Annotated in this window: 112 protein-coding genes and 7 pseudogenes (1 of these 119 cut by a window edge); 52 read left to right on the top strand and 67 right to left on the bottom strand. The window is 58.4% G+C overall.

What is annotated here, in order from left to right:
• Positions 1–545, bottom strand: the beginning of a protein-coding gene (locus GLX_RS15105) for a carbohydrate porin (protein WP_023524216.1). The gene continues 997 nt to the left of window position 1, outside the view; the window shows 545 of its 1,542 coding nt (coding positions 1–545); its start codon is at positions 543–545; its stop codon lies beyond the left edge, outside the window.
• 569 nt (positions 546–1,114) lie between these two features.
• On the opposite strand from GLX_RS15105, the gene GLX_RS15100 reads away from it, so the two are divergent.
• The 3 genes from GLX_RS15100 to GLX_RS15090 all read left to right on the top strand — a co-directional run bounded on the left by GLX_RS15100 (position 1,115) and on the right by GLX_RS15090 (position 3,134).
• On the top strand, positions 1,115–1,609 hold the full coding sequence (locus tag GLX_RS15100) for a hypothetical protein (RefSeq protein ID WP_014106858.1): 495 nt from the start codon (positions 1,115–1,117) through the stop codon (positions 1,607–1,609).
• A gap of 246 nt (positions 1,610–1,855) precedes the next feature.
• Positions 1,856–2,437, top strand: coding sequence for a cytochrome b (locus tag GLX_RS15095; protein WP_007396731.1), 582 nt, complete (start codon positions 1,856–1,858; stop codon positions 2,435–2,437).
• Positions 2,427–3,134 (top strand): VIT1/CCC1 transporter family protein, encoded by a 708-nt coding sequence (locus tag GLX_RS15090; RefSeq protein ID WP_007396730.1) that lies wholly within the window; start codon positions 2,427–2,429, stop codon positions 3,132–3,134. The genes GLX_RS15095 and GLX_RS15090 overlap by 11 nt, the downstream gene beginning before the upstream one ends.
• Positions 3,135–3,565: 431 nt before the next feature.
• Here the strand turns inward: GLX_RS15090 and GLX_RS15085 are convergent, their stop codons facing one another.
• Positions 3,566–4,252, bottom strand: coding sequence for a response regulator transcription factor (locus GLX_RS15085; RefSeq protein WP_007396728.1), 687 nt, complete (start codon positions 4,250–4,252; stop codon positions 3,566–3,568).
• Positions 4,253–4,705: 453 nt separating this feature from the next.
• Between GLX_RS15085 and GLX_RS15080 the strand changes: the two genes are divergently transcribed.
• The 7 genes and pseudogenes from GLX_RS15080 to GLX_RS15045 all read left to right on the top strand — a co-directional run.
• Complete coding sequence (locus GLX_RS15080) at positions 4,706–6,103, top strand: sensor histidine kinase (RefSeq protein WP_014106857.1); 1,398 nt, start codon at positions 4,706–4,708, stop codon at positions 6,101–6,103.
• A 190-nt stretch (positions 6,104–6,293) separates the two neighbouring features.
• Positions 6,294–7,205: a sulfite exporter TauE/SafE family protein gene (locus GLX_RS15075; RefSeq protein ID WP_014106856.1), complete on the top strand. Its 912-nt coding sequence runs from the start codon at positions 6,294–6,296 to the stop codon at positions 7,203–7,205.
• 44 nt (positions 7,206–7,249) lie between these two features.
• Positions 7,250–7,429: pseudogene (locus tag GLX_RS15070) on the top strand (transposase); the annotation flags it as partial.
• A gap of 125 nt (positions 7,430–7,554) precedes the next feature.
• A complete protein-coding gene (gene tnpA / locus GLX_RS15065; protein WP_007400224.1) occupies positions 7,555–7,914 on the top strand; it encodes an IS66-like element accessory protein TnpA in 360 nt (119 codons plus the stop codon).
• On the top strand, positions 7,911–8,258 hold the full coding sequence (gene tnpB / locus GLX_RS15060; RefSeq protein ID WP_010510701.1) for an IS66 family insertion sequence element accessory protein TnpB: 348 nt from the start codon (positions 7,911–7,913) through the stop codon (positions 8,256–8,258). The genes tnpA and tnpB (GLX_RS15060) overlap by 4 nt, the downstream gene beginning before the upstream one ends.
• A 63-nt stretch (positions 8,259–8,321) precedes the next feature.
• Positions 8,322–9,932, top strand: a complete 1,611-nt coding sequence (gene tnpC / locus GLX_RS15055; RefSeq protein ID WP_007397838.1) for an IS66 family transposase — start codon at positions 8,322–8,324, stop codon at positions 9,930–9,932.
• Between the two features lie 28 nt (positions 9,933–9,960).
• A pseudogene (locus GLX_RS15045) lies at positions 9,961–10,526 on the top strand (IS5 family transposase); the annotation flags it as partial.
• Positions 10,527–10,770: 244 nt separating this feature from the next.
• Here the strand turns inward: GLX_RS15045 and GLX_RS17620 are convergent.
• From GLX_RS17620 to GLX_RS14995, 12 genes and pseudogenes are all read right to left on the bottom strand, one after another.
• Entirely contained in the window at positions 10,771–11,181 is a 411-nt protein-coding gene (locus tag GLX_RS17620; protein WP_023524219.1) for an RrF2 family transcriptional regulator, read from the bottom strand.
• A gap of 167 nt (positions 11,182–11,348) precedes the next feature.
• Positions 11,349–12,686, bottom strand: coding sequence for a histidine kinase dimerization/phospho-acceptor domain-containing protein (locus GLX_RS15040; protein ID WP_014106854.1), 1,338 nt, complete (start codon positions 12,684–12,686; stop codon positions 11,349–11,351).
• On the bottom strand, positions 12,683–13,354 hold the full coding sequence (locus GLX_RS15035) for a response regulator transcription factor (protein WP_014106853.1): 672 nt from the start codon (positions 13,352–13,354) through the stop codon (positions 12,683–12,685). The genes GLX_RS15040 and GLX_RS15035 overlap by 4 nt, the downstream gene beginning before the upstream one ends.
• Positions 13,354–16,428: an efflux RND transporter permease subunit gene (locus tag GLX_RS15030; protein WP_014106852.1), complete on the bottom strand. Its 3,075-nt coding sequence runs from the start codon at positions 16,426–16,428 to the stop codon at positions 13,354–13,356. The genes GLX_RS15035 and GLX_RS15030 overlap by 1 nt, the downstream gene beginning before the upstream one ends.
• Positions 16,428–17,579 (bottom strand): efflux RND transporter periplasmic adaptor subunit, encoded by a 1,152-nt coding sequence (locus GLX_RS15025; RefSeq protein WP_014106851.1) that lies wholly within the window; start codon positions 17,577–17,579, stop codon positions 16,428–16,430. Before GLX_RS15025 ends, GLX_RS15030 begins: the two co-directional genes overlap by 1 nt.
• Positions 17,576–18,823: a TolC family protein gene (locus tag GLX_RS15020; RefSeq protein ID WP_010511649.1), complete on the bottom strand. Its 1,248-nt coding sequence runs from the start codon at positions 18,821–18,823 to the stop codon at positions 17,576–17,578. The genes GLX_RS15025 and GLX_RS15020 overlap by 4 nt, the downstream gene beginning before the upstream one ends.
• A gap of 11 nt (positions 18,824–18,834) precedes the next feature.
• Entirely contained in the window at positions 18,835–19,311 is a 477-nt protein-coding gene (locus GLX_RS15015) for a hypothetical protein (protein ID WP_407927273.1), read from the bottom strand.
• 198 nt (positions 19,312–19,509) lie between these two features.
• Positions 19,510–20,022 (bottom strand): annotated as a pseudogene (locus GLX_RS15010) (transposase); the annotation flags it as partial.
• Between the two features lie 519 nt (positions 20,023–20,541).
• Positions 20,542–20,841: a type II toxin-antitoxin system PemK/MazF family toxin gene (locus GLX_RS17615; protein WP_231290135.1), complete on the bottom strand. Its 300-nt coding sequence runs from the start codon at positions 20,839–20,841 to the stop codon at positions 20,542–20,544.
• Positions 20,842–20,943: 102 nt separating this feature from the next.
• On the bottom strand, positions 20,944–21,096 hold the full coding sequence (locus tag GLX_RS18540) for an AbrB/MazE/SpoVT family DNA-binding domain-containing protein (protein WP_029335895.1): 153 nt from the start codon (positions 21,094–21,096) through the stop codon (positions 20,944–20,946).
• 77 nt (positions 21,097–21,173) lie between these two features.
• A complete protein-coding gene (locus GLX_RS15000; protein ID WP_014106848.1) occupies positions 21,174–21,842 on the bottom strand; it encodes a Ros/MucR family transcriptional regulator in 669 nt (222 codons plus the stop codon).
• A 383-nt stretch (positions 21,843–22,225) separates the two neighbouring features.
• Positions 22,226–22,525, bottom strand: coding sequence for a WGR domain-containing protein (locus GLX_RS14995; RefSeq protein WP_039795511.1), 300 nt, complete (start codon positions 22,523–22,525; stop codon positions 22,226–22,228).
• Between the two features lie 541 nt (positions 22,526–23,066).
• Here GLX_RS14995 and GLX_RS17610 point away from each other — a divergent pair.
• The 3 genes from GLX_RS17610 (at position 23,067) to GLX_RS14985 (ending at position 25,056) form a co-directional block, all read left to right on the top strand.
• Positions 23,067–23,456 carry a hypothetical protein gene (locus GLX_RS17610; protein WP_014106846.1) on the top strand — a complete coding sequence of 130 codons (390 nt, stop codon included), beginning with the start codon at positions 23,067–23,069 and terminating at the stop codon, positions 23,454–23,456.
• A 62-nt stretch (positions 23,457–23,518) separates the two neighbouring features.
• Positions 23,519–24,523, top strand: a complete 1,005-nt coding sequence (locus GLX_RS14990; protein WP_014106845.1) for a thiol:disulfide interchange protein DsbG — start codon at positions 23,519–23,521, stop codon at positions 24,521–24,523.
• On the top strand, positions 24,520–25,056 hold the full coding sequence (locus GLX_RS14985) for a hypothetical protein (RefSeq protein ID WP_014106844.1): 537 nt from the start codon (positions 24,520–24,522) through the stop codon (positions 25,054–25,056). Before GLX_RS14990 ends, GLX_RS14985 begins: the two co-directional genes overlap by 4 nt.
• Positions 25,057–25,461: 405 nt before the next feature.
• Here GLX_RS14985 and GLX_RS14975 read toward each other — a convergent pair whose 3' ends face one another.
• The 6 genes from GLX_RS14975 to GLX_RS14950 are packed head-to-tail and all read right to left on the bottom strand — an operon-like array spanning position 25,462 to position 31,946.
• Positions 25,462–25,959: a Z-ring associated ZapG family protein gene (locus GLX_RS14975; RefSeq protein ID WP_014106842.1), complete on the bottom strand. Its 498-nt coding sequence runs from the start codon at positions 25,957–25,959 to the stop codon at positions 25,462–25,464.
• A gap of 24 nt (positions 25,960–25,983) precedes the next feature.
• Positions 25,984–28,344, bottom strand: a complete 2,361-nt coding sequence (locus GLX_RS14970) for a DotA/TraY family protein (RefSeq protein ID WP_014106841.1) — start codon at positions 28,342–28,344, stop codon at positions 25,984–25,986.
• 22 nt (positions 28,345–28,366) lie between these two features.
• Positions 28,367–29,779 (bottom strand): hypothetical protein, encoded by a 1,413-nt coding sequence (locus tag GLX_RS14965; RefSeq protein ID WP_014106840.1) that lies wholly within the window; start codon positions 29,777–29,779, stop codon positions 28,367–28,369.
• A gap of 9 nt (positions 29,780–29,788) precedes the next feature.
• Entirely contained in the window at positions 29,789–30,973 is a 1,185-nt protein-coding gene (locus tag GLX_RS14960; protein WP_014106839.1) for a hypothetical protein, read from the bottom strand.
• On the bottom strand, positions 30,973–31,560 hold the full coding sequence (locus GLX_RS14955) for a hypothetical protein (protein ID WP_014106838.1): 588 nt from the start codon (positions 31,558–31,560) through the stop codon (positions 30,973–30,975). The genes GLX_RS14960 and GLX_RS14955 overlap by 1 nt, the downstream gene beginning before the upstream one ends.
• A complete protein-coding gene (locus GLX_RS14950) occupies positions 31,557–31,946 on the bottom strand; it encodes a hypothetical protein (protein ID WP_014106837.1) in 390 nt (129 codons plus the stop codon). Before GLX_RS14950 ends, GLX_RS14955 begins: the two co-directional genes overlap by 4 nt.
• On the opposite strand from GLX_RS14950, the gene GLX_RS14945 reads away from it, so the two are divergent.
• The 13 genes from GLX_RS14945 to GLX_RS14885 all read left to right on the top strand — a co-directional run bounded on the left by GLX_RS14945 (position 31,945) and on the right by GLX_RS14885 (position 45,245).
• Positions 31,945–32,328, top strand: a complete 384-nt coding sequence (locus GLX_RS14945) for a hypothetical protein (RefSeq protein WP_034926637.1) — start codon at positions 31,945–31,947, stop codon at positions 32,326–32,328. The genes GLX_RS14950 and GLX_RS14945 overlap by 2 nt on opposite strands.
• Positions 32,329–32,677: 349 nt before the next feature.
• Positions 32,678–33,481, top strand: a complete 804-nt coding sequence (locus tag GLX_RS14940; RefSeq protein WP_014106836.1) for a helix-turn-helix domain-containing protein — start codon at positions 32,678–32,680, stop codon at positions 33,479–33,481.
• A gap of 248 nt (positions 33,482–33,729) precedes the next feature.
• Positions 33,730–34,608, top strand: a complete 879-nt coding sequence (locus GLX_RS14935) for a hypothetical protein (protein WP_014106835.1) — start codon at positions 33,730–33,732, stop codon at positions 34,606–34,608.
• A gap of 132 nt (positions 34,609–34,740) precedes the next feature.
• Entirely contained in the window at positions 34,741–35,376 is a 636-nt protein-coding gene (locus tag GLX_RS14930; RefSeq protein ID WP_014106834.1) for a DotI/IcmL/TraM family protein, read from the top strand.
• On the top strand, positions 35,373–36,353 hold the full coding sequence (locus GLX_RS14925; protein WP_014106833.1) for a DotH/IcmK family type IV secretion protein: 981 nt from the start codon (positions 35,373–35,375) through the stop codon (positions 36,351–36,353). The genes GLX_RS14930 and GLX_RS14925 overlap by 4 nt, the downstream gene beginning before the upstream one ends.
• Positions 36,353–37,591, top strand: a complete 1,239-nt coding sequence (locus GLX_RS14920) for a DotG/IcmE/VirB10 family type IV secretion system protein (RefSeq protein ID WP_014106832.1) — start codon at positions 36,353–36,355, stop codon at positions 37,589–37,591. The genes GLX_RS14925 and GLX_RS14920 overlap by 1 nt, the downstream gene beginning before the upstream one ends.
• Before the next feature lie 402 nt (positions 37,592–37,993).
• The gene (locus tag GLX_RS14915; protein WP_231850466.1) at positions 37,994–38,824 is read left to right on the top strand and encodes a hypothetical protein; all 831 of its coding nucleotides are present in this window, start codon (positions 37,994–37,996) and stop codon (positions 38,822–38,824) included.
• Between the two features lie 17 nt (positions 38,825–38,841).
• A complete protein-coding gene (locus tag GLX_RS14910; protein ID WP_014106830.1) occupies positions 38,842–39,387 on the top strand; it encodes a hypothetical protein in 546 nt (181 codons plus the stop codon).
• Between the two features lie 907 nt (positions 39,388–40,294).
• Complete coding sequence (locus GLX_RS18260; protein ID WP_014106829.1) at positions 40,295–40,567, top strand: BrnT family toxin; 273 nt, start codon at positions 40,295–40,297, stop codon at positions 40,565–40,567.
• A complete protein-coding gene (locus tag GLX_RS18255) occupies positions 40,536–40,814 on the top strand; it encodes a helix-turn-helix domain-containing protein (protein ID WP_003625676.1) in 279 nt (92 codons plus the stop codon). Before GLX_RS18260 ends, GLX_RS18255 begins: the two co-directional genes overlap by 32 nt.
• 187 nt (positions 40,815–41,001) lie before the next feature.
• Positions 41,002–41,472 (top strand): hypothetical protein, encoded by a 471-nt coding sequence (locus GLX_RS14895; protein ID WP_023524230.1) that lies wholly within the window; start codon positions 41,002–41,004, stop codon positions 41,470–41,472.
• 274 nt (positions 41,473–41,746) lie between these two features.
• Positions 41,747–42,148 (top strand): hypothetical protein, encoded by a 402-nt coding sequence (locus GLX_RS19055; protein WP_227744670.1) that lies wholly within the window; start codon positions 41,747–41,749, stop codon positions 42,146–42,148.
• Between the two features lie 13 nt (positions 42,149–42,161).
• Entirely contained in the window at positions 42,162–45,245 is a 3,084-nt protein-coding gene (locus tag GLX_RS14885) for a secretion protein (RefSeq protein ID WP_014106826.1), read from the top strand.
• Between the two features lie 168 nt (positions 45,246–45,413).
• Here GLX_RS14885 and GLX_RS14880 read toward each other — a convergent pair whose 3' ends face one another.
• Positions 45,414–46,646 (bottom strand): type II toxin-antitoxin system HipA family toxin, encoded by a 1,233-nt coding sequence (locus GLX_RS14880; protein ID WP_014106825.1) that lies wholly within the window; start codon positions 46,644–46,646, stop codon positions 45,414–45,416.
• Positions 46,646–47,023: a helix-turn-helix domain-containing protein gene (locus tag GLX_RS14875; protein ID WP_014106824.1), complete on the bottom strand. Its 378-nt coding sequence runs from the start codon at positions 47,021–47,023 to the stop codon at positions 46,646–46,648. Before GLX_RS14875 ends, GLX_RS14880 begins: the two co-directional genes overlap by 1 nt.
• Before the next feature lie 209 nt (positions 47,024–47,232).
• Between GLX_RS14875 and GLX_RS14870 the strand changes: the two genes are divergently transcribed.
• The gene (locus GLX_RS14870) at positions 47,233–48,375 is read left to right on the top strand and encodes a pyridoxal phosphate-dependent aminotransferase (protein WP_014106823.1); all 1,143 of its coding nucleotides are present in this window, start codon (positions 47,233–47,235) and stop codon (positions 48,373–48,375) included.
• A gap of 34 nt (positions 48,376–48,409) precedes the next feature.
• On the opposite strand, the pseudogene GLX_RS14865 reads toward GLX_RS14870, so the two are convergent.
• The 4 genes and pseudogenes from GLX_RS14865 to GLX_RS17600 all read right to left on the bottom strand — a co-directional run.
• Positions 48,410–49,410 (bottom strand): annotated as a pseudogene (locus GLX_RS14865) (IS66 family transposase); the annotation flags it as partial.
• 68 nt (positions 49,411–49,478) lie between these two features.
• Positions 49,479–49,813: pseudogene (tnpB, locus tag GLX_RS14860) on the bottom strand (IS66 family insertion sequence element accessory protein TnpB).
• A gap of 113 nt (positions 49,814–49,926) precedes the next feature.
• Positions 49,927–50,226: pseudogene (locus GLX_RS14855) on the bottom strand (transposase); the annotation flags it as partial.
• A gap of 396 nt (positions 50,227–50,622) precedes the next feature.
• Positions 50,623–51,258 carry a phospholipase D-like domain-containing protein gene (locus tag GLX_RS17600; protein ID WP_014106818.1) on the bottom strand — a complete coding sequence of 212 codons (636 nt, stop codon included), beginning with the start codon at positions 51,256–51,258 and terminating at the stop codon, positions 50,623–50,625.
• A gap of 621 nt (positions 51,259–51,879) precedes the next feature.
• Here GLX_RS17600 and GLX_RS14850 point away from each other — a divergent pair.
• From GLX_RS14850 to GLX_RS17595, 11 genes are all read left to right on the top strand, one after another.
• Positions 51,880–52,338 (top strand): DotD/TraH family lipoprotein, encoded by a 459-nt coding sequence (locus GLX_RS14850; protein WP_014106817.1) that lies wholly within the window; start codon positions 51,880–51,882, stop codon positions 52,336–52,338.
• On the top strand, positions 52,331–53,371 hold the full coding sequence (locus tag GLX_RS14845) for a type IV secretory system conjugative DNA transfer family protein (protein WP_041247916.1): 1,041 nt from the start codon (positions 52,331–52,333) through the stop codon (positions 53,369–53,371). Before GLX_RS14850 ends, GLX_RS14845 begins: the two co-directional genes overlap by 8 nt.
• Positions 53,368–54,531: a type IV pilus twitching motility protein PilT gene (locus tag GLX_RS14840; RefSeq protein ID WP_014106815.1), complete on the top strand. Its 1,164-nt coding sequence runs from the start codon at positions 53,368–53,370 to the stop codon at positions 54,529–54,531. The genes GLX_RS14845 and GLX_RS14840 overlap by 4 nt, the downstream gene beginning before the upstream one ends.
• Positions 54,531–54,779, top strand: coding sequence for an IcmT/TraK family protein (gene icmT / locus GLX_RS14835; RefSeq protein WP_014106814.1), 249 nt, complete (start codon positions 54,531–54,533; stop codon positions 54,777–54,779). Before GLX_RS14840 ends, icmT begins: the two co-directional genes overlap by 1 nt.
• Positions 54,776–55,198 carry a hypothetical protein gene (locus GLX_RS14830; RefSeq protein ID WP_023524151.1) on the top strand — a complete coding sequence of 141 codons (423 nt, stop codon included), beginning with the start codon at positions 54,776–54,778 and terminating at the stop codon, positions 55,196–55,198. The genes icmT and GLX_RS14830 overlap by 4 nt, the downstream gene beginning before the upstream one ends.
• Entirely contained in the window at positions 55,195–55,704 is a 510-nt protein-coding gene (locus GLX_RS14825; protein ID WP_014106812.1) for a lytic transglycosylase domain-containing protein, read from the top strand. The genes GLX_RS14830 and GLX_RS14825 overlap by 4 nt, the downstream gene beginning before the upstream one ends.
• Positions 55,701–56,882: a secretion/conjugation apparatus DotM-related subunit gene (locus GLX_RS14820; protein WP_014106811.1), complete on the top strand. Its 1,182-nt coding sequence runs from the start codon at positions 55,701–55,703 to the stop codon at positions 56,880–56,882. Before GLX_RS14825 ends, GLX_RS14820 begins: the two co-directional genes overlap by 4 nt.
• Positions 56,857–57,468 (top strand): hypothetical protein, encoded by a 612-nt coding sequence (locus tag GLX_RS14815; RefSeq protein ID WP_014106810.1) that lies wholly within the window; start codon positions 56,857–56,859, stop codon positions 57,466–57,468. Before GLX_RS14820 ends, GLX_RS14815 begins: the two co-directional genes overlap by 26 nt.
• A 3-nt stretch (positions 57,469–57,471) precedes the next feature.
• A complete protein-coding gene (locus tag GLX_RS14810) occupies positions 57,472–59,814 on the top strand; it encodes a type IV secretory system conjugative DNA transfer family protein (RefSeq protein WP_014106809.1) in 2,343 nt (780 codons plus the stop codon).
• Positions 59,811–61,115: a DUF1173 family protein gene (locus tag GLX_RS14805; RefSeq protein WP_014106808.1), complete on the top strand. Its 1,305-nt coding sequence runs from the start codon at positions 59,811–59,813 to the stop codon at positions 61,113–61,115. Before GLX_RS14810 ends, GLX_RS14805 begins: the two co-directional genes overlap by 4 nt.
• Before the next feature lie 227 nt (positions 61,116–61,342).
• On the top strand, positions 61,343–61,948 hold the full coding sequence (locus GLX_RS17595) for a hypothetical protein (RefSeq protein WP_007396654.1): 606 nt from the start codon (positions 61,343–61,345) through the stop codon (positions 61,946–61,948).
• 34 nt (positions 61,949–61,982) lie between these two features.
• Here GLX_RS17595 and GLX_RS17590 read toward each other — a convergent pair.
• Positions 61,983–62,256, bottom strand: a pseudogene (locus GLX_RS17590) (MucR family transcriptional regulator); the annotation flags it as partial.
• Positions 62,257–62,562: 306 nt separating this feature from the next.
• Here GLX_RS17590 and GLX_RS14790 point away from each other — a divergent pair.
• On the top strand, positions 62,563–64,107 hold the full coding sequence (locus tag GLX_RS14790; RefSeq protein ID WP_014106806.1) for a Fic family protein: 1,545 nt from the start codon (positions 62,563–62,565) through the stop codon (positions 64,105–64,107).
• Positions 64,108–64,494: 387 nt separating this feature from the next.
• Here GLX_RS14790 and GLX_RS17585 read toward each other — a convergent pair whose 3' ends face one another.
• The 6 genes from GLX_RS17585 to GLX_RS14765 all read right to left on the bottom strand — a co-directional run bounded on the left by GLX_RS17585 (position 64,495) and on the right by GLX_RS14765 (position 70,994).
• Entirely contained in the window at positions 64,495–64,980 is a 486-nt protein-coding gene (locus tag GLX_RS17585; RefSeq protein ID WP_014106805.1) for a Ros/MucR family transcriptional regulator, read from the bottom strand.
• A 625-nt stretch (positions 64,981–65,605) separates the two neighbouring features.
• Positions 65,606–68,824 carry a MobF family relaxase gene (gene mobF, locus GLX_RS14780; protein ID WP_014106803.1) on the bottom strand — a complete coding sequence of 1,073 codons (3,219 nt, stop codon included), beginning with the start codon at positions 68,822–68,824 and terminating at the stop codon, positions 65,606–65,608.
• Positions 68,824–69,120, bottom strand: coding sequence for a hypothetical protein (locus GLX_RS14775; protein WP_010511920.1), 297 nt, complete (start codon positions 69,118–69,120; stop codon positions 68,824–68,826). Before GLX_RS14775 ends, mobF begins: the two co-directional genes overlap by 1 nt.
• Before the next feature lie 63 nt (positions 69,121–69,183).
• Positions 69,184–69,552: a hypothetical protein gene (locus GLX_RS14770; RefSeq protein ID WP_023524152.1), complete on the bottom strand. Its 369-nt coding sequence runs from the start codon at positions 69,550–69,552 to the stop codon at positions 69,184–69,186.
• 198 nt (positions 69,553–69,750) lie between these two features.
• Positions 69,751–70,185, bottom strand: a complete 435-nt coding sequence (locus GLX_RS17580) for a hypothetical protein (RefSeq protein ID WP_014106801.1) — start codon at positions 70,183–70,185, stop codon at positions 69,751–69,753.
• Between the two features lie 12 nt (positions 70,186–70,197).
• Positions 70,198–70,994, bottom strand: a protein-coding gene (locus tag GLX_RS14765; RefSeq protein WP_082779839.1) for an IS5 family transposase whose coding sequence is annotated in 2 segments (ribosomal slippage) — positions 70,198–70,655 and positions 70,655–70,994 — 798 coding nt in all. Because the reading frame shifts where the segments join, the coding sequence is not laid out codon by codon here.
• Positions 70,995–71,415: 421 nt separating this feature from the next.
• On the opposite strand from GLX_RS14765, the gene GLX_RS14760 reads away from it, so the two are divergent.
• Positions 71,416–72,212, top strand: a protein-coding gene (locus GLX_RS14760; protein ID WP_248705283.1) for an IS5 family transposase whose coding sequence is annotated in 2 segments (ribosomal slippage) — positions 71,416–71,755 and positions 71,755–72,212 — 798 coding nt in all. Because the reading frame shifts where the segments join, the coding sequence is not laid out codon by codon here.
• Here the strand turns inward: GLX_RS14760 and GLX_RS14755 are convergent.
• The 3 genes from GLX_RS14755 to GLX_RS14750 all read right to left on the bottom strand — a co-directional run bounded on the left by GLX_RS14755 (position 72,209) and on the right by GLX_RS14750 (position 75,897).
• A complete protein-coding gene (locus GLX_RS14755; protein ID WP_014106798.1) occupies positions 72,209–73,663 on the bottom strand; it encodes a hemagglutinin repeat-containing protein in 1,455 nt (484 codons plus the stop codon). The genes GLX_RS14760 and GLX_RS14755 overlap by 4 nt on opposite strands.
• Before the next feature lie 310 nt (positions 73,664–73,973).
• Entirely contained in the window at positions 73,974–74,522 is a 549-nt protein-coding gene (locus tag GLX_RS17575; RefSeq protein ID WP_148268688.1) for a hypothetical protein, read from the bottom strand.
• A gap of 124 nt (positions 74,523–74,646) precedes the next feature.
• Positions 74,647–75,897 (bottom strand): IS701-like element IS1452 family transposase, encoded by a 1,251-nt coding sequence (locus GLX_RS14750; protein WP_012812328.1) that lies wholly within the window; start codon positions 75,895–75,897, stop codon positions 74,647–74,649.
• 138 nt (positions 75,898–76,035) lie between these two features.
• Here GLX_RS14750 and GLX_RS17570 point away from each other — a divergent pair.
• Positions 76,036–76,790, top strand: a protein-coding gene (locus GLX_RS17570) for an IS5 family transposase (protein ID WP_110570266.1) whose coding sequence is annotated in 2 segments (ribosomal slippage) — positions 76,036–76,375 and positions 76,375–76,790 — 756 coding nt in all. Because the reading frame shifts where the segments join, the coding sequence is not laid out codon by codon here.
• Here GLX_RS17570 and GLX_RS14740 read toward each other — a convergent pair.
• Positions 76,783–77,229, bottom strand: coding sequence for a hypothetical protein (locus GLX_RS14740; RefSeq protein ID WP_014106795.1), 447 nt, complete (start codon positions 77,227–77,229; stop codon positions 76,783–76,785). The two genes, GLX_RS17570 and GLX_RS14740, sit on opposite strands and share 8 nt — an antisense overlap.
• 90 nt (positions 77,230–77,319) lie before the next feature.
• Here GLX_RS14740 and GLX_RS18245 point away from each other — a divergent pair, with 90 nt between their 5' ends.
• Together GLX_RS18245 and GLX_RS18660 are read left to right on the top strand one after the other, a co-directional pair.
• Complete coding sequence (locus GLX_RS18245; protein ID WP_148268687.1) at positions 77,320–77,553, top strand: hypothetical protein; 234 nt, start codon at positions 77,320–77,322, stop codon at positions 77,551–77,553.
• 133 nt (positions 77,554–77,686) lie between these two features.
• Entirely contained in the window at positions 77,687–77,845 is a 159-nt protein-coding gene (locus GLX_RS18660) for a hypothetical protein (protein ID WP_167537205.1), read from the top strand.
• 322 nt (positions 77,846–78,167) lie between these two features.
• On the opposite strand, the gene GLX_RS14735 is transcribed toward GLX_RS18660, so the two are convergent.
• Positions 78,168–79,199 carry an IS110 family RNA-guided transposase gene (locus GLX_RS14735; RefSeq protein WP_010511145.1) on the bottom strand — a complete coding sequence of 344 codons (1,032 nt, stop codon included), beginning with the start codon at positions 79,197–79,199 and terminating at the stop codon, positions 78,168–78,170.
• A gap of 90 nt (positions 79,200–79,289) precedes the next feature.
• On the bottom strand, positions 79,290–80,078 hold the full coding sequence (locus GLX_RS14730) for a BRO-N domain-containing protein (RefSeq protein ID WP_231850465.1): 789 nt from the start codon (positions 80,076–80,078) through the stop codon (positions 79,290–79,292).
• 257 nt (positions 80,079–80,335) lie between these two features.
• Here GLX_RS14730 and GLX_RS14725 point away from each other — a divergent pair, with 257 nt between their 5' ends.
• The 5 genes from GLX_RS14725 to GLX_RS14705 all read left to right on the top strand — a co-directional run bounded on the left by GLX_RS14725 (position 80,336) and on the right by GLX_RS14705 (position 83,592).
• Positions 80,336–80,920, top strand: coding sequence for a hypothetical protein (locus tag GLX_RS14725; RefSeq protein WP_023524157.1), 585 nt, complete (start codon positions 80,336–80,338; stop codon positions 80,918–80,920).
• A gap of 3 nt (positions 80,921–80,923) precedes the next feature.
• Positions 80,924–81,754 (top strand): hypothetical protein, encoded by an 831-nt coding sequence (locus tag GLX_RS14720; RefSeq protein WP_014106792.1) that lies wholly within the window; start codon positions 80,924–80,926, stop codon positions 81,752–81,754.
• Positions 81,754–82,248, top strand: coding sequence for a hypothetical protein (locus tag GLX_RS14715; RefSeq protein WP_014106791.1), 495 nt, complete (start codon positions 81,754–81,756; stop codon positions 82,246–82,248). The genes GLX_RS14720 and GLX_RS14715 overlap by 1 nt, the downstream gene beginning before the upstream one ends.
• Before the next feature lie 110 nt (positions 82,249–82,358).
• Positions 82,359–83,171 carry a hypothetical protein gene (locus tag GLX_RS14710; RefSeq protein ID WP_014106790.1) on the top strand — a complete coding sequence of 271 codons (813 nt, stop codon included), beginning with the start codon at positions 82,359–82,361 and terminating at the stop codon, positions 83,169–83,171.
• A 13-nt stretch (positions 83,172–83,184) separates the two neighbouring features.
• Entirely contained in the window at positions 83,185–83,592 is a 408-nt protein-coding gene (locus tag GLX_RS14705) for a hypothetical protein (protein ID WP_014106789.1), read from the top strand.
• A 352-nt stretch (positions 83,593–83,944) separates the two neighbouring features.
• Here GLX_RS14705 and GLX_RS14700 read toward each other — a convergent pair whose 3' ends face one another.
• From GLX_RS14700 to GLX_RS14685, 4 genes are all read right to left on the bottom strand, one after another.
• Complete coding sequence (locus GLX_RS14700; RefSeq protein WP_014106788.1) at positions 83,945–84,247, bottom strand: hypothetical protein; 303 nt, start codon at positions 84,245–84,247, stop codon at positions 83,945–83,947.
• A 70-nt stretch (positions 84,248–84,317) separates the two neighbouring features.
• Complete coding sequence (locus GLX_RS14695) at positions 84,318–84,998, bottom strand: hypothetical protein (protein ID WP_023524158.1); 681 nt, start codon at positions 84,996–84,998, stop codon at positions 84,318–84,320.
• 522 nt (positions 84,999–85,520) lie between these two features.
• Entirely contained in the window at positions 85,521–85,955 is a 435-nt protein-coding gene (locus GLX_RS14690; protein ID WP_014106786.1) for a cupin domain-containing protein, read from the bottom strand.
• A 65-nt stretch (positions 85,956–86,020) separates the two neighbouring features.
• Positions 86,021–87,040, bottom strand: coding sequence for a zinc-binding alcohol dehydrogenase family protein (locus GLX_RS14685; protein ID WP_014106785.1), 1,020 nt, complete (start codon positions 87,038–87,040; stop codon positions 86,021–86,023).
• Between the two features lie 100 nt (positions 87,041–87,140).
• Here GLX_RS14685 and GLX_RS14680 point away from each other — a divergent pair, with 100 nt between their 5' ends.
• The gene (locus GLX_RS14680) at positions 87,141–87,554 is read left to right on the top strand and encodes a winged helix-turn-helix transcriptional regulator (RefSeq protein WP_014106784.1); all 414 of its coding nucleotides are present in this window, start codon (positions 87,141–87,143) and stop codon (positions 87,552–87,554) included.
• Positions 87,555–87,708: 154 nt separating this feature from the next.
• On the top strand, positions 87,709–88,314 hold the full coding sequence (locus GLX_RS14675) for a nuclease-related domain-containing protein (protein WP_231850464.1): 606 nt from the start codon (positions 87,709–87,711) through the stop codon (positions 88,312–88,314).
• On the opposite strand, the gene GLX_RS14670 is transcribed toward GLX_RS14675, so the two are convergent.
• From GLX_RS14670 to ssb, 5 genes are all read right to left on the bottom strand, one after another.
• Positions 88,308–88,742: a hypothetical protein gene (locus GLX_RS14670; RefSeq protein ID WP_023524162.1), complete on the bottom strand. Its 435-nt coding sequence runs from the start codon at positions 88,740–88,742 to the stop codon at positions 88,308–88,310. The genes GLX_RS14675 and GLX_RS14670 overlap by 7 nt on opposite strands.
• Positions 88,743–88,872: 130 nt before the next feature.
• Positions 88,873–90,924, bottom strand: coding sequence for an ATP-dependent helicase (locus GLX_RS14665; RefSeq protein ID WP_014106781.1), 2,052 nt, complete (start codon positions 90,922–90,924; stop codon positions 88,873–88,875).
• Positions 90,921–91,256 carry a hypothetical protein gene (locus GLX_RS14660; protein WP_014106780.1) on the bottom strand — a complete coding sequence of 112 codons (336 nt, stop codon included), beginning with the start codon at positions 91,254–91,256 and terminating at the stop codon, positions 90,921–90,923. The genes GLX_RS14665 and GLX_RS14660 overlap by 4 nt, the downstream gene beginning before the upstream one ends.
• A gap of 129 nt (positions 91,257–91,385) precedes the next feature.
• Positions 91,386–92,585 (bottom strand): DUF3991 and TOPRIM domain-containing protein, encoded by a 1,200-nt coding sequence (locus GLX_RS14655; RefSeq protein WP_014106779.1) that lies wholly within the window; start codon positions 92,583–92,585, stop codon positions 91,386–91,388.
• Between the two features lie 580 nt (positions 92,586–93,165).
• On the bottom strand, positions 93,166–93,636 hold the full coding sequence (gene ssb, locus GLX_RS14650; protein ID WP_014106778.1) for a single-stranded DNA-binding protein: 471 nt from the start codon (positions 93,634–93,636) through the stop codon (positions 93,166–93,168).
• A gap of 357 nt (positions 93,637–93,993) precedes the next feature.
• Between ssb and GLX_RS14645 the strand changes: the two genes are divergently transcribed.
• Complete coding sequence (locus GLX_RS14645) at positions 93,994–94,506, top strand: hypothetical protein (protein WP_014106777.1); 513 nt, start codon at positions 93,994–93,996, stop codon at positions 94,504–94,506.
• Here GLX_RS14645 and GLX_RS14640 read toward each other — a convergent pair.
• From GLX_RS14640 to GLX_RS19430, 10 genes are all read right to left on the bottom strand, one after another.
• Positions 94,503–95,009 (bottom strand): hypothetical protein, encoded by a 507-nt coding sequence (locus GLX_RS14640; protein ID WP_014106776.1) that lies wholly within the window; start codon positions 95,007–95,009, stop codon positions 94,503–94,505. The genes GLX_RS14645 and GLX_RS14640 overlap by 4 nt on opposite strands.
• Positions 95,006–95,395, bottom strand: coding sequence for a hypothetical protein (locus tag GLX_RS14635; protein WP_014106775.1), 390 nt, complete (start codon positions 95,393–95,395; stop codon positions 95,006–95,008). Before GLX_RS14635 ends, GLX_RS14640 begins: the two co-directional genes overlap by 4 nt.
• Positions 95,392–95,775: a hypothetical protein gene (locus tag GLX_RS14630; RefSeq protein ID WP_231850463.1), complete on the bottom strand. Its 384-nt coding sequence runs from the start codon at positions 95,773–95,775 to the stop codon at positions 95,392–95,394. The genes GLX_RS14635 and GLX_RS14630 overlap by 4 nt, the downstream gene beginning before the upstream one ends.
• A gap of 57 nt (positions 95,776–95,832) precedes the next feature.
• Positions 95,833–96,732, bottom strand: a complete 900-nt coding sequence (locus tag GLX_RS14625) for an ArdC family protein (RefSeq protein ID WP_014106773.1) — start codon at positions 96,730–96,732, stop codon at positions 95,833–95,835.
• A 72-nt stretch (positions 96,733–96,804) separates the two neighbouring features.
• Positions 96,805–96,960, bottom strand: coding sequence for a hypothetical protein (locus GLX_RS18655; protein WP_023524163.1), 156 nt, complete (start codon positions 96,958–96,960; stop codon positions 96,805–96,807).
• 334 nt (positions 96,961–97,294) lie between these two features.
• Positions 97,295–97,441 carry a hypothetical protein gene (locus tag GLX_RS19050; protein ID WP_231850462.1) on the bottom strand — a complete coding sequence of 49 codons (147 nt, stop codon included), beginning with the start codon at positions 97,439–97,441 and terminating at the stop codon, positions 97,295–97,297.
• A gap of 188 nt (positions 97,442–97,629) precedes the next feature.
• Positions 97,630–97,998, bottom strand: coding sequence for a DUF6915 family protein (locus GLX_RS14615; RefSeq protein WP_014106772.1), 369 nt, complete (start codon positions 97,996–97,998; stop codon positions 97,630–97,632).
• Between the two features lies 1 nt (position 97,999).
• Complete coding sequence (locus GLX_RS14610; RefSeq protein WP_014106771.1) at positions 98,000–98,470, bottom strand: DUF6878 family protein; 471 nt, start codon at positions 98,468–98,470, stop codon at positions 98,000–98,002.
• A 261-nt stretch (positions 98,471–98,731) separates the two neighbouring features.
• A complete protein-coding gene (locus GLX_RS14605; RefSeq protein WP_023524165.1) occupies positions 98,732–99,202 on the bottom strand; it encodes a DUF3085 domain-containing protein in 471 nt (156 codons plus the stop codon).
• A 123-nt stretch (positions 99,203–99,325) separates the two neighbouring features.
• Entirely contained in the window at positions 99,326–99,535 is a 210-nt protein-coding gene (locus GLX_RS19430) for a DUF5983 family protein (RefSeq protein WP_444699932.1), read from the bottom strand.
• An 18-nt stretch (positions 99,536–99,553) separates the two neighbouring features.
• Here GLX_RS19430 and GLX_RS14595 point away from each other — a divergent pair, with 18 nt between their 5' ends.
• Entirely contained in the window at positions 99,554–100,585 is a 1,032-nt protein-coding gene (locus GLX_RS14595) for an IS110 family RNA-guided transposase (RefSeq protein WP_014106769.1), read from the top strand.
• Between the two features lie 251 nt (positions 100,586–100,836).
• Here GLX_RS14595 and GLX_RS19425 read toward each other — a convergent pair whose 3' ends face one another.
• From GLX_RS19425 to GLX_RS14550, 9 genes are all read right to left on the bottom strand, one after another.
• Positions 100,837–101,085 (bottom strand): DUF5983 family protein, encoded by a 249-nt coding sequence (locus GLX_RS19425; RefSeq protein WP_019087509.1) that lies wholly within the window; start codon positions 101,083–101,085, stop codon positions 100,837–100,839.
• A gap of 31 nt (positions 101,086–101,116) precedes the next feature.
• Positions 101,117–102,148 (bottom strand): phosphoadenosine phosphosulfate reductase domain-containing protein, encoded by a 1,032-nt coding sequence (locus GLX_RS14585; protein WP_014106768.1) that lies wholly within the window; start codon positions 102,146–102,148, stop codon positions 101,117–101,119.
• Positions 102,149–102,304: 156 nt separating this feature from the next.
• Positions 102,305–102,718 carry a hypothetical protein gene (locus tag GLX_RS14580; RefSeq protein WP_014106767.1) on the bottom strand — a complete coding sequence of 138 codons (414 nt, stop codon included), beginning with the start codon at positions 102,716–102,718 and terminating at the stop codon, positions 102,305–102,307.
• Entirely contained in the window at positions 102,711–103,049 is a 339-nt protein-coding gene (locus GLX_RS14575) for a hypothetical protein (protein WP_014106766.1), read from the bottom strand. The genes GLX_RS14580 and GLX_RS14575 overlap by 8 nt, the downstream gene beginning before the upstream one ends.
• 182 nt (positions 103,050–103,231) lie before the next feature.
• Entirely contained in the window at positions 103,232–105,157 is a 1,926-nt protein-coding gene (locus GLX_RS14570) for a ParB/RepB/Spo0J family partition protein (RefSeq protein WP_014106765.1), read from the bottom strand.
• Positions 105,158–105,334: 177 nt separating this feature from the next.
• Complete coding sequence (locus GLX_RS14565; RefSeq protein WP_014106764.1) at positions 105,335–110,434, bottom strand: lactate dehydrogenase; 5,100 nt, start codon at positions 110,432–110,434, stop codon at positions 105,335–105,337.
• A gap of 1,159 nt (positions 110,435–111,593) precedes the next feature.
• Positions 111,594–112,340, bottom strand: a complete 747-nt coding sequence (locus GLX_RS14560) for a replication initiator protein A (RefSeq protein ID WP_231850461.1) — start codon at positions 112,338–112,340, stop codon at positions 111,594–111,596.
• A gap of 162 nt (positions 112,341–112,502) precedes the next feature.
• Positions 112,503–113,384 (bottom strand): ParB/RepB/Spo0J family partition protein, encoded by an 882-nt coding sequence (locus GLX_RS14555; protein WP_010511481.1) that lies wholly within the window; start codon positions 113,382–113,384, stop codon positions 112,503–112,505.
• The gene (locus GLX_RS14550) at positions 113,384–114,406 is read right to left on the bottom strand and encodes a ParA family protein (protein WP_014106763.1); all 1,023 of its coding nucleotides are present in this window, start codon (positions 114,404–114,406) and stop codon (positions 113,384–113,386) included. Before GLX_RS14550 ends, GLX_RS14555 begins: the two co-directional genes overlap by 1 nt.

Here is a 114,406-nt window from a genome sequence, read left to right as displayed (position 1 = left end):
AACAGGCGGGTGGAGCGATCCGCCTCAAATCCGCTGATGGGGTTGAAATTGCCCAGATGGTCCTGAGTGACGGCACGTCCCCGGATCTGCAGGGCACTGATGTTGATTGTCGCGCCTTTAAGCCCGATCATCCTTTCCAGATCCGCCATCAGGGTCGGCATGGTAATGCCGATATAGGAAGGACCCGTGCCCGATCCCTTGCCATCGCCATTGGTACTGCCGATCCCGCCCGTGGCGTTACCCCATAACTCGTTGACGTCCTGAATGCTCAGCGTCAGGCCGTAGCGGGCCAGCCATGGACGCAGTCCCCCCATATTCCCCAGCAGGCTCCCATCGGCAGACGGCGTATCTTGGCTGTGGCTGGTCGTGATTGCGCCTGCTTGCCAGGAATCACGCACGGTCGCCGGGTCAATCTGGGCCAAGAAAGGTGTACTGGCGCCCAGATGGGCCTGCCCACCCGCAATGGCGGTCTGGGCCTGCCCCGCAACGGAGATGAAACCGCCGATGCCCCAGAAGAAAATTCCCTCACATACACGCCGGGACAATCGGGTAACGCAAACCGCCGGAATCCTGCGTGATGTCAGTTCGCACGGTCGCAAATGTTTCTCATATTATCGTAAAAAAGGTCGTAATCCAGACAGATATCATATACCCGGTCTTCTTTCCACAACATGATGTTTTTGTTAAAGACACAATGTGAATAAAAGAGAATTGTGATATTATATCGTTCTCGTAATTTAATTTATTATTTTTAAAAAATATGCCTGAAGGTCATAAAAAGGTGTCTATTCTGCTTTGGCGATGGACGAAAACACATAGCGGAAAATAAATTATCGCGGCTGCCGCTTCTATGGAAAACAATTCAGACTTTTCACTTTGGCTGCCTGCACAAAATGATCGCCGGCATGCATGGTAATACTGAGTACCATGCTGCCTGCTACAAGGATTGGCCGCCCTACCATTGCTCATAACGGCTGATCTCTTGCTAGCAGCGTCTCCCCCGTGACCTTATTTTCCGTGTTCAGGTTCACGTCATGTCTGCGTGTTACAAGAACAGCGAGCATCGGCATGATGGCATGGCCAGGGTCAGGTGCCAGGAGGCCGGACAAATATTATGAGATCGATAGTGCATTACGGATTGGCAATCCTGATGATAGTCAGCATATCCGGCTGTGTGGCGCGCGCCGAAACAGAAACAGAAACAGAAACAGAAACAAACGGTATTTGCGAGACAGTGGAACAGGGTATCCGGCTGCATGTCGACGGCACGTATGGCGGATATCCCCATTCCGTCCTGCGTGATGCGGTGCTGGAGAGCGTAGCCTGTCCTTCGGGGGATGCAGAACTACGCGCTTTCCATACCATTGCGATACCGCCGCCCCATATGCGTATTGCCGTCATGCGCCCCATCGGGCAGGGCCAGCAGGGATCGCTGTCCATCATGCTGTTTTCACAAGGGCATTTCGTTATCGGCGAACGGATGTCCCTCTCTCCTTTCTCACGCACCCAGTCTCCTTTTTCGGTAAAGGCAGACATCAACCTTGCAACAGCACGCCTATGGGGCGATCTGGCGAACCGGATCGCACAGGGGAAGCGTGCCATTCCATAACGGGGAAACAAGCTCAGTCCATCACATTTGCGATCCGGTTTACCGAAAATGGCCGTAGCTTGCACATATTCTGCGATGTCATTAGGTCACGGGCGCCACACAGTTATCTGGATACAGGTTCCTTGCTCGCTGCCGGTGTCGTCGTGGGTTTACCATCTCCATTCTTTTTTTACAGTCTGAACACCAACGGACCGCAGGTATCGGCAAGGCGGCCAATCGTTCAGGTTCGCGTCATGTTTGAGTGATATGATCGTTCGGATGAAATACAAATCTGGCCTTTCCCCAGCACGTTATGACGCACCAACAATCATTTTCCACTGGGGATGCACGGCCATTATCATACTGCAGTTCGCAACCGCGAATTTATGGGGCCTGTTCCGGAACCCGCTACACCATCAACTGGTGGTGACCCACCTGACGGCAGGCATGGTACTGAGCGTTCTGTTTCCCGCACGCCTGCTATGGCGACTAGGCTGGGGACGGCAGATCCGCGCCGCCGATCGCTGGCTTGATGCCATGCTGGCGCGCTGCGTGGAGTACAGCCTGTATGGTTTAGTCCTGCTGGAAATCCTCCTGGGATATCTGTGGCGATGGGGCAATGGGCAGGCCATGAGTTTCCTGTCCATCCAGATCATGCCGCCCTTTGGCAGGTTTCCGACATCGACAGTCGGCATTCTGCACTGGCTGCACCAGTGGAATGGCTGGCTGATCATCGTGCTTGCCACGGGTCATGCGCTGGCCGCGTGTTTTCATTACTTCATTCTCCGGGACAATGTTTTTCAGAGAATGCTGCTGACAGGGAATGTATCCGATGAATATGGAAAGTAAAATACCGCTGCGCCCCAAAGAAATCCACGCGACCTCCCGTCTGGGCTGGCTGCGGGCCGCTGTTCTGGGGGCGAATGATGGTATCCTGTCAACATCCAGCCTGATCATTGGTGTCGCCAGCGCCCATGCGACACAGGGGAGCATCCTGCTGGCTGGAATTTCCAGTCTGGCTGCCGGGGCCATGTCCATGGCCGCAGGGGAATATGTGTCCGTTAGCTCGCAGGCGGATTCTGAGAAGGCTGACCTCGCCCGCGAAAAAAAGGAGCTTGGCAGTAGCTGGGACGCTGAAGTGAGCGAACTGGCCGGGATATACCGTCAGCGTGGCCTGGATGATATTCTGTCACGCAAGGTTGCCCTTCAGCTCATGAAGCATGATGCACTGGGGGCGCACGCCCGCGATGAACTCGGCATTTCGGACGCGACTGCGGCGCGCCCGGTACAGGCCGCCTTTGCATCGGCTAGCGCATTCTCTTCCGGTGCCATACTGCCCGTGCTGGCAGCCCTGCTGTCGCCAGCCAGCGTGGTCTCGTGGAGTGTATCCGCTGTATCCCTGATTGGTCTGGCGGTGTTGGGAGTCGTGGGTGCGCGTGCAGGTGGGGCCTCACCATGGCGTCCGGCAATGCGGGTCATATTCTGGGGCATCGTAGCGATGGCCGTGACGGCTGCCATCGGCCGGATATTCGGGGTACAGACATAATGTATTAAATATTTCTGTATATTGAACGAATGGAATGATATCGTGAATGTACTTCTTGTCATTGTGCTATCAAAGGCTGTCGTTTCAGTGCTCTGCATGCGACTTGTATTTCATTTATATCGTGACAAAAACAATATAATATTACATAGAAATGGGTCTGTGGGATAATGCTATCCCGGCAATAGATAGTGGGCATCAACTTCCTTGAAGACTTTCCCAAGGCGGCTATGGGAACCCCGCTTCTCCTGCGGGACGCGAATTATATGCGCAGTGATCTCTATTCCGTTGTCGCTGCGATCGTTAATGGCCGACTACGATGTCGGACCGAAAGGCATTTGCCCACACGCCATGGTCATCCTGCTTGCGTACCCATCTCATCCAGGATGACCGAACCGGGCATGCATGCAAGATCATCCTATACCGCCAGGGAGTCACGCACTCATGACATAACCGCTACCCCTGACGGTGTGGATCAGAGGTTGGCCGTCCTGCCCCAGTTTTTCCCGCAGACGACAAATATGCGTTTCGACGATGTTCGTACGAACCGGGAAATCCATATGCCAGACATCCTTCAGCAACATTTGCCGGGAAAGCACCGTGCCTGCATTCCTCATGAAATATTCCAGAAGTTTTAGTTCCTGAGGCTGCAGAAGAACCTTTTCGCCATTCCGTGTCACTGCAAGCGTCAGCAGATTGAGTTCAACGTCAGCCACATTCATTATTGTTGTATGCTGGAAGGAAGATGATCGACGAAGCAGTACCTGCACGCGCGCGACCAACTCGCGTAATGCAAATGGCTTGATCATGTAATCATCCGCACCATGCCGCAGACCGGCGACACGGCTTGGTACGCCATCCATCGTCGTCAGGAACAGGACTGGCGTCATGATGGCATAAGAGCGCATGCGCATGAGAATTGTCAGTCCATCCAGACCAGGCAGCATGCGATCCAGAATGACGATATCCCACGTTTGCGACAGGGCATGCTGCGATCCATCGGTCCCGTTAGCGACACAAACCACGTCAATTCCGCTTTCCTCCAGTCCCTGCCGCACGTAATCCGTAGTTGCGTGGTCATCTTCAACCAAAAGCAGGCGGGGGCGTGTTACCAGCGTCATGAAGCAGGCCAATCAACAAATTTAATGTCCCGCCCAGCGAGACTGAGTTCTTGATCAGGTTATCAGAATCATTGTTACATGACACCATCCATGACGATGGATAGACAATTATTGGCATTTTTTAATGTATCGACCATGTCTCCAAATTGAATACAGAATAAATAATATCAATATTTCATGTGATACATATCATAAATGTGGATGTATATGTATTATATTTTATACGGTATTAAAACAAATACTACGTACGCGCAGGCATATAAAAAATAAAAGACGGTAAGTTCTCTCCGGACAGGACAAGGCAAAGGGGTTAACGCGGAAAGACCATTGAGGGTAAAGTCAGGCCACAGGGCTGGAGCCTATGCCAACCGGACCTGTCATGATCGGGGACGGGTGGATCTTGTCCGGTCATCCATATCCTGAGAGGATGTCGCTACATGATAAATATGTCCAATGATGTCGTGGAATAGGATATCCCGACGCCGAAATGTGGAGACACGACGTATCATCGCCACGACGTCGTTTCGTATCGTCACGTTGTTCGCCGGTCTTTTTATATTGGGCGGCATGGTCATGACTATAACGTCAGGCCTTTACAGCCAGTCAACCATGCGCCAGCAGATCCGCCGGGAAGTGGAGAACGAGAGCCATGAGACATTTGCAGATGCTGGTGTTGCGGATGTCCGTCATCTCCTGCCAGTTGTGCAAGGACTGATCGAACATGAACCCGGTTTCCATTATTTGCTTCAGGACTCCGGACAGGTCATTGTCGCAGGCAACATGCTGCATCTGCGACCAGTGCCGGGCGAACGCTGGCTGGCATGGTCCCATCGCCTGCCGAAAGAAATCAACCAGGATATCGTTTATGGAATAGGTTATCGCCTTGATGACGGCGGCTATTACTTCGTGGGCATGGATGCCTCGCCCCTGACGCATCTCCAACGCGCATTATGGACAACGATCCTGTGGGGCATTGCAGGATTTGGTCTGATAGGGGTAGCGGGCGGCCTTTTCCTGAGCAACCTGATCCTGAAATGGATCGAGACGATAAGCAGGACGGCACGGAGCATCATGCAGGGCGATATGTCTCGCCGCATCCCGCTACGTGGCACGGATGATGAGCTTGATCATCTCTCGGAGAGCCTCAATGCGATGCTCGACCAGAATGAATACCTGATTGCAAGTCTGAAACAGGTCTCCAATGACATCGCGCACGACATGCGCCGCCCGCTGGCGCGTATGCGCCAGAATCTTGAGCGCGCCATTGGGGCACATGGACCTTCCGATACCATGCATGAGCAGGTCGAGTGTGCAATCGAGGATCTGGATGCCGCATTGGAAATATTTTCCTCGCTGCTCAAGCTGGCGCAACTTGAGTCCGGGGCATGGAACAACGAAATGGAACCCCTCGATCCCGCACGACTTCTGGAATCAGTTCTAGAACCGTATCGCTCCGTTATCGAAGACAATGGACAGCGCCTGGAAACCGAAATCATTCCCGCCTGCCCTACCGTCACCGGTCATCCAGTCCTTTTACGGCAGGCATTCTCCAACCTGATCGAGAATGCCGTACGCCATACGCCTGACCAGACCACCATCACAGCGACCATAATGCTTTCGGACAAGACCATCACGATAGAAATAGCCGATAATGGTCCAGGCATTCCGGACGAAGCCATGCTTCGGGTATTCGACCGCTTTGTCCGTCTTGATACAAGCCGTACGCATGACGGTAACGGGCTAGGGCTTACCATGGTGAAAGCCGTAGTACAACTGCACCGGGGCACGATCGTCTTGTCTCACAACAACCCTGGCGTAAGGTGTATCGTTAAATTACCCATAGAGCTCTAGCCTTCACGGCCTCATAGACAGCAGACCTCCTGGCTGGTTAGAGATGTGCAAATACGACTGAAGATTGGGGCATTGTAAGCTGACATCCCCGTGAGCTTTCGCCAGAAATAATGATGCCGCGCGCCCATGCGATGTGGCCGCCTGCAACGGTCCCGGCGAGCAGGGATCCAAATCGGGATTCATACAAACCATGCTGCTCTGGTCCCTGATTCTGGTTGCATCAGCCGCGGCATTTGGCCTGAGCGCCGTGTCGGGAGGCGGTGCCGGGCTGCTCCTAATGCCCCTGCTGGGGCTGGTGCTGCCTGGCACTCAGGTGCCAGCCGCCCTGTCGATCGGGACAGTTGCCAGTTCGGCGACGCGCATCATCTCGTTCTGGCAGGCGATCCGGTGGGACATCGTCCGGCATTTTGCGCCCACCGCGTTGCCCTTCGCCGCCCTGGGCGCATGGGCATTGAGCCGTATGGAGCCAGCCTATCTGTCGCTGCTTCTTGGCGTATTCCTGATGGGGAATCTTCCCCTTCTCTTTCGCAAGCCTGCACCCCAGGTCACTGTGAAAACGCCCCACGCTATCGAACTGCACGTACTGGGTGCTACCGCCGGCTTCATTTCCGGTTTTACCGGAGCGGTCGGCCTGGTGTTCAATGGGTTTTATTATCGACTTGGTCTGCGGAAGGAAGAAATCGTCGCAACCCGCGCGGCCAACGAAATCATGCTGCATGTGCTCAAGATCGCTCTCTACGCTGAGTTCGGCCTGTTGAATACCCGGGCCAGCATTGCGGGTATCGCTGTTGCTGCGGCGGCGGTTCTGTCATCAATAATCATGAAGTACCTGTTGCCGCACCTGCATGATCGCTTGTTTCACCATATTGGTCATGCCGCCATGGTCGTGGCGGGTGTCATGATGGTGATCTCCGCCAGTAGTCAGTTAGCGCGGCAGGCAAATGTCACGGTGCATTTCGCCCACGTAGCCCATGAAGCCGCAGCGTCCGTGTCATGGCGACAACACACTTTCGCGGTCGAATGGGAAAATGGTGATGAACGCGAGTTGAGCCCCCGAGTGCTTTCCAGACTGGCTTCATCCCCTATGATAACAACCCATTGATTTAAGTGCGGGAATCTGATTCAGGCTCTGTGAGGAGACTGGAGATGAGCGACCTGTTTTGGCTGCCGGACGAACAAATGGAGCGTCTGCGGCCCTTTTTCTTTAAGAGCCATGGTAGAGCCTGCGTTGATGACCGCCGAATGCTGAGCGGCATCATTTTTGTCAATCGGAACGGCTTGCGCTGGCGCGATGCGCCCCGGGAATACGGTCCACATAAGACGCTCTAAAACCGTTGGAAGCGTAACCGGCCGTTTGAGGCCGCCTTATGATTGAGGATTGTGACTGGTAACTTACCGTCGTTAACGACGTCGTTAACGACGTCGTTATTGACGTCATTTGAGAGGTAAGAATGACCCAGGAAATCCTGATTGGCGTTGAACGCCGCCGCCGCTGGTCGGATGAACGGAAGCTGGCGATACTGGCTGAAGTTGGTGTGGATGGAGCAAGTGTATCGGATGTGGCACGTCGACATGACCTGACCCGCCAACATCTTTACCAATGGCGGACGTCATTCCGTCAAAGACTATCTTCCCCAGATCAGTCTGTGGCGTTTGTTCCTGTTGCTTCAGTGACGACACCTGCTGTGGCATCTGGCGGTGATCCTGACGAACTGGCCATAGTGCTGCGCAATGGCCGTAGTATCAGGGTGACGGGACATCCTGCCGAAGATCTTCTGGCCCGGGTCATCCGGATTGCGGAGACGGCATGATTGGCGTGGGCAACGGCGTGCGTGTCTATCTGGCCTGCGGGGTGACCGATATGCGCAAGGGCATATCGGGTCTGGCAGCACTGGCACAGGACGTGCTGCGTCAGAACCCGACATCAGGGGCGCTCTTTGCCTTTCGTGGTCGCCGTGGGGACAGGATCAAGCTTCTGATGTGGGACGGTCAGGGGTTCTGTCTTTATTACAAGGTGCTTGAGAAGGGACGTTTTCCATGGCCGTCTCCGGCAGAGGGCGTTGCACGCCTGACGACAGCACAGATGGCCATGCTGTGGGAAGGCATGGAGTGGAGACGCCCTTCCTGGTCTGCACCACCGTCTCGCGTGGCCTGATTTTTATGGCGTGAGAGTGCAGAACATTTTGAATTTTCTTAGGTTTTCTGCTATTTTTTCATAATGACGTCTGCACCTGCGGTCCTGCCTGATGATCCGGATACCCTGAGGGAAATGATTGTTTCCCTGCAGACCGAAGTGGCTCGGCTTTCTGCGTCAGCCCGTGCGTATGAAGCTCTTGTCCAGTCTCTCAAAATCCGGATCGCACGTCTTCAGAAACAGAAATTCGGGGCCAGTTCAGAAAAGATAGACCGTGAGATTGAACAACTCGAACTGCTCCTTGAAGATGTAAAAATCGCCATCGCGGCAGCCGATCCTTCTCCTGATATCAGGGAGCATGATGTCAGCGATGATGCACTCTCTCCCCCACGGCAGCGTGGCAAACCAAAGGTTTCTGACACGACACCACGGGAGCGTATTGTTCTCGACCCAGGTGAGGCCTGTCCTGCCTGTGGCGGTCCCCTGCGTCTTGTAGGCGAAGATGTCACCGAAATACTGGACTTTATTGCGGCAAAACTGAAAGTTGTCGAAACGGCACGGCTGAAGAAATCCTGCCGTCACTGCGAAACACTGGTGCAGCCTGAAGCACCGTCGCGCCCTGTCCCACGGGGGATGGCTGGCACCGGGCTTTTAGCCCATATCCTGGTCTCGAAATTCGATGACCACATTCCGCTTTATCGTCAGAATGAGATCTTTGCCCGTCAGGGTGTGGACATTCCCCGTTCAACCCTGATCGACTGGTGTGGTCAGGCCGTTGCCGTTCTGCGTCCTCTGACAGATCTGATCCGTCAGGATGTCGTAAAGGCAGACCTGCTACATGCTGATGATACACCCATCCAGGTTCTTGACCCCCGTCTGCGTCAGGCTGGCAAACCCCGGGGCGTGAAGGAAGGGCGGATCTGGAGCTATCTGCGCGATCCCCGCCCATGGGGAGGGAGTGATCCGCCCGCCGTGGCCTACTGGTTCTCTCCCGATCGCAAGGGGATCAATCCCCAGACCCATCTGGCACAGTTCCGGGGCATTCTGCAGGCTGACGCCTACGCCGGGTTCAGGGATCTGTATAAACCAGACGCAACAGGAACCGTGCACGTGCGCGAAGCGGCCTGCTGGGCTCATCTCCGCCGGGCCTTCCATGATGTCTGGAAGGGCAGTGATTCGACAATCGCAAGGGAAGCACTTGAACAGATCGGAGAGCTCTACGATATCGAGCGCCAGATCACCGGACACCCGGCCCCGTATCGTCTGGCTGTCCGACAGGAACAAAGCCGCCCCCGTGTCACAGCATTCCACGCATGGTGCGAAACACAGCTTGCCCGTATCCCTGGAAAGGGGGAACTGGCAAAAGCGATCCGTTATGCGCTCAACCGGTGGAAGGCCTTTACCCTGTTCCTCGAAGATGGTCGTGTCGCCATCGACAACAATCCTGCCGAACGCGCCATACGGCCCGTATGCGTGGGGCGAAAAAATTATCTCTTTGCCGGATCCGACACCGGGGGCGACAACATCGCTGATGCCATGACGCTTATCGAAAGCGCAAAACTCTCCCGGCTTAATCCGCACGATTACCTCGCCGACGTCCTGGCCCGTATCAACGAGCACAAGATCAACCGGCTCCACGAACTGTTGCCATGGAACTGGAAACCCGTGAATACACTGCACAGACAGGCCGCATAATCAAGGCGGCCCAGAGCGGCCGGTTACTTGGAAGCGCTGGGGCGCCATGGGGATCTGCGCCCGGATGATGGACGGTCTGGCTGCCGGAAAGGCAGAGCCCCAGACCATCATGACTGATGCGACGTATCTCCAGGCACACCGCACGGCTTCGAGCGTGCGGCTAAAAAAGGGGATCCAGGTCGCTTGATCGGCCGCACCAGAGGGGCATAAACACGAAGCTGCATGCGATCACCGACCAGAGTGGGCGACCGCTGAGCTTTTTCATGACTGCGGGACAGATAAGCGATTATACCGATGCCGCTGCCCTGCTGGATAGTCTTCCTGAAGCACAATGGATGCCGGGAGATCGCGGGGATGACGCCGACTGGTTCAGGGACGCCCTGGAAGCAAAAGGTATAAAAGCCCTGCATTTCAGGACAGAAATCTCGCGGAAAACCGGTCAGATACGACAAGAGAAAATATAAACGCCGCAATCGCATCGAGATCATATTCGGAAGGCTCAAGGGCTGGCGGCGGGTTGCAACCCGCTACAACAGATGCCCGACCGTCTTCTTCTCAGCCATCTGTCTCACCGCAACCGTCATGTTCTGGCTATGTGTCCCGAGCCTAGAAGCCGTCCGTACTTTGGTAAAAATCTTTCAACACCGTAATAATAATAACGTCCGCTATCATTATATTACCCGCAACAAAGTGAACTTTTCACCTGAAGATTATATGAATCTTACTTCACACGAGATTCACTATGACTACAGTGATATTTTTTTCATCGACGGCTTCAAATGTTCTATCAAGTGTTTGAGGGAGGCATCATGCCAGGATGGAAAAGTGAGCAAACACATTATCCTGAACCACTAGTGAGATCCAGTAAGCTCATCCCATCGGAAAATGCCATAAATGCATCAACGGCCTGTACTATGAGATGGCGAAACTGACAAGCATTGCCCAGTATACACTGGTTATTGCCAGATGAGTGACAGGCACCAGGGGATTCTTTTTCAGTTTCCATGAGCCGCATAATATGACCGACGTTGATGTTTCTGGCAGACACAGCCAGACGGATGCCACCAGTACCTCCCCGGGTACCTTGTACGATCCCGGCATGACACAGGTGTTGTACAACTTTCACAAGATGATTGTGCGAAATTCCATGCAACTCAGTGATGTTCCTGACGGTAACACGCGAATCAGGATTACACGCCAAGTGGATCAACACACGGAAAGCGTAGTCGGTACGCAGCGAAAGACGCATCAACCCCACCACCCATAGGCACGTGTTGACTGATTTTCCCAAGCAGCCTCTCAGAATATTGCCAACGGGCTGCTACCAGGCAACCGTGACGCAGGGCATTCGTGACATAGGGGAGTAGAGTGCGCAAAATGGAGTTGCCTGCGCGTCTGTTCCTCTGCAGTCATGAATTAGGTTACCTTCGAGTTTGGAAAGGTGACACACACACCAAATCCTCTGGCAGATCCTGTAAGTGGGGAACGTAAGCGCAGAGTAACGTCCATTTGGGTAGCGATATTACTGGCAATGGCGAGACCCAGGCCACTGCCATGATTACCGGTCCCGCCGCGCACGAATGGGCTAGTCAGCCGCTGGAATATGCCGGGTGGCAGCGCGGGGCAGTCATTGGTGATGTCGATTCCACCATCTGGTAGCACGGCCACCCGCACGGGCATATGGTGCCCTCCATGCAGCAGGGCGTTTTCAAGCAGGTTGCGCAACATGATGCCGGTCGCATCCATGTCACCATGTACGAATATGTGGTGAATCCCGTCTGGCGCGATGACAATGCCCTGCCCGTCACACGGATTATGCCCAAGATCATCGACAAGGACACGCACTACGGTCATCAGGTCGAAACGGTCGCGCCGGAAAGCGACGCCGGACGAGGCGCGGGAAAACTGCAGCAGTTTTTCCACCGTGCGGCCCAGCCTGCGGGTCCGATCGGCAATGACCTCCACCCGCCGGCCCGTATCCGAACCCGCCGGCATCAGTCGGCCCAGCATCTGTACCTGCGCCAGAAGGGCTCCAAGCGGGTTACGCAGTTCATGCGCAGCGCTTGCGGCAAAGGCGCGCTCGGTAGAGAGCGCTGCCTCCAACCGCGCCAACAGCGTATTGATCGAGCGCTGGATGGAGACTAGTTCGTCAGGGAGATCAAGGGGGGGAATGGGCTGAAGGTTGCCGCTGCCACGTGCGCGCATCTCGTCATGCAGCAGGTCCAGCGGGCGCAGGGCGCGCCGCACGATCAGGCGCACCAGCCACCAGATCACCGGCATGAAAAGCAGCATGGGCACGACAGAGATCAGCATCGCGCGCCGGACGGCCTCGCGCCGGTGGAAGGTCGGTTCCCCCACAAGGACACGGTATTTCTCCGCCACGGGTGACGCGACATAAACGCGAAAATGCGGGACGTTGGCAAACCCGGTCCGCCAGTTGCTGACAAATGCGGTTTGCGGGGCATTCTGGGAACGCAGCACGACATGTCCACTCACGTCCACGACCTGATAGGCCAGTGTGCGCGGTCCGGCCTCGGGCAGCCAAGCGATGGATGACGCCGCACCCGGTTCGTGCAGTCGCGTGGCCACCGCCGTCTGCAACCGCTCGGCCACTTCCTGCAGCGAGTTATCCAGCCGTTCCGTCACCTCGTAGCGGGTAAATCCGCCCACGGCGATACTGAGGATCAGCAGCCCCAGAATAACGACCATAAGTACGCTGCTGATGATGCGGGTGGACAGGCTCCAGCTTTTCATGAGCCGTTCTTTCCATCCAGGCAGTAACCACGACCGCGTATGGTCCGGATCACGTTATTGCCCAGCTTGCGCCGCAGGCGGCTGATGAAGACCTCGACAGTATTGCTGTCCACTTCGCGATCCAGCGCATAAAGGACCGTGTCGATCTGCTGGCGCGAATAGATCCGGCCCGGACTGCGCGAGAGCAGTTCCATGATGCTCCATTCGCGCGCGGTCAGGTCCAGCCGCTCGCCATCACGCGATACGGACCGGTTCTCCCGGTCTATCGTAATCTCTCCCACGCGGCAGTGCGCCTGCCTGCGCGGCGATGCATACCGGCGGGCTACCGCCGCAATGCGGGCCACGAGTTCATTCAGGTCATAGGGCTTGACGATATAATCATCCGCCCCTTCGGACAGACCCGCGATACGGTCACTGATCTGGTCTTCTGCCGTGGTGATGAGGATGGCGATGTCAGACGATGTCCGGCGGACCTCACGCAGCAGGTCGCGCCCGCTTCCATCGGGCAGGCCAAGGTCGAGCAGTATGAAATCATAATCCACCGTTGCCATGGCCGCGCGCGCGTCCTCCAGCGTCGTGAACCAGTCCACGGCATGCCCGTCCAGACCCACGCGCTCCTGCACCGCCACACCCAGATCGTATTCATCCTCGACAATAAGGATACGCATCAGTCCTGATCCTTTTCCCGCATGACCCGGGCATACAGTGATGGCAGCACAAGCAGGGTCAGCAACGTGGACGTGACCAGCCCGCCGATCACCACACTGGCCAGCGGGCGCTCGACTTCCGCGCCCGCACTTTCGGAAAACGCCATGGGAAAAAAGCCAAGGCTGGCCACAAGGGCCGTGGCCATGACCGGGCGGAAGCGGGATTCCGCGGCCGCAAAGGCCGCCTGTGCCACGGCCATTCCCCGTGCCCGCAGGGCTGCGATCTCACTGACCAGCACCACGCCATTCAGGATCGCCACGCCAAACAGCGCGATGAAGCCGATCCCCGCCGAAATGCTGAACGGCAGCCCGCGCAGCGTCAGCGCCACAATGCCGCCGGTTGCCGCCACCGGCAGGTTGACAAACACCAGCAGCGCGGGCCGGACGGCGCCAAATGCCACCACCAGCAGGGCAAAGATCAGGCCAAGGGCGATGGGCAGCACAATTTCCAGCCGCTGCATGGCCGATTGCAGGTTACGGAACTGCCCGTCCCACTGCATGGTATAGCCTGCGGGCAGCTTCACATCCCGCGCCACGCGGGCCTGGGCTTCGGCCACGTAGGATGCCAGATCGCGCCCGCGCACATTGGCCTGCACCACCATGCGCCGGCGCACGCCATCGCGGCTTATACGGGGCGGACCATCGACTTCATGCACATGCGCCACCTGTGACAGCAGCACATTCCCCTGCCCGTCCACCCGCCGGACCTGCAGCGCACCGATTGCGGCGGTCGAAGCCACGCGCTTCGGGTCAAGACGCACCTGCGTGCTGATGATGGCGTTATCCACGATCACCGGCCTTGTACCGATATGGCCGCCAACCGCCTCCACCGTATCCAGAATGTCCTGCACCGCCACATTGCGGCTGGCGGCCTGCGTGCGGTCAATGTCGACCACGATCAGCGGCACGGTGCCGTCCCCCGCAGCCGCCACGTCCGCTGCCCCCTTCACGCCGGACATGGCCGCCACCACCCGGTCACCCAACTCGGCCAGCATGGCCAGGTCATCGCCAAAGATCGAGACGGCAATCTGCGTGCGCACGCCAGAGAGCAGGTCATCCATGCGCATCTGCACCGGCTGGCTCCATGAATACAGCGCATCGGGCAGTTCGCGCCGCAGGGTATCATCCATCGCAGCGACCAGCTCCGCCTGCGTGCGGGCGGTTTTCCATGTGGAGGGCGGGTTGAGGAAGATGAAGCTGTCGGTCTCGTTCACGCCCATCGGGTCGGTGGGAATGGCGGACGTGCCGGTATTGCTGACCACCGCGCGCACTTCAGGGAAGTGGCGCAGGATCTGCTCCTGCTTCGTGACCGAAGCCAGCACGGTATCGAGCGAGGCCGAGGGCAACCGCGTGGTGGTGACCGCCAGCGCCCCTTCATCAAGCTGGGGAATAAACTCACCGCCCAGCCGCATCGCAAGCCCCGCTGAAAGGGCCAGCACCACCAGCGTACCGCCAAACAGGATGCGTGGATGGGTTTCCCCCCATGTCACCATATGGGTATAGGGCCGGCGCAGGAAGGCAATCAGCCGCGTATCACCCGCAGGCCGCACGCCCCCCAACGCAAGGGCGGCCAGAACGGGCACGCAGATGAAGCAGTACGCCAGCGACGCCAGCAGCGCCATGATGACCGTCTGCGCCATGGGGCGGAACATGTGCCCCTCGATCCCCTGCAGGGTCAGGATCGGCAGATAGACCATGATGATGACCAGTATGGCAAACCCTACCGGGCGCATGACCTGCTGCACGGACGAGATGACCAGCGGAATGAATTCGGCGTCCGGCTCCTCCTCCCTGCGCGACAGCACATGTTCGATCACCACCAGCGAACCATCGACAATCATGCCGAAATCGATTGCGCCAAGGCTGAGCAGGTTGGCCGAGATACCGAACTGCCGCATGCCCGCCATCGCGCAGACAAGGGCAACCGGAATGACCGAGGCAATGACAAGGGCGGCCTGCCAGCTCCCGATCACCACCACCAGTACCCCCACCACCAGCACGGCGCCCATGACCAGGTTGTCACGCACGGTGGCGATGGTCTGCCCGGTCAGGGTGGCGCGGGTGTAATAGGGTTCGATCGTGACGCCTGCGGGCAAAGCCTGCCGTATGCCCGGCAGCGCACGGTTGATGGCGGCAAGCGTTGCGTTGGAACTCGCCCCGCTTTCCATCATCACCACGCCGATCACGATCTCGCCCTGCCCGTCACGCGTTACCGCCCCCAGACGGGTGCGCGCGCCTGCGCGCACGCGGCCAAGATCGCGCAGCCGCACGGCGGACCCATCGGGGTTGGTGCGCACGGCAATGTTGCCAAAGTCGGCCAGGCTGCCGACCAGCCCGCGTCCGACCACGCTCTGCTGTTCGGCATGGTGCGTGATCCATCCGCCGCCGGATGCCGCGTTGCCGGCATCCACCGCACGATAGACCTCGCCTACCGAAAGGTTGCTGCCGATCAGCCGCGCGGGGTCCAGCGTCACCTCATAGGTTTCTTCCGCCCCGCCATTGACGTTGACATCCACCACACCGGGTACAAGACGCATCTGCGGCACCACGGTCCAGTTCATGATGCGGTTGAGTTCCATGAGCGAACGCCCCGCGCCACGGATCTGGAACTGCATGATTTCGCCCATGCCAGTGGCCAGCGGCCCCATGCTGACGGTAATGCCGGGCACGGATATGTTTGAACGCGCCTGCTGCATGCGCTCGTTCACGCGGGTGCGGTCCAGGTTGATGTCGGTATCATCGGCAAACTGCACATACACCACCGAGACGCCGCCGCGCGATACGGAACGCAGGTCGGTCATGCCGGGGATTCCGGTCATGCTGGTCTCGACGGGAAAGGTGATGAGTTTTTCCACTTCCTCCGTCGCAAGGCCCGGCGCCACGACCGAGACGAGAACCTGCCGGGGCGAAATATCCGGCACCGCTTCCACCGGCAGGCCCAGGACAGTCATGATGCCCGCGGCCAGCAGCAGGCCAAGACCGCCCAGCACCAGCATGCGCGCGCGGATCAGGGTGGCAAGGTAGGCATGTGCCATCAGTCTGCATCCATTCCGGCCAGACCGATGACGGAACGCAGGGCAAAACTACCATGACCCACCACCGGCTCGCCCTCTGTCAGGCCGGAACGCAGCACTGCCTGCCGCCCGTCATCCAGTGCCACATCGACCACGACCGGCCGGTAGTCCGTCGCGTTCACCCGCACGAACACGACGCTGCGCCCGTCAATCTGCTGGATGGCTTCGGACGGCACGACAAGACCCGCCACGCTGTCACGCTGAGCCAGTGCGGAATCCAGCACCATACCGGGCACCAGCGCGCCAGTGGGGTTTGACACACGGCTTATGACCCGGACCAGCCCGGTCAGGGAACTGGCCATCCCGTCCACCGTATCGATACGGGATGTAAACGGGCCGTCTGCCGTCCGCGTTACCTGCTGGCCGCCTGGTGCGATCCGCGCCGCCTGGTCCGGCGGGATGTCGGAGACAAGCCATATACTGGACAGATCCGCGACGGTGGCCACATCCATGCTCGGGTCCACATCACCCGCCACTGACGTACCGATCACCTGCACCATGCCGTTGACAGGGGAGATCAGGGTCGAGGTTTCGTCTTCCGCGCCCTGACTGTCCTGCTCCGATGATGAATTGAACTCCTCGGCAAAACGGTGGCCCAACGTGTCCACATCCGCCTGGCGTGCACGCATGGTGGCATCCGCCTGTGCCAGCACGTCCTGCCTGCGGCGCAGTTCGGCCAATGATATGCTCTCGCCAGCCAGTGCCCTAGCCCGCTGCACCGCGCCTGCCGCATCGGTCCGGGCCGCAATGGCGGCAGCAAGCGCTGCACGCATCTGAACCGCCTGCAGGCGCGCAACATGCAGGGAATGATCCTGATAGCGCACCAGCGCCTGCCCCCGCTGCACGGATGCTCCGGGCTGTAACAGTACTGCCAGCACCTTGCCACTGCCGGCGGGATGGATATGCACGACCCGCGTCGTATCGGGCATGACCCGGCTCATGACCGGCAGCATGGGTGCCACGCGACCCGGCGTGGCCGTGACGATGGTTACCCCTTCATTGGCAACCGCCGCCCCGTCCAGCTTCACGATCGGGGGCAGCGCCCCCTCCCCGGCATGGGCAGGCAGGGCGGGCAGGCCGAGAAGAAACAGGATGGAGGCAATCCGCTTCATGGCACAACACCTGTTGCAATCAGCATGCGGATGCTGGCGACATGCCACTCCACCTCAGCCCGGGCACTGGCCAGTCGGGTATTGGCGGCCGCCTGCCGGGCGGCAAGCGCCGTATCCACACTGGCTTCGCCTACCCGCCAGGCCCGTTCCTGCGCCTGGGCCCGCTTTTCCATATTCTCTGCGGCACTGCGGGTAGCCTGTCGTGCCGTGGTGGCCGCGATCAGGCGTTCACGCACGCGCATCATTTCCAGATGCACCATGCGCCGCGCCTGCGTTTCCTGACTGGTGGCCGTGGCCAGGCGGTTGCGGGCTTCGGACATGATGGGCGTGTTACGGACCTCGCTGGGCAGGGGGATGCTGAAATTCACGCCCACACGATCATCCCACGGGCTGCCGTACTGCTTTTCATGAATGGCGTCCACGCCGATTTCCGGGTTGGGCATGAACGAACGGCGCGCCAGTTTCATGTTCGCTTCGGCGGCTTCCACATTGCGGTGCGCGACCTTTATGCGGGGATCGTTGTCTTCCATGTCGCGCGGGCTGACAAAACGGGCCTGCGTCACGTCGCCGCCGCCATAACGGCTCAGGTCGGGCACAACCGGACGCCCCAGCAGCACCTCCAGGGCCGTAGTCGCGTTCTGCGCTTCCTCCTGTGCCAGGGCTAGTTCATTGTGCGCGTTCTCCATCGCCGCCTGCGCCATCTGCCCATCGACCGAGGCCAGTTCCCCACCATGCACCGCATGCGTCGCATTGCCGGCCATGCGCGCTGTCGCATCGTACAGGGCATGGGCCACATCCATCCGGGTACGGGCAATCAGGGCGGCGGCAGCTGCGTCCAGCACCCGGATGGACAGCGCCATGTGTTCGACATTGAGCTGCTCATCAATCGACGCGGCTTCCGCGCTGGCGACCTGTTTCGTGGCGCTGCCCTGCCCCGGCAGCCACAGCGGCACCGACACGCCGCCCTGATAGGTTGTATAGCCTTCGTTACTGCCCAGCATGTGGTCATCCATGTATTCACCCGACAGGGTCGGGCCGCCGGCAAACCATGACCCGGCAGCGCTGGCGCGGGCGCGGGCGGAATGATGGCCGACCTGAAGTTCGGTGCGGACGGGATCGATCGCCCAGGCCATGCCGACGGCTTCATGGAAGGATGGGCCAGGGCGGGCGTCCTGGGCCAGGGCCATCCATGGCAGGGCACAGGCCATGGCGATCGACACAATGGGGGGGATGGCGCGGTTCATGCTTCAGGCCATCATGGAATGGCGCGACCACCATGGCTGATCCGTTCGGCGAAATCGCTCCACAGTCGCGCCATCAGCAGATTGATCTCGGACGTGACCGAAAACGGGGACTGCGAACGCGCCAGGGGCGAAAGGGACATGCGTTCCCCGATGACAAAATGCCCCTGCGAGAACAGCCGGGCCGAAATCGCCCCCTGCTGCCCCTGCCCCATGGGCCTCGTAACGGAAATACGCAGGTGTGGCGGCGGGTCGGCAATGAGACCGAAGACATGCCGTTCAGCTTCATCAGAGGGGCACGCCACGCCCTGCAGCACGGCGTCACGCAGTACGGAATGGGGATAACCCCCATACATGCCATCTACATGCAAACGTATACCATGCCGGACCGTCATACATATGCCCTCTGTCCCATCATCCGCCCAAGCGGCCGACACCCCTAGGAAGAAAATACAGGCTGCATACAGACTATCCCGCACTATCCTTTGCATAATAAGCGTCTGTTCCCCGGCGTACATAAAGTTCCTGCCATCACGACGATGACTTTCTGACGGTAACAGAGAAACCTGACGTGAACCTGAACATCCGGTCTACAAAAGAGAATTTATATTATGAAAATGATTATCATTTCTATATTTAGAGTAAGCGATAATTTCATATGTGAATTTAAGGCTCTGTTAGAGCCTGAATTAGAAAGCGGTTTGATTGATTTGTCTCAGCACCCTGCAGATATGGACAATCATCACCTGTGCACAGGATAACGAGATTGGTGCCTCGACATGTTTCGTGAAACGGCGGCAGCGTCCGAGCCATACGAAGCGACGCTCCACGATCCAGCGTTTCGGCATGATGATGAAGCCTTCAGCCCGATCGCTGCGCTTGACGATCTCGATCGTCCGTCGGCCACGTTCGACCAGCACACCACGCAACTTCTCGCCAGCATATCCACCCTCACCAATCAGATGGCGCAGCCAAGCGAACAATGAGCGTATTTTGGTTGCTGCCGGCGGCGCACCGTTATGATCCTGAATGTCGGCGGGATGCACGACAGCTGCCACGACATGACACAGCGTGTCGGTCGAGATATGCCGCTCGCGACCCTTGATTTTTTTTGCTCGCGTCATAACCACAGCGGCCGCTGTTGTAGCGGTTTTAACCGACTGGCTGTCAATAACACCCACCGAAGGCGTGGCGTCTTGCCCACTTGTGCTGCTCTGCCACAGCTGGCTAGGCTCGTATCTCGGATTTGAGCATCTGTTAAAGTTCCTTGCTACGGACGGACATGATGCTGTCGTGCCCTCGGTACCCAGCTCTGCCTTTTTCAACCCGATCACCGGTATCATACATAGGCCCGCGTTGTGCAGCCGCACTCATATGCGGGCTGATGGCTCGTCTAGCCGGTACCCGGCGTTTTGAACGCTCATCGGCGTCAGGATAAGGCTCCAGACTCACCCCGCACCCAGACTGAAACAGGTGATTTCACACCCCTGCCCAATTAGATTACAAAACCCGACCACAGCCCGGTGCCATTGCTAACGTATAGCAACCTACCGCCAGGAATGTGCTGGCAGCCGCAACCGAACGTGACCCTGTTCGGCTGTGCTGCACATCTCATGTTTCCGTTTTCTGGCGCAGAGGCCAACGTTGCCCTGTATGTCGGCGTAGAACGTGGTTGATCGCTCATCAGACAAGCGCATGCAGCGTCGAACCTACAACACATATTAAGAAGTCCGGCAGGACATGTTTGAATACATTGAAATGTTCGGGCTTCCCTGTTTCCCTCGGCCAGCCAGTAATCTGGCATGCTGACGAACTGCCTCAATTTCCTTTGCCGAGACCTTTCCTTTGAGCTTCGCGTTCCGCATCCGCCAGTCCAGACTTCTCACCTGATCAGAGAAGACCACACTGGCGGGTTTTACTACCACGGCTACTTCAAACGGATAGCCTTTGATTTTAGTGGTCATGGGGCAGCAAAGCGTCATCCCCGCTTTGGCATTATAACTTGCAGGGCTGAGAAGCACTGCAGGCCGATGCACAGCCCGTTTCCGCCTCGGCTGAGGGATCAAATTCCAACCAGACAATGTCGCCGCAGTCAGGAACCCACGTGACCTGGGATTTGATGCTCACCAGCTTTCGTCACCTACAGACTGTCCAAAGTCAATTTCATCATGCCCGTTCAGATCGGTAATCCCGGCGACGAGATCTTCCAGTTTGAGCAGTGTGGCGCGAACCGGCTCAATGATAACTCGATCACCTTCCTCATGGACATTCATCATCTGATCATCCTGACGTTCGGGTGATGCATGGATGCCTAGTTGCCTTATAACCAAGCCCGATAGGCCGGGCTGATCAGTCAGACCTTGGCCCCTTTTGCTTTCGTGCCGGTCTTCCGTATCGCACGCGGTCTCGCTGAAGTCTTGGAACCCGGCGTTTTCCTTGGCGATGCTGCGGAAGATCCGGTTTCAGTTGCCGACGACCTGGATCGCTTCGAAATCGTTTTTTTGGCGGGCACTACGGCCTCAGAAGTATCGACCGATATTTCTTTCGTCGCACTATCAACAGAAGGGACTACAGTTGCCTCGCCCACGGGACCGGTCGGGGGAACCAAAATCTTGCGTCCAAGACCCGCGTCTCGCGCCAGAGCCGCCCGCATTTTGGCATACTCCGGAGCAACCATGGGATAATCCATAGGAAGCTGCCACTTCTCTCGGTATTGCGTTGGCGTCATTCCGTACCTTGTCTGCAGGTGGCGCTTGAGCATTTTGAGTTTTTTGCCATCTTCCAGACAGACGATGTAGTCAGGAAATACCGACTGCGCGACTGGAACTGCGGGGTGCTGGGCAGGGATGCTGCTGTTTTTCTCTGTGACCGGTGTTGTTTCGCGGATAGCAGCGTAGACATCGCGGATAAACGCCGGGACATGTTCTGTCGGCAGAGAGGTATTGGTATTGCCGAGATGCGCTGCCACGATGTCGCTCATGGCAATTACAATTGCCGGGGATAGGTCGTCTGATTGGTCCATGATAAAGCCTCTCCACTATATTTTTGCCGAATAACATTGCCGGAGTGTAAGTCTTTATGCAATCGGCAAAATATGGCGTATCGAAAGCTGAATTATATATTGCGGTACGTTGCCTACATCGATCACATTGCACCATGAACATCAAGTTTTACGCAAATTGTATGCGGCGGAGCCTGCCCCTGATTACGCTATCAGACGGCGTAAACTGGCTTATGCACCGGGCCTTTCACGAAAACTACGGCTCACCTCAATGTCGATGATAAGTTTTTTTGTCCGAATATATCCACACACGAATTTTCCATGACGTGGTGAGCGGATACAGTATTTATCTCTATCACCTGTCTGATGGTCACCCCGGGTTATCCTGCAGATAATGCTGCCAGTCATGACTGTGTAACGATATAGCCGCGTTTCAGGCGATAACGGATCATCGCGGTCAGAGCATTCACCGCGGCGCCTTCGTCGGGATAGAGATCCACGCGCTGGGTGCCAGCTGTCCCGATCCTGCCCCAGTTACGAACAAGCGCGGCACCACCGAACAGGTCGGGCTGAACTGACAGTCCGTAATACCGCCACTCATTGAAACTGGGTTGAATACGGCACAACTGGACAGATAGCGGGAACAGTCCAAGTTGTATTGTTTTCCCTGGGGGAACGGCGCTCCTTGATCTTCTGGATGTCATATTGGTCCTGCGCATCGCATGATGCTAACATGATCTATTATCCAAGTACAGATATTCTGAACTCCTTTCAGCCTTTTGCAACGCCGCGTGGAGCATGCACGGATCTTTTCTTGCGATCTGTGGGTCGGATGGTACGATGCGGATGTCTTCCGATACGTCAATCATCCAGCACATTGGTGGTTGCCTCAAGCCATGACCCGGTCGAAGAGGACGTAGAAAACGCTTTTTCTCGCCACTCAGGCGTGACTGTCATTCGATCGGCCAGAAAGCACTATGCATGTTTCGAACATGCGTTGCCCGCAGAAAAAAGACGATACACTTGGTAACAATAATGAGATATACGTTATAACGAGACGGAATCGTGTAGATTGGGCAGCCTGATCATGAGTCCGTGGAGCCAGGTGACCAGATTAAATCACGACGAAAATCGTCAATAATGGCAAAGTATATCGGGTTATGCCGCTCCAGCGCTCCGTAAGAAACATGGCAACCGTGCACCGCGTTGCTTCAGTGTGTTCGTCTTGATCCGTGTGAGGATGACATGAAGTTTGATGAACTTCGCTCGCGTTTCGAGCTTATCGATGACGAACCATCCGGACAGCTATGTCTGACGCTGGTTCAGGCGATTTTAGCGCTGAGATGCAATATTGAATACATTGCTTCTCCAGTGAAAACATTAGCTGCCAGACGTGAGCAGGCAAGATCATTGTACCCCATTCTGGTGCTTTGCCACGAAAAAGGCCGTCAGTTGAAAGATGATCACCCGAACTCCCATTATTTACAACTCCGCGTTGATATTCTTGTAAAAATGATAAGCGAGATGTCGGTTAACGAGTTAGGAAGCGAAGCAGGAGAGACGTTTATTCTCTCCCCGATCAACCCTGCTTTTGAAAATCCCCTGTCTCGAGAAAGGGATAGCTATAAGGAATGATTTTTTTAATCGCAGTCGCATGATCAGGGCGTACAGGACATAGGTATTGTCCGGAGTCCGCCATGCGCTGTTTCTACGTGTTGCCATTTCTCCTGCTCATGCACGCGCCGGCGCAAGGACAGCAATGCTCTGTGTCTACTCCGATTGAGTCCAGGAGCGACACCGTAGGGCCGACCCTGGAACATGATGATAAGGGTAGGACCGATGCAGTCGCCCACCTTGGGATCGCAGGGGCCAACATCGAAAAACTACCCGATGTCCACGGCTTCGAAGCTGGCATCGCCCATACCCGGAACGAACTCCTCGTCTTTTTCGCCCCGGAAAGCCACGCGATCGTGCTTAGCGGCACACTGATCCCGGTACCCTACGACACCCTACGTTCTTTGGCCGGATCGCGCGCCCACGATCTCGCACCGGTCGATGGCATCAGGGGAATGTTTGTTCGGGCAGATAACCGTTTTCAGGTCGTCTATGCGACCCCGGATGGCAAGGCAGCAGTCGCTGCCCGCATGTGGGGCGCCACCGGACAGGACATCACGAAAGACCAGATCAGGGGCATTCCTGGAGCCGTCCCAGAAATCAGTATCTCTGGCGCTTCATCCGACGCTAACGAACAGTCCGGGCTCCAGGGTCTCTCGGGAGGCCTTATAGGGATACCTTCAGCTCCGGAAGTCATCATGTTCATAGACCCGCAATGCATTTACTCGACGAAGGCAATGCATATCCTTCAGCCCGCAATCGACGCAGGGAAAGTTCGCCTGAAAATAGTCCCGCTGTCATTGCTTGATTACGAGGATAATGGTGCCAGTACCGTCAATGCGAGAGCCATGCTGTCGCTTCCGGCACACGAGATGGCACAAGCGTGGGTCAACGGTCGTCTAAACCCGGAATTGGCTGCACCTGAACCGGATAGTGGGGAGAAGCTTGCCCGTAATACCCGGATTGCACGGCAGATAGGGCTCATAGGGACACCAACGTTCGTCTGGATGCACCGCAATGGCGGGATCGGCCGGATCGACGGCGTTCCCACGGATGTCGCCACGTTTCTGACCTCGGTCGCGCAATGAAGACACGACAGGACCAGACCGGCCCGCGACGTTTTTTTGCAAGAACGCGCAAGCTTGCTCGCCTCGTGATTGGCGATCCACGTACATTGGTCGCCTGGTCCGATGTGACGAGAAATGCCGCGCTGATTGAAGCCCTCGGGACGGCATTACTGAAGCCAAAAGCCAGTATGCAGGGCCCGCGGGCGCCAGACGGTACCCCTATTGATATTGCCGCGATCGCTGCCGAATATGGCGTCGAACCCCGCGTTGTGGCGATCTTACTCGATCAGAGACAGCATGAGACATACAGACGGGCGCTTGCCGCCAGTATGCTCGCTGTTGTTCTGGTTCTTGGCTGGGCCGGAGAAATGCTCCTTTCCCACTGGAAGGGCAGCCAACTCCTTGCTGCGCTGGAGTTCGCGCCCTTCTGGACATTTCTGACACTCGTGGCGTTTCAGAACGCGTGGCTCAACTGGCAGATCCGCGAACGCCGCCTGGGTTCCGCTCGCCAATTTGTCGCTACCGCCGACAGCCTCATTCCCCGCAGGCCGTAACCGCAAGTCCATATGCATTGCGCTGGTGAATAGATAGGATCGACGGAGCACTCAGAATGTGCCGGGAGGCGCGTTCTTGTCGCCGCCCTGAGCGCCTGTTGCCCAGGAGGCGTGTTCATAATCCTCGCGCCCCAACATCGCCCGTGGATCATCAGGCCGGACGATCGTACCGGCGCGATCGTACGTGGGGGGTGTCCAGATTACATGTGTCGATCCGTATGCATCGTGCGGATCATAACGCGCATGCCTGGTTGGGGGAGCCTTTGGGCCACGCACATGGGCAGCGGATGACACGTTGCCAGCGCTGCATGCTGCAAGCCAGGGGGAAAGGACAAGAGGCAGAATGAAATGTTTCACGAATGGTCTCCCGCTTAGAGGAGACCATCCTGACCAAGTATCTTGCGACTAGGACTGTCGCTTTCTCCACTCGTCTTCCATGGAAAGATAGCCTCGAATGCGTCGTTCCATGTTCTCGGCTTTGGTCGTCAATGCTGCATGATCATCGCTGAGTCGGCGATAATTGATACAGGTCGCCTCAAGATCGCGCGCCCGGTCTTTTTCCTGTTCCCTTGATATTTTGAGATCGTTGGCAAGCTGCTCGGCATGAGCACTCGTCCGACAAAAATGGTCTTTCAGTTCTCTGATCTGGGATTCCAGGCCATGAGCGTAGTCTTTCCAGTCTTCCAACTGGCTTTCGAGTTTATCGGAATGAGCATTCGCCAGATTAAGTGCCTCGGTCAAGCGACTGATTAACCGAACCTGCTCTTCGAGTTCGTTAGAATGCGGCGGAGCAGCACCATGAAGGGCCTGTCGGATATTGCGTTGCAAGTTCTCGCTATACTGACACGACATGCGTCCGAGTATGAAGCCTGCCGGCCCACTCATCCCATTGCCACCAAACATTTCATGCCCTCCAAGGGTAACGCACTATAGGATCTTTTTCATTGTCGTATCTACAGCTTTATTTGCACCCGTATATATTTGCTTACTATTTTTATCATCCATAGGCTGGGTCGCAGTTCGATCGCTCCCACCGAGCGACTGCTGAATCGAGAGCAACGTGCCCGCCATACCGACAACGGCGGCGTCCCTGCTGAACTGGTCAATGTCGACCCGGTCCACGTCACCAAATCCGATCATGGCGGGAACGCGCTGGGGCAGGATCGAGATCATCCTGAATGAAATGAACGCCAAAGTGACATGAATCATGACAAACAGGCTGACCAGAACAATCATGCCGAGGAAGTTGCTGACAATCCAACCGTTTGACAGCACCAGTCCGGCCGCAATGCCGAAACACATGTGGATCAGCCACGACACTGAATCAAATATAAAATATCCAAGGAAAAGCCCGAACAGCATCAGCACCGGCCGGAAGATGACATTGAACAGAAGGGCATAACCCTGTTTTGCATGACCGTGCAGCCCTTCCCCGTTCATGGTCATATGCGCGAGCATCCACAGAGGTGCCGCAATCACGGACTCACAGACCATGATGAACCATCCCGCCACGGCAAACATCCACATGACAAACGGGATCATCGGGATGACATAGGCGATGGTGAGGCCTGGCATAAGCATGGCGAAACAGCCGCCGATAATCGGCGCGCCAAAAAAGTGCATCAGCGCGTGCCCGGCCCCTGCCGCTACGGCGCCTTCTGGATTCCCGCTCAGAAGCGACAGCACGCCGATACCAACGGTCCCGGCCGTAGAAGAAAGAACCGACGCAGTGCCCATGGTGAGAAGGGCGGTCGTGATCATCCAGTTTCCAAGTGACATGAGATTGCCAAACGGATCGGTCCAGTAGCCGTTCGTCCCGGACGGCTCGATAAATCCGGTCACGATCTGCAGGGCGTAATCGTTCAGGTGCAGGGCGCGGAACAGCTGGTCGAGCACACCCGCACCGTCTCCACCCGGTATCGCGCCTGTGTACAGGTCAGCATTCCCGCCTGGCGCGGTCACGCCATCCTGCGTCGCAACCATGCTGTCGATGTTTTCCATAAAGGTGTCCGCAGACTGCACAAGAGGCGCAATGTCCGAGGCAAGATAGTTTCCGAGACCGGAATAGGATGGCGTGGTGATGGTTGGCGTTGCGGTCATGAGAGACAGGGTCTGGCCATTGAGGCGCGCGAATTCGAGATAGTAGGCTCCTGCGCCGGTCCACCCGAGAGTATCCATCTGGTTGCTGGTGTTGACCGCATCTCCGTTCGTCGAAATCCCCCATTGGTGGAGCGCTAGCGTCTGATTGTTGACCGTGTCCTGAAGCTTCGAACGCAGTTGTGCCGCCTGCGTCGTGAGACGCGACGCATAATCGTTGGTGGCATTGACGATGATGGTCATGAGTGGGGCCAGGGACGCTGTCGTTTTCGTCTGCCAGTAATTCTGGGCCACCTGCGCAACCTGGCTGCGAATGTCGCCAAGGATCACGGAATCAAGAACCTGTTTTTGCATACCCGCCTGGTCGAACTGGAAACCGGCCAGATTCACTGCGTCAGTATTGGGCGCCTGCAGACTTACGGCCCCGCAAACCGGTGTCCCGTCTCCTGCGCCGGCTGCCATATTGTAAGAATAGTTGATGATTCCCATCTTCCCGCCGGTCACGGACAGGACGGTCTGCCCGGTCGGGGCCGCAATCAGGTTCGTGTTATTCGCAGCAATGTTAATAATGGCCCGGCAGAACTCATTTTTCACAAGACCGGTCACAATCCCTTTTGTGCCGGGGATAAGGGGCTGTGCGATGACCTTGCCGTCTGGTCCGATTGCTTGCTTCGCCTTGTCATAGACGACCTTCGCCATACCGATGCCCCAAAGCGAGCCCTGCACGACAACGGCCTGCGCCGCATTGAAGCCGGTTGTCGGAAGCGGCCACATCAGGATGGCCGCAATCCCGATCCGCACGATCGACATGCTGGTCTGGTTGTTACCAAGGAGTTGTGCTGTTTCTGCACCCCGGTGGATGTTCATGAAGTAGATATAGCTTACGACCGCCATCGCAAATGCCATGACGAACCCGGAGAACCACCCGATCATGGTTCCTATGACGGTCGCCTCGTTGCCGATGCTGGGCGCGCCCGTATCCTGCCCGAAAATCGGGAATACAGACCGGATGACCTGCGCCGCCCAGTCACTGCCCGGATCAAGCAGGTCCCATGTCACGTTATAGCCCGTGCTGCTGGCTGCATCTCCCGAACCGGTCGCGACAACCGTCTGCGCTGCCGCGGACACGGTAAGAGCCGACAGAAACAGAAGCGGCAGGATGGCGAATACAGGGCGACGAAAGGGCGTCATGGTTTGTCCTCCAGCAGCACAGTCACGGCGCAGGACTGGCGGTGGGACCGGGCTTCATCCGCGTCATGAAATCCGTGACTGCAGTCACAGCCTTGTGCATCATCTCGCGGACCTTCTCGCTCATGTCTTCCAGCGCACTGGCCCCCTCTTTTTTTCCGGGCACTTCGGCAGCAGTCCTGCCGATCTCGGCATCGATCTGGGTGAAGCGCTGCGTCACACTGCCGGGCATTCCCATGCGCTGGCCTGTTGCCTCGGCGGCGTCCCTTCCCTTTCCGTAGGCTTCGAGCCTGCTGGTGACATTCTCCAGTTGCGCCGCAAATGCCTGGTTATTCTGTTTCTCCGTCACAAACTGGCTATGCAGATCCGCATACCGGCCACCGGCCTTCATCTCCGACAACACACCGGCAACACCGTCAGGGTCGCCCTTTCCTGCATCTGAAATCGCCGCCATGATGGAGGAAGCTGGCCGCTCCCTGAGGTCACGCAGGGCCTCCACCGCCTGCTTTCCCAGACGTTCGGTCGCCTCCAGGCTCTTTTCGTCACGCGCGTTGTGCAGCCGGGTGCTGAAATCGGCGGCCTTTTCCATCCACGATGATGCCGGGCTCGCAGGCTGGCTATCAATGCGCGAGGCAATCGCTTCTGCTAGGCGGGCAAAGCCGCCACCGCGAATAACCTTGACGTCCTCCTGATCCCTGGCCGCCCCGTTCGTTTCCCGTGTGTTCGCTGCCGCCTTTTCCTTTGTGCCGTTGCCATCCATCGTCGATCGGCTTTCCGGCGCGTCTTTTGCGGGACCTGTCTGTTTCTCTCGAAAGTCCTTCTGAGGATCCGTCGTATGGGTCTGTCCGGGTTGACTGCTGGCCGACTGCTCCGGTCCAGGCGGAGCGCCCTCCCCCGGCGACGCCATTCCACGGGTTTTGTCCGGCTGACCTTTCTCATCGTGCGCAGACCCGGCAGCATGGTCATGCCCTGGCGCTGGCTGATGCCCTGGTTCGGGAAAGACGGTCGCCCTCAGGTTCTCGATGGTGTGCGCGATGTCCGGGTGGTCCGGATCCTGACGTCCTTCAACCAGTTCGCTGGCAAGTGTCCGGATCGCGTTTACCTCTGGCTGCTGAAGGCGATGCGTTTCACGCATCATGGCGGCAACCATAGGTTCGTTCAGACCTGGGTAATGCGCCGCGCGCTCCGTCATCTCAGCATGAAGCGGATGATCATCGTTCAACGTCGGTCCCAAAAGACGCTCTACATCCTGCACGGCGTATGCGACGCGCGTACGGAAGCCGGGATCATTATGGACGTCAGGCTCGCGGGATTCCTGCCGCAGCCGATCATATGCGGCGGCCTGCCCGGGTGCCTGCTTCCTGTATTCGGACTGCACGCGATCAAGGGTTTTCAGCACATCCTCGATATCGCCGGTTTTCTGCTGGGCCTCAGACATGGCAAACCTCTAGGGATTGATCGTGGGGGAAGGCATCGGTGTCAGGCCGTCCTTGAAGGCGACCTCTTCTTCCTGTGCGACCCGGGCAGCTCCCATGGTCGCGAGGTAGAGTCCGAGACGATAGTTCTGCAGCGCAAGGTAATTGGACTGCGCCATCTCGGTGGCAACTTCGCGCATGACCGACGCGGGAGGCATTGCCTGGAGCGAGGCGTTCCAGCTTACGCTGGAGACCCTGCGATTGACTTCCAGCGCCATGGCCTGCAGCCACGACGCCTTGTCGAGCGGCGTGAGCCCCTCGGCCGTCATTTCAGCCTTCTGGTCCCGCGTGAGCGCGACAGACGGAACACCAAGAGATGTGACGTAGCCCGTGACCCAGCGGGCAAGAGACATACGACTGTTGTACGACCGGCGCCGGGTTGCGGCTTCACGTCCCCGAAGGCTGGACAGCTGCTCGCCACGCAGGGCCGCCGGTGCTACCGGCTGGATGAGCGTGGTCGCATAATCATTGGCGGCATCCACTGCGCCATCCGCGGACAGGGTATCGGCGCCGAACAGGCTGGCGGCACGCTGGTCGGCGTTCGGCAGCCGCGACACGGAAGAGCAGAGCCCCTGCGCCACGTCGTCGGATGAACAGTAGCGCTTGAGGTGCAGGGACATGTTCGCATCCGTGCCCTGTGACTTGCCGTAATAGGAGGGCGTCCCCTGACCTGCCTCACCACGGGGATCGCTTACGGTCGCGATGGCATACACCGCGGATCGAGCCGCCTTGGACGCGGCCACGGTGGACTGCTGGGCATCAAGGCCCGCGCAGAATTCCGGATTCATCATATGCTCGTCCCGGATTCCGGTTTCCTGCTGACGCCGTAGAAATCCGGCCATCGCCGCGTCCTGGGCATCCATGAGTTGCGACTGGGCACCAACCTGGGCCTTCGCGTAATTGGCAACCTGCGTGAAACCCTTCGTCAGGAGAGACGCAACGGAATTCGGGTTTGTAAGGCTACTGAGATTTGAATCGATGCTGTCCGTCAGGTTTTTCGTCATCGTATTGAGGGCGTTGCCCGTGAACGCCTGAAGAAGCTTGATCGCTGCAACAACCGCGGCATCACTGAAAAGGGCGTATGCCGGACGCGGCGTGACTGCCAGCACGCAGACGCACGAAACGGCACCAATGGCAACCATCTGCAGCCTGCGCATCAGAACACTCCGTCCACGAGATTGCTCAGGCTGTATCCGGTCGGAAGCTGGGGAGAGCCGTTGATATACAGGTCAGTCGTACCGCTCGACGTCCCCGCAATGGCAGTTGCAATTGGCGGCCCACCACCACCGAAACTCAGGTTCGGGCACATGAGTCCGCTACTCGAGCCAAAACCGAGCCCCAGGTTGACGCCTGACAGACTGAGTCCACATTGGGTCGACCCCATGGCGTTCCCCCATGCCGCCTGTGCGGCCTGACAGACTTGGCCACCTATCTGACCCTCGACGGCCTGCAGGAGGGCTGCTGGGTCAAGGCCGTTCGTGATGAGATTCAGTCCGGTGCCGTTGAAAAAATTGCTCAGGCAGGACAGGCCGTTGACGCTATCCGGCTGCTTTTCATAGGCGTCGTTGGCCTGGACGCGTTCGTTTACGGCTGTTGCCGCCGCCTGGGTCAAGGCGGCGCAGCCGACGCTTCCCGTAGATGTCGTGGCACCAGAGGCGCCTGATGACGTGGTCTGCGCATGCCCCTGTATCGATACAAGAGCGGCAGTCACTGACAACAGGACACGGAAGCGCAGACGGATCATGCGGCCTCCTGACGTGTAGCCGGACGCGTCACAGCCTCCAGCAGGGCAATCCTTTCCGGAGCAAGAAGGCGATGAAGCGCCTGGCGCCTGCTTTCCGAGATCACGCCCCGTCCAAAAGGGCTGTCCGCCGACAACAGGTCCCTGCGGCCGCGCAGATAGGGGATCAGCGCGTCAAGGGAGTTGACCAGATCAGGCCATTCAGGCGACGCGACACCAGAGAGGATGGCGTGCCAGGCCGTCCTCGCTGTCATATCATTATCCAACATCGCGATGACATCCTCTCCGCCCCTGATGCGCCAGATCTCGCCGAGCGCATTCAGCGCAAGGGCGACATTGGGCATCGGGGAAGGAGATCCGGATTTCCGGACGGATGAGGGCTTGTCCATGGAACCTTCCTCGGGTGATTACGACGAAGGTGTCGGGCCATCATGCGACCGGTCAGCGAATTCGACGTCGGACCGCGACTTTATTACGGCCGACATCAATGACGTCGCCCGCCTGGGCTACCGTGGTCGCCAGAACCTTGTTCCATTCCCGGCCGCCCTGCCAGTCAACAGGAACGCTGGTGTCCACGTCCGCCGCGAACACGACGCGCACCCCATGCGGAACGATCTGGCGTATGGCGAAGCCAAGTGGAACCTGCTTTCCGTATCCACTGGTGATATGGAAATATCGACGGGCTGGAACATTCCCGGATGTTCGAGGATCCGTACCAGTACCCGGCAATACGCCCGGCCCTTCCTGACCAGTGTCTCCCGATGGGGGTAAGGTCTCCCCGCCAGTTGTCCCCGTTGGCGGCAACGTCAATGCCGGCCGGGGCGGAGTTTCCGGAGAGGTTGTCTGGACAAGATGAAACGCGGCAGGTGTGGCAGATATGGGGCCAGAGGCCAGCGCCATAACCACGGCAGGCATAACAGGCATATGAGTGTCTCCATCAAGCTCTCCTGACCAGAGCGGCGGCCTTTGCGACCTCAGACACCTTTTTTACGGGCTCCAACTCGACTATCATGACGTTCCGTCCCGGCTGATCCGCTGTCAGGGCGCGGCCAGTCGATATCTTCTGGATGTTGGAAGTTTCTTTTGCTGAGGAAAATGCCCGCCGTGAGAGTAAACGAAAATGTCCCATGACAATGGCAAGATGCAAGCCGAGGCTTTATTTGCATCCGGCCAATTATATAGAGACATCGGGGAAATCATTTATAACAGGCGGACTGCGCTTGACTGGACGCAGGTGCACCTCGCCAAACTGGCACGGTTGAATGTATCGGTCATACGGAGCATCGAAGCCGGTCGTCCGGTTTCCCTGGAAACATTATCGGCACTGCTACGGGTGTTTGAGATAGATCCGCGCGATATTCTTCCGCAAGGTGCACCGGAAGGAACATGGTTTGCCCATCTGGATCTGGCGGCATCCGCGACGCAGCTGAAAAAGACCATGAAGCAGTGTTCGGACTACAATCTGGCGATCCAGAAATTACGCGACATTATTGGCAATATTTCCAAAACGTTTAACCTGCCGGAAATACCGGCCAGATTGCCGATCGATCATTATTCACACAGTGTCGCCTTCACCTCGGGGGAACGGCAGGACCTCCTCGAGATATTTGGGCGCAGGATTCAGATCTTCAGGACGCTTCAGGGGGCAACAGCGAGCCAGATCGCCCATAAATCACACGTTTCCCTGACCAGCCTGAGCCTGATCGAAGCAGGACTCAGAAATCCAAGCCTTGAAACGGTTTATCGCATTGCCGAAGGACTGTCCGTCTCCGTTTATTACCTGATCCCGGGAATACATGACGACGCAGACCTTTTGCGTTCCCTGGACATGACCGCGTGGGCAATGTCCGCGCAATCACAACTCGAAGCCCTCGCTGATCTCGAGTCCATTATTGGTCACCTCGACGATATCGCAAACCACTGACCGGGTGCATGAAGGTATGGAGACTGTCAGGAAAGGGGTCTCCTTTCTTATGGCAGACCCTATGCCTTGGACTGTCCATTCCAGGTGATGTACCCCGGCTGATCATCAACGCGGACCGGAAACCGCGTCTGGAATCATATTAGCGCGTTCTGCGCTATTTATTTCTTGACGGTTATATAACGCTTAAGAGATATTATTCCCAAAACACGCAGCCTATCCCGAAAACGCGATGACGAGGGCATACCGCCATGAAGTCAGCATCGTTCGGCCAGGTCATAAAACACGGTCTGTTTACATGGCTTCAGACCTATCCCACGCCAGAAATGACACGCGCCCTTTATGCCAGGCTGCGCGACGAGGTCCTTGTGGCGACAATGCTCACCCTGACAGTGCAGGTGGTGAAGGAGTCAGTCGCGCAATGGGCCGACCGACCCCAGAATGTTTTTTACGAAGCGCCTGCACGCAGGGGAGCATGGACAAGGACCCAGTTGCTCATCCTCGGCCAACGCTGGCTCTGTGGTGATAAAACCGCCAACATAGCCGAGATGCTTGGCCGCTCGGCCGGGAGCGTGCGTGCAAAAAGAAAGCAGCTTGGCCTGCCACCGCGCATCAGACTCTCAAAAATACAGGCGGAGACCATACTTGCCGAAAAGCGGAGCGCCATTCCCGCAGATCCCGAAGCTGTCCTGACATGGGAACAGGCCTCCCTGCTTCCTCATGAAGCCCGGCGGGGACGGACATGGCTTGTCAGGAACAGCCTCAACAGGCTGACCCTCACAGGACATAAGGGAGGAGACAAGGTACGGTGGCACGAGGCCGCCAACATTGAAATCGCCTACCGCCATTTTGCATTTCAGAACCCGCGTGAAATTGCGCGGGACTTCCTTATTTCGGAAAGCGCGCTGAAATCCCAAAGCTGCTGGGAGCAGCTTCCGCCACGACGCGGCGCCAAAGTGCCCTGGTTCATTCACGCGAGGGCCGAATATTATATCGGCGAACACCAGTACATCCGGCGGGAATGCCTCTGCAAGAGCGGATGCTTTTTCTGGACCACCCGCAAGGGTGGTGACCGGGTCAGCAGACGATACCGCCGCAGCATTGCCGCCACGCATGGCATTGCCGCCTGAGTAGTGCCGGGAACCGTCAAAGAAAAAACGTGCTGGTCGCAAGATAGACTTCCAGCCTGCTCTCATCACCGTCGGGAAATGAGAGTAGAGTGATGACCACCTTTTTTCATGCCCCCGTAAGGGAGGCGCGCCATGCGGCTGTTTAATTCCGCAGTAACCAGGCGGCTTACCGACCCCGACTTTCAGGGGATTGTTGTAGACAGATCACTGCTGCTCAACATCGCACTGGCGGGCGTGGTCATCGTGTTCTCGGCGCACGACGCCTATATCCGTGCACACCCGCCCACACCCCTCTATTTCTACGTTGACGGCCAAAATGCTCCCCGACCGGCCGTGGCGCTCACCAGTCCGGTACTTGGCCAGGACCAGCTTCTCGGCTGGGCCGTCAAATGGGCGATCGCACCCTACAACATCAACTATCGTGATTTTCCAACCCAGATGAACACCGCGGGCGCTCACTACACGCTCAACGGATGGAACACCTTTGCAAAGTCTTTCATTACGCAGGGGAATCTGGCGAAACTCAGGGATGCAAAACTGCTCTGTTACGCGCAGCCGACACGGGCCGCGACCGTACGCGCCGAGACTGTCGTGCAGGGACACGCGCGCTACGTAATACAGTTCCCTTTCATCCAGACCTGCGAAAACGTCAACCAGCAGAATACGCAAATGCTGATGGCAACCGTGACGATTGATCGCGTGGAGGACCTGGATCACCCGGATGGACTGGCCATCGAACAGCTTGTCGTCTCGTCGGGGAGGGAGTGACAACTGTGCGAATTCTTTCTCTCTTTCCGCTGACCCTGTCCATCCTGCCACTTGCGGCACTCGCACAGCAGCCATCACAGCCCGGGCCTGCGGCAACGACACCTGCAGACGATCAGGATCAGGCAGCCGAAGATGAAGCCGAGCATGAGGCCATTCCATTCACGCCCGAAGAAATCCTTCGGCTGGGGGAACGCCTGAAGGACGTGCGTCGTGCCACGGAGCAGGTCGGCACGGAATTCGCGACCCCTAATGCGCGCCCGGCGATCCGTGTCTCCTTTGCGCCTGGTCAGCAGACAAGCCTGATCTTTACGACAAAAGGCTATCCGACCGCATTGTCCTTCGTGGACAGCACGGGACAGCCCTGGCCGATCGCATGGAATACGTCTGGCAATTCCGCCAACCCGGACGGCAGCACGAACTGTGCTTCCGGCAAAAGCGGCGCGTCGGCCGGGAATCCTGCGGTTGAGACAACAGGTTTCTATACCTGCGTCCCGCTCAAGGGCTCCAATACCATCAATATCGAACCGATGTCGCTCCAGCCCAGAGGTGGACTGCTCGTAACGCTTCAGAACGCGCCAAAGCCGATCTCCTTCCTGCTGATCGCGGGACGTGGATCCTACGATGACAACCTGACCGTTCGCATGTCCGAGGGAGGCCCCAATGCCCGGGAGCCGGTCGACAGCCGCCCCGGAGTACCCGCGACAGGCGAGCCCTACATGAACGCCATGCTAAGCGGCATTCCACCAGCGTCAGCCGTTCCGCTGGCCGTCGAGGGTATTTCACCCGATGACGTGCGCGCCTGGCGGATTGGAAACGAGGTCTATCTTCGCACGCGCCTTCATCTCATGACGCCCTCCTCGGACAACATGGAGCAGGGTGAAGGGGGATACACGCTCTATGCCTTCCATGAGTCCCCCGTTGTCCTTCTCTCCGATGCGGGACGGACGGTCTCGGCCCATATCAGGGACGCACAGTGATGAAACCCAGATTCAACCAGCTGTTCAGTGATGCGTCGCGGGGCGGAAACCGGCGTCTGCTCGCAATCCTTGGGAGTATCGGCACCGTTCTTGGTGTCACGCTGCTCATCTCCACCATCCACCGTAAGGAGCTTCCACGCTCGGACCCCGGCAGGCCGCCCGCCGCCAACCCTCTGCCCGGCGGCCTGAATTCCAATCCGCGCCAGCAGGAACTCCGCGAAGATCAGATCCGCGACGAGGCAGACCGGGCACAGACTGCGGGACAATCGTATTCACCCGATATTGCACCGGGCACGCCCACCCATCCCGACGACAAGCCTCCCCCGCCCGCAGTCGCCCAGGAGGTCGGGGCGGACGTCAACCCGGCGATGGCCAAGGCCGCCGCGGCGCCAGCCCCGCACGCGCCTGAGGTCGTACCAAGCGTTCCCGTCGTACCAGTGCAGACGGATGCAGCCTTCCGCGCCGCCGTGCCACGTGACCCGCAGCTCCAGAAGGACGCCATCACCGCATACAGACATGCGATCATGGATCTTGCAGGCCGTCTTGATGGACGCTTTCCTGTCACAAATGTACTGTATGAAAAGACGGAAACCGGAAGGGAGCAGACAAAGAAACCGATGGTCTCCCCTTCAATAACTTCGACGGCGACAGCAAATTCCCAGACGGCCCTCTCCCGCGTCCTTGTTCCTGCCGGGCGGGGGATTTACGCCCATACGGTTTCAGCAACCAACAGCGATCTCGGGGGAGAAATCATCCTGGAAGCTGATTCAGGTCCACTCGCTGGCGACAGGATGAAAGCATCCGTCAGAAGGGCCGGGGGACATCTGAACAGGCTGGTTGTCCGCGTTGATCAGGTCTTCCATAAAAATGATCCAACCCCGATCCAGGTCGAAGGTATGGTGGTTGCGCCGGACACCATGGAAGCTGCGGTGGCCTCAAGCGTTGACCAGCTATACGTCGAGCGCTTTGTTCTTCCCGCCGCTGCCGCCTTTGTCCAGGGGCTCGGGCAGGCGATCGAGATGACGTCGAACACGACCGGTTCGATCGGAGCCCTCGGCAACGTCAACTACGTCCAGTCACTGAATTTTCCGCAACAACTGGGCGTGGCAGCCGGTGCAGCGGCCTCGCAGGTCAACAGCGCACTCATGCAGCAGATGCCGACCCAGCCGCGCGTAAATCTTGCCGCTCAGGTCAGTGTCGGCGTGATCTTCATGTCGGACGTCGTCATGAAGAAGTAAGTTTTCGGGCACCGGTCGCATGATATCGACGAATTCTGCACTCCCTACCAGAAGGCAGCATTCACCATGACCTCAGCCGCAACCGCAACGACGTCCCGGGATCCGTTCAGCGCGGATCGCGGCATCGAACCTGTTCCGTTCCGCAAGCTGGGCACAATGCCCGAGCCTGACCCTTCGCCCGAGGCGGACATAATTGCCGAGCCTCCCTCCCCTCACCTTCAACCTGTAACAGCAGCACCTGACAGGAACCGACCCGTTCCGCATGCAATAGCCCTTTTCAGGGCGCTTCCGCGTCGCAGGCAGGTCATGATTGCGGGTACTGCCGTCGGCAGTCTGCTCTCCCTCTTCCTCGTGATGGGCATAACAAAGAGGCAGGCGTCTCCCGTGGCCCAGGAAGTCGGAATGATTTCCGCCCCGCTGCCATCAGGCCCCAAAGCGTCTCCCGCGCCGGGACACTCACCTACATCATCGCCATCACCGCCGGCACCTCAGGTCTCGGCTACAGATGAGGATCTCAAGGCACTTCTTGCGATGAAAAAGCCGCCCCATCCCGCCAGCCCAATACCGGCTACCCCGTCGGCCGAGAACACGCCCGCGCAGAAACACGACACTGGCATCGAAAAGGCTGTTCCGACGGACGATGCGGTCCAGAAAGCAAGCCGCCTGCAAGCGGCTCCCATGACATCTGACGACCAGTTGCAGGTGCTGCAGCTTGTAACGGAAGAAGCAGCATTGGTGCAGCGGACCCGCAGCGACATCGCAGCACTCCGGCAGGATATTGACCGGCTGCGTATCGCCGATACGGCAAAGGCTTCGGATCTCAACCGCCGGATGTCGCTCCTCGAAGCGAAACGGGCCGTGGCCGACGCCGAAGCTCCCCCGTCAGATGGACCGGCCGCCACACGCGCCGCGGCCGACAAGGCACGGGCAGCCCTGGAAGCCGCGGCGGCCGAGCCGCGGCCAGCACCAACGCCGCCGCAATCTCCAGCGTCCCGGACAGCGAAAATGCGCCCGACGCCTCCTGCTCCGCCCCCGACATGGACCCCCCACTACCGGATACTTGCCGCATCTCCCCAACTTGCCATGGTGCAGGACGACGCGGCGCCGGCCGGGCAACCGCCACAGTCCGAAATCGAAATCGGCACCGATCTCCGCGGATATGGGCGTGTGCGCGCCATCTCTCAACGCGGCACGATGTGGGTGATCCAGGCTGAACGCGGCATCATCCAGTAAGGCAAGGACACATCGACGTGCAAGGTCTGGTCAACCTCGTCAACGATCTCGCTCTCGCCATGGCCTGGCTGCTGCCAATGGCCTGCTATATTGCAGCGTGGATTGCCTTCCTGACCGGGGCATGGGGATTATGGCAGCAGCGCCAGCCCCAGAACCCGTTCGTCGGCCGTCCCTGGGTGCCCTGGATCGGGATTGTCCTTTCCGGCGTCTTTGCCACCTTTGACAGGATACTCACCAAATCCACCACCTCTGCCGGTCTCGATACGCAGGTTGCGCTGGGAGCTTCTGTCACCGGCTACACGGAAGCGACGACGGGAAGCGTCATTTCCGGGACTGGCCCAGAGGATGCCATCCTGTCAATCGTCAGTGATTTCGCCCTGTTCTTCGAAATGTTCGGCGCCTGGGCGGCGTTCATGGCGGTCGTTGCGTGGAACGCGTCGGCGACCGGAAAAACAAACCGCTCAAAACTCAGTTGCCTCATCCAGTTCGTTTTCGGCGTGATCCTCCTCAATCCCGTCAAGGAAGCAACCTGGATCCTGAGCCACTGGACAATGTCCGGCTAAAATCATGACCCAACCCGTAGCGCTGAGATTGGCCAAGGTTCGATACTTTCTTCCTGCGCATTTTTTTAATAACCGATAAACATGATAAAATTGGGAAATAATAACCCGAAAAAGCGGGGCGCGCGCCATCTGGAGAGATGGCCACATGTGGCCGTGCGCCAGGGCATGAACCGTGCTGGAGCAATCCGCCGCCTGATCGCGAGGGAACTTGAAGCCGCCGAACGCGATGGGTGGGATGGGTAATCTTGTTCATAACGAGCGGACCAAGCTGCGGGCAAACCTGCAGGATACCGCTGCGGGATCTTGCCTTTCGCTAGGTGTCCTATCTCCTTTGGCTGCGTCATTTTTTAATCTGACAGCCAACCGCATTCCTACTCATATCGTTATCTTGGGAGTCGCTTTCTGGCTGGGAATGGCATATTTTCTCCCTCAATGGGCACAGACCGTTTTAGGGGGGCTTCGAGAATGACCTTTATGCAGTTCTTCGCCTTCATTGGCATGCCAATCATCATTGGTGTTCTTGGTTATGGTATTTCTAAAATGCCTATCAAGGATAATTGAGAGTTTACCGTCCATTCCAACCAACGGTTGACCGTGTGAAACTTGTTTATAATGAGGGTAACAGACCCATCAAAGTTGAGGTCCGTACAAAAATAGGGATGTATTCGCGGCAGTACCTAAAATACGCTCGATCACTTTCGCTTGCTGTTCATATTTTCTAGAAATTAAACAAGAAATATTTCATTATTACTAAATATTCAAGCGATTCTGGATAAATATATATGCCCCGGATTTTTATGCTATCGGGCATACGAGGTTGATGGCGACCTGTCGAAATGGCTAAGAGTTGCGGGATGCCCGTAGTTTTCACTTTACAGTAACTACGGTAATCCCGTATTATCGTCTCATGGATGACAGGTTTGACCCCGCAAAAGACCTCGCCAACCAAAAAAAGCACAAACTGTCTCTGGCCTTTGGCGACCGTATTTTCGAGGACGATAATCACCTGATCTTGCCCACCATCCGCATTGAGGATGAGGAGGATCGCTACAAAGTGGTTGGCGTCGTGGGCGAGAAGCTGTTCACCGGTGTGTTTGTCTGGCGGGACGATCTGCCCCGCTTTATTTCCGTGAGAAGGAGCAACAAAGGTGAAGAGAGAGCATATCATTCTGCCTGCTGATCCGGCGGATTCCGAAGACCGCGCGGTATCCATCGAAGGCATGGAGCGTGGGCAAAGGGCGCGGTTGATCCGTAAAACCCGTAACGATCTCGGTCTGTCTCAGGTCGAGTTTGCCAGCCGTTTCCGCGTTCCTGTCGGTACGTTACGGGACTGGGAGCAGGCACGGGCGATGGCCCCCGACTTCGCTGTAGCCTACGTTCGGGTCATCGGACGGCACCCCGATATGGTAGCTCAGGCGGTGGCCTGAGCTGCCTTCTCAACGAGCCTGGGATTCAGCCCATCAACCCCAAACGCCGGATAGCCATTTTTATACCGAAGTCATAGTGTAATGTTCGGCAAGGTAGATTTTTTCGGAAAAAATATCCGCAGTCGCATGTTACTGGCCGAAGACTCCTCTGAGGGACATGCCTCCCTCTTTAACGGAGCCCTTGACCATGAACCTCTCTCGCACAAGCACCCCCGACGCGGCGCGATTGACGCGTCTCGTGACCAAACGGGTCGGATACAGACAGCGTGCCGTCACGGCGCTCGGTACTTTGTACGTCCCGATCCTCATTGCCAGCCATGCGCTGGCCCAATCCGCAACCGGCAGCGCAAACGGTATCGGGGCCCAGATGCAGGCCACCGCCCAGGAAGGGCTGACAGCGGGCGGCTTTGTCGCTGCTGCGTGCATGTATGTCGCTGCCTTCATCTGCTTCATCGGCGGCGTATGGGCGGCCTGGCAGAGCCGCAACGAACAGAACCGTTCGCCCGGAAAGGTCGGTATGGCAATCGCCGGCATCGTGCTGTGCGGTCTTTTCGCAACGGGTCCGCAGTGGATCAACAAGGCTGCCAACACCGCGTCCGGTGGCTCGGCAACCGTTGGTACGCAGGCTCAGGCCTATCAATTCACGAGCGGCGGCTAGGAACCCGATCGCAATGGCCCGTCTCACACAGTCTTTCCGGCTGCTGCCGCGCCCATGGGATCCGTCAGCGCCAGGCGCCGGGGAGATGGGTGAGCCGGGCCTTTTCACATGTGCCTGCTGCGGCCTGATAACGCTTGGTCGCAGGTTTCCATGGCATGGTGATGGACCCGGGCCTGTCTGCGCCTTATGCAACATCCTGCAGGATCCGACCCGTCCGGCCATTGAACGCGAAGCCGTCCTGATATGGTGGCCGAAACTGCCGCAGGCCCGCATCATGACCCTGACCCGCTGCGCGCATCAGGCTCTCATGCAGACGCTCGGCAATGGACCAAACGGACAGGATGTCGTCTGGCATCGTGCAATGGACGCGATCGCGTCAGGGTCGGACACCGCGATGATGCCTGCGCAATGCAAAAGCGCTCTCGCTGTGCTCCGCGCTCTGCACGCGCGAACGACCGAAGCCCGGCGGCGGCTGGAGACAACCTCTCCCCGACTGCTGGCGACTGCCCTGCTGATGGCGAACCGGGCGGACCCGCAGATCAATGAAAGCGCGACCACCCTGATGGACGGCATCCGGCTCTTCCCCCTGGGCCGTCTCTACAACGGCCCCACCGACATCTACCCGGCGCTTGTCAGGGAATGGCTTGATGCCGATCCCCAACCGGTCATGACATGACAGGATCATATCAATGGGCGGTATTCTTTCCAGTCTGCTGGCCGGCATCAGCCTCGGGCTGCGCCAGCCCCTTGCCTCATTCTGCGATGTGGAAAGTACGCACGGGGACCATCTCATCACCAAACGCGGTGAATATGTCTCCGTACTACGCATCAATGGCCTGCGTCGTATGTGCACGCGGCAGGAAGTGGAAGCACTCGCCGAGCAGCAGCGTATAGAATTGCAGGGTCTCCTTGAAGAACGTGGCCATGCCATCGTGGGATGGTATATTTCCGATCCCGAGCGCTCAGGTATCGAGATTGACCGACTGAGTCTCAATGGTTGCCGGTCCATAGCCCGGCAGATCGGAGCAGACCTTTCGGACGTCATCGAAGAGAGGCGCCGGCGCTGGCCAAACGTCATGCGCTGGGAGGCCACCTGTTATGTCCTGTGGACCCGGCCCAGCGTGCTGACACGTGAGGACCGCAAACAGGTGGCAGAGGAGCGCAGGACCCTTGCCTCCCAATTTCCCCGCGTGGGCAATACCCAACGTTTTGCCCTGCGCTCCGATATCATGGCGGCCCGCCATGAATCGTTCATTTCACGCGTCCAGGCTGCCCTGCAGGGGTTCGACATTTCCTGCGAATTCCTTGGTCCACATCAGGCATTGCAGGTCGCGCGCGAAGCGACCTATCGTGAAACGGCGGGCTCCGCCTGGAAACCGACCCTGCTGGGTGACCGGGTCATGCCACGGCTTCCGGACGATCTGGATGACCCGCAGCCACATCCGCAGGGCCTGCTCTGGCCAGCGATCCGGGACCAGATTTTCAATGCCGACGCCGAAACGAAAGGCGGACAGCTCGTGACCGTGGGGGATTATACATACGCCCCGGTCGACATGACGATTGGCCCAGAGGATCCGCGCCCGTTTTCCGAACTCTCCAGCGTGCTTGGCCGCAAGAGACTGCCATGGCGCAGCGCCATGATCCTGGAGGGTGGTGGCCGCGCCGCCTTCGGCTTCAAGGAAGCCGGAGCCGGGTTTCTGGCGATGTTCCCCGGAAATAGCGACATTCGACGGGCGTTTGCCGCACTCAAGCTGGAGCGCCAGAAAAACAACCATAATTCCGTGCGGATGCGCATGACCGCCACAACCTGGGCTCCGGTTGGAGCAGAGGCGAAGCTGCGACGGCAGGCGTCGGATCTCTCCCAGGCAATTGATGCGTGGGGCAACAGCAAGACAACGCGGATCTCTGGCGATCCGCTGGAAGCGGCCATGGGTTCTGTCCCTGCCCTGGCGCTCGGTTCGACTGCGACCTCATCGCTCGCTCTTGTCGGTGATGCGTTCTCCATGATGCCGTGGGCACGCAGTGCGTCACCGTGGCAGAGGGGATCCATTCTCTTCCGCAAACCCGATGGTTCAATCTGGCCCTATGATCCGACCGGGGGCGGGCTACGCCCATCCGTCGTAGACATTATCGTAGCTCCGCCTGGCGGCGGAAAATCCGTTCTGGCCAATACCATTCTGCTGGGCTTGATCCTCAGCAGCGCCGCGATCAGCAGCCACGGCACGAAGCTCCCCTATATCGGCAAGCTCGATATCGGGCCGTCCTCGCGCGGACTGATCGAGATGCTGCGCAACGCGCTTGGCCCCGAACGCCAGCACGAGGCGGTTTACGTCAAAATGCAGGCAATCCCGGGCTTCGAGGTCAATGTCTTCGATACCCAGGTCGGGCTGGAATATCCCCTGCCACTCGAGCGCGTCTTCCTGCAGAATTTCATCTCGCTCCTTGCCACGCCGCTGGATGGCAGGCCGTGGGAGGGCATGGACCATCTGGTAGAGGACGTGATTGATGAAGCCTACCGCCTCTGCACCGGGGTGCAGGGGGGCACGCCTAAAATCTACACTCCGGGGATCGAGCCCGACGTCGATGCCGCAATAACATCGCTGGGCATCAGCCTGCCCCACCATGCGGGAGAGGACGATCCGACATGGTGGCGGGATGTCGTCGATGCCCTTGTCAATCTCAGGGAATACCGCCTTGCAGGTTTTGCCCAGCGCCATGCCGTACCAGTCCTGCAGGATCTGCTGATTGCGGCCCGCAGCCCGGAAATCGAAAAACGCTATTCCAAGATCACCCTGGAAACTGGAGAAAGCCTGATCGACACGTTTGATCGCTACATCATGAACGTGATCAAGAATTTTCCCATGCTGGCGTCCCCGACAAGGCTGGATATGGGGGACGCGCGCGTGATCGTTCTCGATCTTGCCGAGGTGGCACCATCCGGCTCTCCCGCGGCCAACCGCCAGACAGCGCTCATGTATATGCTTGGCCGCCATATCCTGGCCCGGAATTTCTTTCTCCATCCCGATTATGCCGACGACCCGCATATGCCCCCGTCCATGCGGGACTATCATCTCGCCCGCTTCACTGAGATGTATGAAACGACGAAGCGTGTCGACTTCGATGAGTGGCACCGTACCGAACCAGCGCCCCAGGTAGACAAGCAGGCTGTCCGCGACGGCCGCGAGGGGCGCAAGCACAACGTCCAACTCGCCTTCATTTCACAGAACCATACCGATTTCAGCGAGGATCTCTACAAGATATCAACCGCCCGATGGGTCCTCAAATGCGGTGATCAGGAGACGGCAGACAGTCTTATCCGACGTTTCAAGCTGTCCGATGCCAGCGCCTATGTGATCCGCAACGCACTGCCGGGACCGGCAAAGAATGGTGCGCCATTCTTCGTGGACATGTCGGCCGGAGAAGCAAAGTATGAACAGCTTCTGGTGAACGTCCTGGGGCCAATCGAACTCTGGTCTTTCTCGACGACGCCTGGCGACACGGCGCTCCGTTCGCGCCTTTACAAACGGATCCACTTTGCCCGAGCCCTGCGGATGCTCGCCACCGTATTTCCCTCGGGAACAGCAAACAGCGAGATCGAACGCAGAAAAAGCGAGCGCATGAATGTTTTCGGTCTCGCGACCGATGAAGCGTTTGCCGGCGTTCTGGATGAACTGGCGGATGAGATCGTGGAAGGTAGAGGCGTGGCCGCAGGATTGTATGAAACCCTGCGCGCCATTGATGAACAATCGGAACTCGAATTTACCATTGGGTAGAAGGTGACCGATATTTTCCTGACGGCCTCACATCCCGATCATTGCGGACACAATGATGTTGACCATGCTGTTCGATCAATAGCGCGGCGGCGTCTGGCAGGGATAGATTCGACAAATTTATGTGTCGAATCTGGCATATTATACGATATTATCAGTCATATGTGACTATCAGATCGTTAGCGCGATCCCGATCTGATCGTTTATGAAGGCGGCTTCATAATGACGCGCCATCGCCCCGGAAACACCAACCTCTCGCAGAACAGGCCTCCACTCATCCGAAATTCGCCGCGCTGTCACGCGGATCATCTGCCGGGCCTCAGCAGGGGTAATTTCGAAGAATTCACACGCCTCCAGTGCCAGACGGATGGACCGATCATGCGGACCGCCCTCCAGTATCGCCGTTTCCAGATGCGGGTTACGGTCGGGTGCTGGATTCACATCGAAAACGGGGGATAACCGCCAGTGTCCAGCGCCCACATAGAGAAATCCGTGATTTTTCAGATGATCGTCCTTATTTGACACGAGAATAGTATAAACCAGACGCAGGAAGAGTTCGCGGAACTCTGCCTGGGGATCGGCGGCATAGGTCCGGATAAAATCGACAATCTCCGTATAGGAACCAAGTTCCGTTCCGGTTTTCCCCAGAGCAGTCCTCGCCGAAATATAAGGAATCCGGCCAGGCCCACGCCGATCAAACCGCTGGATCAGAGCCACAGGAAACGGCGTTTCAGCCAGTTCCAGCCTGACCTCTGGCGTCCGGATTCCGCATGCTCTTGCCAGACGAAGCGTGGCAACTTCAATACGTTCTATTGGCCACTGGTCGTGAACCGAGGTAAATTTTGCAAGCCAGAGCACATCGCCGTCCCGAACATTGGCCTTCGGTCGCGCCCCACCCGAACCACCCGCACCAGCAAGCGCCTGCATATCCCTTGCGGATACGTCCTTGCCCTGTTCATATGCCCGCGCGATAGCCGTAATAGCGGCAAGATCGACCAGACGCGGTATGGTGTCATCGGCGCCGCCATGAATGATTTCTCCGTTATCATCGGCGAAACGAAGCGCACCCTGCCGACATACGTCATCCGACAGTGTGAGATATTCAAACTCGGAAAGCCCATTGCCGTAGGCACGCTCGAGAAGCCTGCGCCCCCAACTGTCGGGCGCAGCATCAGCAAAGACACCCGCAAGGGCATCGCGCACGTTCCCTGGCTGGCCAGTCGCATGAAACGGCCCAGAGCCAAGGGGAAAGGTTGGCTGGATGGCAAAGGCCCGAGAATTCTCGACCCAGGCCGGATCATAGGTGAAGGTCGAAAACTGCCGCGGACCCGCCTGCGTGAAACGCAGTTGACCCACGGGGGTCAGGCTGTTGCCAAGAACGACATGGGCGCTGAAATCAGGCATCAGAACGAAGCACCATCCATATCAATAACATCCGCTCCCTCATGCGTGGCCTTATCCTTATCCTGCTGCCTGCGTAACGTGGTCGCAGAAGATCGGCCTCGACGAGGCTGACGTTCAGCAGCCAACGCCAGTCCCAGATCATCCTTGCGGATATCAATCAGGTCGGCCAACCGGTCCAGAAGACCAAGCACGACAAGCACGTCAGCCAGAGTGCCGATCCCCACACCCGGGTCTCCCTTTTCCAGGCGCGCGATGGAACTCGCTGACGTACCGGCACGAACGGCCAGGTCGGCTATCGCTATGCCGCGCCGCAGGCGCGCGCCACGAAGGTCACGCCCCAGTCGTTCAAGAGCCGCGCGGGATTTTGGTGAGCCCATTACTATCACTCATATTTGGCATATAAAGCGCGTTATACCGTCAAATACGGACTTCTGTAAACTCCATCCTCTGCCCTTCACAACACGTTCCTGGCAGGAGATGGCACGTCGCGTAGAAAACGGTGGGCAGGCCGCCTGATTTCCAAGGGCAGTTTCTGGTCGCAGGACGATCATCACCCTATAAGTCTATTTTCCACCTTGAGGTCATGATGCCTGTTCCGCCAATCGATCCCTTCCATGCGCTGTCCATCAGCGCACTGGCGCATGAACTGGCCGCGCGGGGGCGCAGCATCATTCATATGGAATTTGGCCAGCCTTCCACCGGCGCGCCAAGCACGGCGATCGAACGCGCCCAGCACGTACTGGCGACCGACCCTATGGGCTATTGGGAAAGCCAGCCCCTGAAGGAACGGATCGCCCTGCACTATGACGAAACATATGGCGTTTCGCTCCGGCCTGAACAGATTATCCTGACCTGTGGCGCGTCACCCGCGCTGGTTCTGGCGCTCATGACCAGTTTTGTGCCCGGCGCGCATGTAGCCATGGCGCGACCGGGTTATGTGGCCTACCGCAATGTCGTGCGCTCGCTCCATATGAAACCGGTTGAAATTCCGTGTGGGGAAAAAGAACGCTTCCAGTTTACCCCCCACGCCATTGCTGCGCTTGAACCTGCTCCCGACGGGTTGATCCTGGCCAGTCCCGCCAACCCCACCGGTACCATCCTGTCTCCTGATGAAATACGGCGCATTGTTGACGTCTGTCGCGCGCACGGGATCTGCATCATATCGGATGAAATCTATCACGGCCTGAGTTTTGGCGAACGCGCGCACAGTATTCTGGAATATGATCCCGATGCGCTGGTGGTAAACAGTTTTTCCAAATACTTCAGCATGGCGCCGTGGCGGCTGGGGTGGCTGGTTGTCCCGCCAGCCAAGGTGGAAGCCGCCCGCGCGCGGATGGGTAATCTGTTCCTGCCGCCCGCCGCCCTCAGCCAGCACGCGGCCCTTGCCGCCTTCGATTGCCGCGATGAGCTTGAAGGGCATATGGAAACCTACCGGCGCAATCGTGACCTGCTGTTGCGTGCCCTGCCCGAAATGGGGCTGCGCCATATCGCGCCACCAGATGGAGCGTTCTATATCTATGCCGATATCCGGCACCTGACGGATGACAGCATGGCGTTTTGCAAGCGCCTGTTGCTGGATACGGGTGTTACGACAGCACCGGGCATTGATTTCGACCCCATAGACGGGAAATACTTCATCCGTTTCAGCTTTGCGGTCGCAACGGACCAGATTGATGAAGCCATCCACCGCATGGTTCCGTGGTTTCGGCAGCAAAAAAGTCTTTACTAGAAAATGCGTTGATCTAGCTTAGCATTACCTTGGGAAAACGCGTTGCCGAGTCTGGAGTAGGTGATTTTCCGGACATGCGGCTGCAGCTGTCATGCATCCATTCCATCAGGTTTTCCACGATGGGCGCGCTGAACTGCTGTCGCAGGGCAGCACGCTGCTGTGGCACGACACCATTGATGGTCCGTTCCACCTTGAACAGGCAGTCGATCCTGTGCACGGCCTCCACGGCAAGAGGTGCGCGGCCGAGTTCGGCCAGCCTGAACAGGCCGCGTCGGGCATGCGCCCAGCAGCCCGCCAGCGTGGCGGGCGCAGGCTGTCGTCCCGGCTTTGCCAGGGCATTGTAGCCGGCGTAAGCATCAGCCTGCACGATGCCACTCCAGCCATCAAGGTGAGTGGCAGGATGCTCGCCCCTACGATCGCGGGAGTAGCCGAACCAGGCAGCCAGGGTGGACGTATCCAACGCAATTCCTTCACGGGCAAACGCTGCCGCCTGCCGGTTCAGGGGCTGGTGGACCGCAAACTTCCCGACCAGGACAGAGGCCAGCAGGTGCGGTCCCGCCCGTCCGCGGACGAGGGGATGGAATGGGGCTGGCGGCTGGGTAATGGTCTCGCAGTCCCGACAACTGAACTTCTCGCGCACTGTCTGGATAACCCTGAACCGGCGCGGAATGACCTCAAGGGTTTCCGTGATGCTCTCGCCCAGTTTCGTCAGTCTTGCCGAACCACAGCAGGGACACTGCGCGGGGGCAGGAATGACAACGCGCTCGCGCGGCAGGTCTGACGGAAGGGGTCTGCGTCCGGCATGGCGTTGTGGGCCGGGATCAGTGACCGGGATCGCTGTTTCGGATCCATTGGCCGGGTCATCCTCGGCCATGCCCGTTTCCTACGTTCCGATGAGGCGCCATAACGGCCGTGCCGCATCTTCGCGATGATCAGCCTCAGATGGGTCACCATGGCTTCGGCCGCCCGACGAGCAGCCTCAGATGCCGCGAGAGCGGCCTGCAGGTCACCGATTTTTCCGTGCACATCCTCCATGCCCCAGGAGAGCCATATTATCTGGTGGCGGGGTAATGGAGTTCACCTGTCCATCCCGCAATTCTGCGCTAGCCCGCGACATCAGGCCGCCACGTCCGTTGCCGATGCCGCCAGTCGATGCCTTCAAGCAGGTAACCCAGTTGCGCGGATGATAGCGCAACAACGCCCTCTGCGGGCGACGGCCAGATGAAGCGGCCTTTCTCCAGCCGTTTGGCATAGAGCGACATGCCCAGTCTATCGTGCCAGAGCACTTTCAGCAGATCTCCGCGCCGCCCCCGGAAGGCAAACAGGTCCCCGCATGAGGATTGCGCCCCAAGGCCTCCTGAACCGTCAGGGCCAGACCCGGCATGTCGGTCGCACCCGTTGCCAGCCAGACCTGGACACCGGAAGGAACCGGGATCATGGCCGCAGCAGCATAATCAGGCGTTCAACCCTCTCGGGTGGAACATCGTGACCAAAACGCAGGATGCTGCCATCGCGGAATGTAATTTCCATCTGGCCTGGCGCCTGACCTTCCTTCACGGCAGAACTGTCGATCAGAAGTTCGGCAGGCGGTCCACCGCTCTGCGCCAGCGCCTCGAACAGGCGCGCCCAGACGCCTTTCGCAGCCCAGCGCTGAAACCGATTGTAGAGCGTCTTGCGCGGACCATACGCGGACGGCGCATCCTTCCACCGCGCGCCGGACAGCATGATCTGAATGATGCCACTGATCACACGTCGATCATCCACACGCGGCTTGCCACGCGTATCGGTGGGCAGATGCGGCGCAATCCGCGCAAACTGTCGGTCCGAAAGCCAGAAAAGGTCAACGTCCATCGCTCATCTCCTTTCAGAGACAGCGAATCACAGGCCGCTCATAATGGGAATCCCTTTATGGGTCCGGGCCCTAGCATGACGTCACAGAGCAGCCTCAAGCGGCGCACCACCCCGCACACCGGTCGGTACTGATAAATGATACAGCCGGTCATATAAGATATCACCGCGGCGCGCAGCCGTGGGCTGCACGCTCTTGCGGTCAGCAGATCCGATCGCCAGTCGTCATCCATCGTCAGTTTCCGTTACAGCAATCCTTCCATGAATCGCTGACCGCATCCATTGAGAACCCTTATTGATAATTTCCCGCCAAAGCAGTGCAAGGGCCGACCAGAAAAAATCATTGTATCAAGCGTATAGAAATATATTATATTTAATATTTTAATATCTTAGAAATTTCTATATTGGCGTGGCTTTTCTTCTTATTTCACGCTCCAATTCCAATATCCTATCTGGCAGAGGTGTAGCATTCACAGGGTTTTTTTCATCATAATTTGCTACAATAACTGATGGGAACAAATAAGCTTCCTCTCCTATTATTTCGTTCATTATATTGTCTATTTCTGAAACCGTTTCATCCCAAAATATAACATCACATTCGTAGTTGAAATTTCTCACGTTATCAAACGCTCTTCTAGTAATGTTGCTACTACCTATTGAAGCAAAGACTGGAATATTATTAATTTTTGCAATAGAGATTTTTGCGTGCCACTTGTCTCCAGGAATCCTATAGCCAGAGACACCAAGAGCAGGAGACCCACGATTTATACGTACAACATTGCCAAGAAATCTTAAAAACGCGGAACGTTGCCTATGATAATACCCGAAAATTTCTAAATTTAAAGGGGAGGAAGATGTGAGTCGCCCTCGTAAATTGAATTTAGCACGAGATACGCTATAGGAAGCGTCCTCTTGAAAAAAGCCGCTGCATATAATGACATTGTTTATAGATGGAGAATTTAACGCTCCTCTTACAGCTGCACTGAAGCGATTAACCCTCAATTCCTTTCTTAGAAAAATCGCGATTTTTTTCATTATTAAACCTCAACACAAATATGTTTCATTTTTAATTGTCGGATAAAATCAGTCATCGCATACACGATGCAGTATTATAGTTTGTACGAATTTTCTCAACTGAATTATCCCAGATAAGCCACGCCCGATTAGAAGGGACGGAAAACGTAATGATTACCATAAACAAATAAGCGATCTGTACTGTTATTCCGAGCATAATTGACCTTATGCACTACCTTAATAGACAAATGGGAATAAGGATTCCCAATGGGTGCAGTCCGTGATCCGTAGAAGACTCGCTGTAGCGGAAACTGGCGACGAACAACAACTGGCGCTCGGGTCTGGTGACCACAAGAGCGTGCAACCGATGGCTGCACGCAGCGGCGATGTCTCTTATTTGACACGTCGAATCTCTATCATGTGCATCTCCAATGCACTCCGTAATAGGGAATGGTTAAAATATATCAAGTTGTACTGAGCACCTTAGAGGGCCCCTTAGGTTTAATCCGGCGAGAGCATCTCCCCGGAGAAGGTCTAAAGCTGCTCTCGAGACCCACATGAAAGAAAAAGCAACGCAGCCAATTTTTGCTGTAGCAGTCGCAAGATGATCTTCGAAGCTGCTCCCATTATCCGGAGAAGCTCATGAAACATTCTCTGCTCATTTTTCTTTTGCCCATGGCGCTCAACGCCTGTGCGCAGAGCCTGTCGTCACCTTCTCCCATTGCGACGACCGGCATGGCCAATCCTGAACTGGCCTTGCAGCGGTCAATAGCAGAGACCACGACTGATCTTCGTGAACTTGGCAGCATCCGCCCGTCTCCGGTCGTGGCATCTGCCAACCAACCCCCGCTCCCCGATGACCTGACCCGCCGGATCTGGTTCGTGTGGGACGGCCCGCTGGGCAAGGCAGTCGCAAAACTCGGCCAGGAGATTGGCTATAGCGTGATTGTCACCGGCCATCCCCGCGCAATGCGCGTCGCGACCAACAGCGTTGCCGCCGTGGTGGATATCCTTCGGACATTGGGCGATCAGGCCGGAGATCAGGCCATGGTCTCGGTAGACCCGCTTCACCACGCGATAACGGTGGCCTGGCATGCGTAAGATGGCGCTCTTTCTATCTTCGGCCATCGTCGTGACGGCCGCAGGCAGCCCGACCCATGCGGCGTCTGTCTCCACGGGGAAGGTTGTCATTGAGGAGGGGCAGCACGTCCGGCTACCGAGATCGTCTCCATCCCCGCCATCGGCCCGCAGCGGCACATTGGTCCCGGAGCCACAGCCGCCCCAGCCGGGTGCGGATCAGGTGGACGGGGCTGACCCCGCCCTTGCCAATCCCATCAATAAACCGGTGACAGGGGCCTCAACGCTCGACGAGGTGGTCGGCGGCGAAGCGCCACCCTCTCTTGAGGCCCTTGAGAACACCCGCCCCAATGACGAGCTAGGCGATGACCTGAAACCCGGTCGAAGCGCCCAGCTTCGGGAAGCCGCGCATATTTACGGCGCGCAGGGCGGTCTGGCCGCCCGGGCATTCGCCATCAACGAGATGCTGCGGCGCCATGAGGAGACACTCGACGCCACTTATGATTTCCGGTCGATCGTGCTTCCGATCGGGAGTGGCCAGACCCTCATGCAGCCCCCCATCGTCACCGAGGCACAGATGGCCTTCGCGCTCAATGACACCGGCCAGGTGGCGCACGAGACAGAATGTGTTTTCGAGATCACCCGGGAGGCACAACTGACATCCGCGCCCCCGGACTGGCGCACGTATCTCGTCCGGACATGGGGCAAACCGCATCACCCGGTAGCCGCGGCCCTGCCCCGCACAAAGGCGGAAGTGTCACACTGGAACCAGTGGGTGGCCGAAGGCTGGGCAGATGGAGAAAAGCAGGCAACCGAGATCTTCCTCTCCGACCTGTCGCGCCTGCAGCGCGACATTACCGGCATGGCCCGCTACCGGGTGCTGCTGAACGCCGGGCGCGTCGAAGAACCGCGCGTCGTGTTCGAGCACCAGGACGCCGTGGGAGGAGGAGACACCCTCCACCTCAATGACCGCACGATCCGGATCGCGAGCCAGCCGGGGCTTCAGGGCCACGTCCGGCGCGGAAGCGACTACGGTTATCCGGAGCATTGCCGATGAATATCACCATCCCCGTCACGACCGACGAACGCTGGCCGGATGAAGGCAGGAAAGCGTTTGCCTGGGTCGAGGAGCGACGGCGTAACGCGCCGGGGCTGGACTCCCTCCTTCGCTGGGCGCATGGCCTCGGCGCCTCGCGCATCGACATCAAGACCGGCCATCCGGTCACGATCAAGGTGCACGGCGTGATCCGCTACGCCACATGTAAAGCGACGGACTCCCTCGCGCTGGCGGATATCGTCGGCCATGTCTATGCCTCTGACGGGATGGCCATGCTTGGTGTCGGCCATATCCTCGATACGGCCTACAGCGTGGCACTGGACCGCAAGGTCAATCTGCGTTTCCGGATCAATCTTTCACCCATTTCGGTCAAGCGGGGCAGCGGCGTCCACGTCGTCATGCGTCCGATCCCCGCGCGTCCCGCAAGCCTTGACCAGCAGATGGTCGAACAGGAAATCCGGGACACGAACAGGCTCAAAAGCGGCATGGTCCTGTTTGGTGGGGCAACCGGTTCCGGAAAGACCACGTTGCAATTCGGGCTTGCCATCGAAAAACTCATGGACCCGACCGTGTATTGCGACATGGCAACTGGCGAGGAGCCCATCGAGTTCCTGCTGGACGACCTGCGACCGCCTTCAGGCTCGCGGATCAGCCAGACGGAGATCCGCCCTCCTACCCTGACTTTTCCCACGTTCACCCGCAGCCTGACACGCCGCGAGATGAGCGATGGCATCATCACGGAATGTCGGGACGGCGAGACCATGAATGCAGCCATCAATATCGCCATGATGGGCGGTATCCTGGGCACGACGCTGCATGCAGACAGCGTCTCCCTCATGATCCAGCGCGCGATCGCGCTCTGTCCGCCCTCGGAACGTGACAACCTCGTCTCGGCCCTCGCTCAGGCGCTCCGGTTCTGCATCAACCAGCGCCTTGTGCCCCGCAAGGGCGGCGGGCGTGTTGCGATCCGCGAATTCCTCACCTTCGATCGTGATCTGCGCCGCAAGCTGACCCGGACCGAGCCAACAGACTGGCCGGACGTCGTGGCCGACGCGGTCGAGGCGCAGGGCCAGTCTTTCGGAAAGGCCATCCGCAAACTGCTTGATGCCGATCTGATCACCGAAGACACCGCTCTGGCGGAAGAAAGGAGAGACGCGTGATGTGGCGTGCAACGGCCTATCCTGTCCGGGTTTTCATTCTCGATGCCCGCGCCTGTTTTCCCATTCTCATCTCCGTGACACACTGGAGCCTCACCACCCTGCTGATCGGGGTCTTCGGCGTGGTGTTTTTCGGCACGATCTCGTTTTTCGGGCTGACGCTGCCGGCCGCGATACGCTCCATGCGACGCTTCCTCATCGGGCCGGTCCGCACCGCCCTGCCGACATGGCAAAGGAGGCGGTTCTCATGAGCGCGATCGACCTGGCGGCGATCAGTGCGGCGCAGACACGGCTTCTGGCCAAAATCGGCAAGCCGATTGAACTGCTGGACCGTGGCACCGGAAAACGGGTGGTCGTATCACCGGCTGACGCGGCACACCCTGAAGCCTATCTGCCCATTTTCCTGATCAGTGCCGAAACCCAGTGGCTGGAACTGACGGGAACGGGCTTTGCCCTTGATGTCAGCAGGACGCCCGACAGCGCGCTCGGCTATGCCGTCCGCAAGGTGCGCGCCGGTTCATTTACGGTCGTGATGTTATGTCTGATCGATGTCACGATGAGGCTTGCGGAGATGGACGACGCGCTGGTCCTCAATCATCTGATCGACTTCTGGGGCGAAGCCCATGGCCGGATCGCTGATGTCGCGCCGACCTTGCAGGGGGCGACATGATCCCCCGTCTCGCTCTGGCGGCATTCGGGGCGTTTCCCTTTTTTGTCGCCAGCACGACCGCCCGCGCCACGAGCATCGAAGAAAATGGCCGCCAGATTGCAACGTGTCTGGAGGCTTCGGCAAAAATCTCCGGTGTGCCCCGTGGCGTGCTGCTCGTCCTCCTCTATGTCGAGGCCGGCCGTCCCGGAATGGTCAGCCCGAACGGTAACGGCACGGCGGATCTCGGACCGATGCAGGTCAACACGACATGGGTTGATCGCATCGCGAGGCGATGGCACAGCACGCCCGCGCAAACATATGCGGCGCTGCGCGACAGTTCGTGCGCCAATATCGAGGCAGGCGCCTGGATCCTTGGTCAGGCGATGCACGAGGCACACGGCGACCTCTGGCAGGCCGTGGCATTCTATCACTCTCATACCCCACGCCATGGCAACGCCTATCTCCGGCGTTTCTACGACATCGCCCTCACGATGATGGCCAGAAGCCGCAGGGACGATCGCTCATGAGCACAAACCGCGTCCCATGGTCATCCAGCGATGACTATCTGCTCTTTTCCTCGATCATCATCATCGTCGGGGTCCTGCTGTTCAGCTACATGGCCTGGAGCCTGTGGCATACGCAGATCACGGCCTTCTATCTGCGGGCCATGCTGGGGCAGATCAACCTGCTGCATACGTCCGATCCCGACCTGATGCGCCTGCGGTTCCAGTTGCAGGCCGCACAATATCGACCGGACCTGGTGCGGGCGATCCAGCTTTATTATGGCCTTGCGATCCTGGGCAATGCCCTGAAATGGCCGGTGGCCATCGTGATTGCGCTCATGGGCGGGTTATGCATGTGGCGTGCTGCCCCCGGCCGTTTTGCAAAGGCGCTCGATCTGGAAGGTCTGATCGCAGTCCAGGCAGAAATGTTTCCGACACTGAAAGGCTTCGTCCGACGTCGACTGGACAGGCTTGTAACGCCTACGGATGGTACTCCCCTGCCCGCGGACCCGGCCCTGACACGTGCCGAATGGCGCGCGCGCTTCGCTGTCGATGCACAGGACCGCTACAGTGAAACCGGCGCGCTCGAAGCGTTCACGCGCCAGCTGGGCCGCCACTGGTCCAGCATCCACGCCGCGTCCCCTGTCGAACAGGTGCTTCTCGTTGCCTTTGCGATGCACTACCTCCAGAGGCGCCGGGAAGCCCTCGCCCTGCTTGGTGAACTCTCTGCCTGCCTGGCCGACGCTGGCCTTGATGGTCCCCATGGTCCGCTGGCGCCGCTCACGGTGCCAGAGTCCGTTGTGCGAAGCGCCCGCTCTGCCCTGCAGGACAAGGAAATCAAAAACTGTATCGATACGGTCTGCGAGCGCAGCGGATGGAGCGTGACCGCGCTCATGACCCTGCTGCACGAGGCCCGGCGGCAGGCGGGCGTACTGGCACCCTCCTCATTCGCCATCGTGAAGCTCATCGACCGATCATTGTGGTACGCGCTGCACTCACTCGGCTTTCCTGCTGAAATCCCGGCCGAAGACCTTCATCCCAATCCCCGCATCGAGGCCGCCGGCGCGCGTGCGCACTGGAGCGAAGAACGGCGCTACCAGCGTCCGATCTACATCCCTGCGGTTGAGAACGCACTCGCCATCCTGCGCCCGATGCCCGAAGCACAAGGATCTTCCCATGACCCGTATCATCCTCCACGCTGATGGCCGGGCGCCCATCACCGTTGAACTCGACGGGACAGGCTTACAGCCCCTCCATCTCCATCTCCATCTCGGATCTGATTTCGGGCAGACGAAGACAAGCGATGCGGCACCGACTGTACCAGAAACGGCAGCAGCACGACGCGGGCGCCTGAAAAAGGCATTGCCCGCGCTCATCGCCGGGGGGCTGGCCGCCATCCTGATCATCGGCACACGTCAGGCCATGGTTTCCGACCGCGCTGTTCCCGACACGGGGCCCGCTGGCATGCTACGACCGCCTGCAATTCTACCCCCACTCTCCGGCTCGCCCATGACGGACGAAGGCGCGTCAGGGGGCCGCTCAACCTATGTCCCGGGCGCACGCATGCCGGTCGACGGGAATGTGGTCGGCAATCCCGACGGTCACCCGGCGAGCGCGGAAATCGATGCCGCACGACGCATCATGACGCAGCGGCCCGTCGTCACTTATCCGCAACCCCCAGGTAGCGCGCAGACAGCGCCGACGGCGCCGGTTTCCCCCACGGCACCAACCGCGCCCGTGGCGCCCATGATCGACACGGGAAAATCTCCTTTCGGGCTGGAAGACTGACGCATGGTGAAGCGCGAGATCGGCGGGCCGCAGGTCCACCAGCAACTGAAACACGGCTCTACCTATCGCGACACGCGTCCCTTCACGGTCCGGATCGCCGAAGAGCTGCAATCCAGCAGTTCCGGGTTCGCCCTCATGATTCTGGCAGGGCTCAGCGTGCTGGCTCCCGCGATCGTCGGGATCACCTTTCCCCTCGCCCTTTGCCTGACGCTCTGGGTCATGACCCGCCAACCCGTGCTGCCTTTTCATCTGCCCAGATATTCCGGACTGAAGGACAAACACGATCTTGACCCCAAAACCCGTCGGCCGCGAGCGGCGGCAGGCATCATATATCTTGGAACGGACGGACTGACTGGCCAGCAACTCTGGCTTTCATCCGACGCGGGGCGCCAGCACGCCGCCGTGCCAGGCACAACGGGTGCAGGCAAAACGACATCCGCCATCTCCCTGCTGGCCAATCCTCTTGCGCACGGATCCGGGTTCATCCTGATCGACGGCAAGGGTGACAACACGGTCCACGGCGATGTACTGGCGCTTGCCCGCCGCTTCGGGCTGGACGACCAGGTGCTCAATCTCAATTTTCTGACCGCAAGCGGCATCCGCCAGTCCAATACGTTCAATCCGTTTGCGACCGGCAACGCCGACGCCATCCGTGAAATGCTGGTCAGCCAGCTTGGTGAGCCGTCGAGCAATGACGCCAACGGCGTCTTTCGGGACCGTGCTGTCGGCCTTGCCGGCACGATCGCGCCAGTGCTGACCTGGATGCGCGACACCCACGGCGTGCCGATCAACATCGAGACCATGCGCTACGCCATGGAACTGCGCTGGATCGGCACGCTGGCCCGGCATCGCGTATTCCTGATCCGCAATCCCGGCTTCGATCACCCCATCGAGATCAGCGTGCCCGAAATTCCCGACGACATCCTCTATCCGGCCCAGGCCTATCTGGGCGAACTGCCAGGATATGATTCCTCTCTGGCGTGGAATGAGCAGAAAGAAAACAAACCGAGCGAGCAGCATGGCTACGCCAAGATGTATTTCACCCGGGTCTTCACGCAGCTTGGCGTCAGTCTCGGGCACATATTCCGCGCCCAGATCCCTGATATCGACATGCGCGATGTGGTGCTGAACCGCCGCATTCTCGTCGTCACGCTGCCCGCGCTGGAGAATTCATCGGATACGCTGGCCGGACTGGGCAAGATCGTGGTCGCGGCCGGCCGCGGCGTCATGGCCCAGCTTCTTGGCGCCCGCCTTGACGGCCCCGCCGAGCAGGTCTTCAAGCTCAAGGCAGGCAGCGGCGACGCGCCGTTCCATTTTTTCTACGACGAACTCTCCGCCTACGTCACGGACGGCATGGACCGGCAGCTGGCCATGGGACGCGGCCTGAACTGCATGTTCTGGCTGGGGTTTCAGGATCTTCCGGGTCTTACGACACGCATCGGCGACAAAGCCTTTACCCTGCTCGGCAACGCCAACCTCACCCACGCCATGCGCCTGCAGGATGCCATGCGCACGCGCGAGTGGATCGAAAAGCAGTCCGATCGGATCGAGGTCAGTCAAGCCACGCATTTTGAAGGCAACTCCGCCGGAAGTTACCGGGAAGGACGGGGCGCCGAAGTCCGGGAAGTCGCCCGTATTCCCTGGGCAGACCTTCAGTCACTCATCGAGGGCGAGGCCATAACGATGTATGCCGGTCGCATCGTCCATTCGAAGACGTTCTTTGCCGCCGTCAATGGGCGGTCAGGCGCGATCCGCATGGCTCAGCCGGTCATGCTTGCAGCGCCGCTGGACCTGAATCGGGTGCCCCCGGACCAGCAGTTGCTCGCCCTCCTCGCGACGATCGAAGGCGGCCTGTTTCAGTCTGAACTGACCACGGTACACGACGAGCCGGATGTTCGCGCACTCCAGGAAGCAGTCGACCGCCTCGGTCCAGGTTCTCAAGACATCCTGTGCAATTTTGCACAGATTGGTGCAGCAGTCGCCGCCGCACCACGCCGGGTTGCGACCGCCAATGACGATGAAGAGAATGAGCACGCAGCCGGAACAGACATGCTGACACCATTTTCCTATATGCTGCGTCACGCTGCCTCCATCCCGAAACCCGGTTTTCGGACACAGCCCCGCACCATACCTCCCATCGACGGTCACCTGCTTGGACGCCTGGAGGCTATTGAACGCCGCGTGGACCGGCAGCCTGGTGTAGCCCGGCGTCAGGCACTGCTTATGTTGGGTGTCAGGGACGCGATGACAAAAGGCGCATCGAAGGAGGGCGCTGCCAGCACCGGGATGACCGAGAAGGAAATCCTCGCCCAGATCAGGATATTGCGAGAAAAAACCTCGGCATGACCGGCACGATCATCATCCTTCCCGGCGGGGAAAGGTTCCAGCTCGAATGGCGCCGGACCGACCCGGAGCGCTGGGAACGCCGCCTGAAGGCAAAATATGATGAGAGCCGGAGCGCGGAGCGTTCTGACAAGGCGCGATGCCTGTGCCAGCATCGCGGGGCCTCATTGCCTCTACAGATCCGTTACCGGGCGGACAGTCACAGTTATCACCTCGCCGTCTGGCCAAATGAAGGGCCGTTGCACGAAAAGACATGCCCCTTCTACAAGCCTGATCCGAAGAAAAGTGGGCGCGCCAGCTATGTCAATAGCGTAATTCGCGAGGGTGAGGATGGGGATGTCGCTGTGACCCTGTCGATCGGCCTGCGCCGCAAGGGGCCACCCCGGCCAGTCGATGACACGCCACTGCCTGCTTCAGATCAGCCCGGACAGGCGCGACAGCGCCGGATGACGCCTCTCGGGCTGCTCCATCTCCTGTGGGAACGGGCGGGGCTGACCGAATGGCGGCCGCAATTTGCCAGACACCGCACACTGACGGTGGCCCTGGGTCGGATTGCCTCTGCCGGAACCAGGATCCGGGCGCAGGGCAGACTGATCTCCGATCTTCTATGCCCTGTTGCCCCAGGGCATGAAAAGTTCGGACGGCGTCTCCATGCCATTGTCAGGACAGAAGGACAGGAAAACCATCTGTTCCTGATCGGGTTCGTGGAGGCTCTGGAACCAGATCCCAGGGGCAATTTCACGATGGCCCTGAGCGGACAGCGCGACGGTTACCGCTGCTTTCTGACAGTGCCTGCGGCCGAGAGGAACCGTCTTGCCCGGTCGCACCAACTGGCGGCAGCCACGCTCGCCCTGCCCGAAGCGGCGCGGCAGGCACATGTTGTAGCGCTGCTCTATGTGACGGCGCGAAACATCCTAGCCCCCAATAGCCGGTGGAGGGGCTGGATCCAGGCGGAAGTCAGGACCGGTGCCCTGATGACCGTCTCTCGCAGCATGCTTCCTTTCGAAAGCAGCCATGAACTGGCGGTAGCCGATGCCCTCGTGGCAGCGGGACGCGCATTCGAAAAACCACTGCGTTTCGACGCGGAACGGGATCTCGTTTTCCCGGATTTCATCCTGCAGGACACGGCGCGGAATGACGGATATCCAATGGAAGTTTTCGGTCGCACGGACGAGGCCTACGCTACCAGACGAGCCGAAAAGGAAAATTACTACGACGCGACCTTCGGAGCGGGTGGATGGTGGTCATGGGATGCGACAACAGGGAGCCGGATGCCGCCTTTTCCATCAGGCAGGCTGAGATAAAACAGGGTGACTTCTTCACTTGGCTGCCTTATATGTAGCACCATGAAGCTGAACTCCCATCAGGTTGCTCTGGCAGCAATAAGAAAGCAAACCCTTGCGAACACGAAGAGCAAGCGGACAGCCCATGCGGCTTTGCTGCGAATGGGGATTATCGATAGCAAAGGCGCGGTTACCAAAGAGTACACGCGTGACCCACGCATTGAGGGCATGCTTAAAGCGTAACTGCGTTGACAGCTCTTCATACATCTTTTGTACTCGGTTATCATGGTTGTTCTGAAGAGGTCGGCCGGAAACTGATTAACGGAGAAAGCGCACCAACTCCGTCGGAGACCGACTACGATTGGCTTGGACCGGGTTTCTATGTCTGGGAGTCCGACCCGTTACGTGCGCAAGAATGGGCATATCAGAAACAGCGCCGGGATTCCGGTTTCAAACCGTTCGTTATTGGTCTGGTCGTAGATCTGGGCAACTGTCTTGATTTAACGACACGCGAAGACCTGGAGATGCTCAAGACCGCCTATGAAGGCCTGCGAGAGACATTAAGCACGGATGATATACCGATGCCGGTGAATCATGATTCCCGGCACGACGTAAATAGTGATAAACTTTTTCGTAACCTCGACTGCGCTGTTATCAGGTATCTTCACGATTCTATTGAAGCCACAGGGTCTCATCTCGCACCTTATGATACGGTGCGCGGCCTTTTCCAGGAAGGCGGCGAACTCTATCCCGGTAGCGCCTTCCGGGAAAAGACACACACGCAGATCGCAATCCGCAATCTGGATTGTATAAAAGGAATCTTTCGTCTGCCGGACTCTAGCGTCGGGATATAAGGTAGACAGCCGTCTGTTCATCATCATGACTGAATCAAAAGAACAGCCACGCCGCCTCGTCTGACGGCGCGCTCCGCTTTTGGTGGATGGCCTTCTTTCTGCCCCGACGCTTCTCCTGCGACCTCTCTGGCAATGCCGGTTCCGTTGCCTATATCATCAAATTCTGTCGCAGCAGACGTTATGTCTCGCCCCAATCCGATTTCTCGTGCAAGTTCCGATCTGCGCACTGTGTAATTGGGAGCGACCATAGGATAATGAGACGGAAGTCCCCACTTCCGCCGATATTCTTCAAGCGTCACGCCATAGGATGTTGATTTTCATTGAGAACTGATGGTGTGGACGGCTCGCAGTGGTCCTGAGAGGATGCTGAAGAGTTGACTGTCCAGTGGAGGAAACCATCACGCCGCAGTTGATCCGTACCATCAGTTCTCAGTCAAAATCAACGCCATGAGGGCGCTTCAGCGAATGGGAATTATTGATCACAAAGACGAAGTGACGCAATCATACGCGTGGCCACGGCTGTCCATATATATTTTTTTACACAAGGCACCGTTTATATGCGATTTTAAGCATCAATAAACGGTTTTGGACAACTCGGCAGGAATCTAATTCGAATGGCGGACCCGATTGGCGGCATGTGGCTCGCACTGAAATATGATGCAGAGCCATTCGGCGGACTGGCTGTCAAAAGCCAGCTTGGAAGTCGCCGGTCGAGCAGTCATCATAATTTATACAGCATCGAGACATATCCCGAAAACATGCGTCCGGCCGACACGGCAGCCGCACATCTGCAGTTTCATCTGCGACACGAACCCACTAGCCTTGAGTTGCTGGCGCGCGTTTTTGCGAAGACCGGACCAGGTTTTGTCCAGGAGTGGATAAACAGTGCACCGACAGGGCAATATGCCAGACGGGCGTCATTTCTCTTTGAGTTCGTCACCGGACAAACGCTCGTGCCGCCAGTCGACCTCGGCGGCAACTACGTCTCCGCACTGGACGGATCTTTTCAGGTAACAGCGTCTCCAGACAGGATGAGCAACGTCAGCCGATGGCGCGTCCGTGACAACATGCCCGGGAACCGCTTTTTTTGTCCCTTTATCCCGCTATCCACTCAACTCAAGACGGCTTCGGAGATGGACGTGTCTGCCGGTTACGGTGAACTGGTGCAGGAGTTCGGCGAGAACATGCTTGCCCGGGCCGCAGTGTGGCTGACAAACCGGGAAAGCAAGGCAAGTTTCACCATTGAAGGTGAGGAGCATCAACTTGACCGGATCCAGCGCTTCAGCCACGTACTCGCCACGAGAACCGGGCAAGGGACAGTCCCCCTGACAGATACTGACCTTGCCGAATTGCAACGCAACATCCTCGGTGACGTCACAATAACCGAGCATTTTGGCTTGCGGCTGTCACCGGTATTCGTTGGAGAATACACGATGAGGTACGAGAATGTTGTTCACTACCTCGCGCCTCCCGCAGACGACGTAGCGGATATGCTTGAGGGATTAAAAATTTTCCTCGACAGGACTGAAGGACAGTCTCCTGTCATGCGTAGCGCCGTGGCAGCCTTCGGGTTTGTCTACATCCATCCTCTTTCTGACGGGAACGGCCGTGTCCACCGGTTCCTGATAAATGACGTTCTCAGGCGGGACGGCGCCATCCCCGACCAGATCATCCTTCCCATCTCAGCCACCATCATTGGAGACCCGACGAGCAGGCGAAACTACGACCAGATTCTGGACAGGGTTTCAAAACCCCTGATGCGACAGATCACGGATCATGTCTCTTTCGATCGTGACATGAAGACCTATCCTGATGGGATAAAATCCAATCTCGACTTCTCAAGCCCTGATCTGGCGAGACCGGCCTGGCGCTATATCAATTTCGCCCCCCACGTTATCTATCTCAGCGCAGCACTAGAGATGACCATCAAGCACCACATGAAAGAGGAAGCCATATATCTCCGGTCGCACCATAATGCCCGGCAGGCACTCAAGGAGCTTGTTGAAATGCCGGATATGGATGCCGACCGCATCATCAGGTCATTACGGGATACTCGTTTCATACCCAGCGGCAAGATTCAGAAAGAATATCCCATGATCGAAAAATTCACGCTTTGGAACGCCATCTCTGAGGCGCTGAGGCATTCATTCTCTGAATGACTACACGTGGACCGCCCGTGACAAGAAGAAAGTTGTCCGTCACCAGACATGGGATCTGCAAAAGGATTGTCCGAGTGGAAAAGGCAGGCTGCCCTCGTGAGAGCACAACTTTGTAGACATCGCTTATGGATTTTCACTGAGAACTGAATTCTTCCACAAGGTGCATAACGCAAGGCTTAGGATCGCGATCCGCAACCTGGATTGTATAAAAAGCATCTTTCGTCCGGATTTATCGACGTAACGCCCCGAACTGGATCATGGTCCGGTCAAACAGGAACAGCCGCTGTCGGCACCCTACGACGTAGCGAAGAAGTTCTGCCTTCGTATATTGCCGCGTTCCTGAGCCAGCAGAGCGCCGCGCCGCCCGGTCGGCGGCGCGTTCCCCTTTTAGTGGATGGCCTTCTTTCTACCCCGGCGACGTCCTTGCGGCCTGTCAGACAATGTAGGTTCTGTCGTGTCCTCATCACCAGATTTGGTGGCAGTGGACATTATATCCCGCCCCAGCCCAATCTCTCTTGCAAGTTCCGATCGGCGTACTGTGTAATTGGGAGCGACCATAGGGTAATGAGATGGAAGTCCCCATTTCCGCCGATATTCTTCAGGCGTCATGCCATAGGATGCCTGCAGATGCCGTTTGAGCATTTTCAGCTTTTTCCCATCTTCAAGACATATGATATAATCCGGAAATACGGACCGCTTGATGGGAACGGCAGGTATCTGTTCTTTTACGCCCGAAGCAGTCGGGACGGACAATGAATTGTAAACAGTCCCAATCAGCCTGATAAGTTCGTCCGGCGATATTTTATTTTCCGATACATAAGCAGTTATGATTTCCACGGTCAGCGCCAGCTGTCTTTGTTGTTCTTCGGGCATTGTCCATCACCTCAACAGACGAAAAAACTGTGACCCTGTATATAGCACCGCTATTGGGAATAGTCCTCGACGTTTTCGAGGATTTGGCAGATTGCAGAACTGGTATGCTCTTGAGCAGATATCCGATAGGATCCTGCGCCTGCTCATCTGTATTTCATCTGACCGTCAACACTTCTTGCTTTCTACGGCAATCCTGTTACCCGTTTCCCGCCCAGCATCAAGACGCCATATCTGCGATAAGAGATCATCTGGATCCGGTGTCAGCAGAACACTCAGACACAGCTTCCTCTTCGGTCCAGGAAGGTCTTGAGGCGTGAACATGCCCGGAAGCTTCAGTTGGACCAATAACGCATAGCAGGCTTTCAGGGATCGGTTCGCGTACAACATCATTGAACCGAGTACGCAACTCCTTCTTCAACCAACAGTCGAACGGATCAGGATCTCCCCGGAAAGACACATCATGCATCATTGACCTGCTATCTACTGCTCGCCGCCTCCCTAACGATACGCAGCCGACTTCGTTGCGCAAATGACCAAAGCGTGCGTCAGATCTGAGATGTTGTCGCGGTATGGCACATGGTCGGCAGGATTCAAATCCGGTAAGAACAGCAGAAAGCCGGACGCTCTAGCTGGCGGCGCCTGGCGACGCAGATGGCACAGGGGGACGCCTGCCCAGCACCTGGGCGGCCCGTTGGCTCCGAAGCGTCTGCTCCGCACCCGTCATGACTGCTGGTGCGTTCCTGATCATGACCTGCAGCCTGGCGTCGATCTCGGCCAGACGCGCCTTATGCAGGCGCTCGGCCTGCCGCGCCTGCGTTTCCAGAATAATCTCCCTTCCATAGGGGCGACCTGACTTCGTCAGTGTCTCCTGCATGCGCCCAAGCGCGATCAGTTCCCGGATCCTCGCATCCCGGGCCTTGCGGGTTCGGGCAACCAGATCCGTACCCAATGATTTATAGGGTTTATGCGCCATTTTCTTTGCCACATGATTCCACAGGTCGTCACTGGTGATGGGCGTGGTATCCCCGAGCGGCCTCTGGTTCCGGACCGCCTCAAACGTCGCGCCATCGGAGATCATGGTCCATGTGGTTCCACGCGCCCGGCTTTCCGCGACGTATGAGGTAAATCCCGTCGCCAGTTCAACGCCTCGCGGCAGGGCATTGATATGCTCATCGGAAGTAAGCCCCTGTGCCGCATCAATCGTCATGGCATGTCCGAACCCGAGCATTACCCGACCAGTCTTCACATCACGAAACCGCCGCCATTCGACATCGGCAACAAGCCCGTCCTTCGTGCGGACGCGAAGCCCCGCATCGCCATGGGCCAGAACCTCCACCACGTCGCCGTTATTTCCGACTGTGGCGCCCTTTCCATCCACACTGCCCCATGTCCGACGATACAGCCGAAGCCGGTCGCCCGTAGCGATCGCGAGATCATAGGTTTCGCCGCGCTGATCAATAGCCTGCACGGTGATTTCATGCGTCGAGATCTCGCCGCGCTCCTGCAGGATTTTACGGACAGCACGACTCAGATCGGCAGCATCCTGATTGGTCAGCGCCGACATGCTGATCGTCTTGGTCCGGCCTCGCCGCAGGCCGGCACCGTCGGCGACCAGAGCATCGCGACGCGTCACATACAGCCGGGCAATATCCTGCAGGACTTCCTCATGGTCGCCGCCGACCAGACGGATCGTTCCATCCGCCCGTTTCATATCGATCGCATCCCGGACTTCCTTCAGATGGAACCTGTTACGGACGTCGTCATCATTTTCCTCGTCCGTATGCGCGTTGGCCGCAGCCCCCGTGAACTCGTGAGATTCCAGATCGCTCTCTTCCGGTTCTGCGCCACGAAACAGATCAGCAATCTCGCGATTTCTTGCAGATACCTGCCGGACGCTGGACAGAAGTTCAGGCATATCTTCCGGATCCAGGACCCGGCGCAACATCTCGATGGCGTCCCCTGCCTCGATATTCTGCGCCTGCTCGTGGTCACCCAGCGCCTTGATCGTGCAACCAGTATCACGCTGCACCTGTAACAGGCGAAGCATCTGGCGTGGGCCGACCTGACCGACCTCGTCAATCACCAGTACCGTGTTTCGATCCACATCGACGTCACCCCTCTCCAGCCGCGCCAGAAAGGGCAGCATAGCGCTTGTGTCAAAGATGCCGGCCTCACGTAATGCGTCTGCCTGGCGCCAGGCATTGGCAATCCCGATAACCCTGCGACCATTCGTGTCATAACGCGTATCATGTTTCCACGCATCAACCAGCGGAGACAGCAGGGCCGTCTTCCCGGAACCCGCGACGCCGGTGAGCATGGAGAGCGCGCCGCCCCGGCCAAGAGCGTAGATCGCAGCCTTTTGCGTCTTTCCATGTTCGCTCGCGAAGTCAAGCGGCGATCGTCCGATCGCTTCTGTGATCTGGCGGTCCGACAGCGCCCCGCTCCGGTCTCCTGAAGCACGAGCCGCCTGAATCGCGAGGTCCTCCTCGATAGCGATCTGCGCGGAATTCGTCACCCTCAGCCGGTCGCCACGCATCTCCTGAATCAGCGAGACCCGTTCCCCGCCGAGTTCAAGACCACGCTGTTCAATAAGGGCCACGACATGATCGATGTCCTTCACCCCACCCTCGATGCCGGTGCCGATCAGGCCCCGGGCAGCATACGTTCTGAGCTTGTCGTGATCGATCACGGCGGCTGTTTCAAACTCCCTTGCGAGATGACGGGCAGCGAAACGGTAGGCAATATCGTATCGTTGTTCCCTGGTGCCCACAGGCGCTGCTGGCGTGCCAAGCAGACTTTTTTCCTCCCAGCCAAGACGCCTGGCCTGCTCGCGCCATATCTCATGGTCACTCGTACCTTTGTCCTTGTCGAGCCGGGCTGCCAGGCCGGCCATGGACAGGATGCGGCGCTTGCGGTCGATCGGCATATGCGCCCAGTCCGCTCCTTCCGCCGCGGCGTACTCCTTGGCCGCCCTGATGACGTTGCGTCGTCCCTTGCTGAAGAAATCCGATATATCCTGCGGCACGGCCGAGATGACCGTCGCCTGTTCATTCGCATCGTATTGCTGGGCGATGCCGATCCGGCGCAGTTCATCAGCGAGCTGTGCCTGGAAATATGCTCCAAATTCGTGAACGCGCGATCGCAGCCGCTTCGTGTCGAGTGAACCCACATGTCCCTCTTCCGTGACTACGACATTGAACAGGGCATTATGGATATGGGCATGGGGATCGCCGCCTGTTGGCGTATCGATCAGATAGGTCTGGCCTGTCCCCGCGTCACGCGCCTCGACCGTCGGGCGCGCGGTATCATGCCGGAATGACACCCAGGCGACCTCGCCCGGGTTGGCACCGTCTTCGCCCCCATGACCGCGCCGCGCGAAACCGATTTCCCGCGCGACATAGAGCATGGTGGCGTCGTTTGCCCGATCAATGGCGTGCCAGATGGCTGCCCTCTCGGCCTCGGTCGGCGCAAACTCGGCCGCAAGCGTAACTGATTTGTGTGGCGCCAGGGTCAGATCATAGGCACTGATCTTGCGGGCGTTCCTTGACCAGTCATCGCCATTATCGGCCCTCTTTGCTTCAAACAGGCGATTGAGTTGCGCGTTCTTAGGTGGTGTCTTCGGATCAATGCCAAGAGCCGCTGCAATCTCGGGTCGCATGCCCGGTCGCCACGAGGCCCGCCCATCGCGACCGGTGTAATAGCTGGTCAGTCGGCCACCATCCGCGTCAGGCACTTTTCCAGGCTGGGTACGGAAATCGTGCTCTGGATCTGGCAGTTCCTGCGTGAAATAGGCAGTGATCAGCCGACCGCTGCTCTCAGCCGAGATTTTCCGGAACGTCATCATCAGGCATCGGCTCCATCCTCATCATTGGGCCGGGCCGACCGGGGCATCCTGCCCTCCTGAATATCGAGCACCCTGCCGGTTGTAAGATCAATACGTCTGAGCATAGGGTTCTGGGCTGCGATCAAGGTTACCAATCGGCCGAGAATCTCATCAAGCGTGGGCCCGTCGGAATCTTCCGGCGAGAGGATTTCAATAATCAGGGATAGCTTGTCCTCAATAGCCCGAAGCCGTTCCCATAGGTCGTCGCCCCGGACTGGGGATATGCCTCGTCTCCCGGTTGTCTCGCTCATCTTCATCGCTTCCCACGTCAGAACATGGGAAAGTGTCACGTAGCATCACGCGACTGTACTGGCTTTCTTTTACGTACACGCTATCAGATCGCACGTGGCGTGACCGAACAGGCATCCTGTAAGACGTCGCCGCGAGCACGCTCCCGACAGTGGCCGCCATGCAACGCCAATCGCAGTTATCGTCCCGCCCGTGCCACCGCCCTTAGCTCCTTCGGGATTCATGACGTTGGCCTGGTGGCCCATCGCCTTCATCACGGCATCGGCATGGTTAGCGATGTCATTGGCCGTCAGGGTGCCCGTCGTCAGCATAGTGCTCGACTTCTCGAAGTCAGGCCCGATATTGGACTGAACTGCAATCAGGTCGATGTTGCCCTTGGCGGTGTCGCCTTTCTCGAACAGGTCGGAAACGGACTTGACCTGCCATAACGCCTGCGCCAACGTCGGCCGTCACGCCCGTCGTCGATGCCTGTGCATCACCATCGAAGCCAGCTTGTTACGTGTTTGCCACTTGGATAAGCGGCACGTCTACACCGCCAATCCAAAACCAGGAGAGCAATATTCATGTAGGCACTTTGCAAATTGTGCCTAATTGTGTGCATTTCCATTAACGACCGCTACGTTATGTTAAAAGCAACCTCAGACGGAGACGCAACCCTTTTCCTGCCATGATTTTTTCATCTGGGGAAGGCATGCTATGATTTTATCTAAATCTTCTGTCATTTTTGGAAATACAGTCTTATATTCATCGCTTCGATAACGCTTAACAAATTCGAAGTCACCAAGGATACACCGAACGATACAAAGCATAACTCCACGCTCTTGCTCGTATTCTTTATACCCTCCAGATGCTGTTACGGCATACCGTGCAGGAAGCTCTTCCAGCATGTCTTTTTCACTGTTAAAATTATAATGACTTTCAAAGAATGCAACGCCTTGAAGAAATATTCTTTTAATCACATCTTTAAATTCGTTTGCGTCACGCCAATACGGCTTATCTGATCCTCCAGCTTCTATAAACATCGCTCTATTTTGAATAAACCTTGGCGTAGATTGCAAAAATTCTGGCAACATGTTTAGGGCCTGTTAGGGCTTGATCCAGTCTGCTGCGGCAGCGATGTGGATGACCGCGAGGAACGACGTTGCTGTTTTTTCATATCTGGTTGCGACAGCGCGCCACTCCTTGAGGCGAGCCCAGAGGTTCTCAACGAGATGCCGACACCGATAGGCCCATTTGGGGCAGGCGACCGGGCCATCGCGTCGTTTCGCGGGAATGGCTGGCCGTGCTCCCATGTCCCATATCCGTTCACGCATGGCGTTCGACGCGTAGCCCTTGTCCGCTACTACCCACAGGGGAGTGGCGGGAAGGCTGTCGAGCATGGCTGGTGCCAGAGGCAGTTCATGAGCCTGTCCAGGGGCCAGCGCAAAACCGAAGGCTTTTCCATGTCCATCAGCGATCACGCAGACTTTTGTGCCATAGCCGCCGCGAGAGCGGCCAAGTGCTTCACGATGGTCTCGCTCTTCGAAAGAGGCCCCTTTTTTTGGGCTCCCGCCGCTTTGTGGTGAGCCCTGATGTTTGTGCCATCCAGAAAAGTCATTCCGAATGCCACTCCCTGTTGTTCCTGAACCAGTGCGAGCAGCCGCTCCCATACGCCGAGCTTCGCCCAGCGGATGAAAAGCTGCGCAGCCCGCCACCACGGACCCAGTTCAGCGGGGATACTCCGCCATTTCGCGCCATTCTCATGACGCCAGAAAATCGCTGCTATCGTCCGCCGCAGATCATGTGGCGGCGTCTTGCCCCTCGGGCGAACCTCCTCAATCAGAGGTTCCCAGATCGCCCATGTCTCGTCCGTAAAGGTGCCTGTTCTGTCTCCTTCTTCCATCCCTACAATATGGGAAGAAATTCAAGATCTAACAGGCCCTAGTGAGCCTCTGATTTCCGAAAACGTTACGCGCGATGTATGGACAGAAGTTCCTAGTATTTTTTTATATATCCGCATTGTTTTTTTATTATCTAGAAATAGCACAGGAAAAGGCATTACTTCTCCCAGAGGGCCAACCCGATCAAACCGAAGTCCTGGATCGACGAATAAAGTCGTATGCTTTAGAGATTTATTCCTAAACTGGTCGGATACGAACTCCCAACCATCATATCCTTCAATAGCCTCCCGGCATAATGCTAGGATATCATTCTTAAATACTGACATTTTATAACCTCATGGTGCACGTAATACGATAACAGGTACAGCATTCTTATTTCCATTAGGGCCTGTTAGATCTTGAATTTCTTCCCATATTGTAGGGATGGAAGAAGGAGACAGAACAGGCACCTTTACGGACGAGACATGGGCGATCTGGGAACCTCTGATTGAGGAGGTTCGCCCGAGGGGCAAGACGCCGCCACATGATCTGCGGCGGACGATAGCAGCGATTTTCTGGCGTCATGAGAATGGCGCGAAATGGCGGAGTATCCCCGCTGAACTGGGTCCGTGGTGGCGGGCTGCGCAGCTTTTCATCCGCTGGGCGAAGCTCGGCGTATGGGAGCGGCTGCTCGCACTGGTTCAGGAACAACAGGGAGTGGCATTCGGAATGACTTTTCTGGATGGCACAAACATCAGGGCTCACCACAAAGCGGCGGGAGCCCAAAAAAAGGGGCCTCTTTCGAAGAGCGAGACCATCGTGAAGCACTTGGCCGCTCTCGCGGCGGCTATGGCACAAAAGTCTGCGTGATCGCTGATGGACATGGAAAAGCCTTCGGTTTTGCGCTGGCCCCTGGACAGGCTCATGAACTGTCTCTGGCACCAGCCATGCTCGACAGCCTTCCCGCCACTCCCCTGTGGGTAGTAGCGGACAAGGGCTACGCGTCGAACGCCATGCGTGAACGGATATGGGACATGGGAGCACGGCCAGCCATTCCCGCGAAACGACGCGATGGCCCGGTCGCCTGCCCGAAATGGGCCTATCGGTGTCGGCATCTCGTTGAGAACCTCTGGGCTCGCCTCAAGGAGTGGCGCGCTGTCGCAACCAGATATGAAAAAACAGCAACGTCGTTCCTCGCGGTCATCCACATCGCTGCCGCAGCAGACTGGATCAAGCCCTAACAGGCCCTAATCCTTGCAGTCCCAGCACGTTTTTTACCCACTGCAGTCGCACCGCCGATCATACCGCCCAATGCCCCTTCTCCTGAAGCCGGGCTGTTGGTCAGGACGCCGACGAATGTCTTCTGGGCATCGGGATCATCCAGAAACAGGCTGTTCGCCATCGAAACCACGATCGGATCAGTCAGTTTGTATAAAGCTCGAGACAACGCGGCACCAACCGCCTCCCCCAGAACGTTGCCATGTCCTAATGTGGCGCCGACGGCGTTACCTACGGCTTCAAGTCCAGTCCGGCCCGCGCCATCTTCTCCAAAAGCGTTTTTGTCAACGGACTCCAGACCGGTCGAGACCATGTCGCCGACCTGTCCCACGACCTGTTGGATCTGCAGGTCGTTCTGCATCTGCTGGGCGTCGAAGGTGTTGGTCAGCGGATGGCTGGACGTGGAGGGCGAGCGGGAGAGGTCGCCACTGGTGCTGCCGGCTGCGATCTGCACGTTCGAGCCGATGGCCGACTGCGTGACCGAACTGGCGTCCTGATGGGTCGCGGCCCCCAGCAGGCCACCGGCATTGGCCGCCATGCCCGTGCCAATCGCGGTGGCGAAGCTGCCGGTTCCCCCGCCCGTAGCCCCTTCGGGATTCATAACGTTGGCCTGATAGACCATCGTCTTCGCCGTGGCGTCGGCATGGTTGGCGATGCCATTGGCCACCAGCGTGCCCGTGGACAGCTGGTTGAGCGCGGCCGCCGCCGTGCTTTCGATCACGCCCCCGTTCAGGGTCGTCGTGCCACTCGCCGTAACATCAAGACCGCCACTGCCCGCATACAGCCCGGACTGCGTCGCCTCGGTCGAGGCATAGCTGTCCTTGACGGTCGTGTAACTGAAACTCGCGCTGCCCCCGATGTCACCCGCGCCCCAGACCGGGACCGAGAAGCTGGCGTCAATGCCCGTGGTCTTCGAATTGTAGCCCGACGTGTCCTGCGCCGTGGTGATGGTCAGGTCTTTCGTCGCGACATCAATCGATTTGCCGCTGATCTCCGCCCCGTTCAGGGTTGTCGCGCCGGTCGCGTTGGCGATGGTGACGTTGTCCGTGCCGCTGACCGTGCTGTCCACCGCCGTGCTGGACGCGGCATTGGTGTTGGTCTTCGAGGCGCCGAATTCGCCCTCAATGCTGACACCGGCCCCTTTCGTGCCGATGCTGGCCGAAGCCCCCACGCTCGCCTCGATCGATTTCGAGCTGGCGACCTCGTGCGTCGTGTCATATCCCGCCTGCAGCGTCACCTGCCCCGAAAGCTGGGACGCCGGCGCCACGATATTGCCCGACTGGCTGTCGGTCGGCACGCCGCATGTCGCGGTCACGGCCAGCGTGTTGCCCGCCGCCGCCGTCGAACCCTGCACCGTGCCCGTCGTCAGCGTCGTGCTCGACTTCTCGAGGTCAAACCCAATATTGGACTTCACCGCGTTCAGGTCGATGTTATTTTATACCCCGCACTTTTTAAAATAAGACTCAGAAAATTCAGAACTTATTTAAAATATCTTTTTTTGCTACAGATAATGCGAAGACGAATGTGTCATATTTCACTTTGTTTTTTTACATTCCTCCTTACAATCAGGAAATACTATACTAATTTTCTCTATTCCGTCGTCCGTAGACAAAAGACATATATATACTCCGTCAATGTATATCTCACAAACTATATTGTCATACTCAGAATCACTGAATATTTTTGTTTCTATTATTGATCCAGAAAAATCAAACTTCATGGTTCTAGAAATCCTCTAAATATACCGTTAGCATCGAAGCGTGCTCCTCGGCCGTCACCTGCGTCACATCTTTTCCTCCAAATCTGTTCCCGTTGTTAATCGTTTTATGTGTGTCATTAAGTATGGCATCTAGTTCTGCTTGCCCAGCCGCGTTAATTGCTGCTGGATTTCTTTTCGGGGCAGGAAATGCCGATCCCCTTCGTCCGCCATGCTTTTGTAAAGCCCGGCCAGCCCGGATAAGCTCGCCAGCTTTATCACTTGGATCAAGTAATTTTCCGGTGTCTAAGAGCTGTTTTGTTGGATCTGACGTCTTGTATTCGTCTTGGGGAGGCTCCTCACCTTCGGGCTCCGGAGTTGCACTTCCGCTACTTCTTGAAGATGCAACACCACCACTCCCAGACGGCGGTGAATTGTCTATTGCCTCGTTATTCTCAGAATGAACCGTCGTCCCTTTTCCGTCCGGCAAGTGATTGGCCAGCGCATCGTGAGCGACATATATGGCCGTACTGACATCCAGCACGACACCAACGCCCTTCACGATGGGATTGGGCACGCCTTCTAGCACTACAGTTGCATTTTGTGTCGTGAGTGAGCGCGGATAGCACTGGCCTGATGCGTTCGTCGAAAGACGGACCATCTGAGGATGTGAGAGACGGGTAGTCTGCGTTGTGCAAGTTTTACGACGAGGCGCCTGATCTCCTGAATGGACCAGCGGACAAGGACTGTCGTGTTCTGAGTTGTGTTTTTTTCGGTTTCAGTGAGTTTGCCTGGTAACGGACACTGGCCATGACGGCATAGGCCAGCATGACCAGAGAGACGTGCCGATGCCAACCATGCCAGGAGCGGGTCTCGTTATGATCAAGACCAAATTCGTTTTTGGCCGTCTCGAACCCTTCTTCGATCCTCCAGCGCGTCCCTTCAACGTTCACCAGTTCCTGCGTGGTTGTCCCTTTCGGGCTCCAGGTCGTAAAATAGGCAAGGTCCCCGTCAGCGATGTTTCGGCGGATCAACAGGCCACGTGTCCATGGTCCGGCTATAGGGCAGTCAAATTCTTCAGCATCCAGATCAGCAAGCGGAAGATACGCCCAGTCATAAAGTCGCTCACCTTTTGTGCCGTGCCCCGCTGACAGACGACGCCAGGCCTGGTCTGGCAGTCCTGCTGCAATATCTTTCGCCTCTCCGGCAATCAGCGGTTCCGTTGCCCATGATCCGAACCAGTGATTGCCCTTGACCCCAAGCACATATCCAATTCCTGCCCGGCGAAGCGTGCGTTCTACGTCGCCCACGCCATACACGCTGTCTGCTGCAACCCAGCGGAACGGCACACCGGCCTCAATACTTCGCTCAATCATCATCGAGGCTAACGCCGGTTTGGTTGCAAACACCACGTCATCGGGAACGTGGGCCCGCTTCAGACGCTCAGGCTTTGATGTCCAGTCTTTCGGGAGATACAGGGCGCGGTCAATAAAGGCATGCCCCCGTTCCGAAACATAAGCGCCAAACACACCAATCTGGCAGTTCGTGATCTTGCCGGCAGATCCCGTATACTGCCGCCCCACACCGCAGGACGCCTGACCCTTCTTCAGAAAACCGGTCTCATCAATGACCAGCACGCCCTCTTCAGTGCCCAGATGCTCAATCACATAATCCCTGACGACGTCACGAAGGGCATCGGCATCCCAGTGCCCGCGTCCCAGAAGCGCCTGCTGCCGCCATGGACCAGGATCTCCTGCGGCTTCCGCTCGCATCCATCCCGTCTTGCGTGGTTCATTGCCAATCAAAACATCAAGAAAAGCACAGGCCGAATCTACGACACGTTTTTGCGTGAACAGCGGCGCCATCCGATCCTTGGCGGACCGAAGCGAGCGCGCCCATAATTCCAGCGTCTCTTCAACAGACGTACCGCCACTCATCATATCCTGAATCATGGTTACCCATAGATTCAGAACTCAACACAAAATGCAACTGTAGTGCTAGGGCGTGTCGTCATTTAGCATCTGGCGCTATGAGGCTTGTACTCCCGTTTGATCTGTGATGTTTTCTCTCTGTTTTCAGGGAGAGAATGAATGCGACGATATGGCCTGAGTGACAGCCAGTGGAAACGGATAAAAGATCTTCTCCCGGGTCGTGAAGGCCATGTCGGCGGAACGGCTGCCGATAACCGTCTGTTTGTGGAAGCGGTTCTGTATCGTTACCGTGCCGGCATTCCGTGGCGTGACCTGCCTGCCCGGTTCGGGGACTGGAAGAACGTTCACCGGCGACTGCGTCGCTGGTGCGAAGGCGGCGTGATCGAACGGATTTTCCGGCATCTGGCCGCCGATCGCGACAACGACTACATGATGATCGACAGCACGATTGTCCGGGCGCACCAGCACAGTGCGGGTGCCCGTAAACAAGGGGCACAGATCAGGCCATCGGGCGGTCCCGTGGTGGACTGACTTCGAAAATCCACGCCATTGTCGATGCCGCAGGAAAGGCGGTCGCCCTGTCCCTGACGCCCGGGCAGAGAGCGGACATCACGGAAGCAGCCCCCCTGCTGGATGAGGTCGATCCCAAAGCCTTTATCGCCGACAAGGCTTATGACGCCGATCCGCTTGTCGAAAAGATCGAAGAACGGCAGATTACACTGGTTATCCCTTCAAGGAAAAACCGACGCAATCCACGGAAAATCAGCTTCCAGCTCTACAAAAACAGAAACATCATTGAACGCTTCTTTGCCAGATTGAAGCAGTTCAGAGGCATTGCAACACGCTACGACAAGCCGAAGTCAACATTCCTCGCAGCAGTGCAACTCGTTTCCGCCATCATCGGAATTAACTGACGACACGCCCTAGGACTTTGCTCGCGATTTCCGCTATTTCAACAGCTACGGCCATCTGCTGGCTCATGTTGTTCTGCTGAATGGCTGACGCCGCGGCGGCCCCCGTCAGTGCATCAATCGATGTCGATCCCCCGGCAGCCAGACCGCCCGCTGCCCCGGCAGCAGAGGCGACCGTGTTGGTAATGATATTGGCCAGGGCTATCTCTGTATCCCGATCCTTCGTTTCGCTGACGGCCCACGCTACCGCGCTGGGCAGGATGGCAGAAGTCGCAATGCCTGCAGACGCCGTACCAATACCAGCCGCGGCCACATTGCCATGACCAAGTGCCGCCACGCCTGCATTGCCGGCCGCCTCCATCAGGATACGACCGTAATTGTCCTTCCAGTTGGTCTCGTCAAACCCTGCTACGCCCTTGCTGTGCAGCGCATCCGAAACCATTCCCCCGACCTGTCCCACGACCTGCGATCCGACCTACTGGACCTGCAACTCGTTCTATATCTGCTAGGCGCCGAAGGTGTTGGTCAGCGGATGGCTGGACGTGGAGGCCGCGTGGGAGAGGTCACCGCTGGCACTGCCGACTGCAATCTGCACGTTCGACCCGATCGCCGACGGCGCGAGCAAGCTGGCATCCTGATGGGTCGCGACCCCAGCAGCCCACCGGCATTGGCCGCCATGCCCGCACCGATCGCGGTGGCGAAGTGGCCGGTTAGCCCGCCTGTGCTGACCGACGCCCCGAAATTCTCCGTCTCGGCCGCGCGGTGACTGTAATCATGCTGTTCGATGTCCTGGGACGCGCTCGCTGCAACCGAACCCAGCGTGATCCCCTGCCCTGCCACCAGCGTGGTGTCGCGCAACAGCAAACACGCACGCCCATGACGCCGTGGATCCGGACGCCATGATGGTAGCCCTCCTGCGCGAATACGGGCTGCCAAGCGCCAGGGAACGCGCGCGACATCATATCGGACGCTGCGTCGAGGCCGGCCTGGCAGACGACGCCGCCTTCTGGATGCGAATCAGCAACCACCTCGACGGCCTTATGTGGACGGCCGTTTAAGCGCAATACCTCACATTGTTCTCCCGATGTCATTTCTAAAACGTATTATTCTACCGGCTGGATGATGAATACCGATTTAACGTGAAGACCCGGTCAGATGCGCTCTTATGTCCGGCCTGTTTATGCGACTTTATGCGCTGGCCATCATGGGTGTGCGCTCACGTGTCAGGCACCAATCTGGTATCACGTGCTCAGGGGCACAGACGGTCGAACGGTATGGCCTGAACTGTTGCTGAATGACTGTCTTCCCATCACGTCGGTTCGTACATACTGCCGGATCTACCGGAGCAAGCTCCGGTGTCCATCGTTCTGCTGGTGCAGGTCAGCCTGCTGAAACACTGACACCAGCCGGACGATAGATCTCTTTACGTGACAACAACGCCCAGATGATACGAGCCATTTTATTGGCAAGTGCAACTGTTGCCAGACGCCTTGGACGACGCGCCATGAGTTCGCATAGCCACTGACCCGCAGCGCTATCCCACTTATGGGCACGATGAAGCATGGCCGTCGCACCAAGAACCAGCAACGTTCTTATCTGCCGATTGCCCGTTTTGGTAATCCTTCCCAGACGGGTTTTACCGCCGGTAGAATGCTGACGAGGCACAAGCCCCAGCCAGGCGGCAAAATGGCGCGCAGAGGCGAAAGAGCCAATATCCGCGACCGAGGCGACAATCAGAGAAGCCGTTATAGGACCGACCCCAGGGATGGTCATCAACCGACGCGCATCGTCATCGCTTTTTGCACGCGCCCGGATCTGCACTTCCAAAGCATCAATGCTCTGAGCGACCTTTTCATAATGCTCAAATAACAACATGGCACTCTGCTTCATGGCAGCAGGCAGGTCGGCTGATGTCTCTATTTTTGCCATCAGTTCTGGCAGATGGCGTGTGCCCAGAGGGGCTATCAGCCCGAACTCGGAAGCAAGAGCCCGTAACGCATTACTCAGCATGGTCTGCTGTTTGACCAGAAGAGCGCGGGCAGAATGCAGTGACAAGACACCTTGCTGCTCTTCGCTCTTGATCGGAACACACATCGTATCAGGATGAGTCGCCGCCATGCAGATCGCAGCCGCATCAACAGCGTCATTTTTCTTGCCTTTTTTGACAAATGATTTGACCCGATCAGGAGGAACCAGTCTGACATCATGACCAATCCTGCTGATCACCCGTGCCCAGTAATGAGCTGACCCGCAGGCTTCCAGAACAACTTCACATGGGTCAAGTTTTGCAAAAAATGCTGAAACTTCACTGCGACCAAGCTTGCGCTTGAAAACGCACTTTCCAATTGCGTCAGCCCCATGAGCCTGAAAAACGGATTTGGCAATATCAAGGCCAATTATGCTAGCTTTCATACGGGCGGTCTCCTCCTGATGGTCAGTGAACCTCCATCATGGCACATTGATGCCGCAGGGAGGCCGTCCACCCCATCTGGATGGCAAAGACTACGTTTTTTCCCGGATGGCAGTAACGACACAGCGGGATATGTCGAGGCCGATGCGGATAGCATCGTCAAGCTGCCGACCGACGCCGCTTTGAAGAACGGCGGAGCCGTATATTGCCCCGTCAATTTTACAACATATGCTCCAGACCGAGCCAATCAGGTTCATGGCGTGAGCCAGCCCTTCGACATCGTGACGGTCGAGGTTGCGAATAAACTCGCGAGGATCGACCTCCTCTATATACGGCTTCTGTCCCGGCATCACGAAGACCATATGGGGTCCCGGATGGGACAGGCGTGAAAGCAGTTCCTTCTCTTCACCAGTCATGGCAGGCTCATCGTGGTCTGAGCGCATCCCGCTCTTGCCGTAGCTTCCTGTCCGACGGATCTGAGGCAAAACTTCATGCGTGACCCATCTCCGGAAATCCTTTGCTTTTCGCTTCGTGGACTTGAACGTCAGATGGTAGATACCGCTTTCACTCACGATCAGCATGGTCTGCGGGCCACCTTCGGTCTCGATGAACGCTTTCGCTACTTCGTCTGCATCAAGATACCTGATCGCACTCCTCGCGCTTTCGTAATCAAGAGCGCGCGCCACGTCGTCAGCCACAAACCATGTGAACCCGTTGATGAAAACGGAGCGGACCAGCTTTCCGCCAAAAGCATAAGGTATGCCGTCGAGGACACTCTGAGGAGCCGCGTCCGTAAAATTCGCGTGGATCGTGTTGTCTGATTTGACGCACATGGCCGACTCCCCTGGGCGATGGCTGCAAGCATCATCTGGCCCCATCATGCGACCCACCATAACCAACTGCTCGGAAGGGGCAGGCCTTACAGGCCCACCCTTTGCCGCGTGTCCTTCTCTGGCGGCAAAGCCGCCCGCACCAACGGTGCAATGGTGTATGAGGCTCCTTAAATCAGAGGGAGCGACAAGGGAGCGATAAAGGAGCGATAAGGGAGCGGCAGGGGAGCGGAAAGGGAGCGCTGTAGTGGCGATGAAGCCGAAAATCCCCACATAACCGCTGAACGCTGGAAACAGGGATACTGACCGTGGCCAATATCGACGTCCAAAAGCGCCTACGCGAACACGCAATTGCCATGACCACCCAGGCAGCGACCCGTTCCGTCCTGCTCTGGCTAACCGAGCATCATGACGCCGTTGCCGCCATCAGACCGCATGGTGGCTCATGGAAGCCCGTCATCGCCGTGATGCGCGAGAGCGGCCTCGATATCTCCGCAGACCATTCCGGCCTCAGAAAGGTAAGGAAGCTCTGGGTACAGGTCAGGAACGCCCGAAAAGGACATGCTGAGGAACAGACCGCCTCGGTAGAAGTCGATCCCCCCGTCCACAACACCCATCCGAGCCGGCTGCCGCAGGACTGGAAGCCCGACCTTGTCGATGATGGCCAGAAAAACCTCCCCCCCCTCCCCGATGCATCAGCTGTACCCGCACAAAGAGTGTCCGCCGAAAAAAACGCGCAGGTCGCATCATTGCCCGCGACAGTGCCAGCATGCTCGGGCAGCGAGACAACCGGGGAGAAGAACTTTCCCATTGGTCGCGCCCGGGCCGAGGCCATCAAGCGGGATCTTCTTACGCGGCTGAAGCGGAAGGAGCCCGGTTTTCATCGGGAGTAAGGCATGGCATCCGCCACGATCACAGACGCCGCAGAACCAACGGAGCTGGTGACACGCCCAACCCTGCTCGTCGCAATCGGGCGCCAGCGGGTGGGAAAAACGACATTCCTCAAATCACTGGCCGAGATCACGGCCCAGCAGGGAGGCAGACCGGAGATCTGGAACACGGATTCCATGAACCGCTCGCATACGCTTTCATCGCTTGGTCCACAGGTTCTGGAAGCGGACAGCATGTCCCCGACCGGGCAGGCTGCCTGGCTGGAAGGGCAGATCGAGAAACTGGTTGAATCCCGCCATGATGCGATCCTCGACATCGGGGGAGGATGGACTGCGATGCACGAACTGATCCGCTCATCTCCCCTTGTCGCGGCGCTGGACGAGCTCGGGGTCTCGCTTGTGACGATCTTCATGATCGGTATGGAGAATGCGGACATCGACTATCTGCAGGACCTTCAGGAGCAACATGGTTTCCTGCCGCCCCGCACGGCTATTGTCATAAATGAAGGCCTGCTTCCCGTCGGTATCGATACACCTCAGGCGGTCAGCCAGATCCTCGAAAACGAAGCGGTTCTCAACGCTCTGGACCGCGGCGCCGCGCACGGTGTGTTCCCCGCGATCAACGGGCTGAAGAAAATCGCGGATCGTGGGCAGTCGTTCATGGATTTTGCTGCGAACAAGCCGGTTCCCGGACAGCCGAAAAGCTCGGTCTTCGACAGGCTACGGGTCAATCGCTGGCTCAAACGGGACGTACCCCTCTTCCTGCGCGACCTCGGAGCGGACTATCTGCCCCGGATGCCAAAGGGGCTGCCCGACGTGGTTATGGAGAATGTCTGATGGCGGCCCAGGGCGACATCGAGGCGGCAGACCGTGAATTCGCGGTCCGAATGGAGAACCTGCGCCGGGTCGCCGCCCAGTGGGTCGAGCGTCCGATCGCACCCGAAGTCGAAGTGCTTTCGGCGTTGGTCGCAGCGATAGACCAGATCGGCACCCTCTGCATTGAGGCCAGGCGCGCCTCCATCCGCGCCGCTGCCGAGAGCAGGCTGGTGGCGGAACAGCAGCGCGAAACCCTGGCGCAGGACACGATCGCCATCCACAGCCACCTCAGGGACGGCATTGAAGCGGTGCACACGCTGCGCACCATCAACGAAAAGCTGGTCGAAAAGAAACTCCTCGCGATCACCGCAGATATAACGAAAGGATTAAGGGGCGCCATCGAGAGCCAAGCCACGGCCATGACCAGACGGTACAACCTGCAGACGGCCTTTCGCATCCTGGGATACAGCTCCATCGTCCTGATAGCGGGATTTGCGCTCGGACGGATGCCCTGAGCGTGTCCATAACGGACACGCTCAGGTCCGGAACCGAAACGCCGTACGAAGTTCTGACACAAGTCGCATGATGCTGGTCGATCCTGTCCGCCTCGCAACAGGATGCCAAGGTGATCCGGCTCCCCTTTCCATGCTGCCGCACGGCGCAAGCGACCGTGGTCCTCGTAACGTGCGGCCTCGTCACTCCCCCCATCGGGCGGGCACAGACAGTAAACGTGCCGGGCGGGCTCCCGACACATGTCAACGCAACCTATCAGGAACCGGGGCTCGGTGGCTGGACCCCGGACACGACGGGCACAGCCCAGGCCACCAGCGGAAGCGGCGCCGTCACCCAGACAGCGACAGCAGGCACGTCCGACAGCGATGCGCTTGAGACCCTATACCAGCAGTCATGGGGCTATGCGGCAGCCCAGAACGCCGAGGCGCTGGGCGTCAATCCATCGGCGCTTGCCGCGACCTGCGTGGTGGAATCCGGCTGCCAGAACCTCTACACGGCCGGAAACGGCAGTACGATCACAGGCGCGTTCCAGATGAGCAACGGGACCTACAGCCAGACCCTTGAAGAGGCACTGGCAGCAGCCCCCTCGCTGGCCTCGTCCATCACCAGCGGCACGGCAGGCCAGCAGGACCCGGCAACGCAGGCAGTGGCTGCGGCGCAGTATCTCAAGGATGCGGCCACCCGTCTGCAGCACAGTGGCATCAGTAACCCGACAGCCCTTGATGCCCGCGCCTATTATAACTTTGGCCCGAACGCAGGTGCTGAAATCGCGACGGCCGACGACAGCAGCCTCATGTCGTCCTACATATCGAGCACGGCGATGTCGGGGAACAATATCAGTTCAACCACCACGGTCGGCCAATGGCGCGCGGCGGTCGCAGCAAAAATGGGCAGTGCTGCGTCCAGTTCGATCCTGACCGGCTGACAAGGAGTCCAGCATGAGGTTTTCCTGCCGGGCCGCGATCCTTGCGGCCCTCACCTGCAGCATCAGCCACCCGGCCTTCGCGCTGCACAGAACCCCGGTCCGTGCGCTCGACGGGTACAGATGCATGGCCCTTGATGCGCCGGAACGGGTCATGATGGATTTCAGGCATCCGATCCCGCTGCAGAGCGAACCACGGGACGGTGCCCCGAGCATTGCTCCTGCGCTGGCAGTACTCCCCATCGCCACGGACGCACCGCCTACGAACGGCTACGTCCGGAGCATGAATCTCGCATTGCGTCCCGGCTGGGTCTCGACAAGATGGCTGAAACCCTACGACGCGGTCCATCCCGGCATGACCTGCACGCCCTACATCATGAATGACGGCAAGCTTGGCTTCGTGTTCGGCAGGGCGACACAGTAGGTTTGTCATCTCCACTGTCCGGCATGCTGCATGACCGACATTGTTTTTCCCGGGAGCGGATCAGGGAAGGCCGCTGCCCGCCGGGAGGACCGCGAGGTGCCCGGGTCAAGCCTGAGGGCATGCCCCTGAGGTGGACCGGGTTGCCCGGAGCGCGGGGCACCGCCCTGCGCTCCGGGCGGCCCTGTTCACTGAAAGGGGCGTGTCCTCACCGCGCGAAGCGCGGCGCGCAGCGGGCTTGAGGCGGGCGCCTCGCGGCGACATGCTGGTTTCAGGGCATTTTTTTGCAAGCACGATAGCGACCCCGGACACCAGAAGCAGGAACCCGGTTTCCGGGCTCCTGCGGCATAGTCTCTCAAGGCGTCGGATCGTCAGGCCACCAGGGGTCGGGGGCGTCCGCGATCTCGCGCGCTTTCGCTTCGGCTGCGGCAATGGCTGCGACCCTTGCGGCCGTGGTCGCCTCCCGCCATGCGTCGATGCCGTGGTCGGCAATAAAGTCATGCGCGCCGTCATCTTCGGGATGCGGCATTTCCGGGCCGTGATAAAAAGGATTGCGATGCCAGACGTCCCGGTCCGTCAGGACCCATGCGTGGTGGGGCGCAGCACGCGAAAGCGCAAGGGCTTCGTCGCGGTCTGCCATGGATTCATATTCACTCATGCGGGTCGATCCTTGCGGAAAGGTACCTTGCCGTGGGTGGCCGGACCCGCCGTGGGTCCGGCCGGGTCGGTCAGAAGCCGAGGGCGTCCATCTCGGCAGCTGCGGCCCGCTGGTCGATGGTGCGGGCGTTGCTGGCCGTGTAGGGCTTCCACGGGGTGCCGATCATGTCCTCGTAGGCGGCAAGGGCCCCGCGGGCGGACGCGACCAGAGCGGCGGCCTTGATCCCCTGCTCGGCTGCGAAGCGGCGGGCGTTGGCCGCCCTGTTTTCCAGCCCGTCGACGCCCATCCGGTCCTCTTCGCGATACTCGTTGAACTGTGAGGACAGTTCGCGGGCCTGCGCGCGCTTGGCGTCGTAGAACTGGGCGGCCCCGAAGGCGGACGCGACAGCGGCGCCAGCCATGCGCTGGAGGTGCATTTCCAGCCCCTTGTCGTTCTGCTCGCCGTTCCATGTGGTCACGACCAGCACGGGCGATAGGCTGCGGGCAATGACGGTGAAAGCCTGCCGGGCCGTTTCCGCGAGGGCGTCGGCATCGAAGTCCTCAAGGCCGAAATGGGAAACGATCTTGGTGATCTGGTCGGGAACGGGGATCAGGGCTTCGGCGGCCTCGATGGTGATGACAGGCGCGCGCCGGGCCGCTTCCTCGAAACGGCGGGCGGCGGGGGCCTTCTGGCCCGCTTTTGCCTTGCTGGCGGCTTTCTTCTCTTGCACGGAAGCGAGGGCGGCGGTCATTGTGTTGGTAGCGTTGGACATGAAACTAGCCTTTCTGTCTGGCGTCAGCCCTGTCCGGTGTTGGAGCACCGGGCGGGGCGTCTGTGGCGGGAACCATTTCCCTCTCCACAAATAAAGAATAGTACAGACAGAATATAAATACAATAAAAAAGACAATATATTATCAGTAAACATTAGTTTACTATTGTTTTTATTCCCTTTATTTCCTTATGCCCATTTTATTAATCGCAGTATTATCAAGCATCTCATAAGTATTCATCCTGAAGAACCCCCGGGCGAGCGGTCGAACCGTTGCGCGAAAGCGTGGAGACCCCGCAGGGGGCTCCAGTGAGGTTAGCGGCGCAGCCGCTTAGCGAACCAGAGTGAGAGAACCCCGAAGGGGCCGCCCCTGATTTTCTTTTTTTCCTGCTGAACAGAGATGTTTCCCGAACCGGGCCTTTCAGGAAAGGGAACCGTCTCCAGACGCCCAGGACTTACGCCGCGTTTTGCGGGCATGCGCTGCAGGGACACAGATCCAGTTCATCTGTGACCCGCGACATGACTTCAGATACTCTTGATGAAGCCGGAAGGCGTGCCTTCGGCAGGATTGACGAACACCACGTCATCCGGTGCCCGGCGCGGTGTGTCGATGGCAAGAAAAATGACAGGATCACGCAGGATACGCGGCACCGCATGCACCGCACGCCGCGGAAAGACCAGCAGGTGCCCGGGGACAAACGGTGCTTCTTCAGCCGGATCATCAATCCAGAATGTCCCTTCTCCGGAAAGCACATGGAGGACTTCATCACACTGGGTATGATAATGCGGCGGCACGTCCCGATAGATCCGGAACACCCTGATGCTGGCTTCCGGCCTGTCGGTCAGATAGGTATCCAGCAGCATCGTATCCGCGGTTTTCGGGAACGCTGCCGCAATCCTGTTGAGATCGAACCGCCCACCGGTACGGTTCAGGGTCATCAGGTGCTTTTCATCAGTCATGAGGCCTGTTCTCCGCCCGTGTTCCACACCCTGTCTCGTCGAGCGCTTTCATGGTCTTCTCCATTTCAGCCAGGAAAACCTTCGAGCACGATCTTGCCCTTTGCCTGACCGCTCTCGATCAGGGCATGGGCCTGCCGCAGGTTCGCCGCCTTGATCAGGCCGAGGTTCCTGCCAAGCGTGGTGCGGATACGCCCGTCATCCACGAGGCGTGAGACTTCGTTGAGAATTTCGCCCTGCCTGCCCATGTCGGCTGTGCCGAACAGCGGGCGCGTGAACATCAGCTCCCAGTGCAGCGACAGGCTTTTCTTCTTCAGCGGCAGGGCGTCGAGCGCGGCCGGGTCATCAATCAGGCCGAAATGCCCCTGGGGCGCGATCAGCGCGACAATCTCTGGCATATGCCGATCCGTCTGCGTCGTGGAAAAGACGAAGGCGGGCGCACCGGTCGGAAGGGCGGCGACCTGCGCGGCAAGCGGCCTGCTGTGGTCCACCACATGATGGGCCCCGAGGGATGTCACCCAGTCGCGCGTTTCTGGCCGGGAGGCGGTGGCGATGACCGTGACATCGGTCAGGACCCAGGCCAGCTGGATGGCGATGGAGCTGACCCCGCCCGCACCCCCGATAATCAGCACGGCCGGCTTCACGCCGGGGACTGACCGACGGATATCCAGGCGATCGAACAGCATCTCCCAAGCGGTGATCGCTGTCAGCGGCAGGGCCGCCGCTTCAGCCCAGTTCAGGGAACGGGGCTTACGGCCGACAATCCGCTCGTCGACCAGGTGGAATTCAGCATCGGTTCCCGGGCGATCGAGCGCGCCTGCGTAGAAAACCTCATCCCCGATGGCGAAATCCGTGACTTCAGGCCCGGTGCCGGCAACGATCCCGGCGGCGTCCCAACCCAGAACCCGCCATTGACCCGCATCCGGCGTGGCGCTGCGACGGACTTTTGTATCGACCGGATTGACCGACACAGCCCTGATTTCCACCAGGAGATCCCGCCCTGAAGGGACCGGCTTCGGCAGATCGATGTCCTGGAGCGAAGCCGGATTGTCGATCGGGAGAGGCGTCTGGTAACCGACGGCGCGCATGGTGTCTGCTCCTGTGTTGATGAAGGAGAACAGTGAGCATTATGCTGGGTTCGGACAAGAACGCACTTTTAACGCCCATAGTATCGGAAATGATACCGTCATGACCCGTATCCGGCATAAATCACTTGATTGCAGTCCCGGCTGTGCCGTTGAAGCGACGCTTCAGCTGATCGACGGGAAATGGAAAGGAGTGATCCTCTACCACCTGCTCGAGGGAACCCTGCGCTTTAACGAAATCCGCAGGCGCCTGCCCAATATCACCCAGCGCATGCTGACGGCGCAGCTCCGCGAACTGGAACAGGACGGGTTTGTGCTGCGGACAGTCTACGCCGAGGTGCCCCCGAAGGTGGAATACAGCCTGACGCCGCGGGGACGGACCCTGGAGCCGGTCATCATGGCTCTCAAGAAATGGGGGGACGAGAATACCGGGTTCAGGCGGGATCCTGAATCCCCTGCGAAACTGGACGAGCCTGCCGCCGATTGTCCGGTCTCCTGCATTCAGGCTGGCGGTTGAGCGGGCACTATTGATGATCCGCATCCACGCTGCAGACATGTACTTGGCCCCTCACCCGGAACATACACGGTTCCCAATACATCCAGCTGCAGTCGCATGATGGACAGATATACGGGACATGCTATCGGGGCGTGGAACCACAGGGGAAGACTGCGTGGCAAGACTTCGACGTCATCGCGTGAAGCCTTCCGGCAGCTGCCGCCTGACGGCCCGTGAGGCGCAGGTCTGGCGATCCTTTCGCGCCGCCATCCAGGGCGAGAAAGGAGAGAGCGCCGTAGCCCACGTGCTCGACCGGAGCGGCCTGGCCGTGCTGCACAACGCCATACTGCCGACAGGTGACGGCAGGACCACCCAGATTGACCACCTGTTCCTCAGCCCGCGGGGCATCCATGTCGTGGAGACAAAGCGGTATGGCGGCGAACTGACCGGACACCCGGAAGATGAACGGTGGCGACAGCGTTTTGCTGTCGAGGCGCCCGACGCCCCGCCCCGGCTGATTTACAGCCCGGTGATGCAGAATGCCGCCCATTGCCGGGCCGTCTACGCGCTGGCCCGCCTCGTGGACCCGACCATCCAGGTCTTCAGCCACGTCGTGATGACGGGAACTGCGGTCCTGTCACCGGCGCTTGTCGCCTGCACCCTTTCCCTTTCCGAGTTGGAAACCCTGCTGCACGATCTTGAGCGCAACGTGCCGCAGGGCACACTGATTAACGCATGGCGGCGCATCGGGCTTGCCTGCCATGCCAGCGGGCATCAGTAAGCGGCCTCCCTGTCGAGAAAATCGAGCAGTTCCGCGATTTCCCCGGTTGAAAGCATGCGCCCACGACAGGCCTCGCTATCGCGGGGAAAGTCGAGCGGCTCACCACCATGGTCACGGTTGCCGGCACTGATCCAGAGTACCCGCTCCGGCTCCTCGGGATCATAATCGAGGCGAACCCCGAGGCCATCTCCAAGGTCGATGAAATCGGAGAACAGGTCGTCCTCACACCGCAGCGGAAGCATGCCGATTTCCACACCGACCCATCTGTCGGGAAATCTGGCCCGGAGAAGGTCGGTGAGCTGGCGCGTATGCGGCCTGAGATCCGTCGGATCCCGGACGGGCGGCGGTGGCTCCAGGGGCTGCAGGAAACCCGCCTCGTCATCATCCCAGTCATCGGGCTCAATCGGCGGCACCGGCTTTTTCGCCATAAAGCAGACGTCCTTCGACCAAAAGAAAAGCAATTTAAGACCGAAGCGTCGGACGGAACCAGCCTGTTTGGTGCAATGCCCCGGCCACGCGAACGCATGTCGCCGCTGCCGGAGCATGCATTGTCCGCATTCACAAGCCAAGCGCATTCAGTTCCTGATCAACCTGCCTCCAACGGCCGTCAGACTGACGTGGTTCGTTCCTGCCATGATTCCAGCTGCTGACCCGGTTCTCGAGTGGAATTTCGTCAATGAACCGGCTCGGACGGGAAGATCCGCCCTGGCGATAATCACAGAACGTGATCGTGGCCTGCTCCATGGCCCGGGTCAGCGCCACATAGGCAAGGCGACGCTCCTCTCCGGGATTGCGCGACATCGCACCGGGGAAAATCGCCTCTTCCCACGCAGGAAGAAAGACATGCCGGAATTCCAGTCCTTTCGACCGGTGCATGGTCATGAGCTGAACGCGATCACGACCTTTTTCTCCAGGTGCTCCGCCTGCCAGTGCCGCATGTTCGAGGAGGTGTTCCACGCGCCGGAAACCCTGGGCCAGTTCGATCAGTTCCGCGAGGTTTTCGCGCTGGGTTGCAGCTTCATCCGAATCATCAGCCCGCAGCATGTCCAGATACCCTGTTGCCTCGAGCAGGCCGGTAAGGCGCTCCCCAAGGCTTTCCCCTTTCCGACATCCGATCTGTCTGAGAATCTGGACGAATCCCTGCAGCGCCACGACACATCTCGGGGACAGCCGGGTCCGTGTGGCCGCCGCGCATAGCGACAGACCACCCGCCGAAGCCTCTATCTCGATTTTCCCCAGGCCCCTGGCGCCAAGGCCCCGCGGGGGCCGGTTGGCCATCCGCCGAAAGGCTTCGTCCGACCTGCGCTCATCGGGCCATGCACAAAGCGTCAGCAGGGCCAGAGCGTCCTTGACGGCGGTACGCCAATAGAAACCCACATCCCCGATGATCTCGTAGGGGACACGGGCGTGGAGCAATGCTTCCTCCAGCGTTCGGAAAAGCCGGTTCTGGCGGTAAATGATAGCCATGTCATGCCAGGCGACGCCGGTCGCTGCGCGACGGCCAATCTCCCGGACGATCGCCGCAGCTTCCTCGGTGGCGTAGGAGAACCCCAGAACCTCGATCGGGAGGCCCTCGCCCCGACGTGTAAACAGTGTCTTTTCGATCCGCGACGGGTCAAATGAAATCACCGCATTCGACGCATCAAGAATATTGCTGGTGGAACGGAAGTTCTCCTCGAGCTTGAACGTCTTCACAGCAGGAAACTCACGCGGGAAGTTCCGCAGGAAGCCGACTTTCGCCCCCCGCCAGGAATAGATGCTCTGGGAATCATCACCCACACAGAACAGTTCACCAGACGTCCTGCTGAGCAACGTGAGCCACAGGTACTGGGCGCGGTTCACATCCTGAAACTCGTCCGCCATCACGGCCGTAAAACGGGCGGACCACCGGCGATGGTATGCCGCATCATGCAGCATCGCGAGGGTCGGCCACATCAGCAGATCACCAAAATCCGCCGCGTTCTGCTCGCGCAGGATCGCCTGGTAACGACCATACAACCCGACGACAAAGCGCCAGCTTTCGTGATCCACATGGAGATTCGCCGACTGCCGCCTGCCGATCAGGCTTTCAACATGCGCGAAAGCAGCCACCGGTGTGATCAGATCCTCTTTCAGCCGCGCAATCCGCTCGGCCATTTTTTTGATCTGTCTCGCATCTCCTGGCGCTCCTTCCTGCGGCACGGGAAGCTTTTCCTTAGGGACAGTCCTGATCAGGCGGCGGACAATGGCGAGACTGTCCTCGGCGTCACGAATGTCAAAACCGCTACGCAATTGCGCCACTTCAGGCTCGGCCCGTAGCTGTCGGGCAGCCAGAGCATGAAACGTTCCAAGCCATGTGGGTACCGAGTACGTCCCAAGAACGTCTCCGATGCGCTTGCGCATTTCCTGGGCGGCCTTGTTGGTAAAGGTTACACAGAGGATCTGGCCAGGAACCATGCCATGCAGTCCGACGCGGGTTGCGACCCCGGCTGTCAGGGTTTTGGTCTTGCCGGTGCCTGCCCCTGCCAGAACCAGAACATATCCCAGCGCCATCGCCGCGCGCCGCTGTTCTGGCGTCAGGCTATCAAGGACTGGCGCAAGCGCACGCGGAACGGGAAGATTACCGGTCATAGCTCTTCCAGCCCTTCCGCCATGCAACCCGGGGTCGTGGTGATCTTACCGGTCGAGAGCAGGATCGTCGCCGGATAGGAAAGATCCCAGTTCCCAAGCTGACCTTCCCAGCGTCCATCGATAACCAGGCCGACAGGACAGCCCGGCCGCTCGTAGAGGCGGACTGCACTTTGCGGTATCGGGGGATCATCTTCTGCCTGCGCCAAACGCTGGCGCAGGTGGCGGTTCCAGATGCCTCGAGCCGGGCGCGAGCAGGCAAATGTTCGTGCAAGGTCTGCCTTCATCGCCAGACGCGTAATCCCCAGATCCGCATAGTCTGAAACAGATCCCATGACCCTCTCCTATGTGAGATGATCCTGCGCGCAGGACCGTTCGGCGCCCGCCTCTGTGGCACGCCAGCCGTAAATGACGATCATCCCGTGATGCCGTCTGTTCGGTGAGCCCAAAGGACTCACGCTGGTTCACAAGGACATCCCCGGCGATGAACATGAACGTGGCCCAGCGGGCTTCCCCACACGTTCAGACGGCGCAGGCAATGACGGAGCCGAAACCCGCGGCGGCCGCTGCGTGCCGTGCGCCTCGGCCTGACCCAGCCATGACGGAGACACCGTCTCCGGCTGCGCTTTCGACCCCGAACCCAGAACTTCGGACAGGCGGCACAAGGGCGCAACGGGAACAGAACCCGCCTCCATTCCTTCCCTGCGGGTCCTCAGGACCGCATTCCAGTCCTCTCCCGGCCCTTTCGGAGATATCCGCCCCGACCAGAGACTGACGTCCCGTGCCATCGCAGCGAATTTCCCGGCATAACGATCCCCCTGCATGTCGTTATCAACGGCAACAACCAGTCGCGCTTCAGGCTGGGCGGCGACCTGCATCATGACCCGCTTCAGGTTCGCTTCGCTCTCTGGGCTCATGCCGCCACCCGTCGAGGTATAGAGCGTTCCTTTATGGAAGCGATCGAGTGCAGCAAAGGACAATGCATCAATGGCCGCCTCGGTGACGACAAGGCGTGTCACCGGCTTTTCTCCCCCGTCGGCCCGGAAACCGAAGAGACGCTTGCCAACTCCGCCCGTCGAAAACCCCTTGTAATCCGGCCCCCGCATTTCCATGCCGGTGAACTGCCCGTCCGCATCCCGGTGGCCGAACCAGGCGGTTCCGTGCGGGCCTTCCTTCAGCGCCCCCTGCTGTCCAGCAATCGCGACAATATGCTCGGGCAACCCACGGATCTCCGTCAGATAGCACCATGCAGCCGTCCCCTGCCCGGGTGCGGCGCGACGGTTCCACAGTTCAGCGGGATCGCGCCGCGGTCTGTCAGCGGCTCCCTTCGTACGCTCGACAACTTCGAGCGTCGGGCTCCTGCCGATCAGGGCGCGAAGTTCCTGCCTGACATGACCGAGGTTCTTCGAGGGATCGAGATACTGGACAAGCTTGAAGACATCGCCCTTGCCGTCGCCCTTGGGGTCCCACCAGCCCTTGCCATCGTGATTGACAATAATGGCCTCACTGTCACGGCGAAATTTCAGGTTACGGGCGGAACGCTGCGCGGTGGCCTGCCGATCCAGCCGGAACCCGGCTTTCTCCAGAACAACGGCGCAGTTTACAGCATTGCGAAGCTCATCAAGTTCTCTTTGCTGTGCTTCTGGGGAAGACGTGTAAGCCATGAAAGACACTCCTTCACAAACAGCATGGATTGTGTTTCAGACCGCTCCGGTATTTACGGTGAGTATTTGAGATGATCGTGCGGAAACACACGACGACCTCTGTATGGTTCGTCGAGATATTGCGTCCTGATGATCCGCGTTGAGGATTTTTATTCTGCGTGAACTGCAAAAGAATACGGGACGCACGAATGGCCGCAGTCTACGCGCAGCAGCAAACGGCATGTGCCCGCGCCACTGCGCACGCATTACCGGGACCATGGATGAGCGGGCACTCACGACGCCAGATACTCCCTGTGGAGGATCCCGTCTGCGCCCACATCATGCGACTGACGAAAAAATAAGGTTCACGAACCCGCTTAAAGGTTGATGGAGAAACAGGAGAGACACAGTTCATCCCCGATGTGGACGGACGACCGGCGTTCCAATATCGGCCGACAGACTTTCCCGATCGCCCACGCCATCAGGTCGGACAGGTCTCACAAGTATTCATGACGGGAACTGGCGCAGCAGAAACCGCACTTTCTTCTCCCTGAACGGGCACAACGCTCCGGGTCGTTGACGACCCGGAACGACAAGCGGCCTAAAACGGAATTTCGTCATCCACGTCCTGCGCGTTGGAAGTTGCGGCAGGAACGGGGCGCTGTGCAGCGCTCCGCGAGGGACGCTCTTCATCAAAACGTCCATCGCCCGTGCTTCGACCATTGGCCAGCACCTTCAGGTTTCCATCAAACCGATCAATGATGATCTCGGTCACATAACGGTCCTGTCCCTGCTGGTCGGTCCATTTGCGTGTCTCGAGATGGCCTTCGACATAGACCAGCGTTCCCTTCTGGCACCGACGTTCGATCACGGCCGAAAGGTGATCGTTGAAAGAGACGACACGGTGCCACTGGGTTTTTTCCCGGCGCTCACCGCTGGCGCGATCGGTCCAGGTTTCACTTGTCGCCACGCCGAAGGATGCGATTTTGCCCTCCCCTTCCCTACGTGCGGCAAGATCCGGATCCCGGCCCAGGTGACCGATGATGATGGCGCGATTGACTGACTGGCTCATGGTCTTGTTCCTTTTTTCCTTCCTGGTCGTCTCCGGCCCCTGCCGGATCTTTGACCTGGTGCGGTCGCGCGGAAGCGGGCCACAGGCGGCGGGCGCAACCTCTCGGGGCGGCAGTGGTGCGGAAGCCGCGCATGCGGCTTCACGGTGCCGTCCCGACCGCAGGCCTGGGGGTTGCGCCCGACGACGACCGCTTCAGACCGCAAAAACCAGGTCAGAGACCCGGCAGGGGCCGAGGTCATGCTTTTGAATTTCGATTTCTGTTTTATTTTTCTATTTCGCTCATAATCGTGTCATTTATTCTTGTACAATTACGATAGTCGTCCTAGAATTTCCCTGTCTCTACATTGGGAGTTCATCATGGCCGTGATTACTGCGTCGGAAGGACGCATCACCCTGAAGGCCGACTTTCATCCCGAACTGGCAATCCAGGCCCGGCGTTACAGGGGACGTTTTCTCGGCAAGGAAATCGGCTGGTCCTTCCTGCCCGAACATGAGCAGGCGATCCGCCAGATCTGCCAGACCCTGTATGGCGTGGATGGCACGCCAGATGCATGGAATGACTGCTGCACCGTGCAGGTCGAAGTCGACGAGCAGGATGTCCGGGCACCGCTGTGGCGCCAGTTCAACGCCGATATTTACCTCGGTGGCCGTCACGTTGTCGGCGTTTTTGGTCCACGGCAGGCAGTTCGCACCGGCAGGGGCATAAAATTCCTGCGCGGCCAGCCGCATTGCGCCACCCGGATCGGCGCCTACCACATGGAGGTACCCACCGGCAGCGTTCTGGAAATCCGGAAATATCCGCGTGCCGCACTCGCGTTCCTGGGCAGGTGCCTCGACGGGCATGGCTCCTGGCACATGGCCCAGGGCTAGAGCAGCCCGAGTTGCACGGTGGCCACGGGTGCATCCGCCGACGTCGCTTTTCCGCCATGCTTTGCCTGCAGACGGGCCAGCTCCGCTTTCTCGCGCGCAACCTGTTCCTCGCGGGCACGGGTCGTCCATGCCTTGACCAGCAGGTTTTCCCGGACGCGCTGCCCGATTTCCTTCTCTACATCCGACCAGACAAAAGTCGGGTCGCCCCAGCAGGGATATCGCGCAACCTGATCGAGGAAATCGCGCCGTGTGGCTGCATTGTCGAACCATGTCTGCGCGAAGCCGGTCCGATTATAATGCGCGATAAATCCGAACATATTGCTCAGCCGGTTATACAGGGCCGGGGTAAATTTTTCTGCAGGCATTCCGAGTGCGATGAACCGCAGGATCGCATTACCAAGCTTTGCCTTTTGCTGGGCCGTCGCCCATTGGGTGGGTTTCAGGACAGCCGGGTCGAAAGGCGGGATCCGAAGCCGCTCGCACAGGATCAGCCCCGCCGTCATGACACCTGGCTCCGGCATCGATAGCCGTTATGAAAGCGGCTCACATCCGGCAGATCCGGATAATGCCCATCGCCCAGGCCCTCTTCGTTCATCCTTTCCAGATAGCGCACTGCCACGGTCACACGGCGGGCATTGGCGAGGCTGCGCAAAACGACCAGATCCGAGCGGCCTCGCATATAACGGTCTTTCCAGAGACCGGTGACGGGGTTCAGCGCAGCCGCCCCCATCGCGCCGTTCAGAAAGCATTCCACGATCCACGGCCGGGTCCGATAGGGACGTCCCGAAACAGGAGCCGGCAGACGGAAGATGGTTCCACTGGCAATGGTCCCGACCCGGAGCGGGTTATTACCGACCTGAAATGGAGACGTATAATACTGGCGGATCATGCCACGTCTCCTTTGCAGGACGCCATGTTTCCGGTTTCGGCTGCGGATCGTCCATGCAGGATCCGCGCGCCATCAGCGTCGTTATCGACCATGAGAACCCATCTGTCGGTCCCCAGGGCGCCAGTGCGGTAAGCCGCATCAAAGCCACGTGGCTTACGATCGCCCCGACGGATATGCACACTGATGGAAAACGAGCGCCCGGGATGCGCGCCGGCGATCCTCTCACCGTAAAGCGTTACGGCACTCGAGATTTCCGCGAGCGTCCGGGCTTCTGTCATCCCCCGTGCACCAAGGTGTTCCATCGGCAGCGCCTTAAGGATGGTGCAGCCGTCGGAACGGATGCGCACGGCGGGAGTGGCAATCAGGGCAAAGACTGGCATGATGAACTCCATCACTCAGCGCGCCCTTGCGGGCGCATATATTTTCAGGGTTGGGTTTCAGGCGGCAGAAGCCACGTCCTCGACGGATGGCTGACGTGTCGATGAGCTGAAAATGTATTGGGCCGCGGCTGAAGCAGCGCTCGCTGCGGTGAAAATGGCGCGCTTGTCGGCCTTCAGCAGTTCCAGCCAGTTCCCGATGTAATCCGCATGGCGGACCGTCGGCTCGATCTGCAGTTCCGCGCATACGAAAGCTGATGTCATCTCTGCGACGAGTTCCTCGGCCGCGTAGGCATGGTCACCAAACCGCCTGCCAAAGGTGCGCGACAGCCGGCTTTCGGCCCCGGTCCAATGCCCGATCTCGTGAAAGACGGTTCGGTACCAGTCGATCTGGTTGAAATAGGACTGCTGGGGCGGAACCCGGATGAAGTCCGCATCCGGGGCATAAAATGCCCTGTCACCACCGACGCGAATGTCCGCCCCGGTTTCGGTCATCAGCGCTTCCGCGTGCGGCACGATTTCGCGTTCCGGCAACGGCGCGGTCGGCGCGACCATGCTCTCCGGCAGGTTCTCGCACTGGTCAACATTGAACACCGTAAACCGCTTTAGAAACGGGATCTGGCGTGGCTCGTCGGAACCTGCTTCCGATTTTGGCGTGAAACGGTCGGCATAAAATACCGTCGTTCCCTTCTCGCCTTTCCTGACATTGCCGCCCTGCGCATGCGCCTGGCGGAACGTCAGCCATTTCTGGGTACAAAACCCCTGCATCTCTACCGAACCCCACAGCATCAGGATGTTGATCCCGGAATAGGCCCGGTCGGTCGCGGCATTACGCGGCAGGGCAATGCCGCATTTCGTGCGGCTCCACGGGCAGACCCATGGCACGGTTCCCGCTTCAAGTTCGCGGATGATGCGGTCAGTGACGGACTGGTGGATGTCGGTACGTTCGGTCCTGGCCATGATCAGTCTCCAGAAAATACAGACGCCGCCCCGAAGGGCGGCGCGGATGGACAGCGGATGGCGAGGGTGGTGTCACCTGAAATCGATGATGCCCGTGCACGGATCGAGGAAGACGTCGGGCAGCAGGAGGAAAGTGACCATGGAGGCCGTCCAGAGGAGCACGATGACGACGAATTTGGCGATTTCGACGGCGGTGCGGGACGGCGGCGCAATGCGGTTCTGTGCCATTTCCAGATCCTTTTTTCGGGGGTTTCGACCCCTTCCGGCGACCGCAGGGCAGACTGGCGGGCAAGGGCGCCGCACCGCGGCGGCACCGGAGCCGCGCACAGATGGCGCAGCCATCGCGCACGGCGAGGAGCCACCCCTTGCGCGACAGGCTGGACTGTGGTGCCGATCCTCCCTATATTTGTTTTTTATTTATTATAATTATTTTATATTATCTTGATTTATACACACATCTCGGAGTATTATTAAAAAATACTATATTTTATATTTGTAAAAGTTTCTGTTTCTCTGCTTGCAAACACGGTTCACATGCATGTCCTAATGGACCCTCTCAAAGCTACGCCGTATATTCATTGATGCGAATGGCGTCATCGACGGCGTCATCGGAAGATTTGTAATCCCATGCTGTTTCGAGAGAGCGATACAACCATCGTACAAGATCACGCATGACATCAGAGAGTATCTGCGCGGCGTCTTCTGTCATTTCGAAACCGGTCTGACTTTTACGTGTCACAGTGACGATCATTGTAAATTCGTGATAATAGGGCCCGGTGTGGCTAATCCGGGCGATTAGCTGGTAGAAATTCCGTCTCTGGATCTGCGCCAGGGTGTCATCAATCGCGTGGAGTTGCGTACGGGCGACGTCACGGCCAGTATTCCAGAAGTCTTCTGTTATTCTGAAAGTTTGCCATAAGCGGGATCGAGGCTTCGATGAATGGGCTGCGCCCGTCCCATCCAGGGCTGGGGGCGGATTTCCTTCAGCCAATCAACGAAACTCGGAATAAATCCAAAGTCCTCGCGCATATGCTGCTCGGCGATCAGCCGCACCGGAACAACCCGCCCGGTGGAAATTGTCAGCACAACGCCAAAAAGTCTCTCAGCGAGGAAGATACCTTCCGCGTGATGTCTCAGCGCACGATGCCGAAAATCGGCCGAAATCAATTTTGATTCGTCGAACCAGGCATGGATAGGCAGGAAGTCATCAGCCGTACCTCCCCACTGCCGCACCGACGAGAGAGCATGATAATAACTATGCGCCATTTCAGGCCTCCTCTGTCCAGCTATGCTCGGAATATTCAGTGGACATATATCGTCCGTTAAATTCGAGCGTCAGCGTTCTGTTGGCCACGTCAAACCTGAAGTCGCCAAAAGCACCCTCATTGTTTTCCCAACCACCGTTGGTCTCGGCCAGTGCGGCGTAACAGACCTGTTCGATGACATCCCGCAGGGGAGTACGTTCCGAGACAATCTCGCAATCAGTCCACCTCGCCGTCACCGCATCGACAAGGACGTCGAGCCGTGAATCCTCCCCTTCAGGCACAACAGCAATCTCCTCGATCTGGCCGCTATCTCCTTCACCGTCAAACGACACTGTAACGGCTGTAATCCTGGATACCGAAAGCGTTTCAAAGATGATCCTGCGATTTTGCGCTGAAGCTTCATTGCATGCTCTTTCATGGCGAAGTAACCGCTCTGCATGCTCCGCAAAGCTTCGTTCGAAGTTCTCAGTCATGGCGAGTTCCCTCAGTTGCTCAGGCACGGGCACATACCCGCACTCGTTATCGGAAATGAAGCGGGCCGGACGTTGAAAACCATGTCGTAATCAGAACAATGACAGGAAAGTCCTTACTATAGTCTTGTTAAGCATGGCGTTTCCGATCGTATTTGCCATGATTTTTATTATTTTTTACGCCCAGACCTCGCCCGTTACCTACATTTTTGCTTACGCTAATAAATAATAGTCTTCGTGATATCCGCCGTATGCTTGTTCGCGTCAGGGTGTTTTCGGGGATGCCAGATAGGGGCAACTGATCTGCGCGGGCGTGACATCAATCCACAAACGACTGCCCGCAGTCGCCTCCAGTGCCTTGCGGATGGTATCGGCGGAAAGAAATTCCGCGCCATCGTCGCCGCCAAATGACGCGCGTTTGACATCGTACCAGTCGTCAGGACATGTGCGCGGGTCCGCTTCGACAGCATAGGCGACAAGGTTCGCCTGACCCTCAGCGTCACTGAAGCCCGGATAACCATTCGACATCAGGTACACCCCATGATCGCCAACCAGCATCAGGCCTGCCGGTATCTTGGTACGGTCGACATCCGCACCGGTCGGATGGCGCGACGACACGCCAGCCTTGAGAAAGACCGGGTCAACAAGCTGATCATAGGTAGGGGAATGTTCGCTCGCGGCTTGCGCATGAGCGAGAAGACGCGCCACCAAGGCGTGGTCAAAATGAAGTTTCATGGCAGTATTCCTTTGTGTGAGCCCCTTGCGAGGACACAAAAAAGGCGGGACACCGAAGTATCCCGCCTCAAGAAATGAAAACTGGCGCATCTGGCCCGAAGTGCCCACCGATGCCGTTGCCGATCATTCATCTTCATCGTCATCAAAGAAACGAAGCGAGGCATCGACCGGGCCGTCCGCATCAAACAGGACGTAATCACAGTCGTGATTCCGGGCCAGGGCAAGAATGGCCCGCAGTGACCGCGACCCCGGCCAATCATGGGAGTATGGGTCCAGATGGGGTGGACGGCCTCCATGCGACATCAATGTGCCATGATGAGGTCGGAAGACCATTCAGAGGAGACCGCCCGGATGAAAGTTACCATAATCGGCCTGGATATCGCCAAGTCTGTTTTTCAAGTGCATGGCACGGACGCAAGCGGAAAATGTCTGCTCAAGAAGAAACTCGGGCGGAGTGAAGTTATCTCATTCTTTGAAAAGCTGGAGCGCTGCCTGGTCGTACTCGAAGCCTGTAGCACGTCGCATCACTGGGCTCGTGTCATCCGTGACACCGGTCATGAGGTAAAACTCATTCCCCCTGAAATGGTCAAACCATTTGTCAAACGTGGCAAGAAAAACGATGCTGTTGATGCCGCCGCGATTTGTCTTGCCGCGATCCATCCCGACACGCGCTTCGTCCCGATTAAAAATCGGGAGCAGCAAAGCCTGTTATCGCTGCACTCAACTCGTACCCTTCTGGTCAAACAGCAAACGATGCTGGTGAATGCGTTGCGTGCACTTGCAGCGGAATTCGGTTTGATTGTTCCCCTTGGAAATGCCCGTCTCCCCGAACTTCTGGCGAAAATCGAAACCTCATCCAATCTGCCTGATGCCCTGAAACAGACAACCATGCTGCTCTTTGAACAGTATGGTCGACTGAACGAAAGCATAGAAAACCTGGAAGGAGGTATCCGGACACATGCCAAACAGGATGAAGATGCTCGCCGTCTTTTGACCATCCCGGGCATTGGTCCGGTAACCGCCTCCCTGATTGTCGCGTCTGTTACCGATATTGGGGCCTTCGATACGGCCCGGCACTTCGCAGCCTGGCTTGGTCTCGTACCGCGCCAGCATTCATCGGGCGGAAAAACCCGATTGGGCAGAATTACCAAAACGGGCAACCGGGAAATAAGAAAGATGCTCGTTCTGGGCGCAACATCCATGCTTTACCGCGCACAGAAATGGGATAGCGCTGCGGGAGTATGGCTTTGCAAGCTTCTGGAACGTCGCCCGGGCCGTCTGGCAACCGTGGCGTTAGCCAACAAGCTGGCCCGGATCATCTGGGTTTTGTTGTCGCGCAAAGAGATCTATCGTCCGGCCGGTCGCAGTGTCGCTATAGTCTGACATGTACCACCAGGATGATGGATACCGGAATAAGCTCCGGTAGATCCGGCAGTATGCACTGACCGCGTGATGGGAAAGACTGTAATCAGAAGCAGTTCAGGCAATACCGAATGTCCCCATGTGCCATTGAGCACGAGATCCAGATTGGTGCCTGACACGCAAGCGAACACCCATGATGGCCAGCGAAGGATTTCGCATAAACAGGCCGGACATAAGGGCGCATCTGACCGGATCTCCACATCATGACAGTATCAGTGCATTTCGCTGGAGCGAAAATACGCAGAAGAAAGATACGACAATGCAATCAATGTGACCTCTTGCATCGTAAAGGCCGTCCACATAAGCGGGACATGGACAAACCATCCGTGCGGGCCGGACAGGCAGGTGAGCCCAAAGGAACCACCTGACCTTGCATATCTCTCAAGGTGTCCACGGTCCGACAGGGGGAGGTGGCCGGTGCTCAGGTCGAGGAATTTCCGGATCTGGAAAGGCGCTAACATCGGGTTTCTCCCTGCTTAAGGATGAGGCGGGTCAGACCGGCCCGGCGCTCTCGCCGAATGCGCCAGCGGGCAGGACCCATTGTTCGGGGGATGTGAGGACACGGCCACGCCAGCGGTGGCAGAGCGCGCGGCGCACCAGACCCGGGTGCTGGCGCACGGGGCCGTAGACCGTGCCGCCCCTGGCTAGCGTGCCGAGGTCCCGGTCGCGTCGGATGGTGCAGCCAAATGCGCGTTCCCACTCACACAGCCGGGCGAACCGATCCGGGTCCATGTGACGCAGCGTCGCAGCCTGATCGGCAGACATGAATACACATGTCAGGCAGGACAGGCGGCCAAACCCGAGCTGATAGGGAAGCGGCGGAATCACGCCATGCCGACGCAGGATCTGCCAGACAGCCGCTTCACTCCAGGCATGTACCGGCCGCCAGTGATCGATATGCCGTCGGATCCGACCATCACGACAGTCTGCCCGGTGCCGCTCAAAGACAGCGTAACGGGCACGGTTCGCGGACTCCGCCGCGCGTTCTCCGGTTACAAACAGGGTCCGGGCATGACTGAAGCGCGCCTGGTTCCGCAGGGCGCCATCCGCAACCATGATCTTGGCGTATGGGGAACACCAGCGGACCGACAGGTTCGCCGAAACCTGCGGGAAGCGGCGTCGCGTATTGGGCGGTCCCTTGCCACCGACAGTGACCCGCCCTGTCGGGGTATCGAACCAGACCGGTGCGGTCGGCGCATTCTCGCGCAGCATTTCCCGCACGATCCCACCCTGGCGCGCGGAGAAATACAGCCTGACGCCAAGGGCCGCAGCCAGATGCCGCCCGTAATCGGGCACATGCGGCCAGTCAAAAACGTCCCCGTCATCGTCCACACGATGGTGCCACCACTCGATGCGCTGCGGCGCCACGCCCTTTTCGAGCAGGTGCAGCGTACTGGCGAGGGAATCCTTGCCAAAGGAACAGGCGACGATGACGTGATCATAACGCGCCAGATCAGGTATCTCTCCGGGCTCCGGCGCGACAGTTCCTTGGTGGGATGACAGGCTTGCGGTCGCCATGGACATTCTCCTTGTCTGAATGTCTTCTGGCGGTCCGACGGGGTATCGCGGGTCAAACGCGGCGCGCGCGCCGGCATCGCAGGCCCGCGGAGCGGGACAAGAGCCACCGTTTGAGGCGCGATGGCCCTTCGGGCATATTTTTCCTGTGTCTTCCTGCTCTTCCTATGCGTCCGCGTTCAGGTATTCGTGCAGATACCGGCGCAGCACCACGCAGGCTGCATGGGTGTCCCGCTCACCGTCATCCGCAAGGACACGATCCATCACTCTGGCGAGAACGGCGGCGGCCTCTCGGCCCGGGCTGAAAACAAGGGAAAACCCAAACTGTCCCTGCAGCACGCCGGTTCCCGCATCGTGGACCATGGCCACGATCTCGCCATGGACGACTTCCTCGACCTCAAGGTCCACTTCCTGACCGTCAGGCAGAATGGTGGTCCGGATCCCGTCAGAGTCCACACTGTCGGGGACGGCATCGAGGACGATCCGCGCAGCAGCCTCAGCGTCCGTCGCCGTGACCCTGAAATCGCCGGCATCCGCTTCAAACAGGCGCTCAACCAGTGTGACACGAAAATCAGGCATTGCCGTCCTCCCTTACCAGGACAAATTCGCTCAGTGTCGTGGCTTCCCGCCATGGGCAGTGCCACACCATCACGTCCTTTCCGCAGATTTCGGCGACAGAGCCACGCTCTCTCAGCCGGGCCAGCTCGGCCGACGTGACTCTGGGAACCGCCGTGAAAGCGGAAAATTCGACTACTGCCGCCTCCACGCTCTCATAGGGTCCCCGCCATCGGCGGGCCGTAGGCGGATAGATTTCAGGCGTCCGGATCAAAACCCCACCATCCGGGCGGAAACCCAGTTCAACCACATACCTGCCGATCAGACGCTTTTCCGTCACGGATTCATGGGTCATCACGGTTCTCCTTCGCCGACGCAGGTGAACGCGTAACCTGACGTTCTGGATAAGCCCGGTTAGGGCGCATCGCAGAATTTCCCGGTCGACGTCCTGCCTGAGTCCGTTGCTGGCTCACCGCCCGACGTCACCACTGGGGCGACGGGCCGTGAGCCAGAGCCGTACGGCGGCAACAGCCTCGCTCAGCTGAAGCCTACAAACTCAACATGCGTCCTGAGGAATTCTTCGGGTGTCTGCGATAGCGGAGCCGGACTTTCCGCCCTGCCGTGCGGCACGTCATCCTCTTGATCTGCCGCCAGGTCTGGGGGGGTACCAGCCACTTTATCGAGCTCAATGCCCGTCGCGGCAGGATCATCGGTTCCCGGGCCACCAGTCCGCGCACCGGCATCCGCGTCGTCTTCCAACTCGGTCTCGTCGTCATGCGCCAGTTCCCCATCATCGTCATCCGCTTCGGATGGCGAGGCGAGCGCTTCCGCGAAGGTGGCGTTCAGCGCTGCGACATCGACCTGGAAACGCGCTGCAGGATGCACCCAGATCCCCTGCCCGACATGGTCCATCAGGGCGCGGCGCATTTCCTTGCCGGTATTGCGCGGCAGGATACCTTCCGCCTTTATGGCCTTCGTGATGCCGGGCTTGCTGAGCGTTTTCAGGAAGTCTTCATCCGCCATGGCGGGCAGATGGTCGTCCGCTTTCACGATATGGCCGACCAGGACACCCCAGTCGCCGCTATTCGTCGCGTTCTTTTCGCAGGACAGCACGGCTTTGAGCACGTCGACAGCAGCGCCACGCAGGAGCGCCTCGTCCAGCGCCATCTCGCCATCCTGGAACAGTCCGGCGGCAGCCACGAGCCGGCGTGACGGACGGCGCTGCGGGTAGTGCGCGTTGGAATCCCCGTCCACCCGGATATTCTGCGCGTTAAGGGCCGCGATCATCAGCCCGACCAGGACCCATGGATCGGCAGAACCCCGCATGCCGTCCAATGCGGCATGCAGCGCCTGGGTGCGGAAACTGCCGATCATGTCAAAACCACGCCCCGAGATATCGGGCCGTTCCCGTGGCCCTTCGGGCAGGGCTTCAATGACGGCGGACGGCGTCACGCGGCCTGCCGCCTCGCTGCCCGGCAGGACGCACCAGCCCTCGCGAACCTTCAGGCGATGATCGAGCCAGAAGAATTTCGTGGCGCCCTCGCGCTGCCAGTAGATCCGGACCATGCCGGGTTCGAAGACCGGCTCGCCGTTCTCGTCGCTCTGCAGGATCAGTGCGTCTTCAGGCGTGTTCTGACCCAGCCACTGGCGCTGCGCCTTCTCATAGGCGAAGCCGTCATCGGTATAACGGCCGTCCTTCCCGGCTTCACCGAACAGATCCTCCTGCCAGGCGATCCGGCAGCTTTTTGCAATGGCGTCATCAAACGAGGCCTCGATTGCATAAAAACGGTCCTGCCGCAGGGCTGACGCAATCCGGTCCCAATCGGGGATGGCAGCACCGGGTTCCCAATTTCCGTCGGGCAGTTGCTCGCCCTCATCTTCGCAGGCTTCGACATCCTCGGGCGGCGCCGCGCCAACCGGAAACCCGAAATGGCCCCAGACCTGTTCCTGCAGCGCGGTGGACGCAAGGGCGATGCTCGCCAGTTCACGATTGCCAGGCCCCTTGCCCGCCTCGATCCACGCCAGAATCTCGGGCAGGATGGCAGACAGGCGGCCGATCTGCTTCAACTGCACCGGTGTGAGCATCAGCGCCTTGCAGATCGCGGTGTCATTCCACTTTTTTTCCTCCCGGAGCCTGGCGACAACCCGCCACTGTTCAACCTGGGTCATGGGCTGACGGATCATGTTCTCCGACGCGGCACGCATCCGGTCCAGTTCCGCATCATCGCCTGCCACCGTCACCTGAATGGTTTTCAGCCCGGCCTTGACCGCGGCACGCCGGCGGCGATGCCCCGCAACGATCATCAGGCCGTCAGGAGTTTCGCGGACCAGAGGCGGGTGGATGATCCCGACGGCCTTGACGTTCAGCGCCAGCTGGCGCTCTTCCGCCTCGTTGGGCGCGGATTTCCGCGGGTTTTCGGGGTTGTCGAGCAGGGTTTTCGGATCAACTTCGCGCAGTTCCATGGTTTTTACTCCGTGTTCTCAGGACGCCTTTCCTGATGCACTCCGGCGGCCAGCACCGGGCTGGCGGGGCAAGGGCGCCGCGCAGCGGCGGCACCGGACCCGCGCGCAGGCGGCGCAGACGCCGAGCACGGGGAGGCGCCACCCCTTGCGGCGCCTGGCCGGAGATGGCAGCCCTTCTCAGGCTGCCGCCTCTTCTTCCTTCTCCCTGTCCTCGGTGTCGTCATGCGCCGGGTCTTCATCGGTCGCGGTCGCCGCCAGATCGTCTTCCAGCGCTTTCAGCTCGGCGCGCTTTTCATCAAGCATCGCCTGTTCCGCGAACGGCAGGCCCAGACGGGCGCGGTATGATGGCAGGCGACGCTGCGCTTCCTCCCGCATCCGGATTGCGTCACGGAGCGCGTCATCGATCCGAAGCAGCGCATGCTCGAGACGCGACGTCAGCCCAAGGCCCTTCGTGTCGTCCTCGACGGCGATCTCAATGCGACCTGAGCGCGCTTCCACAAACAGCGTCACGTCGACCGCGCGCTTTTCGCCGCGCACGCGACGGCCTGGCCCAGCTTCGCACATGACGGCGAACCCACCGATGCGTCCGAGGTTCCAGACCCCTGCCTCACCGTTCTTCGCCGCCAGGCGGACCTGGGACAGGAGCCATGATCCGGCCTTCTCACGTTCGCTGACATCCCCCTTGTCCCTGCGCAATACGAACGCATCCCCCTTCGTGGGCTGACGGCTGGCAATATCCGCTTCGATGAGCGGGATCTGGCGCTCCGCGCCCGCAATCTCACGCTCGGCCCGGTCGATGGCACGTTTTACGGCGAACTGGTCGTCATAATGGGCGGCCGCCAGTCTCTCGAGCCGCGCAAGATCGGCCTCCAGCCCGGCTTTGTGCATCAGCCGGGCATCGCCTGAGGCGAGCGCCTTGGCCATGGCGAACTGATTTCCCCCTTCCCCGCCAATGTCCTCAATCCGGCGGATGGAACGGTCACCTGACATCGCAAGTCCAATAAAGCGCTGCTTGCGCTCGAGGAGCTGCCAGTTGGTCGCGTCAACAGAACCCTGCTGGGCATAGGCGTAGAGTTCGATTTCCGCGTGCTGGTTGCCCTGCCGCTCGATGCGACCCTCGCGCTGGATGATGTCGGAGACCAGCCACGGCACGTCGAGATGGTGCAGGGCCTTGAGGCGCTGCTGGGCGTTGACGCCGGTGCCCATGGTCGCCGTCGAGCCAATCAGGATCCGCTTGCGGCCGGCATTGAGATCACCGAACAGCTTCTGCTTCGCCGCACTCTTCCTGTAGTGCTGCATGAACGCGATTTCCGCGCGCGGCACGCCCAGTCGGATCAGTTCATCGCGGATCCACGTATAGGCGGAAAAACCGCGTGTCTCCATCGCGCTCTCGGTGCCCAGATCCGAAAAGATCATCTGCACCGCCCCCGGCAGGTCGTACGGCCGACCGGTTTCAGGATCGCTGTAACGGCTTTCCGATGTCTCCTGCCAGATCCGGAACACGTTCCCGATCATCAGGTTCAGCTTCGATGTATCGTCATTCGCGGCGAGAGGGGCGACGAAGCGCAGGTCGATCGCGGCATGACGGGCATCCGTGATGACGGACAGGAGGATGTCGTCGCCCTTCTGGGGACGCCCCTGGCGCGCTTCGATGGCGTTGATGCGGGCCGCCAGCGTCTTCTGGTAGGCCCTGAAGTTATCGTTTGTCGGCGCGACAATAATCTCGCGACGCCCGCCCCGGATTGCTGGCAGAGTCACGTACTGGCGCAGGTCATCGTGCTGCACGACATCCGCGAAGTCGCGATACATCGCCATGAGGTCGGCGACGTTGACGAACTCGGTGAAGCGCGTGACCGGCTTGTAAAGCCCGCTTGGCTGCAGTTCCAGTTCGGTACGGGTTTCGCCGAAATTGGCTGCCCAGGCATCGAATTCATGCAGGTAGCGCTTCTGCAGCGCCTCAAGATCCATATAGCGGCTGACCGTCCACATTTCGGCGAGCGTATTGGTGATCGGGGAGCCGGACGCCATGATCAGCGGACGTTCCGGATTTTTTGCCGCCAGATAGCGCGTCTTCACGAAGAGATCCCAGGCCCGCTGCGAGCCGTTCGGATCGACCCCCTTGAGGTCGGACTGGTTGGTTGCAAAACTCAGCTTCCGGAACTGCTGCGCTTCATCGACGAGGATCTGGTCGATACCGATCTCGCCCAGATGCACGAGATCGTCCTTGCGAGCGGAAAGGCCTTCCAGCTTCGCCTGCATCTTCTCCTTCATGCTCTCGACCCGCTTGCGCGACAGACGGTCTGACGCGTCGACGCTTTCCAGCACTTCCTCGTAAGACGCGATCTGCGCCTCGATCATCTGGCGCTCGAAATTCCCCTCCACCGGGATGAACCTGAATGCATCATGCGTGATGATGATCGCATCCCAGTTTCCGGTCGCGGCCCGCGCGAGGAACCGCTGGCGCTTTGCCTTCACGAAGTTCGTCTCGTCGGCGACGAGGATCCGTGCGGTCGGGTAGAGCATGAGGAATTCGCGAGCCATCTGGGCGAGGCAGTGACCGGGGACGGCGATCATCGCCTTGCTGATCAGGCCAAGCCGCTTCTGCTCCATGACAGCCGCAACCATCGAGAACGTCTTTCCGGAGCCGACCGCGTGCGCGATATACGTGCCGCCCGCGGCGATGATCCGCCAGATGACCCGTTTCTGGTGGGGGCGCAGGCTGATCGTGGTGCTTGCACCGGGCAGGCGCAGATGGGAGCCATCAAACGCGCGTGCAACCAGGTTGTTGTAAGTATCATTGTACAGCCGGACCAGCCGCTCGGCCCGATCGCCATCCTGCCAGACCCATGTCTCGAACGCACGCCTGATCGCTGCCAGTTTTTCCTTTGCGGCTTCCGTCTCCTGTGTGTTCAGTTCGCGGTGCTCATTGCCATCGCCATCACGCCAGACATCCCATATTTTTGGCGATGCCTGCGTCAGGGCATCTTCCAGCAGTTCGCCGGCATGTCGCCGTTCCGTTCCCCAGACTGACGTTGCCTCGGCCTTGCCCATGAATGCCCGTTTCTCCACGGTCCAGCAGGCGACAGCAGGCGCGTGATAGATGACCGTTTCGACCCCGAGCACCTCGGCGGTAAACGCGATGATGTCGCTGACCGGCAACCACGGAGCGCCAAGGCGCGCGGTGATCTCCGACGGACGCAGATCGGCTGGCTGGACAGCTTCCAGCGCCGTGACGTTCCGGGCGTAGCGCCCATCGATCCGGGCCGCATCGCGTGCCTCTTCCAGCTTGGTACGCACGGCGCCGGAGAGCATTTCATCAGCCGTGACCCAGATATCGCGACCATCCACGCTCCGTACCGGATCGAGATAGACCGCATCCCCCAGCGCGGCCGCGACCTCGGCTTCGGACTGTCCCATGAGTTCCGCGATCCGCGGCATTTCCACGCCGCCTGTTTCATGCAGGCAGACGGCCAGGGCGTCGTGGGCGGAATGGATCTCGGGTTCGACAGGCGCATGAATGACCCGTTCCGAGAAAATTGGTCCCATCCGGCCTTTCTGTGTCGCCTCGTCGTATTCCTCGATGGACGAGACCAGCCAGACGTCGGGATCATCGTAAAATGGCGTAAGGTTCGGTCGCCGCTGGGTTTCGTTTTCGACCCCGGTTTCCGGATCGATTCGGACCGTCACATTCATCAGGTTGATCGGGCCGAACTGTCGGACAAAGCTGAAATAGGCACGCTTCAGGTCACCTTGCAGGCGTCCATAGGGCAGGTTCTCCATCTGCGCCCGCAGGACCGCGCGTGCCGCATCCCGGACGGGTATCAGCGCGGTAATGATCCGGGCATGCTTCTGGAAGAGGCCATCCTTCTGATCCCCCTTCCTGATGGCGACCGTGGTGGCCTGTCCGTCGCAGATCTGCTGCAGGACGCCTTTCGTGACGAAGTAGGAGCCCTCTTTCAGTTGGGCGCCATCGGCAGCCGTGCCGACCAGCACACCGGCTCCCACCGGCCGGACAATACGCTGGTCCAGGGGTTCCGGAAAGCGCACGTCCTGCCCGATCCGGCTCAGGGCCCCGGGCAACATCACATCGAGCCTGCCGTCGGCACGCGCGTCGCATGTGTAATCGGGACCGAACTGGGTGGTGGTCCAGCCGTGATGGCCAAGCACCTGCTCCGGATGGTCGAGAAAGTAGCGATTGACGAGGAGTGGACCGTTACCCTGGTCGCTATCCGTAAGGGCGTCGGTTTCCAGCCAGGTCTCGTCATCGGCCATGTCGCCGATCATGCGCTTGCGTAACACCAGTACGTCCACCACCACGTCCGTGCCGGCGTCATCGCGCATTGCCCCGGCGGGGAGCCGGACCGCCCCCACGAGGTCAGCCATCTCGGCGATGGTCCGGCGCGCGGTGCTGTCCGTCTTGTCCAGCGTATGGCGGGACGTCACGAACATTGCGATGCCGCCCGGGCGGAGTGCTTCGATGGATCGGGCGATGAAAAAATCATGCAGGCTCAGGCCAAGCCGTCCCAGACCTTCCGGGCCACGCACGGTGCGATTGGAAAAGGGTGGATTACCGATCGCAAGGTCATACCCGTCTGCGAGCTTCACTGTCGTGAAATCCTCGCGGCGGATCCACTGGTTCGGATAGAGCCTGCGTGCGATCCTTGCCGTAATCGGATCATTCTCGATCCCGGTAAAGGCGATGCGTCCCTCGAGCCTTTCCGGTCGGGCCGCGATGAAAAGACCGGTCCCGCAGCCGGGTTCAAGCACGGAACCGCCTCTGAAGCCCATCTGCAGCACTTTGTTCCAGAGTGCGTGCACGATCAGTTCAGGGGTAAAATGCGCATATTGTGTCGCGCGCTTCAGTCCTGCCCTCTCAATGTCTGTCGTGGAGACATGGATCGCCTCGCCAATCTCTTCCCAGCCCGGGCGGGCGCTATTGCTTCCGGATGGAAATAGGTTGTTCGCCAGTTCTCCTGCTCCAAAGCCGATGAAGCGTGAGAGGACGATCTGTTCGGGGGACGAGGCGTTTCGGTCTGCTTCTTCGATCTCCTTGAGCAGTTCGATTGCCAGTGCATTGTCACGGGCCCGCTGTTTCCAGGTGTCAGCGAGGCCTCGGTCGGCCACCATATGAAAGTCGATCTTGGGAAGGACCATTGCGGCCGGTGTGGCGGGCGGGACGGGGGACGCGCCGTCTTCGCCTTCAAGTTCGCCCCAGAAAAGGTCGTTCTGGGTATCTGCGAGAGCGGTTGTGCCGAAGAGGTTGAGCTGGAACGACATGGCCGTGCTCCGTACAAACGCCGGAGCCCGGCACTGCTTCTGCAGGCCGGGATGTTTCCGGGTCAGGTTTTCGGGATGTCAGGAACGGGCGTGCTAATCAGGTTGTGTCGCCTGATTACTCTTTCCTTCAGCTCTTATTGCGACCGGGTCGGGCAGTGCGGGGCAAGGGTGCCGCGTAGCGGCAGCACCGGACCCGCGCGCAGGCGACGCAGACGCCGAGCACGGGGAGGAGCTACCCCTTGCGGCGTGCTGGTCGATCTGGTGCTTTTACATACTGGCTTATAGTTCTATTATAGCTTTTTATTCTCGGTTTATTAGCTTTTGGATTCTCGAATCTAAATCATATCCCTAAAAGGGTGTTTCTTGATTGGTGTAGTTGCAGAGATTGCGACGTTAATTCAACGTCGAATAAGCTGCTTCTTCAAGGGGGAGGGAAAGCTGCTGCTTACATACCGAAAGATAATGCGTCTTAGCGCGAACTGAAGATGGAATGCAAGGAACGCAGACTTATCCCCAACGGTCGAGTTAGAAGGTTATTTTTAAACTGTTAAAAAGTTAAAGGATGAAAAGCGCGTTTAATATCATTTGGTTAGGCGCTATTTCTGTGCGCGATGTTCCGATAAGGCGTGCGCGATATTCCGAAAGAAAACGTGCGCGATATTCCGTTGGGATGTGCGCGATGTTCCGATAAGACGTGCGTGATATTCCGAACGAGAATCGCGTTGCTGTGAATAATGGGAGTAATCATCGTCGACAGGGCAGAAGGCATACCTTGCGACCGTCAAGAACAACTGCAACAGGCCTCCAATTTTTGGGAATGGATATAAGAAAGAGAAAATTTCGGAATATCGCGCACATTAACGATCTTCACCTTGCTAATTCGGTTATCAAGTTCACGCCGATAGTTGCCCAAGGTGTTGATGAGGCGCAGTCTCTGCCAAAACGCCATGAATTCGGAACATCGCGCACGTTTAAGGTAGGTCTCTGGCGTTCGGACGTCCGTGCGTTTGATTCCTTAGGCGATGACAAGTTATGGCATCCGATAACTAGCAGGCTTGATATCTTGGGTATTTTGCGCTTCACAGCCGCCCAGGAAAACAAACGCGACAGCGTCTCATGGTTCGGAACATCGCGCACATGTCCTGCTCATATTTTATCGCTAAGATTGTGATTCTCGATGTTCAAAAATCACTACGGGACGCCCTCCCCTTGGACCTACTTCGAGGGATAGCTGATAATCGGGGATAACGTCATCGCCTATAATTTTGAGAAGATCTCTTTTGAAAAATCGTAATTCGCGTGTAGTACCGATTTTCTTGGCGAGTTTATCTAGACTAATTTTCCATATTTCTTGGTTACCAAGATGCTTTCGTCCGATCTCATAAATACGGCGACCCAACCCACTATCGAGACTAAAATAAGTGGGGTTAATTGTCAGCACCCTGCGTTCCTTGACGAGGGCACGAAACATCCAGTCATTGAGCGTAATTTCAATGGCTGCCATAATTTTACGTCCAGTCGATGTTTTCCGCTCGACTACGCGCCATGTCTCTATCCAGCCAAACCCGCGCCGGTCGCGTTCGTCTGCAGATTCGATTGTTGTCATGATGTTCGTAGATCTCAGACGATGAAGCGCATCGAGCAAAAGGTCGTAGCTGCGCTTACCTGTTCCTCGACCGGTGACGCGCAGGAGATCATGCGCAGCGAAGCGGACTGTATGGTCGACAGTCATCCCTCGCTCAATGCGTTCATTGATAAGAGAGACGACATAAAGAAGTATGTCTTTATCCCAAATCGTCGCAAGCCCTTTTGGGCCAGGTTCTATGGTAATTTGTATTTTCCCGTCGTCATATACCAGAGGCTCCATGCGCGGTTGCTTCTGGATGCTGAAGAACGGATATTCCATAAGGGCTCTGTCATCCTTTAACGGAGCCCCTATTAGGGAGTCGACAAACAGGTCAGCTTCGTTGCTAGCCATTATCTACCCCAGCCCTGCCTTTTGTGCGCGATGTTCCGAATGCAAACAAACCGGTTAATACAACCAGGGTCAATGATTCTCTCGTCAGTGTTACGTATTTTCGTCACCGAGCACCTGATCAATCTCGGCCCGGAGCCTTCGCAAGCGTTCACGGTCTTCCGAATTAAGCGGGAGTTGTTGGGCACGGACTTCACTTAGACGCTGGGCCATCCTGTCTACGGATGTAAACGTAAATCCGGAAGGTTTGCGGGTCGGTGCGGATTCCGGCCGTTCGAGGTCAGCTCGACCCAGTCGAATAGCTTTTACTGTGAGTTGTCCGGTTCTGGCTTGTTCAATGAGTTCTTGTTGTCTCACAGGATCCGGGACTCTTGCGAGTTCCACAAGGGTATTTCGTGCCACACCTCGCTCTGACGTCAACTCTTCAAGGATATCGGTTGGGAGCGTCAGGATTTTCAGGATAGAGCTAATTTCGCCGCGACTTTTTCCAAGAACTTCACCTGCCTGGCTCTGGTTCCAGCCTCTTTTTTCAATCAGTCGTTGGATGCCGGTTGCTTCTTCCAGAGGGTTTAGGTCCACTCTCTGAAGGTTCTCAATGAGCGCTGCGACTTCAGCATCACCGTCGTGTTCAATTGCAAGCATGCTGGACCAGCCAGCATGTTGCGCGGCTCGCCAACGGCGTTCGCCCGCGACTATGACCCACCGTTTGTCGGATTGTGAGTTCGTGACACGACGTACGAGAATGGGCTGAAGCTGTCCTTCAGCGACCATTGTTTCTGCCAGTGCTGCGATACTCTCGTCGTCAAAACTTTTTCGTGGTTGGTCCGGATCTGGCGCTACTTCTGTCAAAGGAATTTCGAATGTATGTCGAAATTTGCCGTCCTGGCGAACAAAACTGTTGCTGGCGTCGTCAATGAGCCCAGCGGCTACGCCAAGAATAGGAGATGGGGCTTTTGTTTTGCGTCGGGTTGCCATCACGCATTACCTTCAGGCTGTTCGATATCTGCAAGCGGAAAATCTGTCTTCGTTTGGAGTGCTTGTGCCAGCCGAAGGTACGGTGCCGTTGCGGCCGCTGAAGAAGAGGACTCCAACGCAATCCTGCCTGCGCGTGCAGCATGACCGTACACAGCGCTTGAAGGCACGGGTTCCAGAACTGGGGCGCGATCTTTCATCATGGAACATAAGTGTTGAAGGACTTCACGGTCCACAGATTTGCGTGCGTTATATTGCGTCGGTAAAATACCAAGAAGTCGAAGTCCTGGATTCAGACGACGCTGGATCTTGCCAATTGTGCCGATAATCAGGCCAACGCCCATTGTGTCGTAAGGCTCGGTTCTCACAGGGACAATTGCGTCATCGGCAGCAGCAAGGCTCATCCATGTAAGCATGCCGAGATTGGGAGGTGCATCGATCACGATCCAGTCGTAGTCCTCACGGACAGGATCAATGGCTTCCCGTAGCGCGGCGTCAAAACCGGGCTCTCTCCGGCCGTCCGTTTCAGCTAGGTCAATATGGCTGGCGATGAAATCGAAGGGCAGTTCGCGTCCGTCTGGTAGCGTGCCTGCCGCAACCACGATTTCAGAGAGAGGTTTCCCACCGAGAATGAGGTGGGCTGTCGTTTTGCCCTGATGATAAAGTTCAACACTGGCGCCAGCGAGTATTCCGGCTGTAGCTGTTGCTTGGGGATCCATATCAATGAGAAGAACGCGTCCTCCCAGTGATGACAACGCGTATGCAAGATTGAGCGAAGACGTTGTTTTCCCAACGCCGCCTTTTTGGTTTGCCAGCACAAGTATTCTTGCAGAATCTTGAACTGCGCCAGCCATATTACGTATCACCTCGGCGACATCATCCGGGATCGGTTCTTTATCGTTTTCCCAGCGGCTAATCTTGGGTTTATCATAGCTTCGGCCGAGTCTGCGGTTGAGTTCATCTTTGATGTCGGCCTGACTTAATCGCAAAGTCAGTCGGCTATTTCGAAATGTTTGACCGTTCAT

The sequence above is a fragment of the Komagataeibacter medellinensis NBRC 3288 genome, assembly GCF_000182745.2.
Lineage (GTDB): Bacteria > Pseudomonadota > Alphaproteobacteria > Acetobacterales > Acetobacteraceae > Komagataeibacter > Komagataeibacter medellinensis.
This window is presented reverse-complemented; position numbering and strand designations above follow the sequence as displayed.

Excerpts from the sequence above, each read along its gene's own strand:
- GLX_RS14665 (WP_014106781.1), bottom strand. The coding sequence starts at position 90,924 with ATGACCGGTAATCTTCCCGTTCCGCGTGCGCTTGCGCCAGTCCTTGAT.
- icmT (WP_014106814.1), top strand. The coding sequence starts at position 54,531 with ATGTGGCGTGCAACGGCCTATCCTGTCCGGGTTTTCATTCTCGATGCC.
- GLX_RS14565 (WP_014106764.1), bottom strand. The coding sequence starts at position 110,434 with ATGTCGTTCCAGCTCAACCTCTTCGGCACAACCGCTCTCGCAGATACC.
- GLX_RS15015 (WP_407927273.1), bottom strand. The coding sequence starts at position 19,311 with ATGCAAAGGATAGTGCGGGATAGTCTGTATGCAGCCTGTATTTTCTTC.
- GLX_RS15000 (WP_014106848.1), bottom strand. The coding sequence starts at position 21,842 with ATGGACCAATCAGACGACCTATCCCCGGCAATTGTAATTGCCATGAGC.
- GLX_RS19425 (WP_019087509.1), bottom strand. The coding sequence starts at position 101,085 with ATGTTAGCGCCTTTCCAGATCCGGAAATTCCTCGACCTGAGCACCGGC.
- GLX_RS14955 (WP_014106838.1), bottom strand. The coding sequence starts at position 31,560 with ATGATCCGTCTGCGCTTCCGTGTCCTGTTGTCAGTGACTGCCGCTCTT.
- GLX_RS15035 (WP_014106853.1), bottom strand. The coding sequence starts at position 13,354 with ATGCGTATCCTTATTGTCGAGGATGAATACGATCTGGGTGTGGCGGTG.
- GLX_RS14695 (WP_023524158.1), bottom strand. The coding sequence starts at position 84,998 with ATGTCCAACGCTACCAACACAATGACCGCCGCCCTCGCTTCCGTGCAA.
- GLX_RS14945 (WP_034926637.1), top strand. The coding sequence starts at position 31,945 with ATGGAACCTTCCTCGGGTGATTACGACGAAGGTGTCGGGCCATCATGC.
- GLX_RS14880 (WP_014106825.1), bottom strand. The coding sequence starts at position 46,646 with ATGCCTGATTTCAGCGCCCATGTCGTTCTTGGCAACAGCCTGACCCCC.
- GLX_RS14715 (WP_014106791.1), top strand. The coding sequence starts at position 81,754 with ATGGCGGCCCAGGGCGACATCGAGGCGGCAGACCGTGAATTCGCGGTC.
- GLX_RS14960 (WP_014106839.1), bottom strand. The coding sequence starts at position 30,973 with ATGCGCAGGCTGCAGATGGTTGCCATTGGTGCCGTTTCGTGCGTCTGC.
- GLX_RS14610 (WP_014106771.1), bottom strand. The coding sequence starts at position 98,470 with ATGACTGAGAACTTCGAACGAAGCTTTGCGGAGCATGCAGAGCGGTTA.
- GLX_RS15095 (WP_007396731.1), top strand. The coding sequence starts at position 1,856 with ATGATCGTTCGGATGAAATACAAATCTGGCCTTTCCCCAGCACGTTAT.
- GLX_RS14570 (WP_014106765.1), bottom strand. The coding sequence starts at position 105,157 with ATGGAACTGCGCGAAGTTGATCCGAAAACCCTGCTCGACAACCCCGAA.
- GLX_RS14805 (WP_014106808.1), top strand. The coding sequence starts at position 59,811 with ATGACCGGCACGATCATCATCCTTCCCGGCGGGGAAAGGTTCCAGCTC.
- GLX_RS14915 (WP_231850466.1), top strand. The coding sequence starts at position 37,994 with ATGATTTCCGCCCCGCTGCCATCAGGCCCCAAAGCGTCTCCCGCGCCG.
- GLX_RS15020 (WP_010511649.1), bottom strand. The coding sequence starts at position 18,823 with ATGAACCGCGCCATCCCCCCCATTGTGTCGATCGCCATGGCCTGTGCC.
- GLX_RS17620 (WP_023524219.1), bottom strand. The coding sequence starts at position 11,181 with ATGCGTCTTTCGCTGCGTACCGACTACGCTTTCCGTGTGTTGATCCAC.
- GLX_RS15080 (WP_014106857.1), top strand. The coding sequence starts at position 4,706 with ATGATGTCGTGGAATAGGATATCCCGACGCCGAAATGTGGAGACACGA.
- GLX_RS18655 (WP_023524163.1), bottom strand. The coding sequence starts at position 96,960 with ATGGCACAGAACCGCATTGCGCCGCCGTCCCGCACCGCCGTCGAAATC.
- GLX_RS17600 (WP_014106818.1), bottom strand. The coding sequence starts at position 51,258 with ATGAAAAAAATCGCGATTTTTCTAAGAAAGGAATTGAGGGTTAATCGC.
- GLX_RS14920 (WP_014106832.1), top strand. The coding sequence starts at position 36,353 with ATGAAACCCAGATTCAACCAGCTGTTCAGTGATGCGTCGCGGGGCGGA.
- GLX_RS14950 (WP_014106837.1), bottom strand. The coding sequence starts at position 31,946 with ATGGACAAGCCCTCATCCGTCCGGAAATCCGGATCTCCTTCCCCGATG.
- GLX_RS14845 (WP_041247916.1), top strand. The coding sequence starts at position 52,331 with ATGCGTAAGATGGCGCTCTTTCTATCTTCGGCCATCGTCGTGACGGCC.
- GLX_RS14965 (WP_014106840.1), bottom strand. The coding sequence starts at position 29,779 with ATGTCTGAGGCCCAGCAGAAAACCGGCGATATCGAGGATGTGCTGAAA.
- GLX_RS14605 (WP_023524165.1), bottom strand. The coding sequence starts at position 99,202 with ATGAAACTTCATTTTGACCACGCCTTGGTGGCGCGTCTTCTCGCTCAT.
- GLX_RS14970 (WP_014106841.1), bottom strand. The coding sequence starts at position 28,344 with ATGACGCCCTTTCGTCGCCCTGTATTCGCCATCCTGCCGCTTCTGTTT.
- GLX_RS15075 (WP_014106856.1), top strand. The coding sequence starts at position 6,294 with ATGCTGCTCTGGTCCCTGATTCTGGTTGCATCAGCCGCGGCATTTGGC.
- GLX_RS15090 (WP_007396730.1), top strand. The coding sequence starts at position 2,427 with ATGGAAAGTAAAATACCGCTGCGCCCCAAAGAAATCCACGCGACCTCC.
- GLX_RS14635 (WP_014106775.1), bottom strand. The coding sequence starts at position 95,395 with ATGATCCGCCAGTATTATACGTCTCCATTTCAGGTCGGTAATAACCCG.
- GLX_RS14685 (WP_014106785.1), bottom strand. The coding sequence starts at position 87,040 with ATGCGCGCCGTCGGTTACCAGACGCCTCTCCCGATCGACAATCCGGCT.
- GLX_RS14595 (WP_014106769.1), top strand. The coding sequence starts at position 99,554 with ATGAAAGTTACCATAATCGGCCTGGATATCGCCAAGTCTGTTTTTCAA.
- GLX_RS15085 (WP_007396728.1), bottom strand. The coding sequence starts at position 4,252 with ATGACGCTGGTAACACGCCCCCGCCTGCTTTTGGTTGAAGATGACCAC.
- GLX_RS14850 (WP_014106817.1), top strand. The coding sequence starts at position 51,880 with ATGAAACATTCTCTGCTCATTTTTCTTTTGCCCATGGCGCTCAACGCC.
- tnpB (WP_010510701.1), top strand. The coding sequence starts at position 7,911 with ATGATTGGCGTGGGCAACGGCGTGCGTGTCTATCTGGCCTGCGGGGTG.
- GLX_RS14825 (WP_014106812.1), top strand. The coding sequence starts at position 55,195 with ATGATCCCCCGTCTCGCTCTGGCGGCATTCGGGGCGTTTCCCTTTTTT.
- GLX_RS14690 (WP_014106786.1), bottom strand. The coding sequence starts at position 85,955 with ATGACTGATGAAAAGCACCTGATGACCCTGAACCGTACCGGTGGGCGG.
- GLX_RS14730 (WP_231850465.1), bottom strand. The coding sequence starts at position 80,078 with ATGATGGGGCCAGATGATGCTTGCAGCCATCGCCCAGGGGAGTCGGCC.
- GLX_RS14810 (WP_014106809.1), top strand. The coding sequence starts at position 57,472 with ATGGTGAAGCGCGAGATCGGCGGGCCGCAGGTCCACCAGCAACTGAAA.
- GLX_RS14940 (WP_014106836.1), top strand. The coding sequence starts at position 32,678 with ATGTCCCATGACAATGGCAAGATGCAAGCCGAGGCTTTATTTGCATCC.
- GLX_RS14640 (WP_014106776.1), bottom strand. The coding sequence starts at position 95,009 with ATGACGGCGGGGCTGATCCTGTGCGAGCGGCTTCGGATCCCGCCTTTC.
- GLX_RS14975 (WP_014106842.1), bottom strand. The coding sequence starts at position 25,959 with ATGTTTGGTGGCAATGGGATGAGTGGGCCGGCAGGCTTCATACTCGGA.
- GLX_RS18660 (WP_167537205.1), top strand. The coding sequence starts at position 77,687 with ATGATGGTAGCCCTCCTGCGCGAATACGGGCTGCCAAGCGCCAGGGAA.
- GLX_RS14575 (WP_014106766.1), bottom strand. The coding sequence starts at position 103,049 with ATGACCCATGAATCCGTGACGGAAAAGCGTCTGATCGGCAGGTATGTG.
- GLX_RS14815 (WP_014106810.1), top strand. The coding sequence starts at position 56,857 with ATGACCCGTATCATCCTCCACGCTGATGGCCGGGCGCCCATCACCGTT.
- GLX_RS14655 (WP_014106779.1), bottom strand. The coding sequence starts at position 92,585 with ATGGCTTACACGTCTTCCCCAGAAGCACAGCAAAGAGAACTTGATGAG.
- GLX_RS14985 (WP_014106844.1), top strand. The coding sequence starts at position 24,520 with ATGAAGACACGACAGGACCAGACCGGCCCGCGACGTTTTTTTGCAAGA.
- GLX_RS14560 (WP_231850461.1), bottom strand. The coding sequence starts at position 112,340 with ATGGAATATCCGTTCTTCAGCATCCAGAAGCAACCGCGCATGGAGCCT.
- GLX_RS17610 (WP_014106846.1), top strand. The coding sequence starts at position 23,067 with ATGAAGTTTGATGAACTTCGCTCGCGTTTCGAGCTTATCGATGACGAA.
- GLX_RS17580 (WP_014106801.1), bottom strand. The coding sequence starts at position 70,185 with ATGTTGCCAGAATTTTTGCAATCTACGCCAAGGTTTATTCAAAATAGA.
- mobF (WP_014106803.1), bottom strand. The coding sequence starts at position 68,824 with ATGATGACGTTCCGGAAAATCTCGGCTGAGAGCAGCGGTCGGCTGATC.
- GLX_RS15030 (WP_014106852.1), bottom strand. The coding sequence starts at position 16,428 with ATGGCACATGCCTACCTTGCCACCCTGATCCGCGCGCGCATGCTGGTG.
- GLX_RS14700 (WP_014106788.1), bottom strand. The coding sequence starts at position 84,247 with ATGAGTGAATATGAATCCATGGCAGACCGCGACGAAGCCCTTGCGCTT.
- GLX_RS14750 (WP_012812328.1), bottom strand. The coding sequence starts at position 75,897 with ATGATTCAGGATATGATGAGTGGCGGTACGTCTGTTGAAGAGACGCTG.
- GLX_RS14935 (WP_014106835.1), top strand. The coding sequence starts at position 33,730 with ATGAAGTCAGCATCGTTCGGCCAGGTCATAAAACACGGTCTGTTTACA.
- GLX_RS14680 (WP_014106784.1), top strand. The coding sequence starts at position 87,141 with ATGACCCGTATCCGGCATAAATCACTTGATTGCAGTCCCGGCTGTGCC.
- GLX_RS14705 (WP_014106789.1), top strand. The coding sequence starts at position 83,185 with ATGAGGTTTTCCTGCCGGGCCGCGATCCTTGCGGCCCTCACCTGCAGC.
- GLX_RS14670 (WP_023524162.1), bottom strand. The coding sequence starts at position 88,742 with ATGGCGAAAAAGCCGGTGCCGCCGATTGAGCCCGATGACTGGGATGAT.
- GLX_RS14995 (WP_039795511.1), bottom strand. The coding sequence starts at position 22,525 with ATGACATCCAGAAGATCAAGGAGCGCCGTTCCCCCAGGGAAAACAATA.
- GLX_RS14830 (WP_023524151.1), top strand. The coding sequence starts at position 54,776 with ATGAGCGCGATCGACCTGGCGGCGATCAGTGCGGCGCAGACACGGCTT.
- GLX_RS14550 (WP_014106763.1), bottom strand. The coding sequence starts at position 114,406 with ATGAACGGTCAAACATTTCGAAATAGCCGACTGACTTTGCGATTAAGT.
- GLX_RS14775 (WP_010511920.1), bottom strand. The coding sequence starts at position 69,120 with ATGAAGATGAGCGAGACAACCGGGAGACGAGGCATATCCCCAGTCCGG.
- GLX_RS19055 (WP_227744670.1), top strand. The coding sequence starts at position 41,747 with ATGACCCTGACCCGCTGCGCGCATCAGGCTCTCATGCAGACGCTCGGC.
- tnpA (WP_007400224.1), top strand. The coding sequence starts at position 7,555 with ATGACCCAGGAAATCCTGATTGGCGTTGAACGCCGCCGCCGCTGGTCG.
- GLX_RS18540 (WP_029335895.1), bottom strand. The coding sequence starts at position 21,096 with ATGATGAATGTCCATGAGGAAGGTGATCGAGTTATCATTGAGCCGGTT.
- GLX_RS19430 (WP_444699932.1), bottom strand. The coding sequence starts at position 99,535 with ATGGTCTTCCGACCTCATCATGGCACATTGATGTCGCATGGAGGCCGT.
- GLX_RS14555 (WP_010511481.1), bottom strand. The coding sequence starts at position 113,384 with ATGGCAACCCGACGCAAAACAAAAGCCCCATCTCCTATTCTTGGCGTA.
- GLX_RS14790 (WP_014106806.1), top strand. The coding sequence starts at position 62,563 with ATGGCGGACCCGATTGGCGGCATGTGGCTCGCACTGAAATATGATGCA.
- GLX_RS14870 (WP_014106823.1), top strand. The coding sequence starts at position 47,233 with ATGCCTGTTCCGCCAATCGATCCCTTCCATGCGCTGTCCATCAGCGCA.
- GLX_RS14615 (WP_014106772.1), bottom strand. The coding sequence starts at position 97,998 with ATGGCGCATAGTTATTATCATGCTCTCTCGTCGGTGCGGCAGTGGGGA.
- GLX_RS17585 (WP_014106805.1), bottom strand. The coding sequence starts at position 64,980 with ATGCCCGAAGAACAACAAAGACAGCTGGCGCTGACCGTGGAAATCATA.
- GLX_RS14720 (WP_014106792.1), top strand. The coding sequence starts at position 80,924 with ATGGCATCCGCCACGATCACAGACGCCGCAGAACCAACGGAGCTGGTG.
- GLX_RS15040 (WP_014106854.1), bottom strand. The coding sequence starts at position 12,686 with ATGAAAAGCTGGAGCCTGTCCACCCGCATCATCAGCAGCGTACTTATG.
- GLX_RS14630 (WP_231850463.1), bottom strand. The coding sequence starts at position 95,775 with ATGCCAGTCTTTGCCCTGATTGCCACTCCCGCCGTGCGCATCCGTTCC.
- GLX_RS14740 (WP_014106795.1), bottom strand. The coding sequence starts at position 77,229 with ATGGTTTCGGATGCGCTGCACAGCAAGGGCGTAGCAGGGTTTGACGAG.
- tnpC (WP_007397838.1), top strand. The coding sequence starts at position 8,322 with ATGACGTCTGCACCTGCGGTCCTGCCTGATGATCCGGATACCCTGAGG.
- GLX_RS18245 (WP_148268687.1), top strand. The coding sequence starts at position 77,320 with ATGGCTGGACGTGGAGGCCGCGTGGGAGAGGTCACCGCTGGCACTGCC.
- GLX_RS14885 (WP_014106826.1), top strand. The coding sequence starts at position 42,162 with ATGGGCGGTATTCTTTCCAGTCTGCTGGCCGGCATCAGCCTCGGGCTG.
- GLX_RS14840 (WP_014106815.1), top strand. The coding sequence starts at position 53,368 with ATGAATATCACCATCCCCGTCACGACCGACGAACGCTGGCCGGATGAA.
- GLX_RS15025 (WP_014106851.1), bottom strand. The coding sequence starts at position 17,579 with ATGAAGCGGATTGCCTCCATCCTGTTTCTTCTCGGCCTGCCCGCCCTG.
- GLX_RS19050 (WP_231850462.1), bottom strand. The coding sequence starts at position 97,441 with ATGACAGAAGACGCCGCGCAGATACTCTCTGATGTCATGCGTGATCTT.
- GLX_RS14585 (WP_014106768.1), bottom strand. The coding sequence starts at position 102,148 with ATGTCCATGGCGACCGCAAGCCTGTCATCCCACCAAGGAACTGTCGCG.
- GLX_RS15100 (WP_014106858.1), top strand. The coding sequence starts at position 1,115 with ATGAGATCGATAGTGCATTACGGATTGGCAATCCTGATGATAGTCAGC.
- GLX_RS14645 (WP_014106777.1), top strand. The coding sequence starts at position 93,994 with ATGGCCGTGATTACTGCGTCGGAAGGACGCATCACCCTGAAGGCCGAC.
- GLX_RS14660 (WP_014106780.1), bottom strand. The coding sequence starts at position 91,256 with ATGGGATCTGTTTCAGACTATGCGGATCTGGGGATTACGCGTCTGGCG.
- GLX_RS18260 (WP_014106829.1), top strand. The coding sequence starts at position 40,295 with ATGGATGACAGGTTTGACCCCGCAAAAGACCTCGCCAACCAAAAAAAG.
- GLX_RS14820 (WP_014106811.1), top strand. The coding sequence starts at position 55,701 with ATGAGCACAAACCGCGTCCCATGGTCATCCAGCGATGACTATCTGCTC.
- GLX_RS14895 (WP_023524230.1), top strand. The coding sequence starts at position 41,002 with ATGAACCTCTCTCGCACAAGCACCCCCGACGCGGCGCGATTGACGCGT.
- GLX_RS14625 (WP_014106773.1), bottom strand. The coding sequence starts at position 96,732 with ATGGCCAGGACCGAACGTACCGACATCCACCAGTCCGTCACTGACCGC.
- GLX_RS14875 (WP_014106824.1), bottom strand. The coding sequence starts at position 47,023 with ATGGGCTCACCAAAATCCCGCGCGGCTCTTGAACGACTGGGGCGTGAC.
- GLX_RS14990 (WP_014106845.1), top strand. The coding sequence starts at position 23,519 with ATGCGCTGTTTCTACGTGTTGCCATTTCTCCTGCTCATGCACGCGCCG.
- GLX_RS14930 (WP_014106834.1), top strand. The coding sequence starts at position 34,741 with ATGCGGCTGTTTAATTCCGCAGTAACCAGGCGGCTTACCGACCCCGAC.
- GLX_RS14580 (WP_014106767.1), bottom strand. The coding sequence starts at position 102,718 with ATGCCTGATTTTCGTGTCACACTGGTTGAGCGCCTGTTTGAAGCGGAT.
- ssb (WP_014106778.1), bottom strand. The coding sequence starts at position 93,636 with ATGAGCCAGTCAGTCAATCGCGCCATCATCATCGGTCACCTGGGCCGG.
- GLX_RS14735 (WP_010511145.1), bottom strand. The coding sequence starts at position 79,199 with ATGAAAGCTAGCATAATTGGCCTTGATATTGCCAAATCCGTTTTTCAG.